Source organism: Bradyrhizobium centrolobii (genome assembly GCF_001641635.1).
Classification (GTDB): Bacteria; Pseudomonadota; Alphaproteobacteria; order Rhizobiales; family Xanthobacteraceae; genus Bradyrhizobium; species Bradyrhizobium centrolobii.
The window spans coordinates 1-115,343 of sequence record NZ_LUUB01000040.1; the positions used below are offsets into that span (position 1 = coordinate 1).

96 protein-coding genes, 1 tRNA gene and 1 pseudogene are annotated in these 115,343 nt (G+C 60.5%); 34 read left to right on the plus strand and 64 right to left on the minus strand.

Features of this window, described 5'->3' with window-relative positions; all coding sequences use genetic code 11:
- The first annotated feature begins 629 nt into the window (after window positions 1-629).
- Window positions 630-2,525, plus strand: coding sequence for a group II intron reverse transcriptase/maturase (gene ltrA / locus AYJ54_RS10400; RefSeq protein WP_063696148.1), 1,896 nt, complete (start codon window positions 630-632; stop codon window positions 2,523-2,525).
- Between the two features lie 461 nt (window positions 2,526-2,986).
- On the opposite strand, the gene AYJ54_RS53965 is transcribed toward ltrA, so the two are convergent.
- The 25 genes from AYJ54_RS53965 to AYJ54_RS10520 form a co-directional block, all read right to left on the minus strand.
- Window positions 2,987-3,166 carry a lytic transglycosylase domain-containing protein gene (locus tag AYJ54_RS53965; protein WP_063698838.1) on the minus strand — a complete coding sequence of 60 codons (180 nt, stop codon included), beginning with the start codon at window positions 3,164-3,166 and terminating at the stop codon, window positions 2,987-2,989.
- Between the two features lie 347 nt (window positions 3,167-3,513).
- Entirely contained in the window at window positions 3,514-4,023 is a 510-nt protein-coding gene (locus tag AYJ54_RS47010) for a S26 family signal peptidase (protein WP_082905587.1), read from the minus strand.
- A complete protein-coding gene (locus AYJ54_RS47015; protein ID WP_082905588.1) occupies window positions 4,020-4,535 on the minus strand; it encodes a DUF2840 domain-containing protein in 516 nt (171 codons plus the stop codon). Before AYJ54_RS47015 ends, AYJ54_RS47010 begins: the two co-directional genes overlap by 4 nt.
- 3 nt (window positions 4,536-4,538) lie before the next feature.
- On the minus strand, window positions 4,539-4,817 hold the full coding sequence (locus tag AYJ54_RS10415; protein ID WP_063698839.1) for a helix-turn-helix transcriptional regulator: 279 nt from the start codon (window positions 4,815-4,817) through the stop codon (window positions 4,539-4,541).
- A 131-nt stretch (window positions 4,818-4,948) separates the two neighbouring features.
- Window positions 4,949-5,479, minus strand: a complete 531-nt coding sequence (locus tag AYJ54_RS10420; protein ID WP_245328977.1) for a DUF2285 domain-containing protein — start codon at window positions 5,477-5,479, stop codon at window positions 4,949-4,951.
- A gap of 49 nt (window positions 5,480-5,528) precedes the next feature.
- Window positions 5,529-5,723, minus strand: a complete 195-nt coding sequence (locus AYJ54_RS10425) for a transcriptional regulator domain-containing protein (RefSeq protein ID WP_063698944.1) — start codon at window positions 5,721-5,723, stop codon at window positions 5,529-5,531.
- Window positions 5,724-5,866: 143 nt separating this feature from the next.
- Window positions 5,867-6,154, minus strand: a complete 288-nt coding sequence (locus AYJ54_RS47020; RefSeq protein ID WP_082905589.1) for a DNA -binding domain-containing protein — start codon at window positions 6,152-6,154, stop codon at window positions 5,867-5,869.
- Window positions 6,155-6,285: 131 nt separating this feature from the next.
- Window positions 6,286-6,552 carry a helix-turn-helix domain-containing protein gene (locus AYJ54_RS52210; protein ID WP_063698842.1) on the minus strand — a complete coding sequence of 89 codons (267 nt, stop codon included), beginning with the start codon at window positions 6,550-6,552 and terminating at the stop codon, window positions 6,286-6,288.
- Window positions 6,553-6,782: 230 nt separating this feature from the next.
- Window positions 6,783-7,106 carry a DUF736 domain-containing protein gene (locus AYJ54_RS10440; protein ID WP_063698843.1) on the minus strand — a complete coding sequence of 108 codons (324 nt, stop codon included), beginning with the start codon at window positions 7,104-7,106 and terminating at the stop codon, window positions 6,783-6,785.
- A 539-nt stretch (window positions 7,107-7,645) separates the two neighbouring features.
- Window positions 7,646-8,128, minus strand: coding sequence for a hypothetical protein (locus AYJ54_RS10445; protein ID WP_063698844.1), 483 nt, complete (start codon window positions 8,126-8,128; stop codon window positions 7,646-7,648).
- A 143-nt stretch (window positions 8,129-8,271) separates the two neighbouring features.
- Entirely contained in the window at window positions 8,272-9,195 is a 924-nt protein-coding gene (locus AYJ54_RS10450) for a DUF2493 domain-containing protein (protein ID WP_063698845.1), read from the minus strand.
- A 312-nt stretch (window positions 9,196-9,507) separates the two neighbouring features.
- Window positions 9,508-10,575 (minus strand): DUF7146 domain-containing protein, encoded by a 1,068-nt coding sequence (locus tag AYJ54_RS10455; RefSeq protein ID WP_063698846.1) that lies wholly within the window; start codon window positions 10,573-10,575, stop codon window positions 9,508-9,510.
- Window positions 10,575-14,909: a strawberry notch-like NTP hydrolase domain-containing protein gene (locus AYJ54_RS10460; protein WP_063698847.1), complete on the minus strand. Its 4,335-nt coding sequence runs from the start codon at window positions 14,907-14,909 to the stop codon at window positions 10,575-10,577. The genes AYJ54_RS10455 and AYJ54_RS10460 overlap by 1 nt, the downstream gene beginning before the upstream one ends.
- Window positions 14,910-15,076: 167 nt before the next feature.
- Window positions 15,077-15,496 (minus strand): hypothetical protein, encoded by a 420-nt coding sequence (locus tag AYJ54_RS10465; RefSeq protein ID WP_063698848.1) that lies wholly within the window; start codon window positions 15,494-15,496, stop codon window positions 15,077-15,079.
- Window positions 15,489-15,860: a hypothetical protein gene (locus tag AYJ54_RS10470; RefSeq protein WP_063698849.1), complete on the minus strand. Its 372-nt coding sequence runs from the start codon at window positions 15,858-15,860 to the stop codon at window positions 15,489-15,491. Before AYJ54_RS10470 ends, AYJ54_RS10465 begins: the two co-directional genes overlap by 8 nt.
- An 88-nt stretch (window positions 15,861-15,948) precedes the next feature.
- Window positions 15,949-16,257 carry a DUF4326 domain-containing protein gene (locus AYJ54_RS10475; protein WP_063698850.1) on the minus strand — a complete coding sequence of 103 codons (309 nt, stop codon included), beginning with the start codon at window positions 16,255-16,257 and terminating at the stop codon, window positions 15,949-15,951.
- Window positions 16,258-16,544: 287 nt separating this feature from the next.
- Complete coding sequence (locus AYJ54_RS10480; RefSeq protein WP_201724165.1) at window positions 16,545-17,006, minus strand: hypothetical protein; 462 nt, start codon at window positions 17,004-17,006, stop codon at window positions 16,545-16,547.
- A gap of 149 nt (window positions 17,007-17,155) precedes the next feature.
- Window positions 17,156-17,350, minus strand: coding sequence for a hypothetical protein (locus tag AYJ54_RS10485; protein ID WP_063698851.1), 195 nt, complete (start codon window positions 17,348-17,350; stop codon window positions 17,156-17,158).
- A 2-nt stretch (window positions 17,351-17,352) separates the two neighbouring features.
- Window positions 17,353-17,727, minus strand: a complete 375-nt coding sequence (locus tag AYJ54_RS10490; RefSeq protein ID WP_063698852.1) for a DUF6915 family protein — start codon at window positions 17,725-17,727, stop codon at window positions 17,353-17,355.
- Window positions 17,728-17,738: 11 nt separating this feature from the next.
- Entirely contained in the window at window positions 17,739-18,215 is a 477-nt protein-coding gene (locus AYJ54_RS10495; protein ID WP_063698853.1) for a DUF6878 family protein, read from the minus strand.
- Window positions 18,216-18,320: 105 nt separating this feature from the next.
- The gene (locus AYJ54_RS10500) at window positions 18,321-20,456 is read right to left on the minus strand and encodes a ParB/RepB/Spo0J family partition protein (protein ID WP_063698854.1); all 2,136 of its coding nucleotides are present in this window, start codon (window positions 20,454-20,456) and stop codon (window positions 18,321-18,323) included.
- A gap of 177 nt (window positions 20,457-20,633) precedes the next feature.
- A complete protein-coding gene (locus AYJ54_RS10505; protein ID WP_063698855.1) occupies window positions 20,634-21,827 on the minus strand; it encodes a hypothetical protein in 1,194 nt (397 codons plus the stop codon).
- A gap of 287 nt (window positions 21,828-22,114) precedes the next feature.
- The gene (locus tag AYJ54_RS10510; protein WP_063698856.1) at window positions 22,115-22,327 is read right to left on the minus strand and encodes a hypothetical protein; all 213 of its coding nucleotides are present in this window, start codon (window positions 22,325-22,327) and stop codon (window positions 22,115-22,117) included.
- Between the two features lie 236 nt (window positions 22,328-22,563).
- Window positions 22,564-23,088, minus strand: a complete 525-nt coding sequence (locus AYJ54_RS10515; protein WP_063698857.1) for a thermonuclease family protein — start codon at window positions 23,086-23,088, stop codon at window positions 22,564-22,566.
- 18 nt (window positions 23,089-23,106) lie between these two features.
- Window positions 23,107-23,601: a hypothetical protein gene (locus AYJ54_RS10520; RefSeq protein WP_245328978.1), complete on the minus strand. Its 495-nt coding sequence runs from the start codon at window positions 23,599-23,601 to the stop codon at window positions 23,107-23,109.
- A gap of 113 nt (window positions 23,602-23,714) precedes the next feature.
- Here AYJ54_RS10520 and AYJ54_RS10525 point away from each other — a divergent pair, with 113 nt between their 5' ends.
- From AYJ54_RS10525 to dinB, 6 genes are all read left to right on the plus strand, one after another.
- The gene (locus AYJ54_RS10525) at window positions 23,715-23,921 is read left to right on the plus strand and encodes a hypothetical protein (RefSeq protein WP_063698859.1); all 207 of its coding nucleotides are present in this window, start codon (window positions 23,715-23,717) and stop codon (window positions 23,919-23,921) included.
- Window positions 23,922-24,104: 183 nt separating this feature from the next.
- Window positions 24,105-24,767: an SOS response-associated peptidase gene (locus AYJ54_RS10530; RefSeq protein WP_063698860.1), complete on the plus strand. Its 663-nt coding sequence runs from the start codon at window positions 24,105-24,107 to the stop codon at window positions 24,765-24,767.
- A 122-nt stretch (window positions 24,768-24,889) separates the two neighbouring features.
- Window positions 24,890-26,962 carry an ATP-dependent helicase gene (locus AYJ54_RS10535; protein WP_063698861.1) on the plus strand — a complete coding sequence of 691 codons (2,073 nt, stop codon included), beginning with the start codon at window positions 24,890-24,892 and terminating at the stop codon, window positions 26,960-26,962.
- Window positions 26,963-27,081: 119 nt separating this feature from the next.
- Complete coding sequence (locus AYJ54_RS10540; RefSeq protein ID WP_063698862.1) at window positions 27,082-27,345, plus strand: hypothetical protein; 264 nt, start codon at window positions 27,082-27,084, stop codon at window positions 27,343-27,345.
- A 201-nt stretch (window positions 27,346-27,546) separates the two neighbouring features.
- Window positions 27,547-27,738 (plus strand): hypothetical protein, encoded by a 192-nt coding sequence (locus AYJ54_RS10545; RefSeq protein WP_063698863.1) that lies wholly within the window; start codon window positions 27,547-27,549, stop codon window positions 27,736-27,738.
- 71 nt (window positions 27,739-27,809) lie between these two features.
- Window positions 27,810-28,934 carry a DNA polymerase IV gene (gene dinB, locus AYJ54_RS10550; protein WP_063698945.1) on the plus strand — a complete coding sequence of 375 codons (1,125 nt, stop codon included), beginning with the start codon at window positions 27,810-27,812 and terminating at the stop codon, window positions 28,932-28,934.
- 148 nt (window positions 28,935-29,082) lie between these two features.
- Here the strand turns inward: dinB and AYJ54_RS10555 are convergent, their stop codons facing one another.
- Entirely contained in the window at window positions 29,083-29,652 is a 570-nt protein-coding gene (locus AYJ54_RS10555; protein WP_063698864.1) for a hypothetical protein, read from the minus strand.
- Window positions 29,653-30,143: 491 nt separating this feature from the next.
- Here AYJ54_RS10555 and AYJ54_RS10565 point away from each other — a divergent pair, with 491 nt between their 5' ends.
- Window positions 30,144-30,815 carry a hypothetical protein gene (locus AYJ54_RS10565; RefSeq protein ID WP_063698866.1) on the plus strand — a complete coding sequence of 224 codons (672 nt, stop codon included), beginning with the start codon at window positions 30,144-30,146 and terminating at the stop codon, window positions 30,813-30,815.
- Window positions 30,816-30,947: 132 nt separating this feature from the next.
- On the opposite strand, the gene AYJ54_RS10570 is transcribed toward AYJ54_RS10565, so the two are convergent.
- From AYJ54_RS10570 to AYJ54_RS10620, 11 genes are all read right to left on the minus strand, one after another.
- Entirely contained in the window at window positions 30,948-31,565 is a 618-nt protein-coding gene (locus AYJ54_RS10570; RefSeq protein WP_063698867.1) for a hypothetical protein, read from the minus strand.
- A 24-nt stretch (window positions 31,566-31,589) separates the two neighbouring features.
- Window positions 31,590-32,495, minus strand: a complete 906-nt coding sequence (locus tag AYJ54_RS10575; RefSeq protein ID WP_063698868.1) for a ribonuclease Z — start codon at window positions 32,493-32,495, stop codon at window positions 31,590-31,592.
- A gap of 110 nt (window positions 32,496-32,605) precedes the next feature.
- Window positions 32,606-33,538: a non-homologous end joining protein Ku gene (gene ku / locus AYJ54_RS10580; protein WP_063698869.1), complete on the minus strand. Its 933-nt coding sequence runs from the start codon at window positions 33,536-33,538 to the stop codon at window positions 32,606-32,608.
- A gap of 206 nt (window positions 33,539-33,744) precedes the next feature.
- Entirely contained in the window at window positions 33,745-37,224 is a 3,480-nt protein-coding gene (locus AYJ54_RS10585; RefSeq protein WP_063698870.1) for a UvrD-helicase domain-containing protein, read from the minus strand.
- Window positions 37,215-40,166, minus strand: coding sequence for a PD-(D/E)XK nuclease family protein (locus AYJ54_RS10590; protein WP_201724166.1), 2,952 nt, complete (start codon window positions 40,164-40,166; stop codon window positions 37,215-37,217). Before AYJ54_RS10590 ends, AYJ54_RS10585 begins: the two co-directional genes overlap by 10 nt.
- Window positions 40,167-40,793: 627 nt before the next feature.
- Window positions 40,794-41,630, minus strand: coding sequence for a hypothetical protein (locus tag AYJ54_RS10595; protein ID WP_136623598.1), 837 nt, complete (start codon window positions 41,628-41,630; stop codon window positions 40,794-40,796).
- On the minus strand, window positions 41,554-42,417 hold the full coding sequence (locus AYJ54_RS10600; protein ID WP_082905590.1) for a nucleotidyltransferase domain-containing protein: 864 nt from the start codon (window positions 42,415-42,417) through the stop codon (window positions 41,554-41,556). The genes AYJ54_RS10595 and AYJ54_RS10600 overlap by 77 nt, the downstream gene beginning before the upstream one ends.
- A gap of 110 nt (window positions 42,418-42,527) precedes the next feature.
- Window positions 42,528-43,340, minus strand: a complete 813-nt coding sequence (locus AYJ54_RS10605; protein WP_201724167.1) for a HesA/MoeB/ThiF family protein — start codon at window positions 43,338-43,340, stop codon at window positions 42,528-42,530.
- Window positions 43,322-43,831, minus strand: coding sequence for a hypothetical protein (locus AYJ54_RS10610; RefSeq protein ID WP_063698873.1), 510 nt, complete (start codon window positions 43,829-43,831; stop codon window positions 43,322-43,324). The genes AYJ54_RS10605 and AYJ54_RS10610 overlap by 19 nt, the downstream gene beginning before the upstream one ends.
- A complete protein-coding gene (locus AYJ54_RS10615; protein ID WP_063698874.1) occupies window positions 43,828-44,160 on the minus strand; it encodes a hypothetical protein in 333 nt (110 codons plus the stop codon). Before AYJ54_RS10615 ends, AYJ54_RS10610 begins: the two co-directional genes overlap by 4 nt.
- On the minus strand, window positions 44,157-44,429 hold the full coding sequence (locus AYJ54_RS10620; RefSeq protein ID WP_063698875.1) for a hypothetical protein: 273 nt from the start codon (window positions 44,427-44,429) through the stop codon (window positions 44,157-44,159). The genes AYJ54_RS10615 and AYJ54_RS10620 overlap by 4 nt, the downstream gene beginning before the upstream one ends.
- 116 nt (window positions 44,430-44,545) lie before the next feature.
- On the opposite strand from AYJ54_RS10620, the gene AYJ54_RS10625 reads away from it, so the two are divergent.
- Together AYJ54_RS10625 and AYJ54_RS10630 are read left to right on the plus strand one after the other, a co-directional pair.
- Complete coding sequence (locus AYJ54_RS10625; RefSeq protein WP_063698876.1) at window positions 44,546-44,857, plus strand: hypothetical protein; 312 nt, start codon at window positions 44,546-44,548, stop codon at window positions 44,855-44,857.
- A 44-nt stretch (window positions 44,858-44,901) separates the two neighbouring features.
- The gene (locus AYJ54_RS10630; RefSeq protein ID WP_063698877.1) at window positions 44,902-45,996 is read left to right on the plus strand and encodes a HigA family addiction module antitoxin; all 1,095 of its coding nucleotides are present in this window, start codon (window positions 44,902-44,904) and stop codon (window positions 45,994-45,996) included.
- 13 nt (window positions 45,997-46,009) lie between these two features.
- Here the strand turns inward: AYJ54_RS10630 and AYJ54_RS10635 are convergent, their stop codons facing one another.
- Together AYJ54_RS10635 and AYJ54_RS10640 are read right to left on the minus strand one after the other, a co-directional pair.
- Window positions 46,010-48,592, minus strand: coding sequence for a DEAD/DEAH box helicase (locus AYJ54_RS10635; RefSeq protein WP_245328987.1), 2,583 nt, complete (start codon window positions 48,590-48,592; stop codon window positions 46,010-46,012).
- 95 nt (window positions 48,593-48,687) lie between these two features.
- Window positions 48,688-56,190 carry a sacsin N-terminal ATP-binding-like domain-containing protein gene (locus tag AYJ54_RS10640; RefSeq protein ID WP_063698878.1) on the minus strand — a complete coding sequence of 2,501 codons (7,503 nt, stop codon included), beginning with the start codon at window positions 56,188-56,190 and terminating at the stop codon, window positions 48,688-48,690.
- A gap of 237 nt (window positions 56,191-56,427) precedes the next feature.
- On the opposite strand from AYJ54_RS10640, the gene AYJ54_RS10645 reads away from it, so the two are divergent.
- Genes AYJ54_RS10645 through AYJ54_RS10665 form a run of 5 tightly spaced genes read left to right on the plus strand, consistent with a single transcriptional unit; the run spans window position 56,428 to window position 72,832 of the window.
- Window positions 56,428-57,210 (plus strand): DEAD/DEAH box helicase, encoded by a 783-nt coding sequence (locus AYJ54_RS10645; RefSeq protein ID WP_063698879.1) that lies wholly within the window; start codon window positions 56,428-56,430, stop codon window positions 57,208-57,210.
- A 3-nt stretch (window positions 57,211-57,213) separates the two neighbouring features.
- Window positions 57,214-59,373, plus strand: coding sequence for a helicase-related protein (locus AYJ54_RS10650; protein WP_136623599.1), 2,160 nt, complete (start codon window positions 57,214-57,216; stop codon window positions 59,371-59,373).
- A 3-nt stretch (window positions 59,374-59,376) separates the two neighbouring features.
- Window positions 59,377-64,266 carry an N-6 DNA methylase gene (locus AYJ54_RS10655; protein WP_063698881.1) on the plus strand — a complete coding sequence of 1,630 codons (4,890 nt, stop codon included), beginning with the start codon at window positions 59,377-59,379 and terminating at the stop codon, window positions 64,264-64,266.
- A complete protein-coding gene (locus AYJ54_RS10660; protein WP_063698882.1) occupies window positions 64,263-70,652 on the plus strand; it encodes a DEAD/DEAH box helicase in 6,390 nt (2,129 codons plus the stop codon). The genes AYJ54_RS10655 and AYJ54_RS10660 overlap by 4 nt, the downstream gene beginning before the upstream one ends.
- Window positions 70,649-72,832 (plus strand): 3'-5' exonuclease, encoded by a 2,184-nt coding sequence (locus tag AYJ54_RS10665; protein WP_063698883.1) that lies wholly within the window; start codon window positions 70,649-70,651, stop codon window positions 72,830-72,832. Before AYJ54_RS10660 ends, AYJ54_RS10665 begins: the two co-directional genes overlap by 4 nt.
- Window positions 72,833-73,186: 354 nt before the next feature.
- On the opposite strand, the gene AYJ54_RS10670 is transcribed toward AYJ54_RS10665, so the two are convergent.
- On the minus strand, window positions 73,187-73,690 hold the full coding sequence (locus AYJ54_RS10670; protein WP_136623600.1) for a DUF7689 domain-containing protein: 504 nt from the start codon (window positions 73,688-73,690) through the stop codon (window positions 73,187-73,189).
- A 307-nt stretch (window positions 73,691-73,997) separates the two neighbouring features.
- Between AYJ54_RS10670 and AYJ54_RS10675 the strand changes: the two genes are divergently transcribed.
- Window positions 73,998-75,671: a hypothetical protein gene (locus AYJ54_RS10675; protein WP_136623601.1), complete on the plus strand. Its 1,674-nt coding sequence runs from the start codon at window positions 73,998-74,000 to the stop codon at window positions 75,669-75,671.
- Between the two features lie 236 nt (window positions 75,672-75,907).
- Here AYJ54_RS10675 and AYJ54_RS53455 read toward each other — a convergent pair whose 3' ends face one another.
- The 3 genes from AYJ54_RS53455 to AYJ54_RS49170 form a co-directional block, all read right to left on the minus strand.
- Complete coding sequence (locus AYJ54_RS53455) at window positions 75,908-76,030, minus strand: hypothetical protein (RefSeq protein WP_283808648.1); 123 nt, start codon at window positions 76,028-76,030, stop codon at window positions 75,908-75,910.
- 460 nt (window positions 76,031-76,490) lie between these two features.
- A complete protein-coding gene (locus AYJ54_RS50610; RefSeq protein WP_161491834.1) occupies window positions 76,491-76,862 on the minus strand; it encodes a hypothetical protein in 372 nt (123 codons plus the stop codon).
- Window positions 76,863-77,288: 426 nt separating this feature from the next.
- A complete protein-coding gene (locus AYJ54_RS49170; RefSeq protein ID WP_136623602.1) occupies window positions 77,289-77,636 on the minus strand; it encodes a hypothetical protein in 348 nt (115 codons plus the stop codon).
- Window positions 77,637-78,412: 776 nt separating this feature from the next.
- Here AYJ54_RS49170 and AYJ54_RS10695 point away from each other — a divergent pair.
- A tRNA-Arg gene (locus AYJ54_RS10695) sits at window positions 78,413-78,489 on the plus strand.
- A 137-nt stretch (window positions 78,490-78,626) separates the two neighbouring features.
- Here AYJ54_RS10695 and AYJ54_RS10700 read toward each other — a convergent pair.
- Complete coding sequence (locus AYJ54_RS10700; RefSeq protein WP_063698887.1) at window positions 78,627-79,661, minus strand: substrate-binding domain-containing protein; 1,035 nt, start codon at window positions 79,659-79,661, stop codon at window positions 78,627-78,629.
- 108 nt (window positions 79,662-79,769) lie between these two features.
- Here AYJ54_RS10700 and AYJ54_RS52215 point away from each other — a divergent pair, with 108 nt between their 5' ends.
- The gene (locus AYJ54_RS52215; protein ID WP_063698888.1) at window positions 79,770-79,976 is read left to right on the plus strand and encodes a helix-turn-helix domain-containing protein; all 207 of its coding nucleotides are present in this window, start codon (window positions 79,770-79,772) and stop codon (window positions 79,974-79,976) included.
- Window positions 79,963-80,784 carry a substrate-binding domain-containing protein gene (locus tag AYJ54_RS10710; protein WP_430641422.1) on the plus strand — a complete coding sequence of 274 codons (822 nt, stop codon included), beginning with the start codon at window positions 79,963-79,965 and terminating at the stop codon, window positions 80,782-80,784. The genes AYJ54_RS52215 and AYJ54_RS10710 overlap by 14 nt, the downstream gene beginning before the upstream one ends.
- Before the next feature lie 319 nt (window positions 80,785-81,103).
- Here the strand turns inward: AYJ54_RS10710 and AYJ54_RS47025 are convergent, their stop codons facing one another.
- Both AYJ54_RS47025 and AYJ54_RS10720 read right to left on the minus strand, forming a co-directional pair.
- Window positions 81,104-81,442 carry a cupin domain-containing protein gene (locus AYJ54_RS47025; RefSeq protein ID WP_082905592.1) on the minus strand — a complete coding sequence of 113 codons (339 nt, stop codon included), beginning with the start codon at window positions 81,440-81,442 and terminating at the stop codon, window positions 81,104-81,106.
- Between the two features lie 42 nt (window positions 81,443-81,484).
- Window positions 81,485-82,462, minus strand: a complete 978-nt coding sequence (locus tag AYJ54_RS10720) for a Bug family tripartite tricarboxylate transporter substrate binding protein (RefSeq protein ID WP_082905593.1) — start codon at window positions 82,460-82,462, stop codon at window positions 81,485-81,487.
- Window positions 82,463-82,590: 128 nt separating this feature from the next.
- Here AYJ54_RS10720 and AYJ54_RS10725 point away from each other — a divergent pair, with 128 nt between their 5' ends.
- The 4 genes from AYJ54_RS10725 to AYJ54_RS10735 all read left to right on the plus strand — a co-directional run bounded on the left by AYJ54_RS10725 (window position 82,591) and on the right by AYJ54_RS10735 (window position 89,027).
- The gene (locus AYJ54_RS10725; RefSeq protein WP_082905594.1) at window positions 82,591-83,553 is read left to right on the plus strand and encodes a LysR family transcriptional regulator; all 963 of its coding nucleotides are present in this window, start codon (window positions 82,591-82,593) and stop codon (window positions 83,551-83,553) included.
- An 879-nt stretch (window positions 83,554-84,432) separates the two neighbouring features.
- Entirely contained in the window at window positions 84,433-84,576 is a 144-nt protein-coding gene (locus AYJ54_RS52220) for a cupin domain-containing protein (RefSeq protein WP_245328980.1), read from the plus strand.
- 827 nt (window positions 84,577-85,403) lie between these two features.
- Window positions 85,404-85,685, plus strand: a complete 282-nt coding sequence (locus AYJ54_RS10730) for a hypothetical protein (protein WP_063698891.1) — start codon at window positions 85,404-85,406, stop codon at window positions 85,683-85,685.
- A 378-nt stretch (window positions 85,686-86,063) separates the two neighbouring features.
- A complete protein-coding gene (locus tag AYJ54_RS10735) occupies window positions 86,064-89,027 on the plus strand; it encodes a CHASE domain-containing protein (RefSeq protein WP_063698892.1) in 2,964 nt (987 codons plus the stop codon).
- Window positions 89,028-89,177: 150 nt separating this feature from the next.
- Here the strand turns inward: AYJ54_RS10735 and AYJ54_RS53970 are convergent.
- Window positions 89,178-89,794: pseudogene (locus AYJ54_RS53970) on the minus strand (class I SAM-dependent methyltransferase).
- 178 nt (window positions 89,795-89,972) lie between these two features.
- On the opposite strand from AYJ54_RS53970, the gene AYJ54_RS10740 reads away from it, so the two are divergent.
- Complete coding sequence (locus AYJ54_RS10740; protein ID WP_136623603.1) at window positions 89,973-91,883, plus strand: cytochrome c/FTR1 family iron permease; 1,911 nt, start codon at window positions 89,973-89,975, stop codon at window positions 91,881-91,883.
- Window positions 91,884-91,917: 34 nt separating this feature from the next.
- On the opposite strand, the gene AYJ54_RS10745 is transcribed toward AYJ54_RS10740, so the two are convergent.
- Window positions 91,918-92,349, minus strand: a complete 432-nt coding sequence (locus tag AYJ54_RS10745; protein WP_063698894.1) for a MerR family transcriptional regulator — start codon at window positions 92,347-92,349, stop codon at window positions 91,918-91,920.
- 104 nt (window positions 92,350-92,453) lie between these two features.
- Here AYJ54_RS10745 and AYJ54_RS10750 point away from each other — a divergent pair, with 104 nt between their 5' ends.
- From AYJ54_RS10750 to merB, 5 genes are all read left to right on the plus strand, one after another.
- Complete coding sequence (locus AYJ54_RS10750; protein ID WP_082905597.1) at window positions 92,454-92,786, plus strand: mercuric transporter MerT family protein; 333 nt, start codon at window positions 92,454-92,456, stop codon at window positions 92,784-92,786.
- A 13-nt stretch (window positions 92,787-92,799) separates the two neighbouring features.
- Complete coding sequence (gene merP / locus AYJ54_RS10755) at window positions 92,800-93,084, plus strand: mercury resistance system periplasmic binding protein MerP (protein WP_063698896.1); 285 nt, start codon at window positions 92,800-92,802, stop codon at window positions 93,082-93,084.
- A gap of 62 nt (window positions 93,085-93,146) precedes the next feature.
- Window positions 93,147-94,490, plus strand: a complete 1,344-nt coding sequence (locus AYJ54_RS10760) for a dihydrolipoyl dehydrogenase family protein (protein ID WP_063698897.1) — start codon at window positions 93,147-93,149, stop codon at window positions 94,488-94,490.
- Window positions 94,491-94,499: 9 nt separating this feature from the next.
- Window positions 94,500-94,715 (plus strand): GDCCVxC domain-containing (seleno)protein, encoded by a 216-nt coding sequence (locus AYJ54_RS53460; protein ID WP_082905598.1) that lies wholly within the window; start codon window positions 94,500-94,502, stop codon window positions 94,713-94,715.
- 96 nt (window positions 94,716-94,811) lie between these two features.
- Window positions 94,812-95,462 carry an organomercurial lyase MerB gene (gene merB / locus AYJ54_RS10765; protein WP_063698898.1) on the plus strand — a complete coding sequence of 217 codons (651 nt, stop codon included), beginning with the start codon at window positions 94,812-94,814 and terminating at the stop codon, window positions 95,460-95,462.
- Between the two features lie 323 nt (window positions 95,463-95,785).
- Here merB and AYJ54_RS10770 read toward each other — a convergent pair whose 3' ends face one another.
- A complete protein-coding gene (locus AYJ54_RS10770; RefSeq protein WP_245328981.1) occupies window positions 95,786-96,532 on the minus strand; it encodes an MFS transporter in 747 nt (248 codons plus the stop codon).
- 624 nt (window positions 96,533-97,156) lie between these two features.
- Here AYJ54_RS10770 and AYJ54_RS50615 point away from each other — a divergent pair.
- The 4 genes from AYJ54_RS50615 to AYJ54_RS10795 all read left to right on the plus strand — a co-directional run bounded on the left by AYJ54_RS50615 (window position 97,157) and on the right by AYJ54_RS10795 (window position 102,455).
- Entirely contained in the window at window positions 97,157-97,552 is a 396-nt protein-coding gene (locus tag AYJ54_RS50615) for a vitamin K epoxide reductase family protein (protein ID WP_063698901.1), read from the plus strand.
- A gap of 29 nt (window positions 97,553-97,581) precedes the next feature.
- Complete coding sequence (locus AYJ54_RS10785; RefSeq protein ID WP_063698902.1) at window positions 97,582-99,126, plus strand: radical SAM protein; 1,545 nt, start codon at window positions 97,582-97,584, stop codon at window positions 99,124-99,126.
- Between the two features lie 92 nt (window positions 99,127-99,218).
- Window positions 99,219-99,953: a class I SAM-dependent methyltransferase gene (locus AYJ54_RS10790; RefSeq protein WP_245328982.1), complete on the plus strand. Its 735-nt coding sequence runs from the start codon at window positions 99,219-99,221 to the stop codon at window positions 99,951-99,953.
- 183 nt (window positions 99,954-100,136) lie between these two features.
- A complete protein-coding gene (locus AYJ54_RS10795) occupies window positions 100,137-102,455 on the plus strand; it encodes a DUF255 domain-containing protein (protein WP_063698904.1) in 2,319 nt (772 codons plus the stop codon).
- A gap of 16 nt (window positions 102,456-102,471) precedes the next feature.
- On the opposite strand, the gene AYJ54_RS10800 is transcribed toward AYJ54_RS10795, so the two are convergent.
- The 10 genes from AYJ54_RS10800 to AYJ54_RS52225 all read right to left on the minus strand — a co-directional run bounded on the left by AYJ54_RS10800 (window position 102,472) and on the right by AYJ54_RS52225 (window position 111,075).
- Window positions 102,472-103,041, minus strand: a complete 570-nt coding sequence (locus AYJ54_RS10800) for a peroxiredoxin-like family protein (RefSeq protein ID WP_063698905.1) — start codon at window positions 103,039-103,041, stop codon at window positions 102,472-102,474.
- Between the two features lie 124 nt (window positions 103,042-103,165).
- Window positions 103,166-103,837 carry an NrsF family protein gene (locus AYJ54_RS10805; RefSeq protein WP_063698906.1) on the minus strand — a complete coding sequence of 224 codons (672 nt, stop codon included), beginning with the start codon at window positions 103,835-103,837 and terminating at the stop codon, window positions 103,166-103,168.
- Window positions 103,834-104,469 carry a sigma-70 family RNA polymerase sigma factor gene (locus AYJ54_RS10810; protein WP_063698907.1) on the minus strand — a complete coding sequence of 212 codons (636 nt, stop codon included), beginning with the start codon at window positions 104,467-104,469 and terminating at the stop codon, window positions 103,834-103,836. Before AYJ54_RS10810 ends, AYJ54_RS10805 begins: the two co-directional genes overlap by 4 nt.
- Before the next feature lie 73 nt (window positions 104,470-104,542).
- Entirely contained in the window at window positions 104,543-105,046 is a 504-nt protein-coding gene (locus tag AYJ54_RS10815) for a DoxX family protein (protein ID WP_063698908.1), read from the minus strand.
- Window positions 105,043-105,831 carry an HvfC/BufC N-terminal domain-containing protein gene (locus AYJ54_RS10820; protein WP_063698909.1) on the minus strand — a complete coding sequence of 263 codons (789 nt, stop codon included), beginning with the start codon at window positions 105,829-105,831 and terminating at the stop codon, window positions 105,043-105,045. The genes AYJ54_RS10815 and AYJ54_RS10820 overlap by 4 nt, the downstream gene beginning before the upstream one ends.
- On the minus strand, window positions 105,815-106,702 hold the full coding sequence (gene bufB / locus AYJ54_RS10825) for an MNIO family bufferin maturase (protein WP_063698910.1): 888 nt from the start codon (window positions 106,700-106,702) through the stop codon (window positions 105,815-105,817). Before bufB ends, AYJ54_RS10820 begins: the two co-directional genes overlap by 17 nt.
- A 61-nt stretch (window positions 106,703-106,763) precedes the next feature.
- On the minus strand, window positions 106,764-107,105 hold the full coding sequence (locus tag AYJ54_RS10830; RefSeq protein ID WP_063698911.1) for a BufA1 family periplasmic bufferin-type metallophore: 342 nt from the start codon (window positions 107,103-107,105) through the stop codon (window positions 106,764-106,766).
- Between the two features lie 148 nt (window positions 107,106-107,253).
- Window positions 107,254-107,976, minus strand: coding sequence for a cytochrome c biogenesis CcdA family protein (locus AYJ54_RS10835; protein ID WP_063698912.1), 723 nt, complete (start codon window positions 107,974-107,976; stop codon window positions 107,254-107,256).
- Window positions 107,973-110,408 (minus strand): heavy metal translocating P-type ATPase, encoded by a 2,436-nt coding sequence (locus AYJ54_RS10840; RefSeq protein ID WP_063698913.1) that lies wholly within the window; start codon window positions 110,406-110,408, stop codon window positions 107,973-107,975. The genes AYJ54_RS10835 and AYJ54_RS10840 overlap by 4 nt, the downstream gene beginning before the upstream one ends.
- A 508-nt stretch (window positions 110,409-110,916) precedes the next feature.
- Window positions 110,917-111,075, minus strand: a complete 159-nt coding sequence (locus AYJ54_RS52225; protein ID WP_245328983.1) for a hypothetical protein — start codon at window positions 111,073-111,075, stop codon at window positions 110,917-110,919.
- 81 nt (window positions 111,076-111,156) lie between these two features.
- Between AYJ54_RS52225 and AYJ54_RS52230 the strand changes: the two genes are divergently transcribed.
- Window positions 111,157-111,426, plus strand: a complete 270-nt coding sequence (locus AYJ54_RS52230) for a hypothetical protein (RefSeq protein WP_245328984.1) — start codon at window positions 111,157-111,159, stop codon at window positions 111,424-111,426.
- Between the two features lie 68 nt (window positions 111,427-111,494).
- Here the strand turns inward: AYJ54_RS52230 and AYJ54_RS10850 are convergent, their stop codons facing one another.
- From AYJ54_RS10850 to AYJ54_RS10870, 5 genes are all read right to left on the minus strand, one after another.
- On the minus strand, window positions 111,495-112,208 hold the full coding sequence (locus AYJ54_RS10850; RefSeq protein ID WP_063698915.1) for a MerR family DNA-binding protein: 714 nt from the start codon (window positions 112,206-112,208) through the stop codon (window positions 111,495-111,497).
- A gap of 177 nt (window positions 112,209-112,385) precedes the next feature.
- Window positions 112,386-112,688, minus strand: a complete 303-nt coding sequence (locus AYJ54_RS49175; RefSeq protein ID WP_136623605.1) for a hypothetical protein — start codon at window positions 112,686-112,688, stop codon at window positions 112,386-112,388.
- A gap of 352 nt (window positions 112,689-113,040) precedes the next feature.
- A complete protein-coding gene (locus AYJ54_RS10860) occupies window positions 113,041-113,769 on the minus strand; it encodes a cytochrome c biogenesis CcdA family protein (protein WP_063698917.1) in 729 nt (242 codons plus the stop codon).
- The gene (locus AYJ54_RS10865; RefSeq protein ID WP_063698918.1) at window positions 113,769-114,149 is read right to left on the minus strand and encodes a thioredoxin family protein; all 381 of its coding nucleotides are present in this window, start codon (window positions 114,147-114,149) and stop codon (window positions 113,769-113,771) included. Before AYJ54_RS10865 ends, AYJ54_RS10860 begins: the two co-directional genes overlap by 1 nt.
- Window positions 114,150-114,299: 150 nt before the next feature.
- Window positions 114,300-114,836, minus strand: a complete 537-nt coding sequence (locus tag AYJ54_RS10870; RefSeq protein WP_161491836.1) for a TlpA disulfide reductase family protein — start codon at window positions 114,834-114,836, stop codon at window positions 114,300-114,302.
- Window positions 114,837-115,343 lie beyond the last annotated feature (507 nt).

The window sequence follows — 115,343 nt, forward strand, 5'->3', positions numbered from 1 at the left end:
GGGCGTGCGCCGTTGTGGCGTGAAGAAGAAGGGAGTGTTCGAAAGAATGGAGCCTACTGGTTTGGCTCTTACTTGCCCGACTTACCGGTGTCGGAAACGACTGAGACCTCGAAAGAGGAACGGGACCAGAGCATGTCGGGAAACGTCTCGAAATCGGGCGCCGCAGCCCGGTGGAGAGCACAGAGTAAGGTGTGCACGGTGAAAGCTGTATTGCCTGAATCCCAGTTTCCAGTCGCTAAAGGGTTGGCGGTAGCGAACGCGGCTGACACGCTACGCCACGCGGGGCAAAACGCACCGGCCAGTGCGATCTGCCACCAGTCCGCGTGGGACGACCTCCATCGGAGGGTCAAGGAAGCAAATGGGACACCTAAACACACCGCAACTCCCCACACACGCAACTACGGGATCGCCTGCAGCAGGTTCGTTCGCGAGCCTGTATGGCGACGGAGCCGTCGTAGTACCCAAATGCCTGGCGTAACGGCCGGGACAGCCGCCGCAAGGCGGACGATCATGCGTATAAGGCCGGGTGACCGGATCGAAAGCGCCTCCGATCGGGGGAAGGACGATGCCGCTAAAAACGGCATTTGCAGTATGCGTAGAAGAGATTCTTCGACGGAGAGGTTCTGCTGATGCAGGCCGCTACCATCCAGAGGAGAATTGAATCACTTCCGACCTTGTCGCGGTCGGGCAAGCGGATCAATGGCCTTCACCGCCTGATGAGATCTCCATTTCTCTTTGAGCGGGCCTACGAAAAGGTCTCCCAAAATAAGGGAGCCTTGACGCCTGGTGTTGACGGCAAGACCTTCGACGGCATGTCGCTGGCGAAGCTCGCCGACCTCGCCCGTCGCGTGGCAGAGGGCACATATCGCTTCCGACCTGTCCGACGGGTTTATATCCCGAAGGGCAACGGCAAGACACGACCGCTGGGAATTCCCACGGTGGAAGACCGACTCGTTCAGGAGGCGGTCAGGACCATCCTCGAAGCAATCTATGAACCTGTGTTCCTCGGTGAGTCGCATGGGTTCCGCCCGAGGCGGTCCTGTCACACCGCTTTAAATCTCGTCAAGAAGACTTGGACGGGTTGCAAGTGGCTGATCGAAGTGGATGTGCGTGGGTTCTTTGACAACATCGACCATGACGTCCTGCTCAGGCTTCTCAAGAAGCGGATCGATGATGACAGATTCATCGGTCTGATCGAAGGAATGCTGAAAGCGGGTTACATGGAAGATTGGGTCTATGGACGCACATACAGCGGTACACCACAGGGCGGAGTCGTATCGCCCTTGCTCGCCAACATCTATCTGCACGAGCTGGATCAGCACATGCAGACAATGAGGGCGGGATTCGATAGAGGCCGCGACCGACGCGCATTCCCGCCCTATGCGGCGTTGCAAAGGCGCGTCCTGGGCCTCCGCCGGAAGATTGAGCGGCTGCGCGCCAACGGCGCGGAGCTGGCCGAGATCAATGCCGCATTGGCAGAGATCAAAGCCATCAATAAGGAGAGACGGAAACTACCTTCCGTCGATCCCATGGATCCCAATTTCAAAAGGCTCCGCTACTGTCGATACGCCGACGACTTCCTGATCGGCATCATCGGCAGCAAGGAGGAGGCTCGTGAGACCATGGCCTCTGTTGAGCGATTCTTGACAGAGACGCTGAAGCTCGCGATCTCGCCTGAGAAGAGTGGGATTCAGGCCGCTTCAAAGGGAGTGACCTTCCTCGGCTACCGCATCGCGGCGTACACGTCCTACGGGGGTGGACGAAAGTCCAACCGCAAGGGACCGGCAGCACGGACATGGCGCGTTACGCGTCGGCCGACTACCGGCAACATCAGTCTGCGTGTGCCACGCAAGCGGATAACCGAGTTCTGCAAACGGCATGGGTATGGCGACCTCGCCAGGAAGACCGGCCGTGCTCGTGAGCAGTTCTTGGTCACCAGCGACACCGCGACCGTGCTCGCCTATAACTCGGAGTTCCGTGGTTTTGCCAACTATTACTCGTTTGCCGATGACAACAAACGTGCCTTGGGAGTGCTGGAGCTCGTTGTGTTCCGCAGCCTCATCAAGACGCTGGCGTTGCGCCATCGAACGACGAGGGCACAAATCATGGCCCGTCTGTGGAAAGGGTCGGATTACGAGGTGTCCTCTGTAGTCCGAGGCAAGCTTCGCACGATCAAACTGTGGAGACTGAAGCACCTCACGCGAACCTTTTGGATAAGTCAAGGAATTGACGATCTCACAAGAGGCGCGTGGTGGGTCATAAACTCGAATGACCTAATCGACCGGCTGCATGCTCGCCGATGCGAAGCATGTGGCGGCGCGACAGGACCATTCGAGATGCATCACCTCCGCCGCGTTCGAGACCTGCAGAGTGGGTCGCTGATAGTCTGGAAACGGTCCGGCTGGCGGCGCAAGACGATCGTCCTGTGCCCGTCGTGCCGGGTGGCCGTTTCCAATCGAGAGTATACGCATATGGAAAGCCGTGTGCATCGCAAAGGTGCCCGCACGGTTTGGGGGGAGGCGTAGGGACATCCTCCGCGGAGGTGTTCCACGCCTACCCTACCGAGACACCCGCAGGGTGGCTCGGTGAGGAGCGAAGCGACGAGTAGAGCGCGGGCCGAAGGCATCGCCCGTATGCCATCAGCACGTATCGCACTCCACCGCGAACTCTTGCCGCGTGAGCGAGGGTCCTTCAGTAGCAAACCCGAAAGTCTTAGCGTCATGATCGTGTTGCAGCGCTTCGAATGCAAACGAATGTCCGTCACGGTGCGCCCGCCCGTTCAACAAACAGAGGAGCCTCCCGCCAAGGAAGTGCACGCCTGCCGTCAACTGCGGCATGTTCACCCTGCTCGTTGTCCAGCAATGGTGTGACCGCCGCGACGTAGGCCGTAGTTTCGGATGGAAGCGGCTTTCATGTTACGAGGTGCTGTTCATGTCGCCACGGACCTGCATGGTAGGCCGCAAGAAGGCCTGCCGATCCGAAGCGGTCATGCATCTCCTTTAGGTACGCGGCGCCCCGCCATAATGTTGTTCTGTGGATCGAAGGGATCGAGCCCGAGCCCATAATGAGCGCTGAGCGCCACCCAGGTGCCCGGCATGAGCTGCATCAAACCCATAGCACCACGAGACGACATCGCGCGCTCGTCTCCACCACTCTCGACCTGCATCACCGCACGGATCCAGCGCGCCGGAACGGCAAAACGATGGGACGCAGCGTCGATGAATTTGGCGAAGCGATCGACGTTCTCTGAGCGCCTCGCAGTCTGCCACGTGCGCTGTGCTCAAACACCGTCGAGCCTGTGATCTGGCAAAGGAATGGCGCGATGGACGCGATAACACGCGTTCGTTCGACGCGAGCGGAGCCACGCGATCGACTGCTCTGTTGCGCCGATGCAGCGCTTTCGAAGCAGGCCGCACGAACGTTTTCCAACCATTGGACCAGGCCGGTAAGGAAAGATGGGGGTCGGTTTGGGGAAACTGTGATCAACCCAAGGAGTGAGCATGTCGTGCATGATCACTTCTCGTCGGTCCAGACGGGTATCGCTCTGCCGATGACAGAGGACGCAGGTAGTGGTCCAAAATAACGACCGTCGAGGGAGTCGGCGGATTGCCAGTTCATGACAAAGACGTCGCCATCCGCGATGGTGCGGCATCCATGCCATACTGGAAGTGGACGACCGTGCCCGTCGCGTTCGCGAGCTTCGCCGACGTCGATGCCGTCAACAGCGATCGTTAAGCCATTCCTGCAGACCGTTTGTCCGGGGAGCGCCAAAACACGCTTAAGCATGGGCACGCCGGCTGGCAGGTAGCCATTAAGATCAAGGAACGCAGCCAGAAGATCGGGGGGTTGTACTGCGACAAGCTCGGTGACGTTCAATCGGTTTACAGGCTGAACGCGGTAAAGACCGATCGGAACGCTGTTTGACGCGTTCCATATGTAGCGTGGCGTCGCCCCTCCGACTGTCGAGAGGAGGAGGGTCGTCATCACGAATGTCGTGAGAAGTACGATGCACCGAACATTCATGACGTCACCCTCCGCCGATGGAGCCAGGCCTGGTGACGGGACCGCGTGTATGGCCGCGGCATTTCGTTGACCGACAACCGGTTATGAACATGGTGCCAATAGTCGTGTGCGGCGTCGGCTGGATCGACACCGAGAGCTTCGACGACATCGATCAGTTGCAGAACCCGTTCGACCTTCGGCCAGCCGGATAGTCGCAACAGACTTTCACCGCCCGGCGTGATCCAGGGTACCGTCGAATAGCGTTGCCCCGGCGCAACAGCGCGCAGGATATCGATCCGGGATAGAACGGCCCCGAAGTCGTTGGACGTCCAACGGACGAAAGCAAAGATGCTGCCGGGAAGGAATGATAGGACACGCCGGTTGCGGTTAAGAACCTTCTCCGAAACGTGTCGACCAAATCGAATGCGGTTTTCGATACGCTTTTCGAGCCACAAGAGCTCAACAGTCGTGAGAGCGCTCGCGTCGACCTTGTCCGTTCGAGAATTGTCGGGAATGTGAGGGTGTGTTCTCATGGATCAGCGCCGCTCTTTTCCTGCGTAAGGAATGGGAGCGTGCCGCTTTGCCGGCAGCACTGTGCCGGCGCCGGGATCGCTGGTTGAGGTTTTGGTGCCGAGGTCGGCCCATGCGTTCAGATCGGCAATCGCATAGACAACGCGCGCGCCGATTTTGCGATAGGCGGGTCCTGTGCCGTATATGCGGTGCTTTTCCAGCGTACGTGGTGAGAGGCCGAGGAATCGGGCTGCCTCGGAAGTCCGCAAGTACCGTGGCGGCAAGCCAGCGTTTGGATCAGGCATTTGAGGGTCTCCGCGGTCGTCAGGTACGCCGGCGACATCGTCGGCGCGTCGGCGGACACCATGGCGGAAGAAAACCTCGAAGAGGGATGGCGAAGATTGGGGGGTGCATTTTCGCCCCCCTGACGAGCGGATTATTTTTTTCGAGAGGGCGGTCTTAGCAAAGCGCGGTAGCCGCCCTGCACCAAAGCGAATCCAGTTTTGACCAAGCGTTTGATCTGATCCCGCACCTCGTGCGTGCCCCAATCTGCCTTCGGAACGCCGTGAGCTGGCATTATGACTTCAGCGATTTCCCAATAGGTAGCGCCGTCGGACCGAGCGTCCGACGCACGCAAGGCACGCACAATTCGCCGCCGGCGATGCGCTGAGATCGCGTGCGGAGGCGCGCCCTGTGGCCGGCCATTGAGCCCTCGCCACAAGCGCATGCCGGCACTCGCCCGAAATTCGAAGTCGCGGTCGAGCGGCAATTCGACAGTATAGGCGGCGGAGACGATTGGCGCTTCCTTGAACCAAACCCGATGCTCTACGCCGCGCAGATGCAACACGGCGTGCCAACCATCCGGACCTTGGCGAAATTGGCTCTCGTTCAGCTGGTTGAGATCAAGCCTTACTGGCGTAGGCGAGCCGACAAGCAGTGCCGGGCGGACCGGCACAATCGTCGGCACGGCCTCAGGCGCCCAGAAGACCGTCTGTTCAAGGAAGGATCGTTCGGGATCAGCTGCGAAAAACCAACCCCCAATGCTGCCGGAATCGGCTGTTCAAATCTCGATCTGATGGTGAAATCGTCTCATACTCTCGTTCGAACGAAGCGTTGCGGCGCAGGCACTCCCACGCCAACCCGGTCATTTCGGCTTGTTCGATGTGGTCGTAGTAAGTGTCGTCCAACGATCTCCAGTTGAACTTTGGCATGCACTTGTCCCCAAACTGAGCTGCCGCGCTGGCGGCGGCATCATTCTGAGAACCTGTGGTTGTAGCTAGTCCCTGATTGTGCATCGCGTGATGCGGTGGAGCGATCTCAGTGATCTGCGGGAAAATTATTCCAAAAGTGTTGTTCAGAGATTGGGATTTGATGCTCCGCCACGTAGCAAGTGGCGATATCCATGCTCTGTCATCCATTTTGCACGGGTCAGGTGGCTATCGAACGCGCGTCTTGCGCGATCATGCTCGACCTCTGGATTGATATGCAGCACGATTTGCGCCACTTCGCGCCAGTCCGCCCCCTCCTTATCCGCATCGAGCATACGCAAATAAGTAATGATGTGCTCTTCGTCGTAGACGGTGAGGACGGAATCCGTCGGTGCAAGATCGGCAACGTCTGGATCTCGCGGTGGTTTTTTCATGGGCGCGTCACAAAACGAATGATTCTTAGTTTCTGCCAACCACAACGATCGATCGGACTTACTTTAGCCCCTTTTTGGGACGTGTCAGCAGGATTTCGCTAACATTTCGCTCGCGCGAGATCCGCTTGCTTCTAAGTTCGCCTTCGCACTCGCTTGCGAGCGACGTCCGGGTTATGGACGAGCATCACTCCTTCGCCGCGCTCCGATGCCAGAAAAATGATTCCAGACGCCTCAAGGGCAGCGCGAACCCGGTCGCGCGTGTCCTCTCGCACCTGAAGTCCGTTTTCGGATTCAAAGCGCTTCAGTGCCGTTAGGGCGACCAAGGCCTTGTCAGCGAGCGTCTCCTGGGTCCAACCGAGAAGCGCGCGTGCGGCCCGCACTTGGCGGGATGTGATCATGCATGATCACATCCACAGCAAGCCGACCGAACGCTACGAAAACGACTATAATAGTCGTCTTTGCTCGATGTCCAGCCTCATTTGGCTCAGCAATGGCTGACGCCAAGGTCGTCTTGGCCCGGAGCGGTGAGTAGGCTCTTGTGGATTCGGCGGGGTTTTACGCCGGCTGAGTAGATTTTATCGGAAGCCCCGCCCGAGAAACTCGGGCGGGGTGTCGGTGAGAGCGAACCTTACTCGCCGTTCTTCCGCGGCCGCGACCACAGCAGGGTGTAGCCTTCGCCACCTTCGTCGTCGAACAGGTTGGCGTAGATGGGCGCCGTGAAGGAGGGGTCGTCGAGCTTGAGCGAGAGATAGTCGCGACCTTCCTCGGAGCGCTTCGACCAGGCGGCGCCGATCTCGACTTCGCGGCCAACGAACACGCGGTGGCTCGGAGCTTTGTCGTTGGAAGGGTTGGATTCCGCGACGATGCGCACGCCTTTGGCCTTCAGGCTGAGGGTGGCGATTTCGCCGTGGTAGTCATTTCCGACCTTCTTGAACGAACCGATGGTAGCCATGTCTCTTCTCCTGTTTGTGTTTCGAGCCCGCGACCACCGCGGCCTCGATGGCGATCTGCAGGCCGAAGACGATCGGCGACGCACCCGAAGGGCCGCAGCGCAGCGGAGGATGCCGTCGCATCGACTTTCTTGCCTCGCGAGGAATGGGCGAAGCCCAGGGGAAGAAAGTCGATGCGACGGCGTTGCGGCTCAGACGATCGAGGCGCAGCCGGTCTTCGGCCAGATCGAGCCATCACAGAGGCCAGTTGCGTCGCGTGCTGAGCCACAAGCTTGGGAGAAGATGGCTGGCCTCGGTTCGACTAGACAAGAAGTCGGTACAGTTCGGCGTAGGAAAAGAAACGAAAAGAGGCGAAAGCGGTAATCATCAGCATAAAGCCAGGCGCAAACGACGGCTTCAGAATTGCATCGATGTACACCGACCGCAATCAACGCTCCCTCATCGAAGTGCAAGAAGGTCGCCACTATCTCTCTCAGACTCGCTGATCGATTTTTCGGCGCACAGATTTATCCAATCTGTTGGAGAACCGAATGGCGCAAGATCATTGCTGATGCGCTGTGGCTGTGAGAACCGGTTGAGGATCGCTCACGACTGCCGCGTTCGAATCGAACTGGCGGGGCGCGGTTAAGACGGTCAATCGCGTCCATGCTGTGCCACCGATAAAGATCGCGCCGAGGCAAGCGAAGAACTGCTGCCAAGCAGGCGAAGGTACTCCGAGGTGCGCCATCGCTAGAGCGAGATGATAGCCAGCGAGTGTAGCCGGCAAAGCAAAGACGGCCGCAATGACGGCGCGCAAGATCAGCGATTGTGTCATTGCGAATGCGACTTGGGCGATTGCCAGCGTTATGCCGCCAGCAGCGATGGCAACAATCGGCGTGCCGAGCACACCGGCGCCGCTATGGTAGGCCCAAAAGCCAGCGTTAAGCCCCACGAAGAACGGCAGAATATAAACCGCCAGCGTGAACATCAGCCAGCAGATGACGCCGAGGCCAACGGTATTGAGGAGGAGTCCGAGCGCGAGCATGGTGGTGGCTCCATGTTGACAAAGAGGTGACGATTGCACCTTCCACCACCACCGCGGCGCAGTTCTGGATATGCAATCGAAACGAGGCGGAGTTACGGCGATGCAACTCCGTCTTGGTGGCGTGGAATATGGCAGGTCGGCGCCTATGAGGCGCCGAATTTCCAGACAGCGATGCCGAGTCGCTTCGCCTTGTCGGCGAGGTTGTCCTGGATTCCCGTGCCCGGGAAATGCATGACGCCGATCGGCAGCAGTTCGAGCATGGCGTCGTTGCGCTTGAACGGTGCTGCCTTGGCATGCTTGGTCCAGTCCGGCTTGAAGGCCATCTGTGGCACCTTCCGGGTGGTCGCCCATTTCGACGCGATCAGCTCCGCGCCCCTTGGCGAGCCGCCATGGATCAGGACCATGTCGGGATGCTTGGCGTGGACCTTATCGAGGCGATCCCAGATCAAGTGGTGGTCGTTGAAGTCGAGACCACCCGTGAGTACGACTTTCGGACCTGCTGGCAACATGATCTCGGTCTCGGCACGGCGCTTGGCGGCGATGAAGTCCCGCGAGTCGATCATTGCTGCGGTGAGCGTACGGTGATTGACGAGCGATCCCGATCGAGGACGCCAGGATGAACCGGTGTGGAGTTCAAAGCGCTCGATGGCCTGGTCACGGAAGAGTTCAAGGCAGTTGCGACGTTCGATCAAGGTGATGCCTTCGGCCGTCAGGCGCTCGAGTTCGACTGATCGCACTTCCGAGCCGTTCTGCTCGCGCTGGCTTTTGCGCTGAGCCTGTTCGTTGTCGTCGAGCTGACGGCCGATGCGGTCTGCGGCGCGGTGGAAGAGATTGACCGTCGACCAGAGCAGGTCCGGAAGGTCCGGTTCGAGCCGGGTGTCGTTCAGCGTGGCGACCAGGGCGTCGAAGATGTCGGCAACAGCGCCCGCGATCATCTTACCTTCCGGCAGCGGTCTCGGATCCGGCTGGTCGTCGAATGGACGGTAGCCAAAGAGCTGCAATTCATTGAGGACGAGGTCGGTGGCAGATGACGCGTGCGGCGGTTCGATGTCGTCATGATCGATCATGGGATGTGGTCCTTTGCCAGATCGGCCGCGTCCATCGCGGCCTTCGTGGCGATCACTTGAGACGGCGGGCGGGACGGACCTGCACCCGGAGCAACGCGGAGGGCCGCAGCGCCAGCGAAGGATGGCTGTGGGGCGGCTATTTTGTTTCGCGATGCAAAGGCCCGAGAGGGCCGGCGGAAAATAGTCGCCCCTCAGCCATTGCCGGGCCGAGCCGCCTGCCGTCCGATCGCCCTCTAGAAGGCCGTGGTCGCGCCTCTCTGGCATTGGGCCGCAGCGACCGAGGCTGTCGACATGGATAGAAACCAAACGCGCCTATGCGACGGTGGCTGACAAGAGAAGAAAGCGGGAGACGTCCTCTGGCGCGAGCTGCAGCCGCAAGGCCGCTCGTAGGGCATCGAGACCGAAGATGTGCAGATCCTCGTTGAAATCGCCCAGCCGAGGTGACAAGGGGATTGCTTCGATGCCGGCCGCATGTGCGCGGTTCGACAGAATGGTTTGCACCATGTCGCCTGCGGCGTCAGCATCCCGCGCGATATAGAGCCGACGCAAGCCCGAAGACAGCACCAAGGCTGCGAGGTGATTGGCCGACAGCGCTGCGGCCATGGGCAATGTTGGAAGCGCGTAACGCAGCGACAGCATAGTTTCGATGCCCTCGCCGGCTACGAGCACGTCGTCGTCCGGCGTACCGAAGCGAACCGCGTTGCCGAGCAAGTCGCCCATGGCTCGTCGTGGCGTGTCGATCGGTGCCTTGCCGAGCCGAATACGATCAAAGCCATCCGGATCAAGCCAGGTGCGGTGCACGCCAGCGATCCTGCCAGCGAGGTCGGTGACGCCGGCGATCATCGCCGGCCAGGTCTCAGTCGGCAGATGCTCATCAGGGCGATAGTAGCATCGCGGATGGAAGCGGAGGCTACCACCATGATGCACGCGGGCGATTCCGCGACCTCGCAGATAGGTCTCCACCATGGTACCTTCGATCGGACCCGAGATCGCAAACAGCCGCCTTGCGGCCTCTTGTGATCCCAGTGGGACCGCGGAGCGCACTGGTGGTCGTTGTGGTACGAGTTCGGATTCACTGCGGGGCAGATTTAGAAACCGCCTAGCCTCCTCCGCAACTTCGCGGAAGTCACGGAGCCCAAGGCTATACCGAATGATGTCCAGGAGATCGCCATGCTGGCCGGTCGCGGCATCGGTAAACTTGCCGGCGGGGCCCTTCGCGGAATCTTGGAGCCGCACGAACATCGAGCGGCCCGGCGTATTGTAGACGTCCCCAACCAGCCAATACCGCCCCTCGCGCCTGCCGTTGGAGAGATATTGACGGCACACCGCCTCGGCCTCGCGCGCGAGGCGATGCGCCAGTTCGGAGGCGTCGCGGCGCATCACGCGGCCTCCCGTTCGGCGAAGCGCTCGATTGGATAGTGCTCAAGCAGCTTCGCCAGGACTTCGATGCCGCCTTCGTCAGTGGGCACGAACATGCGCAGCTTCCAGGAGATGATCTCGCTGAAGAGGCCGTACGTCCTGAGGCGATCGCGCATCGTGTCGTTGAATCCAGACAGCTCTATGCGGTGGCTGCCCATGACACGGACTCTGCGAAGCTGGAGGCCTTCGGCGAGCTCAAGAACAGTTCGCCCCGCCATCAGGGCGGCAAAGGCCGCGTCCGGCGCCAGCTTGGGCGCGTCGACCGCAAGGACGTTCGCCACCCAGGTGGCCGAAACCTTGCGACCAATGACTCTTTCGCCGGTATCGGTTTGAAGCCTGTAGACCCGCGTCGACTCGTCCGGCAGCCGCTTCCAGATCGGCAGCAGCAAGCCGGCGACGACATGGATCGTGCTTTCCGAGAATTCGGGCACGTCATGGAGTTCGGCCTGCCAGGCCGCGCCGAAACGGGCGCGATCGGCTTCGGCCCAATGGCTTTCCGTCATTGCGCTTAGGGGAACGCAGTGCTGCTCCATCGGCCGGATCAAGCGCACGCGCCGTTCGATCTCACCGTCATCGAGCACGAAGCTTGGCGCCGGCACCTGAACGGCGGCCCGGCCCGAGCGCTCGTTGACCAGCGGGACGGTGCACGAATCCGAGAGCCGATCGAACGCCTCCATTAGCGTCACGGGACGATTGCGCCGTCGTTCGGTGATGGTCAGCAGCCGCGTCTCTGCGCCGGTCCCAGGATGGGTGTAGATGACGCGCCGGTCGGCAACGACGAAGCTCTCGGCGAGCAGCGTCTCCAGGCCGGCGTCGTAGGTGCCGGACGCGATCGCGCCATCGATGCGAGCGGAGAGCAATTGCTCGAACGCGGCGAACAACACGTTTTGCAGGTCGATGGTCAACGCCAGCAGCCTGTTCAAGAATGTCGTGATCGGCGGCAGTTCGTCCTTGATGCCGTTGGCATCCATCAGCTTGAGACCGGTCGCGTCCTCGAAGGCCTGAAGCGAGCAGGCTTCAAGCTTGCCGCGGACGAGAAGCAGGTACAGTTGGCGAAGCGCGTCACGGCCGTAATGGCTCTCGAGGTTGTCCTCGGGACGGAACAGGCCCTGCCCTCCGGTCTGGCGCTGACCTCGGGTGATGGCGCCAAGCGTGTCGAGCCGGCGCGCGATGGTGGAGAGGAAGCGCTTCTCCGCCTTCACGTCCGTCGCAATGGGGCGGAACAGCGGCGGTTGCGCCTGGTTGGTTCGGTTCGTGCGACCCAGGCCTTGGATGGCGGCATCCGCCTTCCAACCGGGTTCGAGCAGGTAGTGAACACGCAGCCTGCGATTCCGCGCGGACAGTTCGGCGTGGTAGCTTCTCCCCGTGCCTCCGGCGTCGCTGAAGATGAGGATGCGCTTGGCGTCGTCCATGAAGGCCGCGGTCTCGGCGAGATTGGCCGAGGCCGCGCGGTTCTCGACTATCAGCCGATCCCGTTTACGAACGACGCGGCGAGAGCGTCCCGTCACCTCGGCGACCATGTCCGTGCCGAACCGCTGGACAACCTGATCGAGCGCGCCCGGCACGGGCGGGAGCGAGGCGAGCTTTTCGATCAGGCGGTCACGGCGCCTGACGGCTTCCCTGCTCTCGACCGGCTGACCGTCGCGATAGACGGGCCGGGAAGAAAGGTTGCCCTCGCTGTCGGTGAAGGGCTCATAGAGCTGGACCGGGAAGGAATGGGCGAGATAATCGAGGACATATTCCCGCGGGGTGATGTCGACCTGGACGTCCGCCCACTCTTCGGTTGGGATCTCTGCGAGCCGACGCTCCATCAGCGCCTCGCCGGTCGAGACGATCTGGATGACGGCCGTATGGCCGGCATCGAGATCGCGCTCGATCGAGCGGATCAGCGAAGGTGTCTTCATCGAGGTCAAGAGATGGCCGAAAAAGCGCTGCTTGGCGCTTTCGAAGGCGGATCGCGCGGCGGATTTCGCCTGCGCGTTCAGCGTGCCGGTCTCACCGGTGATGTTGGCGGCGCGCATAGCCGCGTCGAGATTATTATGGATGATGCTGAATGCGCCGGCATAGGCATCGTAGGTGCGGACCTGCTCGGGTGTCAGCTTGTGCTCAACAAGCTCGTATTCGACACCCTCGTAGGACAGCGAGCGCGCCGCATAGAGGCCGAGCGCCTTGAGGTCGCGCGCCAGCACCTCCATGGCGGCGACACCGCCCTCCTCGATCGCCTCGACGAATTCCGCCCGGGTGGCGAATGGGAAGTCGTCGCCGCCCCACAATCCCAACCTTTGCGCGTAGGCTAGGTTGTGCACCGTCGTGGCACCGGTCGCGGAAACGTATACGACGCGGGCATTCGGCAAAGCATGCTGGAGCCGTAGGCCCGCGCGCCCCTGCTGAGAGGCTGCCTGGTCACCCCGCTCGCCCTTGCCGCCAACCGCGTTCTGCATGGCGTGGCTCTCGTCGAAGACGATCACTCCGTCGAAGTCGGAGCCCAACCATTCGACGATCTGCCGGACGCGCGAAAGCCTTTCTCCGCGCTCATCGGTGCGCAGCGTAGCGTAGGTGGTGAATAGGACGCCTTCCTCAAGCCGGATTGCCGTGCCCTGCCGGAAACGGGAGAGCGGCGTCACGAGCAGCCGCTCCATCCCGAGCGCGGACCAATCGCGCTGCGCATCCTCGATCAACTTGTCGGACTTGCTGATCCAGACCGCACGACGGCGGCCTTTGAGCCAGTTGTCGAGCAGGATGCCTGCGACCTGCCGTCCCTTGCCCGCGCCGGTGCCGTCGCCCAGGAACCAGCCGCGGCGAAAGCGAACGACATTCTCAGCGTCATCACGCGCGGCCGCCACTACGTCAAAAGTCGCGTCGACCGTCCAGGAACCCGCGAGAAACTCCGAATGCGCTTCGCCGGCGTAGATGACGCTCTCGAGCTGCGCGTCCGAGAGGATGCCATCCGCCATGACCCTGGCCGGCAAATGCGGCCGGTAGGAAGGTTTTGGTAGCGCGACCGAGGCCATGGCAGCCGACTGCACGAGCTTCGTCGGATGGGCCTGCGCGCCGGGAATGTGGATCGACTGCAATGCGTAGGATTCGTAGAGCGCATCGGTGATCTTGCTGGCATCGGTGGGTGTCCAGTCGACGGACTCATAGGCGACTTCCGTCGCCACGAGGTCAGATGCTCCCGCCGCGGTCGCCGGCTGACGCTGGCCGACGTAGGCGCGGACGGTTCGGGGCGTTGGGGGGCTGGCAATCGCTGGCACCGCCGCAATCGGCGCGCCAGCAATTGGACGACGTGCTGGCACGTAGCGCGTGACCCAGTCGAGCAAAGTCGGCAGGTCTCGCGCGATGCCAGCGGATGCTGGCAAGGAGGCGACGTCGTCCGCCGGCACGCGATCGATAACGGTCAGGCGGGTGTCGGTGGTGGTGCCGTGCTTGGCATAGAGGGCGCCATCAATCGCCGCGGAGAATACGACCCGGCGCTGTTCCTGAAGCCGCTTGAAGGAGTCGGTCCAGGCGGCATTGTCGGGGGCTACGTTCGCGCTGGTGATGGCGACCAGACGCCCGCCTTCTGGAAGACGGGCCAACGCCGAGGCGACGTGTCGCAATGCCGCATCCGCCATTGCGCGATCGACATGGACCGCGGCCGAGAACGGCGGGTTCATCAGGACGACGCTCGGCACGATGCGCGCATCGAGGTGGTCGTTGATGTGTGCGGCGTCAAATCGCGTAGTGGAAACGGCAGGAAATATCTGTCCGAGAATGCTGGCGCGGCTCTCGGCGACCTCATTGAGAACGAGCGAGGCGCCTGCCAGTTCTGCGAGGACGGCGAGATGGCCGGTGCCGGCTGACGGCTCCAGCACGACATCGGCTGGCGTCATCGCGGCGGCAAGGCTCGCGACATACGCCAGTCCGATCGGCGTCGAGAACTGCTGAAGGGATTGGCTTTCCTCGGACCGGCGCGTCTGGGTCGGAAGGAGACTTGCGATCCGCATCAGCATCGACAGCATGGCCGCCGGCGACGCCGCCTTGGCGCGCATGGCGGCGCCATGCCGCCTTAGGAACAGCACGGTCGCCGCCTCGCAGGCGTCATAGGCGGCCTTCCAGTCCCACACCCCGGTCCCATCGGAGCTGCCGAACGCCGCCTGCATGGCGTTGCGCAGAACGGTGGCATCGATGCGGCGTCCCTGTTCGAGTTCGGTCAAAAGCTGTCGTGCAGCGCTAACGATCGCGGATGCGACGGCTGCGGTGGCACGCATCGAGGGCGGCGCGGCGCTGGCGCCGCCGACGAGAGATTCGGTCATGAGGGATGTCTTTCGGAGAGCGGGAAAGGGCCGAACCGCCCGGCGCTCTCCTGACACCGCCGCGGCTCAAACCCTTCCCGGCCCACCTCTCCCTCTGGACCTCACCCAGAAAGAAAGGGTCCGGCGGCCGGCGCCGGACCCTTTGAGCGAACTATCCGAACCGGCGATCACGTGTTGGAATCGTGCTCATCATTGAGCGGAACGAATGTGATGTCCTCGTCGACGGCGTAATTCTTGGCGAGGTTGATCGCCCAGCATCGCGCTTCCAACAGCTCGCCGAAGTAGGGCTCCCACTTATCGCCGACGCGCGCGCAGCCGTCCGCGACAAGACGGGGTAGATCGGGATGATCGGCGATCTCTTGCCGCGCCTGTTGGAGTGTATCCTCGACAGTGAGAACGAGGAGCGGATGCCAGCCCGCGGGATACCGGCAGTCGAGCATCAATCGCTGCGCCTCATCCGTCGAAAGCCGTCCGGCGGCATAATGCCAGGCTCGTGTCCATCGGCTAAACTTGGCGCCGCAGCGATAGCGGTGACGGCGTGTCCACGACGTAACGGCGGCTGTGCGGCGGCGGATGACGTCAAACATGGCACACCCCGCGGATCCAATGCGCGAGCTCGTCGGGCCTGTTGAGCAAGTCCAGCGATGCGAAATTGTTCGGGCCGCCGACATAGTCCTTCCGGCCCTTGCAGTTCCGAAACAGAACGCCGCTGTGGTGGCCCATCGCCGATTGCGAGACCTGCACGTAGAGGCGATCGCCGTGGAGGGTGATTTCACCGGACACGGCAATGCCGGCCTGGTTGGAGCGGAGGTCGTAGGAACCGGGCTCAAGACCCAGCGCGGTCGCAATACGACGGAGCTGGGATTTCGCACGGCTGTGGAAGAGGCGCTTAGCCTCAGCGTCATAGGCGACGGACTTTCGAAAATCGAACTCCTTGGACGTCCTGGACATATGGGAGACCCCGAGAGCGGGCGAACCATCCCGGCGGCTCGCTCTCGCCGCACGCCAGGCTCGCTCACCTCGGACCCGCCTCTTCCTCTCATGCCGCGGCCCTGACGGCGCGCCACCACGCGATGCGCTCCTCGCGTGTCGCGTTGGCGAGCCGCAGCAAGAGATCGCCATGGCAAGCCCGCGGCGCGCAGAAGCACACGAGATCGCATCTGCGCAGTTCATCGAGCGCACGCAGCAGATGGTGCTGGTCCGCCAGCCATCGCTCGTACCTGGCGATGACGGCTGCGCGGTCGCCATCGCGGCCGATCCGGAACGGATTGCCCCATTTGCTGCCGCGTCCGATGTAGACGGCGCCTGCCGGAATGCCCGCGTGATGCTTGTTGAGAACCCCGCACATTTTCCGTTGTCTCCCGACCTTCGCGTTGCGTCGGACTGGCAGCGGGGCGCGGTCGAGCATCGGCTGTCACGCGAGGCTCTTCCGCCGCAGCGGAAACGGCTTGCCCGTTGACAGCCGATGTGCCGCGCCCAGACAGGACACAACGCAACATTGGTTGGGAGCGCCGACGGGTGCAGGGTTCTCAACAAGCATCGCGCGTGCGGTAGCCGGCGCGTCGGAGAAGGTGATGAAGTGCTGCTCGTCCGGACGTCCTGGTAGCAAACGTCGCTTTGCCCGCCGGGCCAAGGTCAGATATCGCTTCCGGGCGCGACCTGCTCGATGAACTCCTCGAGAAGATCGTTGGTGGACTTGCCAAGGATGGTGTCGGCCGAGATCACGACGACGGCGCCGCCGAAGCCGTCGACACGCATGCGCGAGCATGTGAAGGAGGATACCGCCGACACATATCTGAGCGTCGTCGAACGCCGGACGATATCCTGAATGATGAACTCCCAGGAGGTCTCGCTGAGATCGAGATCCAGGTGTGCCTCCTGAAGCTCTTCATCCTTCAAGCTTGCCAGCAGCTTCGTGACGAAGCTGTTGGCGGTGTTGTCCACATCGAGTTGAGACGCGGCGAGCGCGGCCTCGAGCGCCGCGCGCGCGACGATGAACGTGTCGGCTGGTTGCGACTCGGCAAAGAAATACCAACCGTCTCCGGCGCGCTCGGCTTCGAAGACGTGGGACAGAAGCAGGCGTTCGAGCGGGGTCATGTCCGCTTCGGGAAGCGTCTGTGAATGACGGTGGGAGTAAAGTAGTCAGCCATTTTCGTTCTCCTGAACATGCGATGGCCCGACGCTCCTTGCGCGGAGCGCCGGGCCGAGTGGGATTTGGATGGGGAAGGCTCTCGACGGACGAGGTCTCAGAGCCGCCAGGTCGCAACGATTTCTTGTTCCTGGCGGTGATAATCGAGCATCTCGCGGTAGAACCGTTTGCGCGCTATGCGACACCGGGGGTCGCGAAGCGCTTGCCGACTGAGCTTGCGCGCTGCCGCGCGAACCACCGCACGCCAACTATCATGCACGGTGATATTCAGGCGCAAATACGTGCCGTACATAGTCAAGCTCCTTCTGCGGTCGAAGAAGCCGGCGGCTCGAGCTCGCACGAAATGCGCCGCGTGCGGCTCATCCAGGGTTCGGGACGGATACACCTCACCCAATCAGCGAAGGACGGGATGAAGCCGAGATCCTCGATAACGTGCTGCTCGCCGATCCAACGTGTCGGGATAACGCGACCGGACGACAAGGTGATGGTCGGACCAAAGATGGTCTCGGCCATGAAGATGCCCTCGGCGTGATGGCGGAGCGCGCGGTGCCGGAAATCCGCCGTGATCTGCTTGCTGGCATCGAACCAGTTATGGATCGCCAGATAATCGTCGAGTGCCCCGCCCCACTTCTTTACCGAGGAGAGCGAATGATGATAGGGATGCGCCATTGCCTCCTCCTTCAGAACACATGCTGCGTCAATTCGGAGGTTTCGATGCGCTCATTGAAGTTGAGCGTGATCGATCGCTCGACGACGTCGAAGAGGAAATCACCGTACGCGCCCTGGTTATTCTCCCATCCGGAATAGGTCTGCTCGAGGAGATCGTGGACGAGCTTCTCGATCGCGTCCTTCACGGCGAGGGTTTGGCGCGTGATGATCTGGTTTCCCCATTCGACCCGCGCAATCTCGACATGGATGCTCTGGAGGTCCGTGTCGGCGCCCTCTCCGTCCGCGACAGCGCCGTCGATTTGCCCCTCGTCGGCATGGCCATTGAATGTGACCTCCACGGTGTCGATGCCCGCGGTGGCGAGCGCATCGAACAAGGCTGTCTTGTTCTCGGATAGAGTGGATTTGCATAGTCTGATGAATTCCTGGTCTCGCAAGAGCCAGCAAGCTGAATCGAAACCCGTGCCGGGTGTTGAAGTATCGTCGGTCATGATGCTGCTCCCAAGACGATGAAGCCCGGCGCAAGCGCCAGGCCGAAAATGAGGGGGACGTGGTGAAGAACTACGGGGCGGCAGAAGCCGCCCCGCAGCGATGGACTATTCCGCCGCGACTGCGTGCGGCTGCTCACTCTCGTCGACCGATTCCTCGTCACCGCCGGTGAGGAATTCAGGAAGCGGCTCGGACGGAGCGTCGGAGCTGTCCGAAGGCGAAGCCACGGCGGCGACGCGCAGCGGTTCGGGGAGCCAGCTGGCACCCTCGAGCAGGCGCTCGGCTTCCTTCGCCATCTCCGACTTCTTGAGGTGGTCGATGAGCTGAGCCGAAGATTCGCCCCTTGCCTCGCGGACTGCATCGAGGATGCGGCCCTTGGTGACACGGCCGAGATAATTGTCGACTGTCGGACGCCAGCCGGCTTCCACCATGTCCAGACCAACCGCACGGGCGAGCCTATCAGCCTGGTCGAGACGGCGCTGCAGCCCATGGCTGGTAATGCCGGGCCCGCCATGGCGATCGACCTTCTCGAACAGGGCGTTCACGCCGAAGGAAACACAATGGGCGAGCAGGGCCAGCCGGCTGGCATCGTCGAGCGCAGCCAGCCAATCCCACAGCGCAGCCTCATCGGCCGGCATGTCGGCTCTCCAGCCTTCGTGCCGCGCGGCGACGGACTTGGCCGACGCGCTTTCCTTCAAATCGGGCGCCTGGATCGAAAGCTGCACGTGGCGCACGCCCGCCTCGATGCAGCATGGACCGTAGGTGCAAAGGAAGGCGTCGAGGCAGAGTTTGTGCAAGAGCGCCGTCATTGCGACGTCGGGTTGGGCCGCTACCGCGTCCTGCAGCGCCAGCGTCCGATGCGCGGTGAGCTCCATGACGAGCCGGTCGGGCAAGGGACGGATGGCATCATCCTCTTCCTGATCCGGCGCCGCCTGCCCGGCCATTGTGATCACGCTGCCGTGGACCGCCGGTGCGCTTTGGTCGCCATCATCGGCGCCAGACGTTGCCGCAGCCCCTTCAGGACTGGGCTCAGCGGTTGCCGCAGCAAACGCCGCTTCGTCCTCGCGGCGGACATAGCCGCGCGCGACCTGCAACGTTCCATCCGTATCGATGCTGACGAAGGCGCCGGCGTGCGGGATCGCGGCCGCGTCGAACACATGCGGCCGGTCCTCGAAGGCCGCGAGGGCCTCTTCGAGCTCGCCGAGGCGCGTGTCCGCCTCATCCGGCATTTCGTCGGCATCCTCGTATTTCTCCTGGAGCGCCGTATACTCGGCCTGGAGCGCATCGAGGCTTACCTGTTCCTCAATGGTAAGATCGGCCGGTTGGCCTTCGAGCCGACGCAGCCCGTGATCGTAACCGTAGGGGAAGCTCGGGGCGACTTCGATCCACTTCCACGCTTCGGCCGCGATCGTCTCGGCTTCGGTGCGGAGCTTCTCGGCGACAAGACGGTCGAGCAGCGCGATGTCCTCGAGCCAGCCGCCGCCGTCTTCCTCGAAGAGATCGTGCAGCACGTTGCCGCCGGCCGCCTCATAGGCAGCGAGACCGACGAAACGGGCGCGCTTATCGGAGGCCTTCACCGCACGCTCGGTCAGAAGGCGCCTGATCTGATACGGCTCGTCATAGCCCGACTTGTTGACGTTCTCCCAGACCTGTTCCTGCCGGACGTGATCGGCGGTGACGGAGAACGCCATTAACTGCTCGAGCGACATGCCGTCGTCGGCATAAACGTCGAGCAGCTTCGGGGAGACGGCCGCGAGCCTAAGCCGCTGTTTCACCACTTTGACGGAGACAAAGAAGATAGCCGCGATATCTTCCTCGGAACGGCCTTGTTCGCGCAGCGTCTGGAATGCGCGGAACTGATCGAGGGGATGAAGCGCGACGCGATGCACGTTCTCGGCAAGCGAGTCCTCTTCCGCGGAAATGCTGCCACCGACTTCGCTGACAATGCAGGGAACCGGCGCAGTCTTCGCCAGGCGCTTCTGCTTCACCAGGAGTTCGAGCGCGCGATAACGGCGGCCCCCGGCGGGCACCTCGAACATGCCGGTTTCCTGTCCGTCGGCATCGACGATGGGCAGCACGTAGAGACTCTGCAACAGTTTTTCGCGGTGGGCGATGTCCTCGGCGAGATCCTCGATCGAGATGCCTGCCTTGATCCGCCGCACATTCGATTGAGAGAGCACGAGCTTGTTGAAAGGAATGTCGCGCGACGGCGACAGCTTGATCTTCTGAACGGCCTTTGCCATGTCAGTTTCTCCGGAACGAGCGGCCAAGACCCTCTCTCGGCCTCCAACCCGTTCAAGGAGCGAAGCGCCGCCCTCTTGCTCTAAGAGGGCAGCGCCACGGAGAAAACCAAACGGAGAAACGCGAGGAGGAAGCAAAGCCGGAGACACGGGTAGTTGGAATCCCCGGCTTCGCGGCAGTTAGGCGACGCGATCCAAGAGCTTCTTCGCCTTCGCCTCCATGTCGAGGCGAGCGTCCTGGTGAGACTTGTCGCGAGCAACGGCAGTAATACCCTGCACGAAATCGAAAATGCTCTCAGGCGGCCGACCTTCTTCGATCAGCACCGCATCGATGATCTTGCCTGTCTCGGCCTTCGAGAAGCCGCGGCGACGCAGGAACTCGGTGCGATCATCGTCGCTATGCGCCACGATCCGCTCGCGGGCGGCCTTGATGCCATTGACGAAGGGCATCGGCGAAGAATTGGCGAAGTTCAGCAGCGCCGGGGCCGCCTCGTGAGCAAAGCGGGAGGATGCGTATTTGGAATGACGGATGGTGATCTCCTCGAAATCTTCCACACCCCACAAATTGCGATTTTGGCAGACTGCACGGAGATAGAAGCTCGCCATGCCGAGCGTCTTCGCACCAACTTCCGAGTTCCAGCAATAGAAGCCTCGGAAATAGAGGTCGGGCGAGCCGTCCCGGAGACGACCGGCTTCGATTGGGTTCAGGTCATCGACCAGAAAGAGGAAGACGTCCCTGTCCGATGCATAAAGTGTGGTGGTGTCCTTGGAAATATCGACACGGGGGTTGTAGATCCCGGTTGACCAGTCGAGCACGCCCGGTACCTTCCACCGCGTATCGCCTGTGCCATTGCCGGCGATGCGCTGCACGGCCTCAACCAGCTCATGGTCAAAGATCCGGCCATAGTCCGGGCTGGTGACGGCACGAAGCTCAACGCGGCCATTGTCGGTCTCGAGCGTCTTGATTTGTTCGGCGCGATTGGCGGTCAGACCATATTGCAGGTTGATGCCTGCGAGTGCTGCGGGGAGTTGCCGGAGGTAAGCGGCCGGAGCGCCAACCTGGCTTGCAAGCTGGCCAAAGCTCCAATGAGTCGGCGCGACGGGTTTATCCGAGCCGGGCAGCATCAGGGCCAAGCGCTCGGGATCGCCGCGGCTCGCCTCGACATGAATGAGTGCGCTTTCAAGGACGCGCGTCCGGGTGCGGTCCGTGCGATCACGCACCGTGCGGGCCAGTTCGTTGAGCGACAGATAACGCTGATCTGCGGGACGGGAAAACCACTCCGAGGATACCCGACCGACGCGCTCGCCGCGACTGACGTCCACCCTGTAACCGCCGCTGGCGTCGCGGCGGGCATCAAGAACCTGCATATTCATGGGAGCAATCTCCATGACGGGCGCCGGAAGACTCTCCTCCGGCCATCAACCCGTCACGGCAAATCCGGCCCGCACTCTCACTCTTTAACTGTTGATTTTCCAAGCAGCCCGGCGCCGACAGAGATCACCGACGGCGGCACTTGCTCCGCGTCAGTTGGGGTAATGCGATTTCAAGCGGCAACGATCGTTACCCGAAGGGCGGAGACGCTCCGCGGCTCCGGCCGCAAGCGAACGCTTGCGGGTAGAGCGTGACCGACCGGCAGGGAGGGGCCGCCCGTTGACCGTTCTTACAACCCCAGCTCTCTAAGGATGTGATCCCGGTGCGCGACGTATTGGGCCTGTGTGATGCGAAATGTTTCCAAGAGAGAGCGCGCCAGCGTTGAATCGTGACCGCGAAAATCGAACTCCGCAATACGGAGCTCTTGATCCGAGATATGTTGGGTGCCACGCGCAATGTGCTGTTCGGCTTCCGCCAGATGTCTAAGCTGCATGTTGCGCATGCTCCCTCTCCCCTGCCTCCAGGCGGGAGCTCGATCGGTCTCTCAGCCACCGACGCCTGAAGTGGAATGGCCGGTGATCGAAGGATGATATCATCAATCCGGAAGTGTGCCCAGAGAGACGACGGCGGGACGGCCATCAGCGAAGCTGATAGCCCGGCGCCTGAAGGGAGATGCCGGTGAGATCTGCTGCCTAATGCTTTTGCGAGTTCCGAACAAAGGCGCAATGCGCAGAGGCTTTAGGGATGCGCATTGGCGTCATCCGAACAGGCGGACGGCTTTCCGTTCGCGCGGATGCAGGCACGATAGAGCCACGGCTCGACGTAGCTGCCTTTCCAGATTCCCTGGCCGGCACGTTCGGCGTCACGCTGAGCGCTGCCATATCTGCCTTTCGAGTATTGTGGCCAATCGAGCGCCAGGCCCTTGCGCACAAGCGATTCACCGAGATCGGCGCCGCCGACCGAACAAGTCGCAACCGTGCGGCCATATGGGTCGAGGCTGAGCGGCGAGCAGTTGACCGGACGCCGGGCAATGAATGCGTCAAGGTCATTTGCCGCCTGCGCGCCACAACGATATTGCAAACTGTCCTCGCCGCGGCATAGCTGGCTGCTTTCCGGCGCATCGATACCCCAGAGCCGAATGCGGATTCCATGAATTTCCAGCGTGTCGCCATCAACGACGCTGGCTTGACCAACAAAACCATCGGCCAGCGCGCCGCCGGATAGCAGCAGGAGCACAAATACCAACATTCGGCGCTTGATCATGATCTTGGTGACCTGCGGTTATCGCAAATTGCGCGGATTGAATTTCGGCCAGTTCTCGAGCGGCTTTAGTGAAGGCAGGTTCTCGGGCCGCTCGGGATAGTGAAACTCCGTGCCACGCAGCCAGCGGCCCTCGAAGCGATCCCAAAACAGGATCGCATCCATCTGCCAGGTGAACTCGTACACCCTCCACACGCCGTCGTTTTGAATGACTTCGCCAGTCGCATTGAACGGCAGGCTGTTCAACCGACAGAGCGCGTAGATCTCATCCCAGTGCTCTCGGATGTAACGATCCTCCAGGGCGACGTGGTAAGGCCGGTCAGCTCGAACGCGCGGCCCACCCCCACGCGGATAAAAGCCTTGGCGCGGCATCAGGAATTCGGGAATGCGAGCGATCGCCTTGCCGATCCGGCGCGCCTCATCTGACGATAGCTTGCTCACACCGAAGCTGTAGCGCTGCGCGTCATCACGACAATAGAGCCACGCCAAGGTCACGCCGTTGGCGTCCTTGACCACGTAGCACTCTGAATTCTCCCGGACCAACGTCCAGGGCGGCTTGAAACGGCGGCTTGACTCCATGAGAACAAAATAAGAACATAGGCCGTCGACGGTCAACCTGGAAGAGCGCCATGTCCTCGGTCTCCAAGCCGAACGAACAGGACGATGGGCTGGAGGCCGCCGTCGAGCAGGCGATCGCCGTTTGCGACGGCGATTTGCGCGTGGCTATTCGCGCGCTGATCGTCGCGAACAATTTCTTGGAATCCGAGAACTCGGAGTTGAGGAAGGCCGTATCGCACGCCTACACGCGGGGGCGTTTTCGGACCTACACGGGATAGACGTGATGGCGTGGTGAGGTCGCGAGGAAACATCAGGTGACGAAACCTGGAGCTGCCACGGGCAAGATTTTCGGTTGCGCGATGCTCTATCGCTCGAACAAACCGCAGCCAGGAAGGTATCATGACGGCGGAGCACGCGGAGATCCTGCGTAGCTGTGACCAATGACCAAGAGCGAACGCTGAATGTGCAATTTGTATTCGATCACCACCAACCAGGCGGCGATTGCCGGCCTGTTTAGGCGCATGAACCGGTATGTCGGCAATCTGGCACCTATGCCCGGTGTTTTTCCGGACTATCCGGCACCGGTGATCCGCAATGTCGGCGACGCGGAAGAGATGGTGCTGATGCGCTGGGGCATGCCGCCCCCACCCAGGACGGGCGGGCCGGCGGTCACCAACATCCGCAACACGTCGTCGCCGCATTGGCGCGGCTGGCTGAAGCCGGAGAACCGCTGCCTCGTGCCGGCGAACAGCTTCGCCGAGTACGCCCCCGAGACAAATCCGGAGACGAAGAAGAAAGACGTCGTCTGGTTCGCGCTCGAGGAAAGCCGACCGCTGTTCTGCTTCGCCGGCATCTGGACCGAGTTCAGAGGTGACCGCGGCACCAAGTCGAAGCCGATACCAGGCCCTCACCTCGTCTACGGGTTCCTCACAACATCGCCGAACGCCGTCGTCGAGCCAATCCACTCGAAGGCCATGCCGGTAATTCTGACCACCGAGGAGGAGCGCGACGTTTGGATGCGCGCTCCGTGGGAGGAGGCGAAGGCGCTGCAGCGTCCCCTACCCGACAACGCGCTGAAGATCGTCATGCGCGGCGAAGACAAGGAGGACAAGGCGGCCGCGTGAAGCGCCGCGACGCCTTTGAGAGTCTGGCAACCAAAAGGAAGACTATGTTGTCGCGACGTAGATGATTGCATTGCGGTTCCGAGGAGAATCACCGAGCGTGGCGTTCGAATAGGGGACGATTCGTGCTCGCGACGACGGCCGCATCATATCTTGAGACGCTCAATCCGGAGCAGCGGCGAGCTGTCGAACACGGCGTAACTGCCGATGGTCATGTCGGAACTCCTCTGCTGGTCATCGCCGGCGCCGGGTCCGGCAAGACGAACACGCTTGCTCATCGCGTCGCCCATCTGATCGTCAGCGGCGCGGACCCGCGCCGAATCCTGCTGATGACGTTCTCGCGGCGCGCGGCATCTGAGATGTCGAAGCGGGTCGAGCGGATCGCGCGCAAGGTTCTTGGCGATAAAGCCGCGATCATGAACGAGGCATTGAGCTGGGCCGGCACGTTTCACGGCATCGGGGCTCGGCTCCTTCGCGAGTATGCCGAGCAGATTGGACTAAATCCCGCTTTTACCATTCATGATCGCGAGGACTCGGCCGACCTGATGAATCTCGTCAGGCACGAACGCGGTCTGTCGAAAACCGAGAGCCGCTTCCCTGCCAAGGGCACGTGCCTCTCGATCTACTCGCGCTGCGTCAACGCCGAGACCGAGCTCGAAGAAGTGCTCGGAGCATCTTATCCGTGGTGCGCCGGCTGGGCCGCAGAACTCAAGGAGCTTTTCGCGGCGTATGTCGAGGCCAAGCAGAAGCAGAACGTCCTCGATTACGACGATCTGCTCCTCTATTGGGCGCAGATGATGTCCGAAGCGGGCATCGCCGATGACGTCGGCGGCCGCTTCGATCATGTCCTTGTCGACGAATACCAGGACACGAACCGCCTGCAATCCTCGGTATTGCTCGCCTTGAAGCCCGCCGGGCGCGGCCTCACGGTGGTGGGCGATGACGCGCAATCGATCTATTCGTTCCGTGCCGCCACGGTTCGTAACATTCTCGATTTTCCCGGGCAGTTCAGTCCGAGGGCGGAGGTCGTCACTCTCGACCGCAACTATCGCTCGACCCAGCCGATCCTCTCTGCCGCGAATGGCGTCATCGATCTCGCCAGGGAACGCTTCACCAAGAACCTATGGACCGAGCGCGCCTCGTCCGCAAAACCACGGCTGGTTACCGTGCGCGACGAAGCGGACCAGGCGCGCTACATCGTCGAGCGGATCCTCGAAAACCGCGAGGAAGGGGCCCTCCTCAAGCAACAGGCGGTACTCTTCCGCACCTCCTCGCACAGCGGACCGCTGGAGGTCGAACTCACCCGTCGCAATATCCCGTTCGTGAAATTCGGCGGTCTGAAGTTTCTCGACGCGGCGCACGTCAAGGACGTACTAGCGCTGCTGCGGTTCGTCGAGAACCCGCGTGATCGCGTCGCCGGTTTTCGCGTACTGCATCTGTTGCAGGGTATCGGTCCCGCTTCCGCTCAACGCGTTCTCGATCACATGTCGGATACGGCCGACCCGCTCAATGCGCTTTGTACCCTTCCCTCCCCGCCCCGCACCGGCGATGACTGGACCACCTTCGTCGAGACGATCGGAAACCTCCGGTATTCGGAATGGCCATCGGACCTGGAGCGTGCCCGCCTCTGGTACGAACCACATCTCGACCGCATCCATGAAGACGCCGAGGTTCGCCGCGCCGACCTCGTTCAGCTCGAACAGATCGCCGGCGGATATCCTTCGCGCGAGCGCTTCCTCACCGAGCTCACGTTGGATCCACCGGATGCGACCAGCGACCAGGCGGGCGTCCCTCTGCTGGACGAGGACTACCTGATTCTCTCGACAATCCACTCGGCCAAGGGTCAGGAATGGAAATCGGTGTATGTGCTCAACGTGGTCGACGGCTGCATGCCGTCGGATCTGGGAGCGGGCACCTCCGCCGAAATAGAAGAGGAGCGCCGCCTGCTCTATGTCGCGATGACGAGGGCAAAGGACGATCTCCATCTCGTGGTGCCGCAGCGCTTCTTCGCACACGGTCAGCGCTCGCAAGGCGACCGCCATGTCTACGCATCCAGAACCCGCTTCATTCCCGAGAAGCTGCTTGGCTTGTTCGAACGAACGAGCTGGCCGGCAGTCTCTTCGGGACCCAATATGCGTGGCCCAAGTCAAGGTCCACGAGTCGACATTGGGGCGCGCGTACGCGGAATGTGGCGCTAGACCGCCCGGCGCGTCGTCCGCCCGCGGAAACTGGAGCCGTTGCGAAGTAGGATCGCTGCTTTGTGAGATCACCAGCAACGAAAGGCCGGGCGCAAGGATTCACCCGGTTGGAGAACTCGATGCTTAGGACCATTGAGCGGCGCCCCGCAATCCGGACGCTCGACGGTTGGGCAATCTCCGTGCTGCAGGAAACCGGCGCCATTCACGAGTGCGAGGAGCACGGCTGGATGCAGGACCGCGCCGATCCACACGCCCGCGAGCGCGCCTTCGACATCGCCCGCCAGGATCCGCCCAGCGGCGTCTCTTCGCAGGCTGCCGCGGTCGCGATCGCGGAGGTGCTCGACTCGATGGGGGATAGCTGTCCGGAGTGCCCGCCCGAATAGACCCACAGCACGAATTCGCCGCGCAAGTCATAGTTTCTTCAAGAACATAGCCGAAGCTAATGCGGCGGAAATTGCCGGCCGGATGTACGCCGACAAAGACCGCGAGACCCCGGCCGAAACGCCGGGGTTTTTGCTTCGATCTCCTCGAACCTAGCAGCCGTTCTTCTGTTACCGTATTGTTACGCTTCTTGGAGCGGGACGATGATTGAGCAAAAAAAGATTGCAAAGACGCCACGCGAGCACTTGATGCAGGCGGCCGCGGATGAACTGGCCAGGTTTGTACACAAGGAGATCGCATTTCAAAATGCCGACCGCGACGAGCGTGCGATGAAGCTTCGCCTTCCCATTTCACTCCGAGATCGGGAAACAGGCCATAACCGCGCACGCAAGTAGGACGGGTTGCGTTGAAATGCCCGGTCGAGTTCCGGCCGGACGCGCAAAGCGGATTCGAGTATCATCGGTACATGAGCTCGCAGGATCAGGATCAGAACACCGCCGAAACGCGAGACCGCAAGATCATCCATATCGACATGGATGCCTTCTACGCATCGGTCGAGCAGCGGGATAATCCCGACTTACGCGGCAAACCAGTCGCCGTTGGCGGATCTATGGAGCGCGGCGTCGTCGCCGCTGCGAGCTACGAGGCACGCAAGTTTGGGGTTCGGTCGGCAATGCCGTCAGTGACTGCCAAGCGGCAATGCCCGGACTTGATTTTCGTGAAGCCGCGCTTCGAGGTCTACAAGGAGATCTCCCGACACATCCGGACAATTTTCGCCGAACACACGGAGATTATCGAGCCGCTATCGCTCGACGAGGCCTACCTGGACGTCACTGAAAACATCCAAGGTATCGCGAGCGCGACGGAGATCGCGACCATGATCAGAGCGAAGATCCTGAGCGAGACCGCTCTGACCGCTTCCGCCGGCATCTCCTACAACAAATTCCTGGCGAAACTCGCATCCGACTACCGCAAGCCGAACGGACAGTTCGTCATCACGCCGAAAATGGGTCCGGGATTCGTGCAGGATCTCCCCGTCGGCAAATTCCATGGGATCGGCCCGGCAACAAGCGCCAAGATGAACGGTCTCGGGATCTTCACGGGCATGGATATGCGTAACCAGACGCTCGAATTCATGACCGCCAATTTCGGCAAGGCCGGGACCTATTATTACTGGATTTCGCGGGGCATCGATGAGCGCCCCGTCCGCGCCAATCGTATCCGCAAATCGGTCGGCGCCGAGAACACTTTCTCGCAGGATTTAGCGGGCTACGAAGCTCTGGCGGCGGAATTGCAACCGCTCATCGAGAAGGTTTGGCGTTACTGCGAGACCACCGGCGCGCGGGGCCGGACGGCGACGCTCAAGGTGAAGTTTTCCGATTTCGAATTGATCACCCGCAGCAGGTCCGTCCTCGTCATCGATTCTGCGAGCGATCTCACCAGCCTGGCTCTCGAATTACTGAAGCAGCTGATGCCGCCAAAGAAGGCGATACGACTGCTCGGAATCTCTGTTTCAGGATTTGCCGATCCGGAGCCTGAAGACGAAGATCAATTGCCGCTTATGTTGGATGGATTTGGCACCCGAGAATGACCGCTTTTTCGGGCTAAGGGGTCATTTGTCTTGGTTCCTAGAAACGGCTGCAAATGACACCGAGCGGGCGTCGGGGTTTGCACCTATCGCGTATTGGTGTGCGTCGTTTATACGCGCACCCAGACCAGTCGCGCCGATTGTTGCCGAATTAGGCGTCATAGGGCTCGGTAGCGGGCCAGCCAAAATGGAAAAGGCGTACGTAGTATTGCTCGTATAGAAACGTCAAATCCTGCTCCCACTCATCGATTGCTCTGGAAAGCGCCAGTGGGTCGCGCCGCTTTGCGTTCCTCGCAAGAGAAGCGAGGGTATTCGCTAGCTTCTGTAGCCGGCGTGCGCTTCGCGGCTCACCCCATTCGTCGAAATACGCGACATCGCCAATGGGTGGAAGGTGATGCTCAAACGCGTATTCGAGAATGGATTCCCGGATCGACGGATGAATCGGTTGTGTTTTGCCGACGTGATAGCCGAGAAGACTCAGCATTCCCTGAGACCTCCAATCAGACCCGGTGAGCTTTTCGTTAGTAGGTCCACGAGATGCTGCCGTGCTTGGCCAGGCGAACCACTCATCTTGTTCGGCCAACCGGCGCCAGCTCATGGATATTTCGTCGCGAAGCCTGATAGCCTGGTCCCGAAGCGGGTGGTCGGGCAACGCCAATTTTTTGAAGACATTTTGTAAGCGCGCCAGATCGCGCCCCAATGATGGCTGAATAAAATTCATCGCGTGATCCTCCGCGCGCAGCGGCGATAGATTTTGTCAGCTGGATTCCTAAATGCAGTGACTAAGGTGCCATCCTCACTTTGAACCAGTGTGAGGCCCTTCAACCTGTCGGTAGGAATGCCCTCCGGAGTCATCGGCCCCAAGCGCCGAAGTGTCTCTTTCGAAATCGAAATGGCGTAACAATCGCCACCGCGGCGGATCTCCCTGTCGCCGTAACTCTCCATTGCAAGAAGTTGGGCGGGCGAGATGCCTCGCTGTTGAGCGCGAATGGTCGCGTGACGGGAAAGGATCATGCAGGTGCCTCCTGTGATTTATTGGGCGTACTCCGATCGCTGTAAGATCGCAGGACCGCTCAAAAACTGCACGACCGCCTAAATTCGCAATACCTAGAGTTTACGCGCGAGAATTAATCTAGCTCTTACAATAGCTTATTGTCATATTGTCGGCTAAAATCGGCTAGTTTTCATTTCATCAAATATGCAGGTGCGTAAATGCGTCGGCGTCGAATCCAGAATGCCAGCGAGAAGCTCATCGATTTCCTGGCACGTGAACTGCCACCATCGAGACGAGATGATGCCGAATATTTACGCAGGGCGATCGAGTTGGCAGGAGAACGCTATGATCGCTACGACGAGAGACGGGCGGACTGGGAGAAGTACAGGGATCGCAGGGCTCGGTTGCGCAAGCTGGAAAGGCTTGCAGCGGACCTCGCACTGAACATTTGCTCGCTCGATTTGTTAAGCCGCGACGATTTGGAGAGCAGGATCGGGCGCGAAAAGATCGAATACCTGAATGGGCTTTTACTTCTCCTGAACCAGCACGCCGGTGCGCTTGAAGGCGAGACGCAGGTGCGCGGCAAACCAACCGATCACGCTACAGAAAGGTGGATCCTGACGATGGCCGACATCTTTGAAAATGCATTTTCGAGGCCGCCCCGTATCTCGGGATCTGGCGAAGATCCCTCCGGCAGGCGGGGTAAGTTCTATAGGATGTTGGAGCTTGGACGACCATCGAGATTTCCTCGGCACGGTCGCTTGAGCCCTAAGCATGTCGAAACGCTGCTGAAACTAAGAACAAATTCTATGTCACTCGAAGATATTGGACGGCTTCATCAGCAAATTGCACGTGGTGCAAAGACGCGGCTTACCCGGATGAGAACCTAAGACATGGACTACCGCCGAGCTATTGAAGCCGCCGGCTTAACAGTTTCGGTTCGCGAGGTCCGCTCTCTGTGACAAAGCAGGCTTTGGCGTCAAGAACGAGATGTCTAATCGGAAGCATCCTTTTGGAAATCCCTAACCTCGCGCTCGTCTCAACGCGGCTTCCAGCCGAGCTTTCTCCTTGTCCCATCGGGCTCCTTCGGCCTGCGATCTTTCCTCGAGCGCCTCGAACTGACTTTGAATGTCCGAAGCGATCTTTTCGTGCTTCCGACGGGCCGCATCCAAGGCGCTTTGCGCCGTGTCGACAGCCTTCTGCCGCCGCTCGCGCTGCTTACGCTGAGCGACCTCCTCCTTCGCGCGTTCGCGCTCGCGGCGCTTCTGCTCCTTCTCGAAAGCGAGCGCGGCCTCCCGGTCGGCCGCCTGTTCCTTGGCCGGCTTAGGATGCTTCTGCGCCTTTGGCCTCACCGAGCTGCTGCCTGGCTTCTTCGAAATGTCTTCGCCGGCAAGATTGGTAGGCAGCTCGGCGTGCTCTTTGAAGGGCCCGCTGGAGCCGACGGGACGCTTCAGAACGACGCCCGGCGCAGCCATGGTCGCCGCGATGACGTCGGGATCCTCGCTTTCCTTCGCCGCGCCCTGGTGAAAAAGATTGCTGTCGGCACCCCACGCTTCCAGAGCCGTTTTCATCGACGGCGCCGCTACCGCCAGATCAAAGAAGCCCAGTGAAGTTTGGTACGTCTTCAGCTTCCTCGCCAATTGCGCGCTCTCCTGCGCCGCGGGTTAGACCACAATGTGATCGAAATCCATTGCAAGCCGGCTGTTCGGAAAGGTCTTCCTCGCCTCGGCCAGTATTTCCTCATCGGCATAGCGGCCGGAAATGTGAGTTAGGACGAGCTGCTTGACGTTACTCAAGGCCGCCAAGGCGGCCGCTTCAACCGCGGTGAGATGTCCATAGTCACGTGCGATGCTTGCATCGCGGTCGAGAAACGTGGCCTCGATCACCAAGACGTCGGCGTCGCGAGTGTGTTCGGCCAACCCGTTGGTGGTTTCGGCATCGCCCACGATCACGAGCTTCTTGCGCCCCTCTGGCGGCCCGAGGACTTCTTGCGGATCAACCATCCTGCCGTCCGCGAGCGTCACTGGCCTTCCTTCCGCCAACTCCTTGCGCACTGGGCCGTCCGGCACTCTGAGGGCCGCGAGGCGATCCGGCCGAAGATGACGACGGACCTGGCTTTCGAAGGAGAATCCGAAGCTGTCGGTGTCGCGGTGGCGGACCGGAAAACAGCCGATCGTGAACTCGCCGGCGTCGAGAACCTGACCTTCCGTCAAGGGCACGAGCTCCAGCGGAATAGGCGCTCGTCCTTCGCCCCACAGGCCCGCGAGCATCCGAACGACAACGTCGAGGGTACCCGGACTTCCATGAATCGTCATCACGTCGGCGCTCTGCCGCAGTCGCAGGGTCGAAAATAGACCGGGAATGCCGAGCACGTGGTCGAAATGACCATGGGTCAACAAAAGACGATCGAGGCGTCGAAAACCGGCGCCGTTGCGCAACAACTGACGTTGGGTACCCTCCCCGCAATCCACCAGGATGCGGTGAGTTCCTGCCTCAACAAGAAGGGTTGGATGGTTGCGTTCAGCCGATGGGACGCTTGCCGACGTCCCCAAAAAGGTGAGCGCGAACATCGTCGCCCGGTCTTTCTCGTTTACGTGTGATTGTCGAAAGCGCAAACACGCTCTTTTTTGAATGAGAATGGGCGCAGATTTCGATGAGCGCCCTGGCACAAAAAGTGTTGTCAGGCCGACTTACGCTGTTGCTTGCCAGCTGGCTTCTTCGCAGCGGTCTCCTTCGCGGGCTTCTTGCCGGCGATCGGCATCAGCATCTCTCTCTGGCCCGCTGCCGCCTTCCGCGGCTTCTTAGCCGACTTCTTCGGCGCCTTGGTCTCTGCCGCCCCGCCGCTGCCGATGCTCTGCCGCAACGCCTCCATCAGGTCGACTACATTCTCACCGCGGGGGCGCTCCTTCGGGATGATCGGCTTGCCGCTGCGCTTCTGGTTGATTAGATCGACCAATGCCGATTCGTAGTGGTCCTCGAATTTTTCGGGCTCGAAGTTGCCCGACTTCTGGTTCACGATGTGCTTGGCGAGATCGAGCATGTCCTTGGTAACTTTGACGTCCTGGATCTCGTCGAAATACTCGGCTTCCGAGCGCACTTCGTAGGGGTAGCGCAGCAGCGTGCCGACGAGGCCCTTTTCCATCGGCTCGAGTGCGATGATGTGCTCGCGGTTGGTCAACACGACGCGGCCGATCGCGACCATGTCCAGCTCGCGGATGGTCTCGCGAATCACCGCGAAGGCGTCGTGCCCGACCTTGCCGTCCGGCGTTAGATAGTAGGGACGGATGATGTAGCGCGGGTCGATCTCCTCGCGCTTCACGAACTCGTCGATGTCGATGGTGCGGGTGGATTCCAGCGCGATGTTGTCGAGCTCGTCCTTTGTCACCTCGATGTAGGTGTCAGTGTCGACCTTGTAGCCCTTGACGATGTCCTCGTTGGCGACCTCCTCGCCCGTCTCCGCATCGACGCGTGTGTACTTGATCCGATGACCGGTATTCTTGTTGATCTGGTTGAAGGAGACCTTTTCGGACTCTGAGGTCGCCGGAAAAAGAGCGACGGGACAGGTGACGAGCGACAGACGCAGAAAACCCTTCCAATTGGCGCGCGGGGCCATACGCAAAACTCCGATTCGGGCGGCTTGGATTCAAGACGTTTGGATGCGGCCGGTTCCGACATCCCGCCGCTTCGGACGCCGATTCATCCTTAATGAGACAGGCTAGGCCAGCGGAATTTGCGCTTTGCGCCTTGATTCGCCGGGACGAAAGGGGAACGCGGGGCAGTTTGGTGCCCGCCAGCGACCTTGAGGGTGCCCTTAATCTCTCAGATCACCAGCAGAACGCCTCGGGTCGGCAGGTTTGTGGCCTGCCTCACGGCCGTTGAGTACCATCGGACCTGATCAAGATACCGGTCAGATGACCCTTCAAGCTCGCGATCGGTTTTAAAATCGACCACTGTCCAACCGGCGAAGTCGGGTGCCTCATGCTGGAAGGCAAGGTCGACTACCCCTTCGACAAGGCTTCCGCTGTCGGTTCTAAGCAGGACGGGGACCTCACGGCGTAGTCGTCCACTTCGGGCAGAAGCCGCCGCCGTTCGCAGTATGGGATGGGCAAGCGCCCGCGAAACGGTCGCAACGGCAGCGTCGATTTCCTCCTCCGTTGCGCCGAGAGTCCTGCCCTGGACGACAGCCGTCTTCTTCAGTGCATCAGTACTCGATTCCAGGTCGATCAATGCGAGCAGAGCATGCACAAGGGTGCCAAAGCGCCGTCCGCCAGGCCGATCAACGTCGTCGCGCTCCAAGACGTGCACGTCGACGCTGGGCTCGGTGCGCAATTCGCTTCCTTCGGAGCTGCGAACCAGCGCAGTGACCGTCTGAACCTGCACCGACGGTTCAGAGCCCCTTGCCAACAAAGTTCGGCGTTCTGTCTTCCACGTTTCGTAATTCCGTGTGCTCTCGGCAGCAGTGACACCGCCACTATCAATTTCCAGCAGCCGTTGATGCCGAAGCGGCGCCAATTGTTCGATTTCCAGATCGAGCGACGCCGGGTCCCACCAGGTCACTAGCGCTGCATCCGGCTCGGTCATGTGCAGACCCGGCCTTACTGATCCCGCCACCGGTCGTTTGCCTTTCGGCCCTCGCCCAAGCACGCTTTCCTCGCCAAATGGCGGACAACCAGGGGCGGGCATCGAATTCCGACGCGCGGCATCCGAAGGATAGAGCACCGCGTTGAGCACCTCGAACCAGCCCTCAATCGGCTCGTCTCCACAGGACGGTACCACCAGTAGATCCCGTGCTCGGGTCGCGGCCACGTACGCGACGCGGATGGCTTCGGCACGGTCGCGCTTTATTTCCAGATCGCCTGCCTCCAGGAGCTCGATCGGGTTCGCTCCGCAAAGCTGCTCGAGCCAAAGGGATCGAGACGAGTCAATGTGCCGGCTTGGCCGATCGCGTGTGGCCGAGTATGTTGGATCTCCGAGGATGACGATCGGAAACTCCAATCCCTTGGCCTTGTAGACAGTCATCACCCGCACGCCTTCGGTCCCCTCCTCGACGATCGGGGCTTCGTCAACCTCCCCGCGTTCGGCATCAGCTTCGATGCTCTCGACGAAGGCGCGGAAAGAAGAGGCGCGCCGCTCAGAGTGCCGAGCGGTATCGACCAGCCTCTGACAATTGGCAAGCGCTTGCTCGCCGTTCTGCCAGAGGGCGATGCCGGCTTGGGCTCGGACGGCTTGCAAGAGCATCGTGAGTGTCTCTGCGATTGGCCGGCTATTGCGTCCGACGTGAAGCCGCCGCAGGAGATCCAAGGCATCAGCAACTTCCAAGCTCTTGGGATCAAGAACGGCGCGATCGACGGTGCGCATCGGATTGAGGCGCCGGATCTTGAGTGCCTCGTCCTTACCAATATGTTGTCTGAAGAGGAGAAGGGCCTCGTCACTCAGCGCAAATAGAGGACCGCGTAGCGTCGCAAAGACCTTAAGCTCGTCATCCGGCCACTCAATCGCCGTAATGGCGTTACGAAGCGCGATAACCTCTTCACGATCGTGGAACGAGCGACCACCGACAAGGACGTGAGGTATGCGCCTTCCTTCCAATTCACGCACGTACGGTCGCGTGACATCGGTCCGGAAGCTTTGGAAACGACGGAATAGAATCGCGATATGCCGAGGTCGGATCGGTACCAGGTGACCCGCCTCCTCTTCGACCGTCCATCCGCTCTTATTGATCAACCAGTCGATAAAGGCACCTACGGCGCCGGGCAGCGATTCGTTGATGCAATAGCCGGTGACCTTCCCGTAATCGCTGTATGGTTTCGGAACGGGTAGTGCGACGATCGTCGGGCGATCGGCCACCTCGGGCCTCTGACGTTCTAGAGGCACATAGCCGTCTGCCTCCTCATCGGCAGCAATTGCGGGCGCGAACGCAGCATTGACAAATTTTTGGATCGAGGGCAGCGCGCGAAAGCTCGTCGTGAGGTGAAGCAGCTCGGCACCCACGTCAAGAAGACGCTTTTTGATCTCTCCATACAAAGCCACATCTGCTCGCCGGAAGCGATAGATGGATTGCTTTGGATCCCCGACGAGAAACAACTTGCCAGGCACCGGTCGGGCCGCGCGCCAATCCGTAATTGAGTGATCGTCGGCCGCGAGCAAGAGCAGAATCTCGGCCTGCAAAGGATCCGTGTCCTGAAACTCGTCGACAAAAAAGTGCGTGAAGCGGTTCTGTAGCTCTCGTCTCACCGTCCCGTCGTCTCGGATAAGGTCGCGCGTCTTGACGAGAAGGTCCAGAAAATCGAGAGAACCTGATTTCGCTTTCAAGAGCTCGTATTCCGCAATGGCATCCTGCAAAGCGACGTGGACTAATGGGGCAAGATCGGCATCGCTCGACGCAACGAACGCTTTCAATTTGGACCGCACACCGTCTCGGCGCGCCAAGACTTCGTCACGGGAGAGATGTCCAAAGGTCGTCTTCGCTGCCCCTTTATGGTCCCATCCCCTAAACCTCCTTTTGTTTGTAGCGAGCTCACGCAGCTCGGCTTCGAGTCCATCATAGTCACGCCCGCGGACAGCCTCGAGACGAATCGCCTCTCGCACAAACAATGCGATCTCGTGCAGGTTGCGGGTAAGCCAATCGTTTTCCCACGAGCTTGTGGATGCGAGCTCTCCCAACTCGGCGAGTTCGTCGATTAACTCGTCGATTGAACTGTCGCGGTCAAACGGGTCCCGGCGCCAGGGCTGAGCGAAGTCACGATGTTTGCAAAGCGTGTGCATTGCGGTCCGCAGTTGCTCGTGCGGAGCTTCCCAACCCGATCGCCGGCGCAAGATGCGCTTTGGTCCTTCTGGCGGATCGGCCAATATCTCTTGTAGCCAACGCTCAAAAGCCTCGTTTGCGACTGCTTCGGCAGCCTCTTCGTCGAGCATCTTGAAGAGTGGATCGACGCCGGCCTCGACCGGCCGCTCGCTTAGAAGATCGCCACAGAATGCATGGATGGTACCTATGCGGGCGAGCTCCAATTCTTCTAGCGCCTGGTCTAGGCGATTGCGCTCCAAAGGGATGGCATCCACTCGCGCCTTCTCGATTTCAAGGCGAAGGCGCAGCTTCATTTCGCCAGCCGCCTTTTCTGTAAACGTGACCGCAACCGTTCGGGCCAGCGTGCCTTGTCCGCTACGGATCAGTCCGACGATCCGGCCGACCAGGACAGTAGTCTTTCCGGTGCCCGCCGCTGCTTCGACGAAGAATGTCGTTCCATATTCTGTGAGGATCCGAGCTCGCGCCCTTGCGTCGGAGAGGTCGCTCATTTCCATGCCCTTAACCCCTGGAGCAACTCAAGATCGCCTTGCGGCTTCCGTGCTGAGCGCAATTCCTCGTACGGGCCGCAGACGGCTCGATAGTCGCAGCTCTCGCATTGACCCTCGCTGGGCGCAGCGGGCAAAAACGGTCGTTCGATGGCCTGCCCGATCGCGGTCGCGACCTCAACGGCCGCATTGCGTGCACGCTCGTCGAGCGCAACGACCTGCTCCGAGAATTGGCCGGCGGATGTGCAAAAGTACAAGCGACCCTCGGAGACCTCACCCTCTCCGGCAAACAGCTTCTCCGCGGCAAGAGCGTACAATACCGGCTGCAACGACCTTCCACCTTCGATAACCAAATCGTTCGCCCCGACACACTTTCCTGTTTTGTGATCGATCACCCTAAACAATCCACTGGAATGACGCTCTACGAGGTCTATCGAGCCGCGAAGTTGGATGCCACAATCAAGGCCTACTGCTTCGGGCACTGAGCGACGGTCAGCGTCGCGATCCGGGGCACGCCAGTGCGGTAGCCCGAAAGAAAGTTCGAAGTGCCGCGGGACGAACCCAGAGGTGTCCTCACTCATCCGCCGCAACCACTCTCTCAAATCGGCGCGGATTGCAGCCACTGCGTTTTTCCATACCTGATCAATGGCCGGCGCCAGGTCGTCCTCATGGCGCGAGGCAACCTCTGTAATAACCTCCTCGAGCAACAATCGTGCTCGTTCGAGATTGCCCGGTCTGACCGGGAGGAGGCCCTCGGACGTCAAGCGCGCAAACAGTTCAAATTGGACATCGTGAATGAGTGAACCGCGCTGAAGCGGATCGAGATCGTCAATTGCAATCGGAATATCACGCGGGGCGATGCCGTGGATGGCGTGGATGAAAAAGCTGTACGGACAACGCGAAAAACTCTGAAGGGTGGTCGGGGAGTAGCTCCGAGCGCTGAGGGCGTGCTTTACCATCACCGCACGAACTTCTGTCGACGAACTCAGCAAACCGTCGGAAACGGTCCAACCGCGGCTCCATCGCTGGTAGCGGCTGCGGAGTGCACGAGCGAGATGCGGATTCGCCGTCAATAGATAACGCGCGCCTCCGGCGCCTCCTTCCGGCCGGTTCATGAGATCGTCGATGATTGCGAGATCATGCTCAGCATCGTCAATGGCTGCGCTCGGATCGCGCGGCGCCGGCCACCCCAGACGACTGGCAGCTGCTGTCTCAGCTCGGCGCGCAAGCTCTCCGAAATCGGGAAGGCGGCCTTCTGCTGATCTCACGGCTTCGAGGGCGTAAAATGAAGGGACCCGCGATCGCGCCTGATCGAGATCAATGCGAGGGTAAGAAAAGAATATACGCTGCTCGGCCGCACCGGCGGCCAGCGAGAGCGTAAGGCGCTCCCGGTCAAGACGTGCTTGGTTAGTTACAAGGTCGGCGCTGATCCGCTCGCGGACGGCGTCCAGCAAGATCGGTTCCTCAACGATCTTGCTCGGAAACATCTTCTCAGCAAGGCCAGGAACGAAGACGGCATCAAAACTAAGTCCTCGCGCGGCCTCAATGGGACCAACAAAAAGTCTTCCGTACCGCTGCGAGAGCGGAGGCTCAGCAGCCTCCAAGAGCAGGTTTTGCAAAACTGCAAGAACTTCTCTCAATCCCACCGGGCCGACCGAAGCCATGGGTTCTAGTTCCGCTAACACCGCTAGTACGCGGTGCGGCCGCTTGAGACTGCGAGCGGCCAGCACGCCTAGTCTGTCAAGCCACTCCCGCCAAGGAGCAGCAGTAGGTAGGCTATCAAGCTCATCGATGAGCGGCAGGGCATAGGACGAAAACGCCGCCAGATCGTCTAACTCTCGCGAAATCGCCGCAACCTGCATCTCATCTTGTCGATCGAGATCGACAAGCCTGCGGCGCAGGTCGTTGGCGAGTCCATCGAGCCGGCGCCGCCAGCGGTCGCGTCCTCCGATTACAGCCGAGTCCACAAGCAACTGCTCCCAACGTCGCGGGGCCCGGAGCTGTCCCTCTCGTACGGGCGCGTCGGGAGAACTCGTTTCGGCAACGCGTTCTGCCGGGAATATGGCGGAGTTACCTCCAGGATCCGTCAGGAGACCCGGGACAACTTCGGCGTCAGGCGCGACCCACAAATCGCCCCTCGGTGGAGCCTCGGGTGGCGCGCCATCGGTTACAGCATCAGGCACCTGGCCGAGCGAAAGGTACTCAGCAAATTTTCCGGCCGAAAGGCCTTCAGCGGCACATTCCAGCAAAGCGAAGAAGGCGCGACCGACCGGGTCAGGTCGCAAGGCGCCGCGCGCAAAGTGAACCGGGATTTCCGAGCGGGAGAATGCTTCGGCCAGGTGGGAACGATAGACGTCGGGCGAACGCAACAAGACGGCGATACGATCAAACGAGACGCCGTCGCGGGCGAGCGCCAGAACCCGGCGCGCAATCTCGACGCACTCGCGCCCTTCGCCCGGCGCTGAGAATATCTCAATCTCGTTAGATGCCTCGATTTCGGAAGGTTTCTCGTGTTCGTTGAAAAGATGACGTTGGAGCCGAGCGAGCGCGCCGGCCACTTTGCCGCCCGCCGCACCGCCTGCAAAAAGGTCGAGATTCTCAATTCTGAAACCTAACCGATCGCGAAAGCGTTCAAGGGTATTCGTATCTGCACTAGGTATTGTCGCCAGCATTGCAGGCGCCGCACCGGTAAGCGCCGCCACTAGGGCAAGTTCGGCTTCTGTCGATATCTGCACATCGAGAAACAGGATCGGCAGGCCAACAACCCTATGCCGATCAACTCCCGCAATTGCGTCGGTGGCGACCGCAAGCGTACCGGGCCAATCAGTGAAGCCACCTTCTGCTAGTTCACGCTCGTATTCGCGGAAGATCGGCACCAGATCTGGTGCGACGCCCTCAACGTCATTTGACCGCAATCGCGCGGAGCGCAATTCCGCTATCACAGTTGTCATCGCGCGCGGAAATCCGGGCGTCTCATCGACCGATTGGTAACGACCAAGTTTGCCCTCGATCCTTAGCCGGTGGATTAGTCGGGCAACAATCGCTTCCGTCCCAACTCGGCTTAGGGAGACCAGCTCTCGTGCTGCAAGCAACGGGGCCGCAATTGTAGCAGCCACTTGTGGCAAACTGAGCCTGTGCCATCCGAATGCAGCACCCCTGTCTTGAACAACTTGGCGAGCAAGCTCATTGGCACCGTCCAACGTCGCTCCGACGACAAGGACTTCTTCGCTCTCGAGCCGGCTGGTCAGCCATATCTTGGCTCGTGCGATTCGGCGCCTGCTCGTGACTGAAACAGCAACTGTCGGGTTCATCAACAAAGTGCACCAGCTTTCGGCACGAATTTCATTGGAGCCTACTTATCATGGCCGTTTACGGACAACACTCCGCTTACGGTCAAGAAAAGGATGTGCCCGACCCATTTATTGCAATTAACGCAACTGCTCGATGCGTCGCGTATGCGGGCCGTCTTGCTCATGTCGCTCCTCCACAGCAACCGTATCCGAAGGCTTGGATGCCTTACCATGTGGGGATGTATTCCTGCTAAAGCCTACCAGACGTGAACGAAAGCCCGATCGTTATTAGAGCCCAAGCGCTGCTCGAACCTTTGCCCAATCTGCGTCAGTCCGGCCCGTGTTCTTATTGAAGATGCGCGAAGAGAGGGAAATCGCTGCGGTTGCTTTCACGATCTCATATCGACCAACCGCCTCGATCGAGAAGGCGTCGAGCTGACCATTGGTCTGAAACTGACGGTACACGTCGTCATAGGTACGCTCGCACTCGCGACGCAGCCATTCGAGTCTGAACCACCGCGACACGATCTGTTCGCTGAAGACGATCTGCGCGGCAACGGCAATCGTGGCGAGGTCGGTGTTGCGGTTGAAGATGACGAGCACGTACAGCAGCACGTACACCACGATCTTGATCCGCTCGATCTTCGCCATCTGCGCGATGGTATCGTGACTGTAGAAGCTGTTTTCGAGCACTTGCGCCGCGATCCGGCGGGGAACCGACGTCGCGGCGTTGTTGTAGTACCCCGTCGTCTGTTGCGCCGCGAGCGGTTTGCCGAACGCGTGCGCCAGGAAATCCTGAAAGCGCCGAAATTGAGCTCGCGGCGAGAAGTACAAACGTACCGCAAGCGTCACCCCAAAGAGGGCAATGACGGACAGCGCGAACAGGATTTGCGCGAGCGCGTAGAGCGATGGATGCTCCTGCTGGCTCACGAGCGGCACAGCGAGCGAGAGGACGGCGGAGACGTAGAACAAAACGTCAGCGGCGGCTTCCGCGGCTTCGAGCGGCTGGAAATATCGTTCGCCGATCGGATCGACTTTGTGAGGTGTATCAGCCATAGGCGGGGTACTTGTCTCCAAAAATTTGCTTCCATGCGGTGATTGCGGCCTGGTGATCGCTGTTCGCACCGTGGGTCGCATACCACGCCGTCAGGCTTTTGGCTTTCGCTGCCTCCAATCGCTTCACGGCCTCCGCGCGTGCGGCATCCGTCAGATACGCGTCGGCGTAGTTGACCTCGTACCAGAGGGATGACTTCACCAGATTGATGGCGTTGTCGAAGAACAGATGGATGTTCCACGGCAGGTCGTCGAGGTTCGTGTGGAAGATGTCCAGCGCCAAGACTTCGATGTGGTAGCTCGTCAGGTATCCGCTGTGGATGCGGTTCCAGTGCTTGATCATTTTGATGATGCGCCGGAAGTTCTGCCCGCAATCTGTTGAGCGGGATTCGATCGCGTTGGCGTGCTTCTTTGGACGGCTCGGCATCCAGCCTTCGGTATTCGAATTTGGCACTTCGTAATGTGTGACATTCTGGTTGTTGTCGACGACTCGGCTGACGGGCACGATGTCGACGTTCGGCCACGTGTCGTAATACAGGGTGACCGCCTGCCCATTGCTGCGCACGCCGGTGCGATACTCGGCCAGCGAGTTGCGGACGTTCTGCAGAACGGTGCTCGGTTTCTTATCCTTGATGTGCTTGCCGAAGTGAAGCACCACCATCACATCGAGATCGGCATGACCTTTCAGTGCGGTGAATTTCGGAATCGAGCCGGTTCCAAATGAATCAAGAATCTCGAAGTCGTTCTTGAGCAGTTCGACGATCCGCTCGCGGCGTTTGTTCGCGGTTTCGCGGTAGTCGCCAGAGAGGTTGATCTGCTCGTAAAAGGTATTGAAAGCTGCGTCGACCGTATATGCCATGGGGTGAGCGAACCACACTAATTCCGGAAAACTATAACTGAATTCAACTAAAGCGAGAATTGGCAGATGTCAGGCTCTGCCGGATTCTCCGGACGCCGCGTTGTTGATTCTCAGCGCCCAAACAGCGGGTCACCTCGTTCACCAGCACTGAAATGCGGACAGGCCCGCCCTGCCAGAGCCATCATCCTATTGCTCGGCGCAACCGTGTGGCTGTTGCCGTTGTATTCAAGGTAGACGCTCTGCTGATGTTTCTGGTGCCATGGAGTGACGAGTTGCATGAACAGGCCCACCGCCGTCGATGCGAGAACACCATTTGGCCAGATGACCTGCGGGTTAAACCCGGCGTCACCGTATCGACGTGCTTCCTCCGCAATGCTTTGCTCGTCCAGCAAGCCCATGCACCACATGCAGTGTTCTCCGGGCATTGACAGAACCACTTGTCCAGCGATGACGAACTCTGATCCGACCGCATGGACATCCATGCCGATGTCGATGTACGGAATGAGAAACCGGCGGCAGAATTTTTCGAGCTGATCGCGCTCGGAAAATGAATCCACGCAACCGACAATGGCGTGGCACCGTCGGAAATCCGAAATGGCCGTCTGCCACGGCCTCGAAACCGGATGAATCTCAACCCCTGTGTTAAGCCCGCGGATGATCCGCTGCGCGACTTTGATTTTCGGAACAGCACGTGCTGCATCCCGTCGCGTCGCACCGATAAGACGATTCAGATTGTGATCTTCAACGGTGTCGCCATCGGCGACCACGTAGCGCCTCACTCCGATATGAGAGAATTGTTGCACGATGTGAGACCCGCCACCTCCGACGCCGACGACGCCCACGATCACGGATGACAGTATCGCTTCGCTGTCAGGTCCCAGAAAGCCTTGGCGTGAAAAATCTCTCATGATCGCCAGGGCCACCAACGCAACGGCGCGCCGACTTCGACGAAGTCAGAAATCGCGGTCGGCTGCCGGGTGCTTGGCAGCCAGCAATTGCCGCAGGCCCGATCGATGCTCCATACGACGGCGCCGTGCGGCAGATTCGGCACGACCTTAAAGAAATCGGGCACAAACTTTGCGTTCTCTCGATTGTCCGTTCTGCTGAATGCCGGCATTCCTTCATGCTCATGCAAATGAACATGGAACATCGACGCCTGGGAGCGGTATGCGACTTCGAGCGCTTTGCTGATCGCGGCCGAGCCCATCATCGCGCCGACCGTGTCGTCGCGGACATAGTGGTCATCGTCGACCGGATGATAGTCGGTGACTGACAGCGTTATGCCGCCGGACGGAAGCTCGGCGGGCTTTGCCAAAAAGAAGCCAACCCGTTCGTGGGCGAACCGATGTCGGCGTCGGAGATCGGCGCGTGCGCGATCCAACAGCTTCCTCTCAATCCTGAATGTGATGTTCATCGGAAGACCGTCAGGTGGTTGGCGAGGATCGCACAAAGCGGCAGGTCGAGCGTGACGTAGTTCCAGGAAGGCGCCCACCACGCGTTGCCGAGCAGTTGAAAGCAATTCCAGTTCTGTCCCTTGTTCGCTATCTGTCGCTCGACGAAGAGGCGCGTCGGATAGCCTTGATGTTCACCGAGCCGGAGGAGCGCCTTCATCTTCAACACCGTCCCGTTCGTTTCGATGGGCAGCACGGGGAAGTAGATGTGATCGATGCCGCCTTCCGGCATGACCTCAGCATCCGGGTAGAGCGTTTTCAGATGCGCCAGATGCTGAGGGTCGATGCTCATGACGAGCCACCCTTTTTGACGTGGCTGATGAACTTCTCGCCTTCCTTGACGGTCGTGCGCTCGTTGTCGCCGATCGTGTGGAACGCGCCGTCCTTCTCGATCACGTCGAGATCAAGGGAGGCATCGACACCAAGTGCCTGCTTCAGGTCGGGCAGGGTGTAGCTGCCGCGATGAATGCTCTTCGGCTTGCCGTCAATCGAGACCTCGACAAAGTCCTTGCCGTGGTCATCGGGCTTTTTTTCCGTGTCTTCAATGGCTTGGCTGGTCATGATAGGTTCCTTTCCTCGGGGAATCGGCCCCGATTCCTTCGGATGATGCCATAGGCCTTGTCTCGGTGCAAGAAAAAGTGTTACCTATCAGGTAACGGATTTCAAAGGAGAAGCCGTTGCGCATCGGATTCAGCACCGCCGCGCTCGCTCGAACATTCAGTGAGTTCGATCGGCTCCGGCGCGCATTCGGCGACGAGATGGCGTATAAGCTGGCGAATCGGATGGCTGTCCTGGACGCGGCGGATACGTTGGCCTTGGTCCCATCAATGCCCCCAATCGGATGTCGCCAACTCGATGGCGATGCGCGCTTCGGCGTGATGGTGGCGAAAACTCAGCGCCTCGTTTTTTGCGCAGTTGGTGCGAACGTGCGAAAGCGTGCGGTCGACCTCGCACGCGTGACGGAAATCGAAATTGAAGGTGTACGGTAGCAGTGAAGGACGAATTGCAGCGAAACGCTCGATCGGGGAACCCGATGGCTCACATTCAGCACCGGTATCAGCCAGATTACGTCCAGCCTCCGGGTAAAGTGTTGGAAGAGATTCTTGAGACGCGGGACCTGTCGGCACGGGAATTGGCTCGCCGCTGCGGTCGCTCTCCGAAGCTGTTTGTTGAAATAATCGCGGGCAAGGCGCCGATCGAACCTGCAACGGCAATGCAGCTAGAACGCGTTCTCGGAATGGACGCCTCGATTTGGCTCAATCTAGAAGCAAAGTATCGCTTGCATTTGGCACAGAGTGCTGAGGCGGAGAGCTTCGCAAGTGTCAAGGATTTCGTTCATCGCTTCCCAATCGGAGAACTGGTGCAGCGTGGCTGTGTGAAAGCTACTCAAAACGATACGGATATAGCGCGCGAACTCCTCAGATTCTTCGCCGCTGGAAGCTTCACTGCGTTTAGAGAGCGTTTCGACGAACTTCGAACCGTCTCGTTTAGACATTCGCCCACATTCAAAAGCGATCCTGAGCCACTACTGGCCTGGCTTCGACTCGGCGAGCTTCAGGCGGAGAGCGTTGAGACAGCTCCGTTTGATCGTACAAATTTCATAAATGCTCTTGCGCAAATCAGGTCGTATACCAATCAGGACCCTGAGGAGTTTCTGAGCCCTATGATCTCCAAGTGCGCAGAAGCCGGCGTGGTCTTTCTACTCATTAAACCGTTTTCCCGTTTGCGACTGAGTGGTGTCGCCCGATGGTTGGTCCCGGGAAAGGGAATAATTCAGCAAACGCTACGGCACAAAACTAACGATCATTTCTGGTTCACCTTCTTCCACGAGGCAGCGCATTTGCTCCTCCATAGCAGGAAAGCCTTATTCATCGACGGCGAGAAGCTTCCGGGTGACGACAAAGAAGAAGCGGAAGCCAACCATTGGGCTGCGAGTTTTCTAGTACCACAGCATGAGCTTGAAAAGTTTGTGTCGGCCGGTTCTTTCGATCTTGAGAGCGTTACGACGTTTTCAGAGGAGATAGACGTTGCTCCTGGTATCGTAGTTGGACAATTGCAAAACCGAAAAGCTGTGCCTTGGAACTCTCCACTCAACCACTTGAAAGTTACATTCGAGTGGTCGGAATAGCCCCTTAACGACATCATCCCCTCTTGCTCGGAAGGAAGAGCATCTCAGGCCAAGAGACTGGCCTACGAAGCGTGGACGCATGGGAAGAAAGATTAGCGTCAAATGCCTGTTTAAGGCGTCCAAGCACCGACTCGATATCCTCACTCACACGTCCGTCGTTTGGAGAGTTTCGGGGTGTGAGGGCGTTCAGTGCCCGCAATAGCTCCCAATCACGTAGAATTTCGATCTTCGTTTCCTTTTCCATCACGCCAAAGATTAGTCTATGGATGAGCGTGCCTGTTCCTGTAACCTCGTCCTCAACAGTTATGATCAGCAATGGGCCACAGAGACCATCGACGCGGGCTAAGCGCGCTGGAACATCTTGCGCGTCTTCGAGCGCAACATCGAAGAGGTGGTGACCCACTCCGAGAACCCGAGAAGCGGCGTTCGTGCCACGAAGACTGCGATCGAAGACGAGTCCTTCGTATTTATCCCGGAGCGCGTAGCTGCGCTCCTTCCAGCTATCAGGAGTCCTGATTTCCAGACCGTCGTCGCGTCGGAAAATCCGGCGTCCGTGTCTGCTAACAGTTTGAGTGAAGAACCGTTCAAGATCAGCAAGATCAACCTGTGGCAGATCTTTGCCAACCTGTTGAAAGTCGAACTTCGACACATTGCCAAGAAGTTCACGCACCGTTTCCACCACGTCGCGCCCGCCGAGCGTAGCCGTTGCTCGATCAAACCACGCCCCCAATCGCTCGCCCGAAAGCCCTTCGCTCCCCGAAAACAGCTCATTGAAAAGCGAATTGCCCGCCATGCCTATGACCAACTGCGAGATGTCCTCTTGTTCCTCCATTACTGATGAGAGAGCGGCCTGAATTCGCTCCAGCTTCGCGTTGAGAAGGTCCCAGATACGAGCCTCAACAGTTTGTGGATTTCGCAAAATGTAGACTGAGACCGGCCGCGTCTGGCCGTAGCGAGACAGACGCCCGACCCTCTGATGAAGGCGCATGGGATTCCAGGGCATATCCGCGTGGACCAGCACCGCGCAGCGTTCTTGAAGATCGATGCCTTCGCCGCCGGCCTCTGTCGACACGAGGAACCGCACCTTACCCGAGTTGAAAGCGTCTGCCGCATGCTCGCGAGGTTGGCTGATCGTCTTCGGCTCGCCCGAAGCCTGCTCAAGCCCATCCAGCCTTTCGTCCCCATTGATAAACGCGGCAGAACCGAATCCAAATCGCCGATGAAGCGCGTTCATGATAAGTGCTTGAGTGGCCTTGTATTCCGTAAAGAGCAGGATCGGCTCGTCCGGGCCGAACTCCTCGCCAATCATTCGAAGGAGGCGCTCGATCTTCGTCTCTTGGGTTATCGCGCCGGCGAGCGCGATAAGTTCGTCAAGACGCTGGATTTCGTCTTCCATCAACAAGACAGAGGCAGACCCGGGCAATGCCTCTTCGGCTTCGGCCAAATCATCAAACGTCGCTTGATCGTCGTCTGGTAAAGCGACAGAGGAAGACTCGCTCGAGCGCCTGACGGCGTCTGCCAGCATCGTGCGGCGCTTGCCGAGCGCATTCCGGATCGCTGCGATCGAGCTGGCGGCAAGCTTCTGGAGGGTGATGAGCACGAGCATTCGCGCCGTCTGCGCGCGACCGTCAAGCGTCCCCGCATATGCGCGACCGTCGATCACGAATTCGCTGAGCGTTCGGTAAAACTGGGCCTCTTGCTCACTATATTTGTACTCGCGACTATAGACATCGACCGGCTTGAAGAGCTTGTTGCCTTTAAGGTCGGTGACCGTCGCCTTGTTATTTCGGATCATGACCTTCGGAAGCTGAGAGAGTTGTTCTGTTGTGTTCCGCTCCGCGTCAAAGAGATCGGGTCGCACGAGCTGCATCAGACCGAAGAAGCCGTAATCCTTTCCGCGATGGGGAGTTCCTGTGAAGAAGAGCAGAGAATTGATCTTGCCCCGCGCCTGGAGGTCCGAGACAAGACTGTATGCGAGTGTTTTGCCGGCCTTTTCATCGACACTCAGATGATGGGCTTCATCAACGATGACCAAGTCCCAGGGATCCGCGTCGAGCAGCCTTTGGCGTGCCCCACGACGATCGTCACGCAACGTGTGAAAGGATGCGACGACCATCGAAGCAGTCGCCCAGAAATCGCCGCGCTCCGTGTCCGCCTCCGTGACATAGCGCTGCAGCCGGATGTCGAACATGTCTTTGAGGCGGAACTGCCACTGAGGGACGAGCTTCGCCGGGGCAAGGGTCATCACTCGGCGCACTCGGCCAGAGGCGATCAAGGGCAAGAGAACAAGGCCACATTCAATTGTCTTGCCCAGCCCCACGTCGTCGGCAACCAGCCACCGGAAAGGCCACTCCTGCGTTACTTTGCGACAAACCCATAGTTGGTGAGGAAGCAACTGCACGCGCGAGCGTGAAAATACCCCCCATTGATCGTTGACGGACCGGATAGTAAGCGCCTGCGCTCGGATCACCGCGTCGATGGGATCAGCAGCCGAGCCTTCTCGGAGAGCCGAATGGAGCGACGGTATCTCGGCAAGCTCGTCAGCGAGAACCTGCTCAACGTTCCCGCCGAAGCGAACGATAACAGTGGCGCCCATGTCCACCACTACGCGTCCATTTCCATGTCGCGGATGGTGAACAGAGGCACCCGCTGCCAATTGCCTTGTGTCTGTCATCCGTTAGCTGCCTCGTCCTAAAGCGCGTCCTCGCTGTCCTGCCACTGCTCCAAGAAGGCTGGTAGATCGCGGTCGATCGTTTCGAAGCACTGAACCAACGCCGTCTTGTTTTCCTCTCGGGTGATCAATTGCAGCGGAAGATCGAAATCTCCCTCAAAGCGAGCCCGACTAGCAGCGAGATGTTTTGTTACGAAGTCGTAGATCGTCCGGCTCGCTTCCTTGTCCGCCCGCTCACCAACGTCTGCGCCAAGCTCATTCAGCAGCGCACGAACACGCTGGGATGAAGCCCAGCCATAGGGAGCCATACGGCTCTCATCGCGTAACTCGTACACCTTGTGGCGTAGCATCTCACGGATCATCCAGTTCATGCCAATGCCGAGAGACCGGTTTATGGGCGCGGCATCGATGCAAAGACGCATTGCCGGTGCCCAGTAGCTCGGCTGCAAAGCACCATTTAGGGAAATGACGCCGTGCTCCTCAATGATTCTAGGCAGCTTGAGGGCAATTTCCCGGTATTCATCCAGCCATCGGGCGATCGCATACAGATCAACAAATGAACGTCGCCATGGAAGGTATCGTTGATCGAATTGTTCCGGCGCACTCCAGCGTTCAAGCCGATCAAGCCAGGATCGCACATCATCAGGTGGTCGCGAGTCCGCGAGTTCAACCCACCAGCCTTCTCGGTATCCAGACTCGATAAAGCTTCGATGTTGTCCGTCCTGCGCGCGGCCGAATGATTGGAAGCAAGATAGGGCGAACATGGTGAACCAGGTCGCCCGATCACTCGTTTCCCGAAGCTGGGACGGTGAGAAAGCACCGGGATATGTTCGCTGCGAATACACGGTCCGAAGATTAGTTCCTTCAGAACTCCACCAGGTATGAATCGCTACCAACACCGTTTCAGGCGCTGGTGTGGGGGGCGAGGTAACCGGCATGGGTATAAACGCGTCACGGCCCTGAAGGGCATAAAGCAGATCGTCCTTCTCCTTTTCCATCCAACCTGACAGCAACGGACTGATCCGCAGCTGCGACGCGGGCCAGGGCAGCCAACTGGGCCGATTGCGGCGAATCTCTTCACCCAAGTCCCGGCCTTGGCGCCCCTCAATGATGTAGCGGAGTGCCGCAATCTGGCGGTTAGGGTCATCGGCAGATACTTCCGCTGCCCACGACGCGAGGTCGCGCGCTTGAGGGCCGAAGCCCGATCTTTCTCGGGCAACTCGGAAGAACTCAAGTGCCGGGCCGGTATAACGCTTGTCGAGCAGATGCTTCGCAGGTGCGAATGCGCACAGTCTGCGCTCTTCACCGTCTCCCGCCGAATCTGGATAAGGAAGCTGCGCGAAGCGCCAGGTTCCGTCCTGTGCGAGAAACAATGCATGCCTAGCGGTGTCTAGTATCTCATGGAGTTCTTTGTAGAGTGGGGCTTCCCGAATTGACTGGGGCGTAACGGCGCGACCAAGGGTCTGGGCTAGCTCGGGATTGATTCGCTTTTCTTTGCCGATTTGGCGATGAAGAAGGCTCGAAAAATGAAGCGGACGGGCGGTCCCGAAACCCAGCTTCCTTAGTTGCCCAGCCACTTCGGATGAAATGATCCGATTTTGCAATTCCGTCAGTGTAGGCCAGTCTCGCAGCTTGGCGAGCGTGGCCGAATGCGACAACGCGCCATCAAGGTAATGTTCCACTTCTGATGCCTGCACCAATGAATCGAACGGGGATTGCAAACGCGTCGGCACGACCTTGTGCCGACTGGCGAGACGCGCGTATCCATGCCCGTCCACATGCAAGTGTCGGGCGAGATCGTCGTCAAAGTCCAGCGCAAGGACGTCGAATAACCGGGACCAAAAGATATTTCTCGCTGTTTGCTGGGAAGCATCGAGATCCAGGCGCCTTGCGAACTGAGACCAATCGGCGCCCACGAGATCGTGCAACTCCAAAAGGCGGTCTCCGAGCGTCCGCCCCAGAGTTCGAAACTTCTCCTGCCGCTCCGCAATCGAGCCGGCCAATCCGGTCCGTCCGGGGTCGACTGCGAAGGGACCATTGAGCAACCAGCCGGATCGCAGCTCCTCCTCAAGTGGGGCAAGATTCCAGAGACGCCTCAGGTCGCTAGAGAACGCACTGGGACCTGCGCCGTCTATGCGGAGCAAGAGGCTATACCCGCTGGAAAGATCGACCCGCAGGGCCCGCTCCTTTTTCCGACCAGAAACGGAAACGAGGTAGATCCCGCTCTTATCCAGTAGCGGAGAGCAGACGGAATCGATGCTCTCCGGTACGTCAGCCTCGATCTCGACGCGGCGGATAGTGCGCGCGAAGGCGGGCAGCCAAGTCACGGTAGCCCTGAATGCCGCGATGGCTTCGGCACCTTTATCGGCAGTCGTCATCGAGAACGGAACGTCGATCACCGTAGCCTTTCGGCCGCTGGGGCTCTTTCGATTTTCTCCTGCATCAATACCTTCCGGCCAAGTCGCCGGCAGAAAGCCTCCAACTGTGCGTAATGCGATGAAGCCGCTCGCTATGCCTACGCTGTCCGACAACACGTGGACGCTCTTGAAACCCAGGCCAAACTTACCGGTCAGATCGTCTCCAGGCCGCTTCTCGGAGAAATTCATCAGTAGCATGTTGAGCAAGTCGCGGTCGTGACCGAGACGACGCCCCTCTTCGGTGTCGCGTCCCATGTGGTTAATGGGACGACCCCAATGGACGACACGAAATCCGCTTGAGCCGTTCGAAAACAGCTCCACACGGAAACAAACGTCAGTCGCAGCTCCACCGTGCTGCCGGTAAGCGTCGTCCGCGTTCTGGAAAAGCTCGAAGAGAACCCGGCTAGCCGAGTATCCGAAATCCCCGATCTTGCTGCGAACGGCTGACAGAAGTTCAGCCGCCAACGCGCCATCAGATACCTTTCGCCAAAGCGCCGCCTTGAGCTCCTCAAGCTTCTGTGCCGGCGCCGAAAGATGATGCAGGCGGCTTTCCTCAGCTTGATATTTGCGCAACGCTTGCTGTGAAAGATACTCGGTGGGAAGCTTCAGCTCGGCGAGTATAGTGGGCAATCGGTCGCGCAGCAGACGTTCGGTTTCCTCGATCGTCGATTGATCGATCTTAACCGCCTTGTCCAACATCTCTTGCAACGCCGTCCGTTGGCGTTCCATGCCGAGCCATAGGCAGTCCGCCGCGATCGTCTCGACGAACCGGCGGAAAATTGCGCTGGCTTCACCCTGACTGTATCGAGTCGGATCGACTTGCCTGATTGGCAGCGTGATCAATGACCGCGCCTTGCCGTCGGCGGCGCGGATACCCTCATGAGTCTTGTGCAGGTTCCCAATGAGGATTCCTTTGTCGGAACCGCTTAATGCCGCGTCGAACGAATCGCCCGACATTGCGATAGCTTGTACGCGCTCGCCCAAGACTGGCTCGATAAGGAAACGACGTTGATCGACCTCAGCGGCCAGCGGGTTCGGGTAAAGGATTTCTTTTGGAAAGTGGTAGTCGAGATCGGCCCAAAGGGTATCGACATCGACTGTCGCATCGGTCGCCCACTCGTTTGCGAGGTTCCTAAAAGGCTCACCGCGACCAATCAATCCGAGATAGACGATAATCAGATCGGACGGCACGCGCCCTTTCCAGCTTTCGAGGAACAATCGCTGCTGATCCGCAGACCGGGCTTCCAACGCGACTAGATCGACGTCCCTGATCTGTCCTCGGCGACGGTCGGCTATGAATGGATCAGGAGATTCATTTTCGGCGTTGGTAGCCTCCGGGTGCTGCTGCAGACGCATCCCCAGCACGGATGCGTAGTCTCGCGCCAAGACATGCCTCGGGTCGAGACCGTCACCGTCCTGGACGACCTCACTGCCAATCCGCCAATTCCCAGCATCTGTGAGAACGCGCGTTCCACCGAACACTTCGCGGCGCGCGTCTTCTGGCCACCCTGCGACGACACTGAATCCGTGGCGATAGGCCCTGGCCGCCGCTTCACCTTTTCGCCCTTTTTCCTCTGCCAATGCTGCCAGACAGTCGAGATGAGCTCCCGCCAACTTGGCGTCGGAGGCGCTGAGAGCAGTGAAAGCCGCTACGATCTTTGTGGCGTCGTCGCATCCATCTCCGAGTGACGTCAGAACCGCCGCCAGCAGAGGCCAGCCCGGCAATCCGATGTCACCGCTGGACTTGGCCAAGGTCGTGAAATCCTCGACCGGATAATCGTTTGCCCCTCCGAGGCGCCCAGCGATCCTCGCTTCCTCGATCATCAACGCAAGCGCCGCGAAGGAGAAGTTCCGACCCGGCAGAACCCACTCCCTTAGATGGGCAAACCCGTCATGCTCGCGGATCTCGATTCGCAGTTTTTGGACGGGCACAAATGGGGGTATTTCGCCGTTCTTTAGTAGCAACGTTCGCGCTACTTCGTCGACGGCGGGGGGAAGGGCGAGCACGTCCAGCGGAGTAATGGGCTGTTCGTCCACAAGAAGCCAAGGCGTGACGCGAAGTGCTTCTAGCAGGTGTTCGTCTGGCGGAGACGCAAGCTTGGCGAGGGCCTCGAGTATCTCGTTACGAAAGCGGTGCGGGTTGGCGGAAGAAAGTGCGACTTTGATCTGGCTTTGCGGCGACCATCTCCCGATGAGCCTCTCCTGCCGCTCGCGTGCGCGGCTGTTGTTGGAAAGCTGGATCGTGAGAACATGGCGTCTCAATGCTTCGGGAATCGGCCAGTCGGCCTCACGAAACACATTGTCTGCGTTACCCGTCGTCGCGTCGGAACGAGCATGGATCGGCAAGCGACGCAGCAATGGGTCCGAGAGTTGGGTCAACAAAAACGCATCCCGCTCGATGGGACTGAGCTGAATGCGGGCGACCGCGTCGACATCTCGTTCGAGCAACGCCTCCATCCGCGGTGTATCGAGCGCCGTTATACCGATGTGCTGTCTCAGCCTGGGCATAAGCTCGTCAGCTATCTCGGCCGTGATCAGAAAGGCATTCTCGCTTGCGTTCAGAATTGCCTCGACAGGTCTTTCTATTCCTTTCAGTGTTTCTTCGAGAACATGCAGCGTAGCGCCACCATATCCAGCCTTTTCGTCGCCCGCGCAGAGGCGTCGAAGAGCGGCCCGATCGTCGTTATCCGTCGGCCGCAGTCGTTCAAGCAGCCTGCGTCTAGCGTCTGTTGTTCCAAAGCACGACGCCGCGTTAACGAGCTTTAGAATCGACTCATTCCCGGTGCTGTGGAGCTGAATGATAGAATTAGACGAATCCCGGAGAAACTCCGCCGTCTTTCCGTCCACAACCAGAGGGGCTACGTCTGGCAGGGTTTCCGTCAGCAATGGCAGCAGCGAGTTAGCTTGAGGGGAGCTTGCGAACAGAAGTCCCGCTCGGGACCGGGCGACGAGCGTCTGGAGCGACAGCGCGATGGGATTGTGGCTGCGGATATCCCGCGCGCGCAGAACCTCGATGGAGGCGAATTCGAGATCACCTGCCAACTCGGAGATATTTCGTCCACCCTGAGTGAGTAGCGCTAACGCGGCAGTCGCCGCCTGGTCTGCATGGTCACCGCTGATCAACGGTTCGAGTGCGTTGAGCAGCGACTTGAGGTCTGCGTTGGATAACTGCGGAGGACGTCGAGTTTCGTCGAGCCATTCGCGGCGGACTAGCAAGATATTGGTGGGAGCGGAGGCCAGTGCGCGCAGGACTTGCCGGTTCTCGACGGATGCTGGTAGCGGAAACAACTTACCATGCGGCACTTGGTTAAGGATCGATCTTACGAGTTCGGACGGAGCGAACGCCTGTGTTTCAGTGATCGCCCTGCGTAGGGCCGCGACTAGGTGCGGTCCAATGGAAGAACGCTCCGCTTCGTCGAATATCGTCGCGCCAAGAAAATCGACGAGAAGCCGCGCGAGATCGCGTGATTGAAACGCCCGAGGTGATAGCCCGGCAAACACTGCCTCCAAGTCCTTGGCTGTCCAACGTATGGGCTCTGCGCTAAGCGCCGCGCTTTCGCCGGCGACAAGACACGTACTGCTCGCCTCGGCCCACGAACCAATAGTGCTGAACAACTCCTCTATTCGCCCGGGCGCATCAGCCACTGAAGCCGGCAATGGACGCAGGGCATCTGCCGTTGGAACAATACGCCAGACGACGCCGCCGGATATTTCGAGCACACGTACCAGCGCAACTTCCCGGCAGATGGCTCTCCGGTTGCTACGAAACCACCCGTCGCGCGCGATCGCCGACACGAGTTGCGCAAGCTCCGCTGATGTCACTATCGCGAAATCGAGCGCGTCCTTTAGTAGAGCCGGCAGGAGTGGCAACACGACCGAATCGCGAAGCTCGGCATTCCATGCACGACGCAACGACGCGGCATCTGATGGTTCGTCTTGCTCAGTCGGGGCATCCAGTCCCTCGATCTGACGTCGGCCGCTATCAAGGAAGAAGTAACCATGCAGCAACAGATGGAATCGATCGCCAGCGCTCCCACCTACCGGGATAATGATATCGAATGCGTCCGAGATCGGCAGGAATACCGCCCAGGAAACACGCAGTTGCGCGGTCTCGGCCAGGTGGCTCGCGCGTAGTGGAATGCGCGATAGAGTCGCTGCTCCGTGCGGTTCTCCCTTTTCCGGTACGGGTTCAGGTCTGAGGACGCTGATCGTTTGCGGCCATTGCTGTGAGCGCTTCAACCTCGTGAGGCAGCTATCCGGGATCATCGCCTCGCGCCCGACAAATGACGCCGTTGATCCATGTTCTGCGGCGCCGATTGTGCCTCCGAAGAGGCGAACGCCACCGCTTAAACGGTTCGGTCCAAGGAAACGTCCCCGGGCATCGTCAAGTTCGAGCGCGCAGCGAAGCTCACTGCGTTCTCGAATCTCGATCGTCTTCAGATGGCGAAGCGCGGTTAGCAGAACGCGCAGATCGTCGGGTCTATTAAGCTCCCTGATCGTCGCCGCTAGCGACGGAATGTTTCCGGAGAAGCTAACTCCTGGAGCAGGTTTTATATCTTCCCGACGCAATGGCAGCCAAAGAACAAGGTGACGGTCCGGGAAGTCGGAAGAGACTTCGCGCCTGAGGAGCTCCAGGTCGGCTGGATCGAGACCTTCTCCACGCGGCTCCCATTGCCGACTGACATTGCCGGGGACTTCGACTTCCAGGAACGGATTCACCACCGTGCTAAATGGTCTGTCGCTTTCCCTTTTTGCGTAGACAACGAACGCGTCGCAGAGATGAAAAACCGCCTTTTGACCGAAGCCGAACTTCCCGATCGCTGCGCTGTCAGCGGCCTTGCCGCTCTCGCCGAATGATATGATTCCGCTCTCGTCTTCCTTGCGAAAGAAGCCATCGTTTACGACCAGAAGTCCCGGTCCGCGGAGCAGCGGATGGGCGGCAGTCGACCAGCCCGACAGCCCATCGAGTCTGAAATGTCGGGCTTCCGCATCATCTGCATTCTGAAGCAATTCCTTGAGGATGGGATAGCCGGAGGCGTACCGATCCTGCAGATTGACCTTGATCTGATTGACGATCGAGATCGGGGATATCCGAAAATCAGGCATAAGCTTCGCGCCTACGGCAAATTTCGCTAAACGCAATTAAAGGTTCGTGCTTTCCCCTCCCCCGACGCCCTCATGCCTACGTTGAAAGCGGCACGAACGACGCGGCGGACGGGTTCTCCACAAGGAACGCACCTCAGCAAAAAGTATACAATAAATCAATGACTTCTAGCTTCGAACCCTGCTATTGAAGCCTCAGGCTCATCGAACGAGTATTGTTCGTCGACCGGGGGCAAATCCATGAACGTCGGCACAATGATCAGAGTGCGGTCGTCGACCTGGAAGGTCGTCGGCCACGAACGGCGGGCACACGGCAACGTCGTGTCGTGCCGAGGCATGTCCGGCATCGTGAAGGGCAAGACAGCCCGGTTTGTCGTCGAGCTTGAGGACGACTATGCCGTACTGCACCCAACGAAAATCGCGCTGGAGCACGACAAGTCCGCCGGCTTTCTCGACACCAAGCTCTTTTTGGAGTCTGCATTCAGATCCACGCCGACCACAACCTCGCAACCGTTGACGCTCGGCAAGGCCGCCATCGACGATCTCGCGTTCCAGCATGTGCCGGTCGAGATGGCGCTGGCCCAGGACCGAGTGCGGCTGTTGCTCGCAGACGACGTCGGCCTCGGCAAGACGCTGGAGGCCGGCCTGATCACCTCCGAGCTTATCCTTAGGGGCCGCGCCGAGCGGATTCTCGTCGTCACCACTCGTGCCATGCTGGGACAGTTCCAGAAAGAGTTCTGGACCCGCTTCTCGATCCCGCTGTCGCGCCTCGATAGCGCGGCCATACGGCGGATGCGCAACCAGATTCCCGCGCAATACAACGTGTTCGACCAGTTCGACCGGTCGATCGTATCGATCGACACGCTAAAGCAGGACAGCCAGATCCGCGCGGCGATCGAACAGTCGAATTGGGATCTGATCATCATCGACGAGGCGCACAACGCCGCAAAACGCGCCCGCGGCGGTGGCACGGAGAGCCTCCGCTCGAAGCTTGCGAAGCTCCTGTCGCGCAAAGCCGACTAGCTGTTGCTGCTAACCGCGACGCCGCACGACGGCTCGCGAGAAAGCTTTGCAAGCCTGATTGAAATGCTGGACCCCACACGGGTCCCCGATCCCGAGAAGCTGCATCGCGACGACATCGAGGATCTCGTGATCCGCCGCTTCCGTACCTCTCCCGAGGTGATGGAGGCGCTCAGGTCCGCGATACCGCCGCGTGAACTTAATAGCCGCACCTTCCCCCTGAGCGAGAAGGAGGAGGCCGCCTACGCGACGATCGCCGAACTTAAGCTCGATCTCGACGCCGATGCTCCCGAGAACCGCGTCATCGACCTCTTCCGCACGACCCTTGCGAAGGCGATCTTCTCAAGTCCCGCGGCCTGTCTCGAGACGGTGAAGGGACGAATCGGCCGCATAGAGAGAGGCACAGCAAGGGGGAGCGAAGCCGACAGACAGAAGCTCGCCGAACTGGCGGACCTGCTTGCCTCGATCGAACCCACTGATTTTTGCAAGTACCAGGACTTCTTGCGCCTTTTGAAGGATATCAAATGGATCGGCAAGAATCCGCGCGACCGGCTCGTCGTCTTTTCCGAGCGCATACGGACGCTGGAATGGCTTGAGGAGCGCCTGACCGCAGATCTTGGCCTATCACCTGAAGCTATCGGACGAGTGGACGGCGGAAGCGTCGAAGCGGACGTGACGACGCAGAAGGTGCTCGAGGACTTTGGCCAGGAGAAATCTGCGCTGCGCGTGCTGCTTGCTTCCGACATGGCCTCCGAAGGGTTGAACCTGCACTTCCAGAGCCATCGGTTGATCCATTTCGACCTGCCCTGGTCGCTGCTCCGTTTCCAGCAGCGCAACGGCCGTATCGACCGCTACGGCCAGGATCGAACGCCGCAGATCTATTATTTCGTCGGGGAAAGCCGTCATCCAAAAGTCCGCGATATGTGGGTCCTCGAAAAGCTGGTCGAAAAGGACGAGGCAGCCCAAGAGGGCGTCGGCGATCCGGCCGTCTTTCTCGGAGCCGGCGATGCAGAAGGCGAGGAAGAGATTGTCGCAAGAGCCGTCAGTAACGGCCGCGGTGCGGAAGCATTTGCCGCCGAGATGGATGAGCGCGCCGCGCATGTGGCAAAGGACAAAACCGTCGATGACGAGTTTGACGCGTTATTTGGCGACTACCGGGGCGTCGACATCTCTTCGGCCGGGACTTCGACAACCGCGCCGGACGCGGAAATGCCGCCAAGGCTTTTCCCGGACACCTTCGCCTACACCGAAGCAATGCTGCAAAGGCTGACCGAACCGAACGAGGACGTCTTCGAGACGGCTCCGGATGTGGACCGCGATGCCCGCCTTATCAGCCTGTCGATACCGGACGACATGATGAGCGATGGCGGGCTCGGTTATGCCCGAACAGGCGAAGTCGATGACCGCTACATGCCGGTCGAAGCCGTCGGCCAGGGCAACACGATCGAGCTTTCCGACCGCGCGGACGTCATCAACACGGCGATCGCCCAGGCCAAGACTGAAGAGCAAAGCTGGCCACGCGTCCAGTATCTCTGGGACGGCCATCCCCTCCTCGACTGGTTCGGCGATCGTGCGGGAACGTTCTTTCCTGAAATGGCCGCGCCGCTCTGCAGCCTGCGCGGCCGCCTAGCCGAGCGCGAAGTCGCGGTCATCCTGCACGGCGCGATCCCGAACGAGCTTGGCGCACCGGTGGTTGACTGCTGGGCAGCGGTGACACTGCGAAACGGCCGCGTCGCCGGGGTCGAGCCGATCGGCGAATTTGTCGCCCGCACGGGCCTTTCCCGAAGCATTCCCAACACCGGCAAGCCCGATGAGCAGCTCGCGACCGAGGCGCTCGCGCCTGCCGTGGATGCGTTCCAATCGCACCTCGTTACCCTGCGCAAACAACGGCAAGCCGACATCGACAGGAGCCTCAACACCACGCTTGATCGTCTTGCCTGCCTCGAGGCGCGGTTCCGCGCCCAACTTGAGCTGAAATTCGCGGATGCCCCGGATGACGGCTCTCGGCTGACGATTCAGCAGCGCCGCCAGAAAACGCGCCGCGAGAACCGATCGACCGAGATCGACGCAATGTTCGAGGATTTTGCGGCCTGGCATAAAAGCCGGCGGAGGATGGCGGACGACCCGAATCCATTCGTAGCAATCAAGGCCGTGTTCGTTGGGTGATTGATGGACCTGATCGGTATCGAGAACGAGGCTGAATTCTTCCCGGCAGGCGCTCTTTCGGACTCGCTGCAGGTCGAGTTGCGCGAAATCACCTCGCGCTGGAACAAGGCCACGGATGGCGAGAACCCCGTCGCACGCCTTACGAAATGCTGTGAACCGTTCCTCGCCGAGCTTCGCAGGATTCGCAATGCAACCGATTCCGCCAATCGGACGGACTGGCGCCGGCGATTGAGCCATTCGCTTGTGACGGCGCTCGGATATGATCTCGACCGCAGGAGCCTGCAAACCGCGCTTGAGCGAGAGCCTTTTATCCCCTCATTGGCCAGGGCTTCCGACGTCGAAGGCCGCGACGTCGTCTGGCTGATCGAAGCGCCTCTCGAAAATGCGACGGACGAGAGTGCCGATCCGCTGTCGTTGAGCTTTCAGCCCGAGCAGTTTCTTGAGGACGAACGCGAGTTTGCCGAGACAGAACGTGCGATCGAGGACATCCTCGGCGACGGCATTTTCGAGTTGCGGCAGCCGCCCCGCCTCGTTCTTGTCTGTGGGCTTTCCCAGATCGTTCTTGTCGATCGCCACAAGTGGCCGGCGCGCTCTGTCCTGCGGTTCGATCTGCAGGAGATCTTCTCGCGCCAGGATAAGGACACGCTCGCGACGATGGCGTGTCTGTTGTCGCGCGAGGCGCGGGTGCCGCATCAGGGCATACCGATCGCCGACCGCATCGAGGAAGAGGCCCAGCGCAACGCCAACGCGGTCACGACCTCGCTGAAGCGGACTGTCCGGGACGCTATCGAGATCCTCGGCCAGGAGGTACTCGACGTAACCGAGGGCAAGTATCCGTCTGGTCCGCGCAAAGGCGTCTGGATCGACGGACCCGACCTGTCGCTCGAATGCCTGCGCTACATGTACCGCCTGTTGTTTCTGTTCTACGCCGAGGCCAACCCGCGACTGAACGTTCTGAACCTCAAGGATCCGGTCTACGCCAGCGGCTACAGCATCGAGGCGTTGCGCGAACTGGAATCCGTCCGCCTGCGCACGCCCGCCGAAAAGAACGGCACCTACCTCTCGGAAAGCCTGCAGCGCACGCTCGGCCTGCTGTATAGCGGCAATGGCACCGCCATACGCCTGCCGGCGGTAAAGGTCTCGCTGCTCGACCCTGAGAGCACGCCGATCCTGAATTCAATCAAACTTCGCAACGAGGCCGTACAGAAAGTTATTCGCCTGCTTTCACTGAAGCAGTCGCAGAACGGCACGGCTCGGATTTCCTACGCGAAGCTCGGCATCGGCCAGCTTGGCGCCGTCTACGAAACGCTGATCTCGTTCACCGGCGTGATGGCCAAGCAGGACCTGATTGAGCTTCGCCCACCTACGGGTCGCGGCTCGGTGGATGCCGAAGAGGAAGAGGAAACGTCCGACGAGAGCCAAGAGGATGCGGACGAGGCGGATGGCGAAGACGAGGAGGGCGGCGAACCGGTGTCGCGACGGGACGACATCGATCTGCTGGCAGCGAGCTATTTCGTGCCGCGCAGCCGCGCCGGCGAATTCAAGTCGGAGCAGGTGGTCTTCAACGGGCCAGAAGCCCGGGTCTATCCGAAAGGCAGCTTCATCTATCGCCTCGCCGGCCGCGACCGCGAGAAATCAGCCTCCTACTATACGCCCGAAGCGCTCGCGCGGCTCTTGGTGAAGCACGCGCTGCAGGAACGCTGCAAGGACCTCGCGGCCGACGAAGTTCTTGAACTTAAGATCCTCGAGCCGGCGATGGGGTCGGCCGCGTTCCTGGTTGAAACCACCAACCAGCTCGCCGACATCTATCTCGAACGCAAGCAGAAGGAGACCGGCAGGACTATCCCGCAGGATCAGCTCGCGCTCGAGAAGCAAAAGGTCCGCGCCTTCGTCTCAGACCGCAACTGCTTCGGCGTGGACCTCAATCCGGTGGCAACCGAGCTCGGCGCGATTTCGCTCTGGCTCAACGGCCTGCACGCCAGCGAGTTCTCGCCCTGGTTCCGCGACCAGCTCCACGCCGGCAACTCGCTGATCGGCGCGAGGCGCGCGTCTTATGCCCCTTCCCTGATGTCGGCGAAGAAGAAGGACAATCTCTGGTACAGTCACAAACCAAAGGAGATCGGCTGGCGCGGCGGCCTGCCCGAAGGCCACATCTGGCAGTTCCTGCTGCCGGCCGAGGACATGTCGCGGTTCGACACCGACAAGTCGATCGGCGAGTTTGCAGCCGACGCGCAGAAGAAGATCAAGGCCTGGCGCAAGAACGGCTTCTTCGCCAAACTCGAGGCGTATGAAATCAAGCTGCTGCAGAAACTCAGCCGCATCGCCGAGGACTTGTTCGACATCGTGGCCGACGATCTCGCAAGGAGCCGCGCCTCGACCAATGACGCGATAACGCTCTGGCCAGACAAGGAGATGCCTGGTGCGCGCGGGCTGGACTTTCACGAGAAGGACCGCCGCCTTCAAAAGCTGATCGGCGCAGATCGCGCATCCAACACGCTGCCTTTCAAGCGGCTGAAGACAGCGATGGATGCATGGTGCGCACTGTGGCTCTGGCCGCTGAACAAGGCGCACCTTCTGCCGTCGCGTCAGGAATTCTTGCACGGCATGACGCTGATCCTCGAAGGCGGCTTTTTGCCAGACGGGTCGATCGCGGCTCCAAGCATCGAGCAAATTGGCCTGCCCGAGCGCGACTTGTTCGATCAGCTCCAGGCCGATGAGAAAACAGGCTCGAAGCCAACAACGCCGAAGAAGAAGCAGTCGGGCCTTTTCCATGAAACGGACGTGGACGCGCTCATCCAGGAGATCGAGTGGCTTGCCGTCGCGAGTGAGGTTGCCGAGCGTGAGCGGTTCACTCATTACGATCTGATTTTCGCCGACGTGCTCAGGGCACGCGGAGGTTTCGATGTGATCGTGGGTAATCCACCCTGGGCGAAACCTTCGTGGACCGAGGCCGACGTGATCGGGGATATCGATCCCGGCTTCATCATGCGCAAACTATCGGCGGTGGAGGTACGGCAGGCTCGCGCGAAGGTGCTGACGAAGGAGGCAGACCGCAAGACGTTCCTAAATGCCTATGCTTCTGCAAAAGGGGCGATGACGGTCACGGGATCGGCCGCGATGAACCCATTTGCGGGAGGCGGACAGAACAACCTCTACCGCTGTTTCATCGATTTGAGTTTCCGACTGCTCGCCCCAGCAGGCAATGCGGCGTTGATTCATCAGGATGGGCATCTGACGGACCCAAAAGCTGGAGCGTTTCGGCGCGAATGGTATGGACGGATTACCAAGCACTTCGACCACAGCAATAAAATGACGGCGAAAAACTTCGCAGAGGTTGTCGATCATGTTCGGTTCAGCTTGAATATCTATCGGGGCATCACTTCCGAGATTTCGTTCGATAATGTCACATTTGCATTCCTGGCGGCTCAGGTAGATGAGAGCTATCGCCATGATGGCAGCGGCCCGCTTCCGGCCATTAAAGACTCCGACCGAAAATGGGACACACGCGGGCATCGCGATCGGATCGTGAAGATCAACGCCGATGCGCTGGCGGCTATCCATGCGCTAACAGAAAGCGGCACCACCGCAGTAGAGGAGGCCCGATTTTTACCGCCCTACTCTGCCAAAATGGTGGACGTATTTCGCGCATTGGCACAGGCGCCATCCCTTGCAGAGGCAATTGAGCCAATCACCCAAACCACCTCAGCGCCCAACGGAACCATCGAAATCGAGATCCCAGGTTGGCAAATCTCAAAAATCTGGCACGAGAGCGAAGCGCAATGGAAGCTCAAAACAATTCGACGCGAGACCCGCTTTCAAAGCGATCCGAGCGAGATGGTGATCTCGGGCCCGATGTTTCATGTAGGCAATCCATTCTCCAAGACTCCGAAGGCCGTCTGTCGGACCAACGCCGACTATCAGGTTGTGGAGCTGACTACGGTGCCGGAGGATTATATGCCCCGCACCAACTACGCCCCGGCTGTCGAGATGAGAGACTATAATCGTCAACTTCCCCGCTGCCGCTGGGACCCGACGAAAAGCCATGTGGATTTCTACCGCGTCGCCTTCCGGCGAAGAATCAACCTCAACAGCGAGCGGAGTCTCATTTCCACTTTGCTTCCCCGTCAATTTGCGCACATTGACGCGCTGCAAAGTGTCTCCTTCTTTAAAACTGCCGACCTATTGTCCGTGAACGCTTTCCTGACATCGTTGCCTTATGACTATCTCATCAAATCGGCAGCTAAGAGCGACATATACGAGGCTGATTTTTCAAAACTCCCGTTCGTTGACCCCGGTGACACGGCCAAAAATCGCGGCCTCCGTCTTGTATGCTTGACCACGCTCTATGCCGACCTTTGGAATGAGCAAGCCCATATCCTGAACCCGCTCCCTTGGCATTCTTCGGATCCGCGCCTCGCCTCAGAGGGCCCGGCGGAAGGCCCAGTTAAGTGGTGTCGCACGGCAGCGCTCCGTAGCGATTTTGCTCGCCGCATGGCGCTGGTTGAGATTGACGTGCTGGTGGCCCAGGCATTTGGCCTAACGCTCGACCAGCTGATCGACATCTATCGCATCTACTTCCCAGTTCTGCAGGAGAACGAGGCCGGCACCTGGTATGACCGCAACGGCCGGATTGTGTGGACCTGCTCCAAGGGCCTGCCCGGAATAGGTTTCCTGGACGAAGGCAAGGCCCCGAGCAGCAAGAGATGGGGTGAAATCCTCGAGTCTGGCAAAATCCAACTGGAATGCGAGGCTACCATTGACTTCATGCCTGGTGGCCCGCGCAAGGTCATTCGTACTTTCGAAGGGCCATTTGACACCTGCAATCGCGTCGAAGACTACAAGCGCGCTTGGGCCTATTTCGAGAAACATCGAGAAAGCAAGGCCGCGGCATGAATCCGATTATTCTTGGCCGCCAGGTCGAACAGAGCCTGAAGGATCTGGTTCGAGCGACTCTCAACACCACGAGCCTCGCCTTCGATGGCACGGTCGAGCGTTTCCTTTCCGAACCGGCCAACTACATCAAGGGGCCGTGGATCTCGGTCGCGATGCCCTTCAGACAGTCGGTCGCGCCGGGCAAGCCGTTCGAACAGCCCTTCCCGAGGCTGCCGCTGCGCTTTGCACCCTACCGGCACCAGTTGACGGCCTTCGAACGCCTTGGCGGCGAGAAGCCGCGTTCGACGCTCATCGCGACCGGCACCGGCTCCGGCAAGACGGAATCCTACCTCTGGCCAATTCTCGAGCACTGTCGGATCAACCTTGGCAAGCCAGGAATCAAAGCGATCCTGATCTATCCGATGAACGCGCTCGCGACCGACCAGGCCCGGCGCATTGCGCGTGCGATAAACGACATCTCGTCGCTGAACGGCATACGCGCCGGTATCTATGCAGACGCCGAACCCGCCTCGCCGACAGAGGCGATGACCGAGCAAGAGGTGATCACGCGGCGTGCGGCTATGCGAAGCAGGCCGCCGGACATCCTTCTGACCAATTACAAGATGCTTGACTACCTGTTGCTGCGCGGCAGCGACCAGCCGCTCTGGGCAGCGAACGTACCGGAAACGCTGCGTTTCCTCGTGGTCGACGAACTGCACACCTTCGACGGCGCGCAGGGCGCCGACCTCGCGCTGTTGATCCGCCGGCTCAAGCACCGTCTCGGCACACCGCCCGGCCATCTGGTCTGCGCCGGGTCGTCCGCGACGCTGGGCTCGGGCTCTGATGCCGCGGAGGACCTGCGCGCCTATGCCGGTACGATTTTCGGCGAGACTTTCGATGAAGGGGCCGTCATCCGGGAAGAGCGCCAGACCCCCGACGAGGTTTTTCCCGAGCCTGAATATTTCGACTGGCCCGATGATGCCGGGGTCGGGGCTGCCCTCGAAAGTTCTATGGGACTGAGCCAGGCTGAAACGGCTCGACTCCTCGCGCGCAGTCTTTTTCCGGCGCCGGACGACGACGATCTCTATGAAATCCGTGAGGGTGACCCTGCATCCATTCAATGGCGCTTGCTCCTCGGAAAGCTGCTGCGCGAACACATCGCAGCTCAGAGAGTCCTGCGCATCATTGCCGACGCGCAGATGCCGCTCGACCTCGCTGCCATTGCCGAGCAGCTCGGCAAGGTCAAGGCGCTCTCAAAGGGAACACCTGATGCACGCATACGACTGGCCGAACTGATCGTGTCGCTGGTGGCGTGGGCGCGCTCCGGCACCGAGGCCGCGCCGCAGCCGCTGTTTAGTGTCCGCATCCAGACCTGGGTGCGGGAAATGGCCGGCATGGTGGCAACCCTGCCGCACTGGCGGAATGGCGACGGCCGCTCGCCGATCGAAGTCTCCCATGCACGCGACCATGACGAGGGCGCGTTAAAGCGCATGCTGCCGCTCGCCAACTGCTCGCGATGCGGCACCACGGCCCATATCGGCCGGCTGCCTCCCGCCGGAAAAAGCCTCGGCGCCCCGCTCAACGATCTCTACGAGGAATACTTCGACGACCGCTCGACAAGGCTGCGGCTGATCTACCACGAGAGCGTCAGCCGCAAAGCCGGCACCTCGGGTCGCGGCGGCGTCGTCACCGGATTTCTCGACTGCGAGAGCCTCGAATTCACTCCAGCCGATCACGGCAAGGATCTGGAGTCGGGTACCCGCAGCCCCGTGTGGCTGTACGATCCGACCGGCGACGGCTCGGTCGATCGCACCTGCCCCGCGTGCGGCTATGGTCATGGCCTGCTGCTGTTCGGCCTGCGCGCGTCGCGAATGACGGCAGCGCTCGGCAACACGCTTTATGCTTCAAGACACAACGAAGAAGACCGGCTCGCCAAGCCGCGTCTCCTAATGTTCTCCGACTCGGTGCAGGACGCCGCGCAGCGCGCGGCGGTGACAGAGATCCGTAACACCGTCTCGGTGGTCCGCAAATCCCTGTTCAAGGCACTGGGGAGGAGCGAAACGCGCGGCCTGACGCTCGCCGACATCGTCAAGAAGCTGCCGGCCGAGCTTCGCGTCGAGCTCGGCGAAGAAGCCTTCGTGGCAACCTTCATCCCCCGCGAACAGACTTGGCGGGATCCCTACCGACAGCTGCGGCGAAGCGATCATCTACCAGCCGGGGAACGTTTCCCCGCTCATGTCGAGTGGATGCTGGGCTGGGAATACTTCGAGGACCTGACCTATCTGTCGCACATGTCCTCGTCGCTCGAGACCTGCGGTATCGTCGTGGCGGATGTCTCACCCGACCTCACCGACGCGGTTGCCGATGTCCTCCCCGGCAGGATTGCCAACGCCGTTTCGGGGCCTTTCAGAATGACGCGGGGGGTTGCCGCCCACTTCATCTCGGGCCTCCTGCAACAGATGCGGCGGCGTGGCGCCGTCGGCCACGAGTACATTGTCAAGGGAATGGAATCTGCGCCGCGGAATATCGGCGGACCGAACTATTTTGCAGCTGCAAGATCACTCGGGATCAAGGATGTGCTGCCCGTTCCCAACCATCGCAGAGGACCTGCGCCCGTGCCCGTCACGCTGCTCCGTTCGTGCCCCGGGTACCAGCCATTGCTGCAGGACCATTCCACCAACTGGTATCGCGACTGGGCCGACAAGTTTTTCCCCCCAATCTCGCTTGCGCTGGTGTCGCAGTACGACGTCATTTTCAAGGCGACCATGGACTGCCTCGAGGCCGCGAGCATCGTCCGCCGGATCGACAGGGCCGCCCCCTCGTCCGATCATGGTTATGTGATCGAACCCGAAGTCGTCACCGTCTCCGATCGTGTGGCTCGTCTGCGGTGCAACGTCTGTCGTCGCCAGGAAATTGCGCTCGAAGACAATTCCGCCGCCATTGGATCGCCCTGCACGCGCATCGCCTGCCACGGCACGCTCGAAAGAGACGATCGAATCGTTCCGGCGTCCGCGATCGCATTGCTCGGCACTGACCGAAATCATCGCGTGATCGGCTGCGAGCACACCGGCATCCTGGAGGTCGACGAGCGCCGCGAAATCGAGCGGGGCTTCATCGACGAGGAGACGGCCTGGGCGCCCAATCTGATCTCGGCCACGCCGACGCTCGAGATGGGCATCGACATCGGCGACCTGTCGACACTCGTTCTCTGCTCGGTGCCGCCCGAAGAGGCCAACTACATCCAGCGGATCGGCCGTTCCGGCCGGCGAGACGGAAATTCGCTGAACTTCACCATCGCGACCGCTCGTCAACACGATCTGCAGTTCTGGGAGGATCCTCAGGCAATGCTGTCGGGCAAGGTGCGCGCGCCAGGTGTCTACATCGGCGCACTGTCGGTACTGCTGCGCCAGGCGGCCGCATTCTCGCTCGATTGCTTCGTGGCAACCGGCGAGCAGACCAGCGACTACGGCAATGTGCGCGCCGTATTACGTCAGCTCGAGCAGAGCCGTGGCGACGGCTTCCCGCTCGACTGGTTCGCCTTTCTCGAACGACAGGGCAAAGCTGTCGCCGAAGACTTTCTTGCCATGTTGCCGCGCGACGTCGCAGTCCGGACCGACGTTTCGCGCCGCATTGGTGACTACCTCGCCGGGAAGGATAACCAGTCCCTGATATGGCAGATCAGCACGATCTTCGACCAAGCCAGAGCCGAACGTGATGAGTTCATTGCGCGCCGGAACGAACTCGATGCCGAAGCGAAGCGGGTCAAACGGCGCGCGCACGAAATGACCGAAGAACGGCTCAACGAGCGTCTCGCGGACATCCGGCGTGACAAAGGGCAGATCAACCATGCCATCCGCCAGAGCATCGATGACGTATCAGTGTTGCGTTACCTGACGGACAAGGGCGTGTTACCGAATTATGCTTTTCCCGAGGAAGGCGTCAAACTGAAGTCGATCCTGTCGCGGCAATCGGAGGATGGGCGGCGGATTGAAAACGGTGACAACCTCGAGACGCGCGAATACGTGCGACCTGCAAGCAATGCGCTTACGGAACTAGCGCTCGGCCAGACATTCTACGCTAGCGGCCGCGAGGTCGAGATCGACCGCCTCGAACTCAACAGGCACGACCAGCTTGGATTCCGTTTCTGCCAGAATTGCTCGCATGTGGAGATGGCGGCGACGGCCGAGGCATCCGCGAACTGTCCACGCTGCGCCGATCACATGTGGGGAGATCGCGGCTCGACTCATAATGCCGTCGAGCTGAAGACGGTCATTGCGCTCACGAGCGAGCAGCAGGCCGCGATTCGTGATTCCGACGAGCGGCAGCAAAGGCGCTACGATCGCGGCCTTGTTCCTTTCTTTGGATCCGCCGATATCGAGACGTCATGGTACGGTCAGGACGAAAACGGAGGAGCCCCCTTCGGTTTCGAATTCATCGCACGTTGCGGCTTCCGTGACTTCAACTTCGGGCCACGGACCTCCGCTCCTGTCGGACCTCGAATAGCCGGCGAGAATCGCAAGTCGCGCAAGTTCAGAATTTGCTGCGAGTGCGGGACCGTTCAACGGGCGCCCCGCGGTGAAGGCGACCAGGGCGAGCACACGGCCCGGTGCAGGGCGAAGCGCGACTTCGGCGAGGCGCCGGCACGAGCGGAATGGGAATCCGAAGTCTTCCTGATGCGAAGATTCGAGACTGAATCCATCCGGATGATCGTGCCCGTCATGGGAGAGGCTTCGCATGACGATATCAAGAGTTTCGTTGCCGCGATCAACCTCGGCATGCGCTCGCATTTTGCCGGCAAGGTTGACCACATCCGAAGCACGGTGGTCGAGGCGCAGCTCGATGGCCTCGCGGTCGTACGCAGCCTTTTTCTGTATGATGCGGTCCCGGGGGGCTCGGGTTATCTACGGCAACTCGCCGAGCATCCTGACTCGATGCGCGCCGTGATCGAGACTGCGGCGCAAGCGCTACGAACCTGCCCTTGCGTTGCGCTCGAAGGCAAGACCGGCTGCTTCCGGTGCGTCAAGTCCTATCGGTCCCAGTTTGGCCCCGGCGAACCGGATCGCGACACCGCGTTGCAGATGATGGATCACATCCTGGCGAACTGGGGCAACCTGACGCGAACGGAAACTGGCATTGATGCCCGGGTGCGAAATTTTGCTGTCGAAAGTAAGCTCGAGTCCCGCTTCATCCAGAAGCTGGTTGAGCGTTTCGGCGAGGGCAGCGTCAAGCCCCACGTGCTCGAAGGTGGTCGCAAGGGCCACGTCCTCAGCGCCAGTGACGGCGAAAAGAGCCATTTGTGGAACTTCGAGACGCAGGTCCAGATCGACAGACGTTTCCATGACGTGCCGCGCAAGCGTATCGACTTCCTCTTCACCCCGGTCGGCGGATCAAGCGCGAAGCCGATCGTGGTTGAAATGGATGGATTGAAGTACCACGCGGCATCAGTCGTCGAAGATCTGACCACCCGGCTCCTCCTCATACGGTCGGGTCATACACGGGCGTGGACTCTGAGTTGGCACGATCTCGAAAATGGCGCGGCGCCCCCCAACCCCTTCATGGAGTCGCGACTGGGCGCTCAGCACGCGGGCATTCTCGCGAACGTGCTGGCGAGGCCAGAGATGGCTGATCTGCAAACGAACGTATGTATACTGCAGAGCGGGACTTCCCTGGAGGGCCTCTTCCACCTCCTCTCGCACCCGGAAGCCGGCTACGGAGCCGCGGCTTCCTTGCTCGTCCGGACGATCGTGGGACGCGGCCGTGACATTGCCGGCCTGCCCCGGATCTCGGCGCTGACCCATGACGGCCGTCTCTTCCTCGAAGAGTCGGAGCTGTACGGCCACGTCGTTGATCGCAACCTGGACGTCTATCTTTCGGTCAACAAGGTGTCGCCCGGCAACTGGCGCGACGACGTCCAAGACTGCCGGGTATTGCTGCGCGGCACGCTGCCCGATGTTGCAGACGACAAGACCGTCGCACCCGGATACTCCGAGGCGTGGCGCGGTCTGTGGAGGATAATCAACCTTCTACAGGACCTGCCTGGTTTCCACGTCGAATTCGAGGGCCTCGATACGATAGAGGCGCCGGACATCGCAACCGCGAAAACCGCTCCGATCGATGGTGCGTGGCTCGAGATACTGGCGCTTGCGGGCGAAGGCTTCAGGCCGCTGGTCGAAGCACTCCAGGCAGCCGATGTGGCCGTGCCCGACCGGCAGGGCTTCGACGTCACCCATGACGGGGAGGTGGTTGGTATGATCGAACTCGGATGGACCAACGCCCGCGTTGCAATTTGCGAGGAAGCCTTCGACACAAAGGAGTGGGACCTCCTCGTGTTCAAGCCCGAAAGCGGTCAGTCGGTGACGCAGGTCGTGACTACGGTGTTGCGCAAGATTGAAGGAGGAGCCGCATGAGCGCCGCAACATACAGGGTCTCTTACGACCTCGGTTGCCTGCGGTCGCTGAAGAAACTTCCTGATCGCGTATCGGCCAAATTCCTCGACATGATGACGCGCTTCATGAGTGACCCAACGGCCCACGGCTTAAATTTTGAGAGCGTGAGGGGCACCAGCGACCGCGGAGTCAAATCGGTTCGTATCGACCAAGGCTATCGCGCGATCGCGTTCATCACCGGGCAGGACGTCATGTTCCTGCATGTGAATAACCACGACGAAGCTTACCGCTGGGCCGAGAGACGCGACGTCCGCGTCGACCCGGCCACGAACAGGATCCGGGTGGTTGAATCCGTCGAGGTCAAGGAAGCAGTTTCGGCAAGCGCAGAACTACCAGCCGCGGCGGCTCCAGATCTTTTCAATGTAATCCCTGACGAACGCCTTCTGGCGCTCGGCATCCTCGCCGAAGAACTTCCGAAGGTTCGACAGTTGGGCGACCAGGACGCGCTCGACGGGAGCCAGGATGCGTTTGACGCAACCAGCTACGACATTCTGATTGCGCTCGCCGCTGGTTACCCGGACGATGAAATCAGGGCCATCGTCGGCATCAAGGGCCCGGACGAGGATACAGAGAAGAAGACCCCAACGACTTTTGCCAACGTCATCGCATCGGACGAAAGCCGGCAGCATATCTTCATCCCCGAAACCGAAGAAGAACTGCGTCGCGTCTTCGAAGGCGACCTGGAAGGCTGGCGGATCTTCCTCCATCCCGACCAGCGCAAGGTCGCCTATCGCGATTACAGCGGCCCGACCCTTGTGCGCGGCGGGGCCGGCACTGGCAAGACCGTTGTCGCAATGCATCATGCCAGGTATCTCGCCGACCAGATCAAGAAGGACCCCACTCGCTCATCAGAGAGAGTGCTGTTCACGACATTCACGACGAATCTGGCGCTCGATATCCAGTCGAACCTACAGGCGCTTTGTCCTGAACATCTTGAAGGCTCACCTCCGAGAATCGAGGTGATCAACCTCGATCGCTGGGTTAGTCAGTTCCTGAAACGCAAGAAATTCCCGCGCGAGATCGTCTACTTCGGCGACAACAAGGACCGTCTCGACGGGATCTGGCGGGAGGTGCTCGACAGACACAGCCTGCCCGAGCTTTCGGAGGAGTTCATCCGTGCCGAATGGGAGCAGGTAGTCCAGGCCAAGGGCGTGATGACCGAGGGCGCCTACTTCAAGGTCGCGCGCACCGGCCGGGGCACCGCGCTCGACCGAAAGACCCGCGCCAGCCTCTGGAAGATCTTCTCCGACTATCGGGCAAGCATGATCGATGAAGGCCTGGCGGAGCCCGACGACGCTTACCGCGAGGCGATCGAAATCCTCAAGGCCGAGGCCCCAAGCCTTCCCTACGGCGCCGTGGTGGTCGACGAGGCGCAGGACATGGGCGAGCAGGCGTTCCGCCTCATTCGCGCAATTGTGCCCGAAAAGACTAGCGGCGACCGCAACTCGATCTTCATAGTTGGAGATGCGCACCAGCGCATCTATGGCCGCCGCGCAACCATGACCGCCTGCGGAATAAACGTGCGCGGCCGCTCGCGGCAGTTGCGACTGAATTACCGGACCAGCGATGAGATCCGCAAATGGGCGGTCTCTGTCCTTGAAGGGGTCTCTGTCGACGATCTCGATGAGGGAGCCGATAGCCTGAAGGGGTATACCAGTGTATTCCGCGGCCCGGCGCCGGAGCTCGCGAGCTTCTCCAGCGAGGAGAAAGAGGTCGGCGCACTGATCGAATGGATCCGCGCCGTCAAGGCACAAGGAACGTTGTTGGGCGACATTGGCGTACTTCTGCGCACAATCGGCCAGATCGATAGCATCGCCCGAAAGCTTGACGACGCCGGCATCGAAAGCATCAGGCTCCGACCGAATATGGCCGACGATCGCTGGCAACCGGGCGTGCGGCTGTCGACCATGCACCGCGGCAAGGGGCTGGAATTTCAGGCCGTGGCGATCCCGTTGCTGTCGAAGTCGATTTTTCCCCCACCATGGATGCTGAAAGGGGCTGCTGACGATGTTGATCGCCGCAACATCCTGCAACAGGAAAAATCCCTTCTCCATGTCGCCGCCACTCGCGCCAAGAAGCTATTGCGGGTTTCGTGGAGCGGCGAGCCCTCCCCGCTCATTGTCACGCCGAAGAAGGAATGAGGACCGGCGCTGCTCGACGCTGAGCCCGCGGGCAGGCGATCGAACACCATCGTTGGTGGCGGCGACTCAGTGGCGATTTTCGACAATCAGAAAGCCGCTCAAACGAGCGGCTTTCTGATTTTATGCTGCTATAACAGCATCTTATTTGGTTGCGGAGCAAGATCTTTAACTTGCAACCTTCAGGTGCTGAGCTGATGAGCCTCTGCCTGAAATAGCAATTCCTCAATGATTTCAGATAGTATCAGCCGTTTTGTGCCCCGATTGTGCCCCGGAAGGGTTGGGAGCACTTGGAAAAGGATAGGAAGCATTGGGAGCGTCTGGTACTCGCGAACCGACCCCGGAATGGCGCTCGGCTCATTCGAGGCTTGCCAGTTCGCGTAGCAACGCTTTCGTGTCCGGCCGTCGAAAGTATCGAACCTTGTTGCCGTAGTTGGCCGGGACTTCCCAGATTCCGTGCGCGTGCACCTCGTTGGCCCCCCATTTGGAGCGCAAAACGCCCGCCGCGCCGGATCGAGCAAAATGCACCAACTGGCCCCGATAAAAGTAAGCCACGATGTCATCGGCACGAGCGTCGCCGGGTTTGATTTCCTCTAGGAATCGCTTGGCAATCCATTTCGAAACAAGGGCCGAATTGATCAATGCTAGCTGGTCCTCGGCGTGGGCGCTGACCATCTCCTGGTATGCCGGATTGTCCCAAACCCCGAGCGCGTAGGCGAAGCAATTGAAACGCCTGATTTGCGTGCGTCCCTCTTCAAGCAGCACGATGGAATGGCCGAATTCGCTATTCAACTCTTCCAGCCGCTCGACATAAACGCCAGGAAGCTGAATCGCCTGCGCGTCAGAAAGCGCACTACGCAATTTTCTGCTGCCAGGCATCCGCACCGAAGAAGGTCATTGGTTTGCGGTCGAGCGTGCTGCCGATATCCGCAAAAGTCCAGGGCCTTGGATCAGACCCAAACAGACTCCTGACAATCAACGGGTGATCTTGCCGACGATAAAGCGTATGAATCCGATCTTCTAATACTGACCTTTATTGTTCTGACGAATGAAGTGCCCTCCCTTCTCGGACAAGTTCATCCTGGCTGACGACGCTCGGCTTGCGGCGCAGATTTCTTGCGCAGTGTCGAAGCCCGGAGCGTACCTGGCCGTCTGCGACGGGCCACGCATGCAACGTCCCGACCACAAGCTCGAAGTTCTGCGTCGGTACAACGCGGTCGGCAGAACAAGAGCAAATACTGTCTTTATGGCAGGGCTGCCGGACGCCGGGTTTCAGGCGATGGACCAATCGCTGTCGGCGCGAAAAAACATGACGCGCCATTGCATTTCCTCTTTCAGCGACATTCCATCTTCCAACCGGCTCCCGACGCTCGTCTGGGGCAACGACCGGATTGGCGCGGGGCTGCTCAAGGCGCTGCGCGCGGGCCAGATGATTACCTTTGAAGACCGACCCTCTCCATACGAGTGGGTCGCCTCGCAGAACAAGCACATCGTCGTATGCGAGGAAGGCGAAGACCTTTCGCAGGTCATCGCGGCGAATTACGCGTTTGCGCTGGATGCTGGGCTGTTCCTCATCCCGGAAGTGGATAAGGATCAGGCCGAAGATCTGCTTGAGGGATTCTACAGGCTCTATGACCGCGACTCCGACCTTTCGCCCGCCGATGCCCAGAAGAAGCTTACCCAGGAACTGCTGAATCTGTGCGGCTCGATACCCGTTCCGGACGGCGGCACGGTCACGTTTATTGGCAAGCTGCCCTTTGGCTTCGCCTATCCGGAATATCCATCGACGCATCTTTTTGAATATCCCGATCTCGGGTGCGCGGTCGTCAACGGCTTCGCGGCGGAGCAGCCGCGCACGCCTGGGACAGGCGTCGTTGTTCTCGTCGACCCCAGCACGACCGCGGCGCCGGAGATCCAGGCGGCGGTTGACTTGCTCGAACCACGCCGAGCCTTCATTCGCGTCTATCAGGATCGCGCCGCGAATGTTCGGGACGTTTCCGCGATGATGGAGCATTTCCCCTACGACCTCCTGATTATCGCAACGCATTGCGGAGACAGCGACGGATACCGATGGACATATGATTTCACGGACTCGGAAGGACACCACCGAACCTTCGTGGTCGATATCGCGGTCGGCTTCGCAAGCACGGACGATCCAAATATCGTGAAGGTCGGGCAGTACATGCGATACATATCGCTGGATGGCGTCGACTGGACAGATCGTGCCGCCAAAGCGAAGCTGTATGTCGGGAAGGCGCTTCACGTCTTCAACAACCGGCTTGCCGACGAGCAAAATAAACTAGAGCCGACTAAGAAGGAGAACGTCGATCGTGTCGTCGGATCGGCGGCATTGAAAATGCACGGGAGCAACCTGCTGTTTGCACAACACACGATGGCAGGCGTAGGCACTCCTATCGTCATAAACAACGCGTGCCTGTCGTGGCATCGGCTCGCCGGCAATATGACATATGCGGGCGCACGCGCTTACGTCGGCACGCTATTTCCGGTCACCTCCTCGGAAGCAGCCGAAGTCATTACAAAGGTTCTTGACGGGCATTGGGAAAAGCTCCTTCCCGTCGCTCTCTGGTCGGCCCAGCGTGATGTCTACGGATCAAACTTGCGCAGGCCCTATGTCGTGGCAGGCGTCTTTCCCCAGCGCCTGCGCATTGAAACGAGGGACTATCCAGCCCGCATCGCCGAGCAGCTCTCCACTAGCCTGCGCGGCTATCGGCAAATGCTTGCCGAAACAGACAAGGCACAAACGAAACGTGTTAACGCGGTTGAGGACATTATCAAATATCTTCAGGGAGAGCTTGATCACTTCAAGAGTATGGAAGCCTGATAGGCCTCCAACTCATATCTCCTCGAATTGTTATCGAGCAAGGCACTTTCGCCTGTGACGCTTTGGAATCCGATCAGCACAGCGACGGCTTGGTTGGGAACAGATTTGAATCGTTGACCTAGGTTATGAGCCTTGCGAGCTACCAGGCTGCTCCACCCCGCGGCCCGAAAGAAGGTCAGCAGGTGCGCCAAACAGCGATCTTACTCAAGAATATAATATCGATGATTTACAGACGCTTAGGCTAGAAGCAACGCAGCCGCGATCATGTCCATCGCCTCCTTGTGGTCGTCCGATTTGAACAAGCGGCCGTAGAGGTCCATCGTCACCTGCAAGCTGCTATGGCCTTCGAAGGTCCGCACCGTCTTCGGCTTCCGGTCTGTCCGATTTGCACGCTACAGCGCGCTGGAGTTTGCCGCGGCAGCAGAGACCCTTTTGCTTGGCACCGTAGGCGGTATAGATCAACGCATCCCGGACAATTGGGCTACGCGCATGTCGAAACAAGTCAGCAGGAACTTCGTCAGCTACCACAAGAGCAGCGCCTTCTCGGTAAGCGCGCGTCGACACCAAGGTCGCGCCATGAAAATGGCCATCTCGCTCAGCGGGGTTTGATCCGATTGTGGCGGAGATCATCGAAGCAAATGCGGGAACCATGGTTGACAACGATAACAGGAAGCGGCGCCGACTCGTCGAATTCAAGGACGGTTGCCGCTATGGCAAATTCGGAAAGACCAAGGCTTATGAGCTCATCGCCCACGAGCGGATCAGAGCCTACAAGATGGGCGGCAAGACCATGATCGACCTTCAGAGCGTGGACGAATATCACGCTTCGCTACCAAGAGTCGAAACGAGAGCAAGCCAGGCCGCCGATCTGCGCAGTGAGACGGCGAAGACACAGTCGCGCAGGTTGTAGAGGCAATTAGCCAAATGCTGCATTAAACGCACGCGTTCGGCGCAATAGGCGGCACGGCCATCGATGCCGTAGGTCTTGTTCTTGCCGTCTTTGTCAAGCTGGCGCAGCCAGGGCGCCAGCGCTTTTGTCCATGTAGTGCACGAGATCGACTTCCACCATTGCTGTGTAACGCGCCCTCCTTGTTGAGCAGGGTCGCCGTGGTCGAGCGGAAGCCGGGCGCGCATTGGTCGCCGCCGGCGGCCAATATCGTAGCCGATGATCCGCAGCGCCTTGTCCGACATTGGCGCGCCACCGTCATTGGACGGATGAGCGCTTTCGGCGTCCTGTCTGGCGCCAAGCGAACCGGTCGACCGCCGAAACCGTCCAGCGCGAGGTAAGTGTCTCGCTCAGCGTCGCGGGGCACAATAGACGAAGTACGCTTGGGAGGAGCCTCTCTTGCCCTGGTGATATCAAATTAGTTCGATCCGACGGGAGTCATGGCCGGGTTCGATTCCGGTTGAGAAGATTGAGAAGGCATAGGTCGCGCGTGCTGCCGAGGCGCCTGCTGCTTTATTTTTTGCGAGCTAATGCCGCGCGTCATCTTGCTGGTATTTCTGCTGGTATCGGCGCCAATTGATGGATAAAATGATTTTAAGCTCAGTTGGTTACGGAAATAGGCGACTGCCGGCCAGGGGCACCAGACCGAAAACATAAGCAATAACAATAGCTTACATCCTTAGTTCGATTCCTGATTTTTTGGAAAAATTTTCGCGGCGCATTGAAAACACACGTAAAAGTTCGCGGAAGCAAAGCGTACCAAATTCCGTGTAACTCACTGCAGCCGTCCGTTTTGTGGTATCGGGCGAACAAACGTTCACGACGAATTTCGCTATTCCCGAACGATGGAATTGAGCAGATGGCCCGCAAGAACGGTGGCGCGAGCGCCAACCCGAACACGTCATGCCCGGCGTATTGTTACCCGCGTTGTAAATCGCGAGATCCAGATCATCGCCAGCGGCGCCGAATAGCCTTCTGGTGTCGCTCTCGCTGGTCGCATCGGTGACGACTGGGAGCACCTGTCCCCCGTTTCGCGCGATCTCTTGCGCAAGCAAATCGATCGATGGCCTGTGTTCGCCCGGCGATGATCACTCTCAGGCCGTCAGCCGCAAATCGCTTGCATAGTTGGGCGCCCAGCTCGCGCTCTGGCCCCATTCCGATCACAACCGCTGTTTTCATCATCGCCTCTGCTCATGCATTGTCCGCTTCCAAACCAAGCAGCGACTGTACGGCTTAGACAGACAACCGAGCGTTTTGGGAAGAATACGTAGTGACGAAATCGCGCTGGTAACGGCTTCGGAGCAGCTTCAGGCGGCCGCTCCGTCCTTTTGCAGAATTGTTCTCTTTTTAAGAGCGCCTGACTGCCAACAGGTTGAAGCATTCATGCCATTCGACATATTTCTACGCCATTCGCAGGCCGGAGAAACGAAAATCTGCGCCGTGGAATAAAGAGCCAATATCGATTGATCGCGCCCTGCAGGAGTCGAGCTCGAGGTCTCAACGCGCTTCCTCACTAATGGCGTATGGAACGTGGGCAGCGTTATGACGCAAGCGACTTAATCACCGCAGCGCATTTGCAACGTTGCGCTTGTCCGCCTGAGATAACCGCCGCGCGTACATACGCCGTGAATAAGGGATCGTCTGCGCGCCTGGCCGCTGCCCTCCGAAGGCAGGTGTCAAGCCGGCTGGTGCGAAAAGTGATGAAGAAAGCGTACTGTACTGCAATGGCTTGCGAGGACTGCGCGTTGAGGTTAACTCATACGCGAAATCCGCGTAAGCACTACGTAAGCAAGAAGCACCCGTAGCTCAGCTGGATAGAGCGTCGCCCTCCGAAGGCGAAGGCCACACGTTCGAATCGTGTCGGGCGCGCCATTTCAATACGGGTTTGGTCCGCTCGACCGCGCCCCCTCGCGAGCACACTCTCAAGGCCAAGATTTGCGCCGGGCAAGCCCGGTTCAACTATTGTTGGCCGGCGGGCCGGCGGCAGCGACCACGTTGCGTCAGCGGCTTTAGTCCAGCCCCAGCGGCGCGCCAAACTCGTTGTCATCCATGCGCGCAAAGTCGTGCCGGGGATACACGTCCCTTGCGCGGGCGAAGAAGAATTCATCGAACGCCTTCGCAGCCTCGGACCGCAGTGGATTTACGGTGGGGGCAAAGGCGATCTTTGTGAAGAACGACTCCACGCCCGGAATGGCGACGAATTCGAAATGATCCGGGAATGCCCGCGCCCAGAATGAGACGAGGTGATACCAGGTGAAGGCGACGTCCGCGTAACCACGAGCGACCATCTCGGGCAGATCGCGATGCATGATGCCGAGGCGACCAGGAAAATTCGTCTCCGCTGCGACGAGAGCGTTGGCCGCGGGCTTCCCAAGCTGCGTTTCGACGGCAGCAAGGCACTGCGCACGGACGTCGCCTGAATCGGGCAGCGCGATCCGCGCACCGGTGCGGACCATGTCGGCGAGCCCATGAATGCCAAGCGGATTTCCCTTGCGCACGAGCAGCGCGACGCCGCGATTTCTGCAGAAGAAACGGGCCCGGGATTCGATCACGCCCATCCGGCGCAACTGTCGCAGGGGCTCCGGGTAGCCCATCACGATGTCGGGGTAGAAGCCGGAGCTGCGGCTTGTGTCGAGCGTGAGATTGCCGAGGGCTACTCCGCCAGTGCGTATCATCTGAACGAGAATGGGCTGCGGCAGGGTTGTGAGGATGATGTTCGTCAGGTCGAGATTGGCGTATTGCGGCTGCGACTTGGCCCATGATGGAAACGCACCGACGATCTCGTCGCTCGACAACACCATCAGGTGATTGCCCTCAGTGAAGATCACGAGGCTCGGCGGCGTTCCGAGCCGACCGATCACGTCGAGCACGGTGTCCGTGTGGCCGGCGAACGATCGAATGCCCGCTTGCGGTTTTGCCACCAGCGGCCAGACCAGCGGCTCGGGCGCCGCGTTCTGCGCGACGGCACCCGCGGATCGCGCGTTGCAGGTGTTCAGGCCGATTGCACCCAGTGTGGTGCCGAGGAACGTACGACGGTTCATCATGTCGGGCTCCCTTCCAAGAACGGTGATCGTTTCAGCGCCGCGGGGTGCGCGGCTTTCCGAAGCATCTTCGCCTGCAACGGTTAGGGGAATTCCCAAAGAAGCTTAAACATGTTAGGCAATTTCCTTATGCCAAGGCTCGTGCAATGGGAGCAACAAATCGGCCGGCGACTCCGGCTGCGTGATCTGTTCGTGTTCTTCACAGTGGTCGAATATGGCAGCATGGCCAAGGCTGCCGACAAGCTCGGCGTATCGACCCCCCTCGATTTCGGAAGTAATCGCCTCGCTGGAACACGCGCTCGGAGTGCGGCTGCTTGACCGGACCCCAAAGGGGATCACGATGACCCCCTATGCCGAGGCCCTAATGGTGCGAGGCCGGGCTGCGTTCGATGAACTGCGGCAGGGGATCAGGGATATCGAGTTCATCGGCGATCCTAGCACAGGCGAGCTGACAATCGGATGCCCGGAGTCGATTGCGGCGGGATTCCTGATCCCGGTGCTCGAGCGATTTTCGAAGGACCATCCACGCGTGAGGGTGCATGTGGTGCCGGTTCGCACGCCGACGGTGGAATTTCCGGAGCTCCTCGAACGCAAGATCGATCTGGCCTTCGCCCGCCTAGCGACGAATCCTGTGCAGGGCCGCCTCAGCGAAGAGCTGGACGCGGAAGTGCTGTTCAACGATCGATACTACGTCGTCGTCGGCGAGAACAGCAGGTGGGCGCGGCGCAAGGTCGGACTTGCGGACCTGGTGGATGCGCCCTGGATCATGACGCCGCTCGATGCGTTGGGTGATACGTTCGTAGGCGGCTCGTTCACAAGGCGCGGACTGAAGGCGCCGAACCCGATGATCACGACATTCTCGATCCATCTACGCAACCATCTCGTCGGGAGCGGTGAGTTCATTACCGCCTTGCCCGGCTCGGTGTTTCGGGTCTACCGCAGGCTCCACGGCCTCAAGGAGCTGCCGATCGACCTGTCGGTTCGTCCGCCGGTGGCGATCGTCACGCTCCGGAACCGGACCCTCACTCCCACGGTGCAGTCATTCATCCGGCGCGCACGTGACATCGCGCGGTCCTTCGTGCCGGGAGCGCCTACGCAAAACACGAAGCGGCGCCGCCTCGAATAGGCTCTCCCCTCACTTTCGTCGAGATATCGCTTTCACTCCGGTGCCGGCCGTTGCCGCTTCGCCGAAACCTCCCTAGAGCTAGGACGGTAGGATCGGACAAGATCGTACCGTTGCCGCTCGGAGCGCATGATAGGCCGCTCCGTCATAGCGCCACGGCGAAGCAATAGTGCCCATCTTCAACCGCCGTGGCGCGCCATCGTACGATTTTTTGCGGCATGGTGCCGATTGGCGCGCAAGCGCCGCATTGCGCCGTCGATTGCCGTAGGTGGAATTTGCTGCCGGCCGCCTCCGCATGGCACGCACGTCGGAGTGTCGCCCGTTAGGGAAGGCCGACGAAGTCGTAATTGCCCAATCCTTGCAAAACGAGGAACACCGCGGAACTATCTCCGTCATTCGTGACTCGGTGCGGTCGGCCTGGACGTACGACGAAAGTTTGGCCCACGCCAAGACACACCTGCTCGTTCGGATCGCTCGTGGTGACGCGGATTTTGCCACTGATCACATAAAAGGTGTCTTGAACTTCGTTGTGATAATGCCAGGGCACTTCTTGCGTTGGGCCGATCTGCAGTTCGGCGATCCGGAAACCAGGCCTCGCCGCGTAATATAAGCGGCGTTCGACTTCATAGATTCGGCTCGCATCTTTCACTGCATGCTGCATGTCACTTTCCCTTCACGGCCCCAATAACAACGTGAATTGAGTTCATTCCACTGGCTTGATACGTGCGTCGCGAATGACCTTTGACCAGCGGGCTACTTCCGATTTGATCTGTGCGGCAAAGCTTGCTGGCGTATTGACGACTGGTTCGAGGCCCAATGACGTCAGCCGGTCCCGAATTTCAGGCAATGCGACGATGTCTGCTATTTCGCGATACCAGCGATCAACGATATCCTGCGGTGTGCCAGCGGGAAATAGAATGCCTTGCATGAAGGTTGACTCTTGATCTCCGAATCCGGCCTCGGCCATGGTCGGAACCTCCGGAAGGAGTTTCGATCTCGAGTTGCTAGTGATCGCTAATCCGCGCAGCTTGCCTTCTTTGATGAAAGTGACCGCTGCCGGCAGAGAAATGAACGCAATCGGGACGTGCCCGCCAATCGCCGACATCATCGCAGCGGAGGCGCCGTTGAACGGGACGTGTACGAGATCGAGACCGGCTGCAAGCTTGAACATTTCGCCGGCAAGATGTGATGACTGCCCGGTACCTGCCGAAGCATAGCTGTATTTTCCTGGATTTGCCCGGACGAGAGCGACGAATTCTTTGAGGCTGTTCGCCGGGAAGGACGGATGCACGAGCGGAACATGTGGCGCCGCCGCGATGACGGTGACGGGAGCAAAATCCTTCACGGGGTCGTATTGAAGTTTGGCGTAGAGACCCGGGTTTGACCAGAAGCTTGAGGTGACGACGACGAGGCTGTAGCCGTCAGCGGGTGCCCGTGCTGCCGTAGCGGTGCCGACGTTGCCTGCGCCGGCGGGAATGTTTTCGACATAGAGCGTTTGCCCCCAATGCTCGGATATTTTGGCTGCGATTATGCGGGCGACAGCATCGTTCGGACCTCCTGGCGCGTACGGCACAATGATGCGAACGGGGCGAGCCGGATAGGATTGCGACCATACCGGTCCCGATAATGTTTCGATGAAAGCGGCCGCGGACAGGCTCAAAAACTCTCGACGGGCCATCATTTTGCTGGCCTCCTGTTCAGTCGGTTCCTCGGCGTGCGCCTTGAACCGGCGGATTCGTCATTGCTACCCTAGTTGGCTGGCCTATAAAATGAATCCTGTTTTTGCCTCTAGCCGCATAGGCGCTACTTATGGCCGGCGTGACGATGGAATGGGAAAGTCGTCTCGGGCGCCGCCTGCGGGTGCGGGACCTCTACATTCTTTCGACCGTGGTGAAATGCGGCGGCATGGCAAAGGCTGCTCGTGAGCTCGCAATGACCCAACCGGCAGTCTCGGATGCCATCGCCAATCTCGAACATTTGTTGCGTGTTCGTCTGCTAGACCGTAGCCCGCGCGGAATAATGCCGACGCATTACGCTGACGCGCTGCTCAAGCGCGCATCGACCGTATTTGACGAACTCAAGCAGGGCGTCCGAGACATCGAATTTTTGGCTGACCCAACTGGCGGTGATGTCAGGGTTGGATGCGCTGAATCGTTCATGGCTGGGTTGTTGCCGGCAATTATCGAAAAGCTGGCGCAGCGGTATCCGAAGATCACGGTTCATGCGGAATACGCGCAGCACGCAACGACCGAATTCAGAGAACTTCGAGAACGCAACGTTGACTTGGTAATCGGACGGATTTCCGAGCCTTTCCCTCACGACGATCTCAATACAGAGGCTCTTTACGAGGAGCAGTATTATGTCGTTGTGGGTGCTCAGAACCCCTGGGCGCGGCGCCGTAAGGTCTCTTTGGGAGATCTGGCGAATGAACCGTGGATTCACATGCCGCCAAATAACATCATTAGCGAGTTGATCTCTGCCGCATTCGCGAAGCAAAAGGTTCCGGTCCCGCAGGAAAGAGTAGCGTCATTGTCGATGCACTTACGAACACAGTTGGTTGCCAATGCCGGCTTTATCACGATCATGCCCAATTCAATGTTTCAATTTAATGCCCAGCGATGGCGTCTAAAGGCACTCCCGATTGATCTTGGGATCAAACGACGAAACGTCTCAATCGTTACACTCAAATACCGGACGCTGAACTCGGTGGTTCAGGTGTTCATTGAGCATGCGCGTTTGGTCTCCAGGCAACTACGTCAAGAAACCAAGTAGCCACCTCTGCTTCTGGCCCATCACGTCGATCCGGGCATTGATCGAAACGGCCGCTATGGTGACCGGACAACCCGGCGAAATCGGGGGAAACAGCGCCCGTGAGGCGTAGCGCAAGATCGCAGTGCATCGCAGCTTTACCGATTGGAGCGCTAAGCCGGCTGCGGCATCATAGCGCCACGACGAAAGAGTAGTGCCCATCTTCATCGGCCGTGGCGCGCCAAAAACATCGATGCGCGGTCTCGGTTGTCTGCTGACTATCAAAGCGAAGTGATCACGGACCCACCAAGAATCGGATACGCAGACGCAAGACTCGCGGCTCAGATCCCCGCCCGTGAGCTTTGCGCCCCATGACGAGATCGGCAGTCGAAGGGATCAGCTGTACAACGCTATCTGCTTGATAGGTTCAAATCAGGGACCTGCTCAAATCAGAACTTGCGGGGGATATTAGGGCACTTACCGGTCGTCGGATCGGGTGCTCTGGCGTCAAAGATCGGGCTGTTTCGTGCTGTGGCGTAGGGGCGCCACGGTCGATGAAGATGGGCACTACTGCTTCGCCGTCGCGCTATGATGCCACGGCCGGCTAAGCGCTCCAATCGGCAAGGCCGTGACGCCCCGCGATCCTGCGCACGCCTCACGCGCGCTGTTTCTCCCGATCTCGCCCAGTAGTCCGGTCATCCCTCGATAGCGGTTGTTTCGATCAATGCCCTAATCGACGTGATGGGCACAACACGCGACATCGGATACCAAAAGGTCACCCAACCGAGGCCGCACGCCGATGATCCATCCTATGTGCCATTTTCCGCCGGCTAATGGATCAGCGGGCTATTCCAGACGCGGCATAATGACCATTACGAAGAGACGATTTACGGCATCGACGGGATGTTGACCTGGACCGTCAACGGGAAACAGGTCGACGTTGGGCCCGGGCAGGCGTTATGCATTCCGCGCGGCGCCATTCACCGGTTTGAGAATCACGGAGGTCAAGACGTGAGGGCGCTCTGTGTGATTACGCAGCCGCGATAGGCCCGCATATTTCCGCGAGTCTGCTGAGGTGATCAACGGGGCGGCCGGCGGACCGCCGGACCGAGCAAAGATGGCGGAAATCATGCGTCGCCATGGCCTCATGCCGGCTCCGCCTGAGGCGTAGCGACGCCTGCGGCGCTGTAACTGGTGGTCTAACCAATTTCCCAAATGGGCTGCGTCGCAATTGCGATCGCTTCCCCCTGCGCGTGGAAGGCAGCCTTTTCATCGCCGCGGTAAAGAAGCAGATGAGCGGCATGCGTCAGAGCATAAGCCAGTCTGTGCGAGTGGCGGCATGACGGAAGGCCACAGGTCTTGGCATCGCGACCTAGCTCAGATTATCGCAGAAGATCGAAGGCCAGTGCGTCCTCGGCAGTGCTGCCGAACGAGCGTCCAAGGGAGGCAACAGGTGCAGATGCAGCCCATCATTCACGGCTGCGCTCTGGCTGTCGCGACTACTCCTTGCGAGTGCCTCGCCTGATTGGCCGCTCCTGAAGAGGGGCCGAGGCAACTCCACCAGGAAATCGACGAACGCGTACCTTGGGCCGATTGCTCGGAAACAGCACGTGGATGTCGTCGCCCGGAAGAAACCAGTCGAGATCTGAGCAGACCAGGTGGCTCTAAGCAATGTCGTCGGCGCACAGGATCAGTGGAGCCAGCCCACACCGGCGCCAGCGAGCAGTGCACCGGTGCCTGCATGTCCTAAATTCACTTCCGGGCCAAACTGGCGTCTGCTAATGTATCAGCATCACCGGCAACGGCCGTGTCCGTAGGCGTCGGTGGCTGAGAGACTGATTGCGCTCCCGCCTGCATAGCCGGGGGAGTGCGACATGCCGGTCGATCATCCTTACCTCAACCGGATTTTGGCCGAGAGCTCACGGATCAGAGAGCTTGTTGCCCAAACCCATCAGCTCATTGCCACAACAAGAGAGCTGCTGTCCGCGCCCGCGCCGAACTCATTTTTGGGCCGGAAAACCCAGGATCCGTTTCCGAAGGAAAAACGACCTTCTTTGCTCAAACCATTAGCATCCGTCATTCATCCGAAGAGGTGGGTGACAGACAATCTGATGCAGACCGATTCCGCGAACAAGCTGATGAGTGCCGCCGATTAGCGGCCAAGGCCACAAATCCAATTGGATATTGAAGCTTGGCTGCGGCTTGCCGATTGGCTCAAGCTCGCTGAAGAAGCCGAAAAGAGGGGATCGCCCGGGCTGTAGGAAATTGCAGGCACGGGCCCGACGCGAGCCTAAGTGGGCGCGGACAGATTAGGCGGAGCGACGGACACAATTGGGGGGAGCGGAACTTCCATGGAACTTTCTAGCCAATCTGAGGTTTCCCCTAGTTGTTCCACGGGGAGGGTAATCCGCAATGCATTGTCGGGTATTGTTTACCGCGCCGCCCCCTGCCGCGCCCAACACAAATGGACGGCAGGAAATCCCGCAAGTGTCGTCTAGCCATTCTGTCTGATCGAGCCGACGGGCTCCAGACCGATGCTGCAGGACAACCACTGGGGGACGGCAGCACGGAAGCTGCTTCTTCTCTATGCCGCTCTACCGGCCGCGTACATCATCACCGGCCGGCTAGGGCTGTTGCTTGCAATATCGCCTGGCTACGCAACCGCCGCTTTCCTGCCCGCCGGCATTGCTGTTGCTGCGGCGTTCATTGCCGGCATCGCGACGTTGCCAGGCACATTTATTGGGTCGTTTCTGCTCAACGTCTGGATCGGCTTCGCCGTTGGCGAGGAGTTTGGCCTCACTGCAATTATCGTCGCCGCGGCGATCGCAGCAGCCTCCACCCTGCAGGCGGCCATTGGCGGTCAAGTGCTCCGGCGCGCGATTGGCTATCCAGCTCCATTGGACAATCCGCGCGACATCGCGATGTTCTTGGTGCTGTCGCCGCTGGTTTGCCTGACAAGCGCAACGATTTCGATCGCCGCGATCCTGATGATCGGCGTCATCGAATCGAACGCCATTGTGATCAACTGGATGACTTGGTGGGTCGGCGACACGCTCGGCGTTCTGGTCGGACTACCCCTGATGCTGGTGCTGGCCGGACAGCCGCAGACACTGTGGCGTCTTCGCTTCTGGTACGTCGCCGTCCCAATGATCTTCTGCTTCGCAATATTCGTTGCCATCTTTATCAGGGTCAGAAGCTGGGAAGAAACGCAGTCCTTGACCGAGTTTCAAGTGCGTTCACAACGGCTCGCCGACTTGGTAAAGGAAGAGCTGGAGGAGCAGACCTTGTTTCTCGAACAGCTGTCCGGCGCCTTCACCAACCGTTCGGTAGCTGTCGATCGCACCGAGTTTCGCGGCCTAGTTCAGGCGCTATTGCGGCGCTTTCCCACCATCCAGGGCGTGGAATGGGCGCCCCGCATCACCGCCGCCGAACGATCGGCCTTTGAGGCCTCCCAGCGGGCGAAGATGCCCGGCTTTGAGATTCGTGATCGCACCACAACAGGAAAAATGCGATCAGCGCCCGAGCGTGGCGAATATTATCCCGTGACTTACATCGAGCCGCTTTCTGGAAACGAAATCGCCGCGGGATTCGATCTCGCCTCCGATCCATCGCGACGGACGGCGATCGCGGCCTCGATCGGCAGCGGCAAGGTCGTTGCAACTGAGCCCATGCGGTTGGTCCAGGAAAGGGCCGAGCAGGCCGGCATTCTGCTGATCCGCGCCGTGCCGGGCGGTCCGACCGGGCCCGGCGTCGTCCTGGTCGTACTACGGATGGGCTCGTTCGTTGGCGCCCTGGCTGCTCCATTGCAATCGACCCTGGCGCTGCGGTTGATCGACGTTAGTAGCCGGCAGGTCCTGTTTGATGGCTTGCTCACATCCGTGCCGGCGTACGAGACGATCCTGGAATTCGGCACGCGCCGATTTCTCGTGCAGACGGCGCCGTCGGCGAGCTATATCGCCGCGCATCCACGTTGGCAGAGCTGGTTTGTACTCGCCGGAGGCGTCCTGGGCACCGGTCTCCTTGGTGCCCTTCTCATGCTCGGAACGGGACACGCATATCGCATCCGCGCCAAGGAACAGGAGCTGGAAGCGATCATCGACCGGACGCCGTTCATGCTGACGCGGTGCAGCCGCGATCTGCGTTACCGCTTCATCAGCCAATCCTACGCAAACATGATCGACCGCCGACCCGAAGATGTGGTCGGCAAACCGATCGTCGAGATCATGGGAGAGGAGGGTTTTGCAGCGATTCTTCCCCACGTGGAAAAGGTTCTGCGTGGAGAGCGGGCTGAATACGAGAGCGAGGTCAACTATCATGGCGTTGGAAAGCGCATGGTGCGCGTCGTGTACACGCCTGACAAAACAGAGCAAGGAATTATAGAAGGCTGGATTGCCTCGATGATTGACGTGACTGAGCACAGGCGCGCCGAAACGCAACGGGATTTGTTGATCGCTGAAGTGAACCATCGAGTGAAAAATACCCTCGCCACCGTCATCTCGATCGCTCGCCAGTCGTTCAAGGGACAGCAGCCCGTCGATGCCTCAATTCGGTCCTTCGACAACCGCATCCGAGCGCTTGCCCAGACACATAGCCGACTGGCGGAGGCGAACTGGTCCGGTGTCGCGCTGAAAGCGATCATCGACGATGAAATCGCTCCGTATCGGACAGACGACAACGTGCATATGGCGGGACCGGACCTGAAGTTAACTCCAAAATGTGCGCTTAACCTCGGCATGGCCTTCCATGAACTTGCGACCAATGCCGCCAAATACGGCGCGTTGTCTGCGAAAGGAGGATCTATCAAGGTTATCTGGGAGATCAGTCCGTTTGACAACGAAGTTCTTTTGAGGTGGATAGAATTTGGCGGTCCCAAGGTAAGCATCCCTCAACGAAGTGGCTTTGGTCGGCTGCTTCTGGAAAAGGCACTGCCGTCGAATCTCAATGGCACCGTCAGGCTGGATTTCCGTGAGGGTGGCCTAGCTTGCCTCATCACCTTCCCGCTGGACACGCAGATAGAGAAAGCGGCTGCAGAGCTCAGTCCCCATGCAGCTAACCGGCTATCGGCTTCCGGGGCGCAGCCGGCACGGAGCTCCAAGCGCCTTCTAGCCGGAGCTCATGTGCTTCTTGTCGAGGATGAGGCCTTGTTGGCGATTGAGCTCGAGGGGCTCTTCAAATCACAGGCTTGCCATGTCATCGGCCCGTTCGGGGATCTCACTGAAGCGACGCAAGTGGCACGGCGGGAAACGATCGACGTCGCGATCCTGGACACCAATTTGAACGGTGAGATGGTCTATCCATTGGCCGAAGACCTACTGACGCGTCGAATTCCGTTCCTCTTCCTCACGGGATACGACGCTTGCAACCTTCCGGAGCAATTCCGCAGCATGCTACGCGTGTCGAAGCCGTTCGATCGTGCCGACCTGATCAAGCGAGTTCAGATGCTGATGGTCGGAACGGCGGATCGCGTCTGCGAGGAGCGGGTCGCGAAAGCAAAATGAAGCACGCATCGGGTTGCAGCGCAGGTGAGGTCGGCTGCAATTTCTGCATCTGACTGGACTTACATCGGCGCCACGGCTCAGGCCTGCTCCAAAGCAAAACCGCCGCTCGCAGCCTCCCTACCCCTCGTCGCAATGAGAAACTGCAGGTCGCTAAAACCCAATGATCCGGCCTTGAGATCCGACAATCCATTTTCGTGGACAATTGGAATGAGACCGAAGACATCGAAATTGCGGTGAGCGCGCAAGTGCCCCAATCAGGTTGTGCCTTTCTTGTTTCGAACCACCGAAATCGATCAACAGCAAACGGCCGTTCGGCTCGAGCACGCGCACGATTTCCCGGATGCAGAGATGTCGCGCCTTATCTGAAAGGTAGTGGAAGTCGGTCGTGCTCAGCACGGCATCGAAGGTCGCTTGGGAGAACGGCAGTGCCCCGCATCAGCGATCCGAAAGTCGATTTCGGCGCCTGCCCTTGTTGCCTTTCTGCGCGCGCGAGAGACCATCGCGCGAGACGCGTCCAGCCCGAACACCTGGCCTGTCGGTCCAACTCGCCGCTTGGCAACAATGGCTAGTGTCCCTGTACCGGAGCCGACATCCAGCACCGCTTCGCCAGCCGGCAGTCCGGTAAGTTCAACCGTCTTCCGGCGATAGAGGCGCTCGGATCCGCGCCAAATGATGTTTAGCAGAAGATCGCAGGCGAAGGCCCATCGGAACAGTTTGTCATTCCGCCGCGCATTAGCTGCGCTGGTCGCTTCATTAGCCGCGGTCATTGCGGCGAGCGCGTTACCGCCGCGAGTAGGTCGGCGGAAGCCTCAAAAGAAGTTGATCTGGAGCGGAATTAGAACGCCTCAAATTGCAGCGACCCGACAGCGGCGGTACGACCATCGTCGGACCCAACTTTCGATGTGGCATTCCGTGAGTCTGCTATCCTTACCGTCGCGTCTCGCAATGCTCGCCATGCTGCTGGCTCTGGTTGTCGTTGGCGCAGCGAGGGCCGAGACGAGCGACGTCGAAACGACGTGGCGGCTGCTGGATTATATCGCGGTGGACTACGCCGGCGCCGTGTCGCACGGCACGGTCTTAAGTCCTTCCGAATATGCCGAGCAGAACGAGTTCGCAGCGACCGTTGCCGCGAAACTCGCGGCGCTGCCATCCAAGCCGGAACGGCAGGCCCTTCTGACCGAAGCTGCCCGTCTACAGCATGCCATCGCCAACAAGGCCGACGCGGAGCAGGTCGCTGGGATCGCGCACGGTCTGGCCGCCGCGCTGCTTGCGGCCTATCCCGTGCCGCTGGCGCCGAACAAGGTTCCGAACTTCGTGCGCGGTGCGGCGCTGTTCGGCCAGAACTGCGCAGCCTGCCATGGCGAAGCCGGCGACGGTCACGGACCCGATGCCGCAAAGCTGGATACTCCTCCCATCGCGTTCACTGACGCGGACCGCGCACGTCAACGTAGCGTATTCGGCCTCTACCAGGTGATCACCCAAGGTCTCGACGGCACCGCGATGCCGAGCTTCGACGGCCTTCCGGCCGATGATCGCTGGGCCCTGGCATTCTACGCCGGTCATTTCGCCTTTCCGGACGCCGCTGCGGCGGAGGGGGAGCGGCTTTGGAAGCAGGACGCTTCGCTTCATGAGCTCTTGCCCGATCTGAAGACTCTCGTCGGTGCGACGCCCGCAGCACTGGCCGGCAAGATCGGGCAAGACAAGGCGGACGCCCTCATGGCCTACTTGCGTCGCCATCCCGACGCGGTGGGACAGCAAAGCGGATCTCTGTCGCTGGTTCGCGGCCACCTGGCCGAAAGTCTCGCGGCCTATCGTACGGGGGACCGGCAGCGCGCCGGCGAGTTGGCTTTATCCGCCTATCTCGATGGCTTCGAGCCGATAGAGCCCACGCTGGCCGCCCGTGATCGTACGCTCATGGAGCGGATCGAGGGTGCGATGGGCGAGTACCGCGCCGCCATCCAAAGCGGAGAGACTGCTGATGCGCTCGCCGATCGCGTGCAGGTCCTGGACGACCTTCTCGACGACGCGGAAGCTGCACTATCTCCTGACGCCGCAAGCGCTCTGTCGACGTTCCTCGGCGCCGCGACGATCCTGCTGCGCGAGGGTCTGGAAGCGCTGCTGATCGTGGTGGCCATGATCGCCTTTCTCCGCAAGGCCGAGCGGATGGAGGTCATGCCCTACGTCCACGCTGGTTGGGTCGGCGCTCTCGTAGCCGGCTTCCTAACTTGGGTCGTCGCGACCTGGGTCATCGGGATCAGCGGTGCGAGCCGAGAATTGACGGAAGGCTTCGGGTCGGTCTTCGCGGCGGTCATTTTGCTCTCGGTCGGCATCTGGATGCACGGCAAGGCGCAGGCCGATCAATGGCAACGCTACATACGGGAAAAGATGGCGAAGGCGTTATCCGGCGGTTCGGCCTGGTTTCTGTTCGGGCTCACCTTCATCGTCGTCTACCGGGAGGTGTTCGAGACCATCCTCTTCTATGCGGCGCTGTGGAGCCAGGGAAGCGGCGGCGCCATACTCGCGGGCGCCTTGAGCGCTTGCGCCGCGCTGGCGGTTATCGCGTGGGCGATACTGCGCTACAGCCGGCGGCTGCCGATCGGCAAGTTCTTCACCTACAGTTCGTGGCTGATGGCAGTCCTCACGGTCGTTCTCGCGGGCAAAGGCATTGCGGCTCTGCAAGAGGCCGGTATCGTCAGCATCGTACCGTTACGCTCGGTGCCACGGATCTCGTTGGTTGGTCTGTTCCCGACCACGCAAACGGTCGCGGCGCAGGTGCTCATGATTGCGGCCCTGGCCCTAGGCTTCGCCCTCAATCGTCGAAAAGTCACATCAAGCAATGGGCGCGAAGTCGGTTAGCGCGGGCCCAGATTCGGACCGCGCGGCTCAACAACTACTTGGAGCGCTGGACATCGAGAATATCCAGTACCGGGCACTCGGGCGCTGTGGTGCCGGTGCACTGGGCGACGGTTTTCGTCAGCAAGCGCTCGAGCTTGCGGAGGTCATTGATCTTGGCGCGGATGTCATCGAGATGGTGTGCGGCAATCTCCCGGACTTCGCGGCAAGAGGCTTTTTCCGGGCCGCCGAGCCGCAGCAAGGCGCGTATCTCGTCCAGCGAAAACCCCAGTTCGCGCGAACGCCGCACGAAGGCGAGAATGCGCCGTTCCATCGGACCGTACATGCGACGCCCGTTCTCAGCGCGCGAGGGTATGGGCAGTACTTTGATTTTTTCATAGTAGCGGATGGTCTCGATGTTGACGCCGGTAAGCTGTGACAGCTTGCCGATAGTCAGCCCGTCCCCTCGCGCAGCCGTGATCGCACCCATGGAAAGTCTCCTTGATCCTGTGGTCGCTACAGGATGTAGCCTCGTTTGCATGACAATCAAGCAAGACGACATCGTCGACGGTTCGGAAACGCGGAACGAGGCTGATGGCTGCAGGCGGCCTGCTAGGCGCGCTCGCCGCCTCGTCGTGCTGCATCCTGCCGGTGGTCCTGTTCAGTCTCGGAATTAGCGGCGCTTGGATCGGCAATTTCACGCAACTTGCGCCGTACCAACCGTACTTTCTCGCGGCGACAGCTGTGTTTCTCGGAACCGGCTATTGGCTTGTCCATCGCGCCTCGAAACGTGCGTGCATCGATGGCGAAGCCTGCGTCCGTCCTTTGCCGAACCGGGTGGTCAAGATCGTGCTCGTCGCGGCAACAGTCCTGGTTGTCGCTGCCCTCGGGTTCGATTTCCTGGCGCCACTGTTTTTCAACGCATGAACGGAAGGTTCCCATGAAGAAGCTGCTGATGCCCACTGCATTCACGCTTTGCCTGTTTGCGTCTTCCGCCGCGTTGGCGGCCGACAAGACGATTACACTTGCAGTGAAGAACATGTATTGCGCGGCGTGCCCTCACACCGTGAAAGCAAGCCTTGAAGCGGTGCCTGGCGTGAGCAAAGTCGCCGTGTCCTACAAGGACAAGACTGCAACCGTGACATTTGACGACGCGAAGACTGGTGTGAACGCGCTGACAGCCGCCACCACCAACGCTGGTTATCCCTCCGCTCCCAAGGGTTAGCGGCGGCGATCGAAACGGCCAGTGCGGATGATCACCAGCGCAGGACTGCGCGGAGGTGACGCATGAATACCTACGATCTCATCGTGATAGGCAGCGGAACCGCGGCTCAGGTGGCCGCAAGCCGCGTCCGCAAAGCCGGACGTTCAGTGGCTGTCATCGACCACCGCCCATTCGGCGGCACCTGCGCCTTACGCGGCTGCGATCCCAAGAAGATGCTGGTCAGCGGGGCCGAAGCTGTCGACTTCGCGCGCCGCATGCGAGATCACGGCGTGTCCGGGGACCTGCACATCGACTGGAAGGACCTGATCGCCTTCAAGCGGACCTTCACCGATCCGGTGCCGAGAAAGCGCGAGGAAAACTTCGAAAGCCAAGGCATCGATGCCTTTCACGGCCTGGCCCGCTTCACCGGCCCGGATCGCGTTGCGGTGGGCGATCACACGCTCCGGGGCCGTCAGGTGTTGATTGCAACGGGCCCGCGGCCGGCCGTTCTCGATTTCGCTGGCGCCAGCCATCTCACCACCAGCGACGTCTTCATGGAGCTTGATCAGCTACCCGGGCGTATCGTGATGGTCGGCGGTGGCTACATTGCCGCGGAGTTCTCGCATATTGCGGCGCGCGCCGGCGCTCGCGTGACGGTGCTGCAGCGGGCGGCGCGGATGCTGCCGGCCTTCGACTCTGAAGTGGTTGGCTGGCTGATGGAGAGGTTTACCGAAATCGGCGTGGATGTCCGCATCGGAAATGCGGTGACTGCGATCGAACGGAGTGGGAATGACTACCGTGTGCGTGCGCTGACGCCGCAAGGCGAGGCGATCGTGACCGCGGATCTCGTGGTCCATGCCGCGGGGCGCAGGCCTGATGTCACCGAGCTCGATTTGTCTGCTGCGAATGTTGCCGTCGCGAACGGAAAGCTTCAACTCAACGATTTCCTGCAGAGCGTCTCGAACCCGATCGTCTATGCAGCGGGAGATGCCGCTGCAAGGGGTCCGCCGCTGACGCCTGTCTCGAGCTACGACGCCAAGGTGGCTGCCGGCAACATTCTGGAAGGCAATCGTTACAAGCCGGACTATCGCGGCGTCCCGAGCGTCGCGTTCACACTGCCTCCGATCGCGGCCGTCGGGCTTTCTGAAAGTGCCGCCCGGGTGCAGGCGTCAAAATTGCGTGTGAAGTCCGCAAGCGTGCCCAACTGGTATACGGCTCGCCGTGTTGCCGAATCCATCTATGGATACAAGACGCTCGTCGATGAAGGCAGCGGGCGCATTCTCGGCGCGCACCTCGTCGGGCCGTATGCCGATGAGGTCATCAACCTGTTTGCGCTTGCGATCCGGCACGATCTCACCGTCGAAGATCTCAAATCGACGATGTTTGCCTATCCAACCGGAGCCTCCGATATCGGCTCCATGCTTTAGGAAACGCTTATGATCCTTCAATCCATCATCACCTGCCCGCACTGCGCCACTGCGACGTCGGAAACCATGCCGACCGATGCCTGCCGGTTCTTTTATGAGTGCCCCGGTTGCGGAACGAAGCTGCGGCCAAAGCCAGGCGATTGCTGCGTGTTCTGCTCCTATGGCTCCGTACCCTGCCCGCCGATCCAGGCCGAGCGCTCAGGCGGCGCTAACGCAGCTCGGTGATGCGGTGGGTAGGTAGATCACGGCGGCGAGGCAGGCTGTGACGTGCGGGCGAATCTCGCTCCAGCACGCCTCATGAATTGCGAAAGGAGCACTTCTATGCGCCCCAATCCCGCATCTGCAAATCTCTCCGAGCGGCTCGTCGCCAGTGTCGCGCAAGGCGGAAGCGCCCGCACGACGCCTGGGCTTTACCGAGAGCTGCTCCGGGTCCTCTCCCGTGGAGAGCCTGTCGCCATCGAAAGACTCGCGGCAGCCGCAGGATATCCCACCGATCAGGTGCAACGCGCTGTCGCTGGCTGGAGTGACACTGAGTACGACCAGGAGGGCCGCATCATTGGCTGGGGATTAACCCTGCGTCCAACTCGGCACAAGTTCAATGTCGATGGCAAGCAGTTGTACACATGGTGTGCGCTGGACACTCTTTTCATGCCTGCCGTGATCGGCCGATCGGCCAGGGTCGAATCTCCCTGCGCGGCCACCGGCATACCGGTCCGGCTTACCGTCGATCCAACTGAGGGCATCATCGCGCTCGACCCATCCACTGCGGTCGTGTCGCTTGTCGCGCCCGAGCAGATGACGTCCGTCCGCACCGCCTTCTGCAATCCTGGCCGCTACTTTGCCACCTCTGATGCAGCGCGCGATTGGCAAAGCAAGCATCCGGGAATGGAATTGCTCAGCGTGGTCGATGCCTACCGCGCGAGCCGGCCGCTCGGCGAGATGCTTCTCGATGGGAGCGAATCGCCACTTTGAACGAGGAGCGTTGTGTCGAGCACAGGGATTTGCGCGTCACCGAAGCCGTGCAGGAATTTATTCAAGCCGCATGGAGGGATGGGCGTCCTCTGAACAAGTTTTGGCCAATACCTTCCTCACCACCCTGACATGGTGCCTCGAGAGAAGGCCGAAATTGGCGCCTTCCGAGATCAACGACACGTTCCGCCATTTGGTGACCCGAGGCATTGGGCGGGCGAACGGCCGCTGAGGCGCACGAAGCCGTCAATGCTTCTCTGTCGATCCCCGAACTTGCTCCCGGCGGCGACGCAAACCGATCCGACATTGCGGCATGGCCATGCGGTTTAGGCGCGAGGCTTGGCTCGCCGGTACAGCTGCCGCAGCGACAGCGCGTGCAGCAGGACCCCACATGGTACCACGAAAGCGGGGGTCAGGACACCCGGATAAGCGCCGGTAGTGCCGATGCTCGGCACATCCGGAACGATCAGTTGGAGAGGCCCGGGCGAGGTGATCGCCCCCATGGTGATCGCGACGGCGAAGTCGGCGAGCCCGAAAATATTCCAGATGATCGCCGCCCTTAGGCCCCGAGCTGTACCGCTCGCCACTGCGATAGCCACCGGCAAGGCGAACAGGCCGGTCAGCACGTCGCCAATTCCCGCCGGCCATCCGAGCAAGCCGGTTAGCGCCCCACGCAGTGCGGCAACGAGAGCCCAGCTGCCGAATACGCGGTAAAGCTGAAGGGCGACAAGCCAAGTCGCCGGCATCGCATCGAGCACCTGCCCCACCCGCTTCGACGACAGCAGCAGCGGGACGCCGATGATCACCGGCACCCAAATCGCCACCGGCAGCACCGGCAGTGAGGTGCCCGTGCGGAACGCGCCATTGATCGCCGCGCTCCAGGCGACGGCGAACCAAAGCGTGTATGGAATCATGATCGCCAGCCAGGTCGTGCGGCGCTGGTCCAGCGTCAGGTCGGTGCCTTCGAGGCCGAGCCACAAACCGAGCGCGATAAACCCATGCACCGTCAACTGGTGCGCCGTGGTCGGAACACCGCTGGCCTGGATAATCGGCTGCCAGTAGATCAGCACCATCCACGCCGCCGTCAGCGGCGCAAGCCATCGCAGAGGACGCCATCCCTGACGCGTGGAGCCGGTATCGGCGTGAACTACTGAGATTGTCATGTTGTCGCCTCCTCGTGGCAACTTTGCTGATCATGGATCGGCCCGAGTCTGTACCAGGTTGGGCGGCGGAGGCTTCAGCCTGAGCCAAGCGCCTTGAGCTGCCTGGTCGGCGGGATCAAGGCGCGCCGCCCCGACTGCACGCGCCGACCTACCCTATGAGCGGCTCCGTGCCAGTGACGATACAGCCGCTCCCGGCGGGGACTACTCGTGATAATTTTGATGGGGTATGAAGCCAAACTTCATAGTCGGACAAAGCGCGCTCCACGGTGTGGAAGCGTTTCTGAAAAGTCGCGAAACGCCGAAGCTGGTGGCGGCCGCCATACAAATTCAAAAGGTGTCATCGACCCCGCGGCTGCAGAAGTGTGGCCTTCGCTTGCAGGCAATAAAGTTCCCGGGGGGCTGGTAACCTTTCTTGGAATCCGACCGAACCTTTACAAGAGCTGTCGGTCTCAGTGCGTGCGGCAGGTGGGCGAACAATTGATCACCGAGCTCAGACGCTGGGGCATTTGTTGCCACGAGGGTTTGCCAAGACGAATGAACATGTATCGCTATATTGCGTTTGCTATGGCAGCAGCGAGTGCCGCAGCGATGCTTTATGTCGGGCTATATCAGAGCCGACTCGTCGGCCGCCTGATTTGTCCGATCTTTGGCGAGGGATGCGAGGGGGTCGCCGACGCTTCGTTTGCTAGGCCATTCGGCATTCCTGACGGCTATATCGGGGCCGTTATCTACACCGTCATCATCGCATTGTTGCTCGCGCCGCCCAATCGCTGGGTCTGGACGGTGTTGCTGGTGCTCTCAGGCGCAGCTACGCTCGCCAATGTCCTCGGTCTCCGCGATATGATGATTTTTGGAGGTTACTGCTTCTATTGCCTGACGACGGCGTTGTTGTCGCCGGTGCTGCTGTGGTCGGTGTGGAAACTGGGGTGATCGCTGGATGACTCAGGGGCATTTCTGACATGGATACCAAGCAGACCATTGGCCTCGGGCGCGACCCCGGCGTAGACGACATCGCCGACCGCCATCGCGTGGATTCGGATTATGTGTTCCACGAATTGACGCGCAGCATCTGCCCCGACTGCCGGCGGGTCATCGATGCCAAAATCCTGCTGCGCGACAACAAGGTCTACATGAGCAAGCGCTGTCCCCGATGCGGGCCCTTCATGTCGCTCGTGTACGGCGATGCCGAGGCTTACGTCTCGTTCGCGCGATACAACAAGCCCGGCACGATTCCGCTGGCGCGCGGCACCCAGATCGAGCGCGGCTGCCCGCATGATTGCGGGCTGTGCCCGGAGCACGAGCAGCACGCCTGTCTCGGCATCATCGAGGTCAATAGCGCCTGCGACATGGAATGCCCGCTTTGCTTTGCCGATGCGGAGCACGGGTTCGCACTGACGCTCGAGGAGGTCGAGCAGATGCTCGACGATTATGTGCGGACCGAAGGCAGGCCAGAGGTCGTGCAGTTTTCCGGCGGGGAGCCGACCATCCATCCTCGCATCATCGATTTCATTCGCGCCGCGCAGGCACGCGATATTCGCTTTGTGATGCTCAACACCAACGGCAAGCGCATCGCCCGCGACGATCGTTTCCTTGAGCAGCTCAATGACGTGCAGCCATCGCTCTATTTTCAATTCGACGGCTTTGAGCGGGAGACGTACCGGACCCTGCGCGGCGAGCCGGATATCCTCGAGGAGAAGCTGCAGGCGCTCGATCGGCTCGCGGACATCGGGCTGAACGTCACGATCGTTCCCGCCATCGAGCGGGGCGTCAACGACCATGAAATCGGCAGGATCGTAGAATTCGCGATCGAGCACCCGGCGATCAGGGGAATCACCTTCCAGCCGGCGTTCCACGCCGGCCGCCATTTGCCGCACGACCCGATGCGCCGCATGACTATTCCAGACATCGTGCGGCTGATTGAGGCGCAAACTGGCGGCAAGTTCGCAGCCTCCGACTTCGTGCCGGTGCCGTGCTGCTTCCCGACCTGCAACGCGGTGACTTACGCCTTTGTCGAAGGCGGCCGGGTCACTCCACTGCCGCGGATCATCAACGTCAACGATTACCTCGACTACGTCACCAATCGCGTCGTGCCGGACTTCAGCCACGAAATCAGGACGGCATTGGAAGGCCTGTGGTCGTCGTCATCGGTAGCGGGATCGGAGGCCTCGCTGCGACAAGTCGCCATTTCATGTCAGGCGTGCGAGCTCCCGGACAATCTGGCCATCGATAATATCGCAAAGAGCATGATTATGATCATGCTACAGGATTTCATGGACCCCTGGACGTTCAACCAGAAGAACCTCATGAAATGCTGCAAGGAGTTTCTGCTGCCGGGCGGCAAGCAGATTCCTTTTTGCGCCTACAACTCGGTGGGCTACCGCGAACAGGCGCGGCGACAACTCAATGCCATGGAACCTGAGCGGCGGCGCGCCAGACGACAAGGCCGGACCTATGAGCCCAAGCCGGTCGTATTCGATTTTAGCGACCAGGCGGCGGTCAAATGAACGCATCGGAGGAGCCGCGAGCGATCGAACCTGGCGGCCTCTCGTCCGCGGCCATCAAGCAGTGCTGCGCCGCTGTCTATGACAGCGACGCTGTGAGGCTGCTGCTCGGCGGCACCCTGCATCCGGGCGGCACCGCACTGACCGAGCGGCTCGGGGTGATGTTGAATTTGGGACCGCGAGCGCGTGTCCTCGACGTTGCCGCCGGCCGAGGAACGAGCGCGTTCACGCTTGCGATGCGGTTCGGCTGCGAAGTGATCGGCCTCGACTATAGCCGGCGAAGTGTAGAGGCGGCAAAACGCGACGCTGCGGCGCGCGGCTTGAGCAGTACGGTCAGCTTCTGCTGCGGGGATACCGAGCGGCTGCCGTTTGCGGATGGTTCGTTCGACGCGGTCGTCTGTGAGTGCGCATTGTGCACTTTTCCGGACAAGCGAACTGCCACTGCGGAATTTGCGCGCGTGCTCCGCGCAGGCGGTCGGGTCGGATTGAGCGACCTAACGCGGCAAGGGCTCCTGCCACCCGAGCTAGAGAGTCTTGCGGCCTGGATCGCCTGCATTGCCGATGCGCAGCCGCTCGCGGAATACGCATCCCTGCTTGCCGCCGCCGGTTTCAAGATCAAGACAACGGAAGAGCACAACGGCGCGCTGATCGACTTCGTGAACCATATCCGCACGCGACTTCTCGTGACGGAAGTCATGCTTGGATTGAACAAGCTGGCGTTGCCGGGGTTCGACATCGCGATGGTCAAGGATTTCACACAGCACGCGCTGGCCGTGATAAAAGCAGGCAAGCTGGGTTACGCGATCGTGACTGCCGCGAAGGAGGGATAGTCAGGCGTGACAGCAAAACCCGTCCATTTTGGTTACAAGCGTTTGCTCCGCCGCGGATCGAGCCACAGAGTTGCCTGGCTGATGTTTCTGCTTGGGTTGGCAATGTCGCTGCAAGCGAGCCCGCTCGCAGCGGACGACACGGCTAAAGGAAGTCGAGGCATCGAGCGCGCTTCGGAGCAACCCATGTACACGAACCGCCTGATCGATTCTCACGATCCCTACCTTCTGCTGCACGCCCATAACCCCGTCGACTGGTACCCGTGGGGTCCCGAGGCGCTTGCCAAGGCAAAGCAGGAGAACAAGCCGATCTTCCTCTCGATCGGATACAGCACCTGCTATTGGTGTCACGTCGCCGAGCGCACGATCTATTCGGATCCGGAGATCGCAAAGTTGATGAACCAGTGGTTCGTCAACATCAAGGTCGATCGTGAGCAGCGGCCGGACGTTGATCAGATTTACATGCTGGCGACCGAGATCCTGACGAGGCGCGGCGCCTGGCCGAATAATTTGTTTTTGACGCCGGATCTCAAGCCATTCTTTGCGGGCAGCTATTTCCCGCCGCGGGACGATCCCGCCGGGGGCGCGGGTTTTCCCACGATCCTCGCCGCGCTTCACGATGCATGGGCCAATCATCTGCAAGACAAGGTGTTGCCGGTCGCTGGGCAGGTCTTTCAAGCGATGCAGCGTGTGCAGGCCGAGATGACGGCGGGCAAAGAGGCGCCGGTGAAACCGGGCGAATGGCTGCGGAACGCGAGCAAGGCGTTGCAATCGCGGATCGACCCGAAGAGCGGCGGCCTCGGTGATCGCAGCGGAACGAAGTTTCCGCAGGCGCCGAGCATGAAGCTTCTACTAACCGACTATCGCGTCAATCATGACAAAGCTTCGCTTGATGCGGTGACAGCAGCGCTGAACGCCATGGCGTTCGGTGGCATCCACGATCATCTCGCAGGAGGATTCTACCGTTATTCCACCGAGCCCACCTGGTCGATCCCGCATTTCGAGAAGATGCTTTATGACAACGCGCAACTGCTGCGGCTGTACGCTGAAGCCTATGCAGCAACGAAGGATCCCGTTTACCGCGCGGTCGCCCTGGACGTCGGACAATATCTCAGGCGCGACATGATGGCCTCCGAGGGCGGCTTCTACACCGCGATCGATTCCGAGGTGAAGGGCGTGGAGGGCGCGGCCTATGTTTGGACAAAGGCCGAAATCGCATCAGTCCTTGGAGAACAGGCAGCGAAGCAGTTCCTCGCGGCCTACGATGTTACGCCGATGACTGCCGCAGGCACGCAGACTGGCGAACCGGCCGCCGATCGGAAGGGACTTGGTGTTTTGCGGATTCGCTTGCCGATCGAAGAGGCGCTGAAGAGCGCTGGCTCTCAGGACGCCGGACAGTTGCTGACCTCGCTGAGTGCCGCGCGGGCGCAACTCCTGGCTCACCGTCAGCAGCGGCAGCAGCCGGCGCGTGATGAAAAAATCCTCACGGACCTTGCCGGCCTGGCGATTGGCGCGCTTGCTTACAGCAGCGACATCTTGCAACAGCCGGAATTTCTGACATCGGCACGCATGGCGGCGGAACGGATCTGGGCCCTGGCCTACGATCCCGCAACGAGAACGCTCAAACATGAGATATTTGCCGGGCATGCGCAGACAGACGGTTATCTCCAGGACTACGCAATGCTGGGCGATGGCTTCATATCGCTCTACGAGGTGACCAAGGAGGACATCTGGCGCGATCGCGCGGCCATGCTGGTCACCGCGCTTCTCCGGCAATTCGCCCACCCGGACGGCGCGCTGTCAACGACGCTGGACGAAAAGAACCTTTTGATCCCCGTGGGCGACAGCGAGGACAGCGACGTCCCGTCGGGCACGTCCGCCGCGCTCGGTCTTCTGCTGCGGCTTCGCGACGCGACGGGTGGCTCTCAGTTTGTTGCCGCGGCGGCGCGGATTGTTCACTATCTGAGCGGGCGGCTCAGCGATCATCCGGAGATCTGGCCCGCCGCAATCACTGTCCTTAACCTTCATCCTTTGACGGACGCTGACCTTGCCGCGGCGCGCGAGGCTGCGGCCCGTTCGGCAGATGATCGTGGGATCGGCCAAGCCTTCCGCGCTCCCGAGACGTCGGACCACGTCCGCGTTTCCGCGGTTGTCAGGGCTGGCGAGAAGGATGACGAGATCGTGGTCACACTTCAGATCGATGACGGATACCATGTCAATGCGAACCCGGCATCGTTCGACTATCTGATACCGACTTCCGTCGCGTTCGCCGGCTTGACCTCGCCGGGCACGAAATATCCCAAGCCGTCCCGCTTCAAGAGCGCCTTCGCGCCCGAAGGGCTTGATGTCTACGAGGGGACGGTACCGCTCGTCGTGACCATTCCAAAGGGCACCATCGCAACGCAAGGCGAACTGAGGGGCGAGGTCGACGTTCAGGCCTGCGACGCCAAAATATGTCTGCCGCCGTCAAAGCTGCCCCTATCCGTTGCCTTGCAGGACAAGTAACACTTGGCACGGTTTCTCACGTCGCCGGGGCCGCCTCCGACAGGTCCATGACTTCGCCGCGCGCCGGGTAGTTGTTCTTCAGAACATAGTCGATGGCGGCGAGGATGTCGGCGAAGTGAGGTCGCGCGAACGGCATGGTCTGCACGCTGCCGAAGTAGAGTGTGCCGTCCGGCCGTATCAAATAGAGCGCCGGCTCGGAGAATCGCGCCGGCTCCTCGACGCCGGTCGACGTCATGCCGCGCCCTGACGAAATGAATAGTCCCCAACGCCGCGCGGCCGTGAGATCGAGGCCATAGCCGATGCGCAGCCGCGTCAGACCCCAGGCCTCCCTGGTCTGCGCTGCCCGCTCTTTCGTATCGGACGACACGGCTACCACCGCAACGCCGCGCTTGTCGAACTCGTCGAGCTTTGATTCCAGTTCCCTGAGCTGGGTCTTGCAGATGGGGCAGTGAAGCCCGCGATAGAACACGAGAAGTGTGAAATGCGCAGGCCTCTCGCGTGCAAGATCAAAGGCGTCGCCGCTGGCGAGGTCGACTCGAAGCGGTGGAACGGCCCGCCTTGGAAACAAGTGCACGAAATCTGTCATGTGTCTCGCTCCTTTTTTCTTTTAGCAGAACTCGGCATCGAGGCCTGTGATCCTCCTGAGCCCTGAAGCGCAGGAAAAAGTACGGCTCACCCGTCACAGACACGCGTTTCAGTGATCTCAGCGCCTAGTCTCGAGCGTACAGCGTTCGAGGCGCCACCCATCGGAACATTCTCCGGCCGAACAGACCCGCGAGCCCAACGAACAGAGCCGCCGTTCCGAAGTTCCACATCAGAATCATGACGGTCGCATCGATGACATGAAACAACGACAGCGCTGTTGCCGTGATCGCGGCAACGGCCAGGCTGCCCATGAAGGTTGCGGCGGTCGGACGGAGCGGAGCGGCGTAGCGCAGCATCACCAGCATCGCGAGCGACAGCGGCAAGCCCGTCAGCACCAGAGTGGCGAAGCAGCGGGCGGCCTCGCCAAAGCTCATGCCCTCAGGGCCAATCGCGACCCATTGAGTCAAGCACTGATAGCCAACATTCGACAGCCACAGCATCAGCGCCGGTACGGGCAACAGGGCCCACAGACGGGACCGGTCGGGGAGGCTGACCAGGAAGGCCGCAATCGCCGCCAGTACGCCCGTCAGAAGTGCGGCCGTCATGCTGACGGCAAAGGCTGGCTCCTGCAGCCGCTGAACCAGGTCGGGACGAACTCCCTGGTTGACGGCCAGCAGCGTCAAGACGACCGCTGCAAGCAGGAGCCAGCACGCCGCCCGCATCACCGGCGGCCGCAGCCGCCGCACCGGCGTGGCGTTTGCCGCAAGGGAAGCAATGAGATCTGGTGTCTTGATCACGGTTCGCTCCGATCGAGCAGCATCTTTCGCAGGCTCTTCAGCGCACGATGAGTGTTCACCTTAAGCGACGTGATGGACATGCCGCTCATTGCTGCCGCCTCCTTTAGTGACAGCTCCTTGAGCTTGAGCAACCGAACGGCCTTCTGCTGTGCAGGAGGGAGATGGCTGACCATCCCCTCGAGCTCTCGCCCATCCGGTCTCTCCTCTAGGTTCGCTGCGGGCTCGCAAAAGGTTTCGTGCTCGGCTGTCAAAGGTACTTCACGGTTTCTGGTGCGGCCCTGACGGCGTAACCGGTCGATGAATCGGCGGTTGGCAATTGCCACCAGCCACGGCGCAAACGGCCGGGTCGGGTCGTAGGTCTGCCGGATGGAGTGGACGGTCAGAAGGACGTCCTGAACAGAGTCTTCGACGTCGCCCGGGTCACGATGCCGGCGCGCCGCAAGCGAGCGCAGATACGGCGTGATCTCCTGCAGCAGCCGACGATAGGCGGCTCGGTCGCCTTCCTGAGCGCGGGCCATGAGGATGGACCAGTCGATATCTCTGGCGGCCGAGGCTGTCTGGTCCGCGCCACCGCTCTCGCCCTTTCCGACGAGCCTCAACGACGGTCCCCGGCTGCCAGGGTCGTGCGTCATCGGCCAAAGCTCCGTTGCCGAGCTGACCGCTCACATACATATGACGACCGAGCACTCGCATCCAGAGCCAACATCAGGCGCCTCCCTGCTCCCAGGGCCGGGGCCACCGTTCAAGCAAATGGTCGAGCGATAACGGTCCGGGGCCAAGGGCGATAACGGCTAACGCCAGGCCCGCCCATGGCAGATGAAAATTCGCCCAACCTTCCGGCACCACGAGCTGAATGACGCCGGTCATAACGAGAAGCCCGAGCGCGCTGAAGCGGGTTGCAAGGCCTATCACCAGCAGAACCGGGAGCACAATCTCGGCGATGCTGTCGAGATACGCGAACGCAGTCGGCAGCGGGAAATCATAGGCCTGGCCGAAAAAGTGCAGCTTGAACTCGTCTTCGAACAGGAATGTCGCAGCCGGCGACAGCGACAGGAAGCCATCCCATTTGGTCAGCCCTGATTTGAGGAAGGGCACGGCGAGTGCAATCCGCAGCACGGGTGGCGCCACGACCAGAGCAATGCGAGCAAGCCATTCTTTGACATTTCGCACCGCATTCTCGACACTTGCGAAGTTCACAGGCGTGGTCATGTTCGCCTCACCTCTGTCGCAAGGCTGTAACCGACCAGGCCGCCTGCGCGCATGAGATCAGAAAGATTGGCCGACAGGTCGAAGCGCGGGTTGGCGATCAGAGCTGCCTCCAGAGCGGCGAGCACCGATCTTCCATCCATGAGCGCCCCGATGAATTCCAGACTTCCCTCGGGAATCGATCGAACTTCAACGTCGGCCATAGGGCGAACGATGAGCACGTCCTCGCCTCCCGCGGCGAGATCCACCGGCGCCGGGACGCCGCCAGCGACATTCATCTGCCAGATCGTGAGCGCCGGGAATTGCGATCGGACGAGCCGAAGCGAAGGATGCAGCGCGAGCCGGATTGCGGGAAGCTGGTCGCTGGAAACGGCGGTGAACGCGCCGGGATCAATCGGTGAGGCCTCGGGCGCGTGATACGCCTCGGTCCAGGCGCGCTCGATGCGTGCAACATCTGCCAGATAGGGCAGCACGGCAGCCGGCTCGAATCGGGGGATGAAATCCGGAAAGCTGGCGCCATAATCCAGCAGGATCGGCGAGTGCGGCGGTTCGATCATGACGTAGGCGCGCGCCATGGCCCGGAAGAACTCGTCGCCAACGATGCGGTGCACAGCCGGGAACGCATCCTTCAGGGTCTCTGTCAGGCCGACCACGACATTGTTTCGATAGACGGCAAACCGTTTTTGACCCGGTTCACCGTCCGGACCGACAAGGCCATCGGGCATCGGCAGCCCGGGGTCGAGCAGGGCCGCGGCGAACCCGCGTTGCCGTTCAGCGAGCGGCTGCATGGCGGACGGCCTCCGGTTTCGTTGCGAGCATGATCGCCTCGGCGCGGTCCGCCTCCCGCTTGAGCGTGGACCAGGCCGGCACGTCGGCGTCCCATTCGATCAGCGTGGGAACCGGACCGATGAGGCGGACAGCGTGGGCGTAGAGATCCCAGACAACTTCGTCGACGGGGCGATTATGTGTATCGATCAGCAGCGCCCGTCCCTTGTCGTCGGTCTCTCTCGTGTAACCGGCCAGATGAATTTCCTGAACGTGGGTCAGCGGATACGCGTCTACATAGCGGAACGGATCCCATTGCTGGTTAGTCGAGGCGACGTAGACATTATTGACATCGAGAAGCAGGCCGCACCCGGTGCGTCGCACGACTTCCGCGATGAAGTCGATCTCCGAATAGGTGCTTTCGGCGAAGGCAAGATAGGTGGACGGATTCTCCAGCAGCATCCGGCGGCCGAGCGCATTCTGGACCTGGTCGATATGCTCGACGACACGGATGAGCGTCTCGGCGGTGTACGGCACCGGCAGCAGATCGTTGAGGAAGCTTGAATCGTGCGATGACCAGGCAAGATGTTCAGAGAACAGTCCTGGCGCATAGCGTCCGATCAGCTGGTTGAGACGTTGAAGATGATCCTCATCGAGCGGCCGATCGGCGCCGATCGAGAGTCCGACCCCGTGGAGCGACAGCGGGTATCGCTCGCGGATGGCCGACAAATAGCGATGCGGCGGGCCTCCCGCGCCCATGTAGTTTTCCGCATGCACCTCGAAGAAACCGATGTCGGGTCGCTGCTCGACAATCGTGCGGTAATGCTCCGCCTTGAGGCCGACACCCCCACGCGCCGGGATTTGCTCTCTCGCGTCAAACGATGGAAGAGGCACGGGTACCTCCAATCAAAAAGAGAGGCGGGCGGGCAACTGCGTCCGCCCGCTCAACGCGACATCAGGCCTTCGGCGTGAGGCTTCCCGGTCCCTTCGGCGTCTGCATGGTTGTGCAGGTGCCCTTGGCTTCGAGCTTGAACGCGTTGCCCTGGTAGTCGGCGGTGCTGGTCCCGGCGCAGGTTGTGCCCGCCCCCGCGTAGCAGTCGTTCTGCCCCTTGAGCGCCACGCCGAAACACTTCTCCATCTTGCCGCCTTCCAGGGCCTTCATCGTCATGGCCTGCTTTTCTTTCATCATTTTTTCCATCTCGGCCTTGTTCTGTGCCGTGGCCGGCGTGGCGGCGAGCGATCCAACAGCGGCGACAAAGGCGCCGGCGACGAGTGCAGATAGCGTGCGATTGGACATTCCTGTTCCTCCGATGGCGGGTTGCGGTGCGAGCGTAGGCAGTCGCCCGTGGCGGGCCGAATTGGTCCGCTAAAGGTCAATTCGCTCGGGAAGCGGAAAGGTTACCTGGGCGAAAGCCCAATCTCGGCGGGATCCGACGCGCTTGCCCTTATGGCCTCAGCCATCCGGCATACAGGGCAGCTTGATAGCTGAAGTAGATGGCAGCCGCGAACATAAGCGCGGCGCCGATGCGCTCGGCCCAAAGCGTGAAGCGGCGTGTGTGGCTGAAGCTCGCGAGACTACCCGCCATTGTCGCGGTGACAACGATCGGAATCCCGCGGGCGAGACCGAAAGTGGCCATCAGCACCGCCCCCATCAGCGGGTCGGCCGTTCCGGCTGCCGCGGCCGCCACGGGGAACAGCAACGGCGTGCAGGCTGGGCAGGTCGATAGTCCGAATGGAAGGCCAAGCAGATAGCTGCCGATGAAGCTGCGGGTCGCCTTTGCCGAAGGCGCGAGCGTGGGGATGACAATATGGACGAGGCGCAGCAGCGCGAGCCCGGCCACGATCAGGATGACGGCAAGCAGGCCATAGGCAACAGCAAGATACCGCGCCAGGACCCGCATCACGGCAAAGCCCGCGAGCCCGAACAAGGCACCGATGACGGCGTCAACGGTGGCGATTCCGAGCACGAAGCCGACGGAGAGTCGCAATCCTACGATACGTCGCTTGTTGACCGCCGCGCCCCGGCCCGCCGCGAGGCCAGCGGCGACCGAAATCAGTGGGAACGAGCTCGGAGCGATCCCGACGATGAGCCCGGCGAGCGCTACCAAGCCAATGGCGAACGGCGTCAGCCCCGTGATGTCCTGCAGTAAGGGCTCAAGGTCAATCATGGACGCCGCTCGACCGGCTTGCCGACGCTGAGGATCGCCTGGAAGAACAGCGACGGCTGGCCCCACAGCGAATTGAAGAAGATCGTCGTCACGCTCACCGCCATCGCCGCCATCGCCCACACCGGATAGACGAGGCCGGTCGCCGCCAGCGGCACGCCGATGCCGTTGAACAGGAAGGCGAGTGAGACATTCTGCAGCATCCTGCGATAGCTGCGGTGGCTGATCTCGCGTGCGGTCACCAGTGCATCGAGCCTGTTCGACAGGACGATGATGTCGGCCGAATCGATGGCGGTGTCGGTACCGCCGCCCATGGCGATGCCGACATCCGCCTGCATCAGCGCCGGCGCGTCGTTAATCCCATCGCCCACCATAGCCACCCGACCCCCGTGCTGGAACTGCCTGATGAGATCCGCTTTCTGGCCGGGCAGGACGCCGGCATGGACCTCGGTGATGCCGAGTTCGGCCGCAACCCGGCGGGCGTTGCGCTCATTGTCGCCTGTGACGAGCACGGTCTTAAGCCCAGCCTGCCGCAGCGCGGCCGTCGCTCCCGCGGCCTCCGGCCGCACGCTGTCGCTGAGCGCGAGCAGTCCGAGTGGCTGCTCATCCCGGGCGACGGCGACAACGGTGTGGCCCGACGCTTCGAGCCCCGCAATCCGGTCGGCCAGGTTGGCAAGCTCAACATTCTCGCTGATGAAGCGCGGGTTGCCGACGAGAACTGTTGTCGCACCGATGCGTGCGCGGCCCCCCTTGCCGGGAAAGGCTTCGAAGTCGCTGACATCCGGCGGCGTGATCCCCTGCTCGAAGGCGGCCGTGACGATCGCATCGGCCAAGGGATGTTCGGATGCTGCCTCTGCTGCGGCGGCAACGCCCAGCAATTCGGTCTCGCTGGCGCCGACAGCCTCGATCGCCACAAGTTGCGGCCGCCCCTCGGTGAGCGTCCCGGTCTTGTCGAGCACAATTTGGTTCACCAGACGATAGCCCTGGAATGCTTCGCCGGTGCGCATGAGAATGCCGCGCTCGGCGGCTTCGCCGGCGCCGCGCACGATCGACAGCGGCGCCGAGATGCCGACCGCGCAGGGATATCCCATGACGAGCACGCTGAGCCCTGCAAACACCGCCCGCTGCAGATCGGGAGTGACGCCCAGCATCCACGGGATTGCGATCCACCCGACCACGGCCAGCAGCGCAGTCAAGAGCACGGCCGGGGTGTAGACGACGAGGATACGATCGACGAGATGCAGCAGTCCCGGCTTGAGCGCCCGGGCATCCTCGACCTCGCGTGCGATCCGCTGCAGGAAGCTTTCCTCGCCGACCGCCGTGACGCGAACCAGCAACGTTCCCATCCCGTTGATCGAACCGCCGATGACGCCATCGCCGACCGCGCGCTCGATCGGCACCGGCTCGCCGGTCACGAGGGCCTGGTCAACCGAGGAGTGACCTCCGATCACCTCTCCGTCGACCGGCACGCGCTCGCCGGGACGAACGCGAACCAGGTCGCCGACCACGACCCCCGCGATCGGAAGCTCCACCTCGCGGCCGTCACGCTGCACCCGCGCGACGTCCGGCTGCAGGTCGAGCAACCGTTTGACGGCCTGCGAGCTGCGCGTCTTGACAATGAGCGACAGCCATTCCGAGAACAGGTGATAGGTGGTGACCATGACCGCGACGGCAAAGAAGGGCGCCGTCGGATAACCCGGCCAATGGAAGATGAGGCCAATGAGGCCGCCCATGAGGCCGGCGAAAGCGCCGGCCTCCAGCAGCACGTGCTGATTGAGAATGCCGCGACGCAAGGCCTGATACGCCATCACGAGGATGTGCCGGGCGATGCCGAAGACGAGGACGATCGCAAGCGCTCCCACCAGCCACGGCGTTGCCGGCGCAAGGCCCAGCGTCTCGCGGGAGACAAGCAGCGCTCCCGCAAGGACGCCCAGTCCGACACCACCCGTCGCGGCGATCCACAGTCCCAGCGCGCGCAACACCAGGAACACCAAACCGATGAGGCCGAGTACGGCCGCAAGCGGAAGCATGGTCGACCAGAGGCCCGTAGGAGTTGCGATCAGCGCGATCGCGACCAGGCTGAAGGAGACGGCGACGAGGAAGCGCCGTCCCTCGCGCACGAGATCGCGCTCCTCGTCCTCAAACGGGCGCAGCTTGCGCGGATCGTGCAGCGTGTAGCCGATGTCCCGCAGCGTCTGTAGCAGCTCCCTCGGATCGGCCCGCGCCGGATCATATTCCACCAGCGCCTGCTCATGGGTCAGGCTGACTGCCACCTTGTCGACGCCTACTTTGCGGCCAAGCGCCTTCTCAATGGTGCTGGTGCAAAGCGAGCAATGGAGCCCGCCGATGCGGGCGCGGATACGCGCCCGATCCGGACGGCTCGCGGGTTCTTCGGTCCATAATGGAAGAGCTTCTGTACTCGCGGAAAGCGCCATGGTCGCCTCCTCAACCCGTTCCGCAGCATACTCGGCTGCAGGTGCTGCCCCGATCGACCCGCGAGCATGCACCCCGTACCAATATACGGAGTCAAGGGACGATCGTTCACGCGCGGCGCGATTTTGCACCGGCCGGGCAGGGTGCGAGAAGCGAGACCGCAAACCCAGAGAAAATTCCGCGCACACGTAACGAAAGATGCCGCGGAACGAACCTCTCCAATATAGCTCGTTTCTCAGAACGGCTTCCTGGAAGCGAGAAATGGCTTGATGCGCAATGCTGGATAAGGTTGGGCGGACTCTCGCGGGTTTCCTGAGCAGGGAGCGGCATGTCCACGGGGCTACGCCGCCCACCTCACCTGATCGCCTTCTCTCCAGCCTCGAACCCGCGGATGTTCTGCTAGTCGAGGGCAATTCCCAGATCAGCACCGCGATCAAGTATTTGACGCAGTCCACCTGGTCGCATGCCGCCCTCTATGTCGGCGTCCATGGCAACGGGCGACTTGCCCGATCAACGCACTGCTTCGTCGAAGCCGATCTCATTGCGGGCGTTCGCAGCGTCGGTGTCGAGGCGTTCACCGGCATGCCCACCCGAATTTGCCGCCCGGTAGGGCTCAACGAGGAAGAGTGTCGCGCCGTCGCCGATTTTGCGATCGCCCGGCTCGGACATCATTACGATCTGAAGAATGTCATTGATCTCGCGCGGTATCTACTGCCGACCCCACCGGTCCCCACGCGATTTCGCCGGCGCATGATCGCATTCGGAAGCGGCGATCCTACGCGTGCCATCTGCTCCACGCTGATCGCGCAGGCCTTCCAGGCCGTGCATTATCCGGTGCTTCCTACCGTGGAGTATCGCGCCGCGGCAACAGAACAATGTCCTGATTGTGTTGACGAGATCATGCACATCCGCCACCACTCTCTTTTTGCGCCGCGCGACTTCGACGTCTCTCCCTACTTTCGCATCGTCAAGCCGACGATCGAAGGCAAATTCGATTTCAGAACACTGAAATGGGCCTGAGCCTTTCGGAAGCGCGTGGGCGACGAGAGCGACCTGGTCTGCGGGCCAGACTCATCGGTGTTTCCCTGCTACGATGGCCTGCCGACCACCGCATAGCCCGCCTTTTGCACGGCCACTACGAGGCGTTCCTCGTCCGTCGCTTGCGGATCGAACATGATGCGCGCCTCCTGGGCATTAAAGGACACGGTTGCCTTCTGCACCCCTGGTTCTGCCGAGACGACCGCAGCGATCGTACGCGCGCAACCGTCACAGTGCATGCCGCCTATCTTGAAAAGAGCTGTCTTCATCCTTGATCCCTTCGCGGTTCGACCCCTGCGCTCAAGTTGATTAGACGGGCAGGCCGACGCCGGTTCCGATGATTCCGCTTCCCCTCTACCTGGTCCGGCCAACGCATCGATGATTGTGCATGCGCGCAGAGCGCCACCGCCCGGGCAGGTCCCGATCAGCTGGTCGAGCGCCGACCGCATCTGCTGAAGCTTCGCGATCCTGCGATCGACCTCCCGGCGCTTGGTCATTGCCTGCGCTCGGATGTCACTGCAATCCGTGGCCGGATCGGCCCGTAGCGAGAGGAGCTCCAGGATTTCGCGCAGCGAGAAACCGAGGTCCTGCGCTTGCCGGATGAAACGGATGCGTTCAACGACAGCGCCTTCATAAACGCGATAGCCGCCGCTTCTCGGTCGCAACGGCCGCTCGATCAAGCCCCGGCGTTCGTAGAAGCGGATGGTTTCAATACCGACTCCCGCCTGCTCGGCGGCCCGGCTGATCGTCATTCCCTTGCCCATGGCGCACCTATCTGGAGAGAATGCACTCCGTACCACTGTACGGAGTCAAGTCATTCCAAGCACCGCGGGGGCATCCGCCAGCACCCGCCGGTCCAACGAGCGGAGGCGATAAGCAGTCCTGCACCACTTTCATGAACAGCGGACTGCGCTCGCCCATCCGCTCTCTAGATCTGCTGGCTAACGTTGTGCAGCGTCGCTTGACCGGCTGGCCGACGTCAGCCATGGGTCCCCAGCATCGACAATGCAGGACAGACCGTCAGCGCGCGACAAGAGGATTGTCCACGTGCCAGCCGGCGAAACGAACACTTCCACCAGATGGCCGCTGCTGGACAATCCCTGGGCCATCACGACCTCCCCGAAATTATCCTTGAGCAAGGCGACGAAATCGGGCCGGCTCGCGCACAACTCAACCGCGCCGGCCGGGGTCGTCGTCAACGTGACAATCAAGGCGACCGCCGCAAGGCGGACGTATCGCAACATGGCGCCCTCCTTCAGGAAGGCCACGCACGACCATCGGCGAACCAAGGATCATTCCTGTGGCGAGCTTGTCGATGGTCGCTCAGCGTTCAACGGATACCTGGTGCTCGAGACCGAGAATATCAAGATCAGTGACTTTGTTGGACCGTCCATTGTCCACTGCGCCTAATCTTCCTGGAGAACTCTGTGGCATCGCGGTCTGCTCTCACTGGACCAACTCGCCCTCGAGAACGGATCGTCGCTCCGTCGGGCGGTCGCGACCTGATGAAAGGTCCCTACCCCCTTGAGCTTCTGAAGCTTGCCGGTCCCGCTCACGACCTGCCACACGCCATTAATTTGAAAAAGTCGACGGGCTTCATAACCGCGTCGTCACAGTCACCAACCAATCCGGCATGGCGCGCGTCAGAGCGGCCTCGACGATCTTGTCGAAGCCGGTGAGGACAAAGGCGCCGATGCCAACGAAGGTCGCGCCCATCAGAGGCTTACCAATGCGCGATACGCGCGCGAACCGATCGCGCCGCGCGAAGATGGCCTGTCTCGATCCATAGGCGAGCGCGAGGATCGGCGTTGCCGCTCCGAATCCGAAACTGATCATGGTTGCCGCTGCGGTCGCGACGTTGTCGCCTTGCGCAGCGAGCCCGACCGCTGCGCCGAGCGTGGGACCCGAGCAGGGAGACCAGATGACCCCAAGCACGGCGCCGAGTGCGAACTGGCCGCCTAATCCGGACGGCTGCAGTCGATCGAGCAGCACCTGCCCCCTGCTTGCGACCGGCGCCGCGATGGTCGTGAATTTGTCCTGAAGCGCTGGAACGAGGAGAACCGCTCCCATGCCAGCCAGCACGGCCGCGACCACGAGACGCAATGTGGACGGATCAACTCCGATGCTGAAACCGGCCGATGCGATAGCTATCCCGACGCCGGCGAACGAAGTCGACAGCCCCGCGGCTAGCGCCAACGGTCCCCACGCATGGCGCTCGACAACGCCGAAAAGGACGATCGGCAGAATCGGCAGTACGCAAGGGGACAGCGTCGACAACGCGCCGGCTGCGTAGCCGAGCGCCAAGTTCCCGAGACCGGCCACCATCAGAATGCCTTGGCGATCATCGCGCGAATGAGCGCGGGATCGGTCTCGCCAGTCGAGCGCGCAACCTCCTTCGCGCCATGGAAGACGATCAGCGTACTCTGGTACTGGACACGAAACCGCTTCAACACGTTCTTCGCAGTGTCGAAATCGACTTCGTAGACAATCAGATCCGGCTTTTCCTTCTCGATCTGCTCGACGATCGGCCGCTGCTGCCTGCAGGTCGGACACCAGGATGCGGTGACGTCGACCAGGATGGCCTTTTCCGCGGCCTGGGCGGATTGAAATGCTTTAGCGTCGAACGGCTGTCCGGCCCACGCGACAGGCGACCATGCAAAGAGCGCCGCCCCAATCAGCAAAACTTTGTCGAGTCTTGAAAGCATGATCTGTCCAGCTCCGTCCGATACCCGACAATAGTTCGCTCGGAATCCAGAAAAGTTACCGCGGGGCCTCAAAAATTCCGGCGGCCGAATAGGGCGTCGAATAACGACGAAAGCTGCTGAATCGCCATCGGGGCAACTCTTCGCGGAGCGCTATGAGTTCCGCAGGTATTCAATCAGGCTATCCGCCGCCGGGGACGACCAATCCGCGACGCCCGGCATATATCCAATGATCGTTCCTGAACTTGCGATGAGATAGGTGATCGGCATCGCGTAAAGGGTGAATGGCGCGTTCCTTTCATTGGCGCTGTCCGAATGCGCGACATAGCGATTGGGGTCCAAATAGATTGGAAGGGTTCGCAGCTGGAGCGTCTTGACGAAGCGTTCAACCGTTTCGCGAGCGCCTCTATCCTCTGAAACCGCGGCGACATGCAGGTTTTTCCGCCAAGCGCTTCTGTACTGGCGCTCAAGGACCGGCAATTCTGTTCGGCAGGCGGCGCACCACGAAGCCCAGAAATTCAAAAGGATCGGCTTGCCGCGGAGGGACAAGAGATCAATCGTGCCCCCCTCAAGGCGAAACAGCCTGATCGATGGCAACGGCTGCTGCGGCCAAATAGTCGTAAATTGATATCTGCCGGATTTGAAGGTGGGAATGTCCTGCGCTTGCGGCGCCGCAACGGCATCAGTCACAAGCAATCCAACTGTCCCAATCAGACCTGAGAGAACGATGTCCCGCCGCGACAGGACATTAACGCTCGGGCGGACCGGAGTCGCGCCTAAGGGGTTAGTAGCCACTGGAAGCAGCCCTGATTTCCGTTCGCCTCAACCAATGATCTCTTCGACCTGTAACACTGGCGACAGGCGAGGAACGGCTGGTCGAAACGCAATGAATGGTAAGAGCGGATTTGGCAGCCAGTACATCCATCCGACAAACGGCTCCCACGTTCCGTTCGGGAGCCGCAGATCGAGCCAAACGTATAGGAACTTGTAGATGCAGAGCCCCGGCACCCAATTCGGTCGCAAATGGTTGGTCTTCAGGCATTTTCGGCTGATGTAGAGATTTCCCTCAAACGGCGTGATACCCCAAAAGCCGACCGGTCCTTCGGCAATGACTTCGCCGCTTGATCGATGAGTTATTCGGATGGAGTGCGCAGAGGTGGTTCGCATGTGTCTTTTAGCTCCTCCTGCCGCGGAATG

What these genes read in the sequence shown, in the direction of transcription:
- AYJ54_RS52225 (WP_245328983.1), bottom strand. Translation starts at nt 111,075, where the DNA reads ATGTCCGAGCCGGGCGATCGCAAAATCGGCGACGGCGCGACACTCTTC.
- AYJ54_RS10785 (WP_063698902.1), top strand. Translation starts at nt 97,582, where the DNA reads ATGGATACCAAGCAGACCATTGGCCTCGGGCGCGACCCCGGCGTAGAC.
- merB (WP_063698898.1), top strand. Translation starts at nt 94,812, where the DNA reads ATGCGCCCCAATCCCGCATCTGCAAATCTCTCCGAGCGGCTCGTCGCC.
- AYJ54_RS10810 (WP_063698907.1), bottom strand. Translation starts at nt 104,469, where the DNA reads ATGACGCACGACCCTGGCAGCCGGGGACCGTCGTTGAGGCTCGTCGGA.
- AYJ54_RS10800 (WP_063698905.1), bottom strand. Translation starts at nt 103,041, where the DNA reads ATGACAGATTTCGTGCACTTGTTTCCAAGGCGGGCCGTTCCACCGCTT.
- AYJ54_RS10620 (WP_063698875.1), bottom strand. Translation starts at nt 44,429, where the DNA reads ATGACCAGCCAAGCCATTGAAGACACGGAAAAAAAGCCCGATGACCAC.
- AYJ54_RS10545 (WP_063698863.1), top strand. Translation starts at nt 27,547, where the DNA reads ATGATTGAGCAAAAAAAGATTGCAAAGACGCCACGCGAGCACTTGATG.
- AYJ54_RS10600 (WP_082905590.1), bottom strand. Translation starts at nt 42,417, where the DNA reads ATGGCATATACGGTCGACGCAGCTTTCAATACCTTTTACGAGCAGATC.
- AYJ54_RS10865 (WP_063698918.1), bottom strand. Translation starts at nt 114,149, where the DNA reads ATGCTTTCAAGACTCGACAAAGTTTTGCTGATTGGGGCGGCGCTCTTT.
- AYJ54_RS10415 (WP_063698839.1), bottom strand. Translation starts at nt 4,817, where the DNA reads ATGCCTGATCCAAACGCTGGCTTGCCGCCACGGTACTTGCGGACTTCC.
- AYJ54_RS52215 (WP_063698888.1), top strand. Translation starts at nt 79,770, where the DNA reads ATGTTAGGCAATTTCCTTATGCCAAGGCTCGTGCAATGGGAGCAACAA.
- AYJ54_RS10460 (WP_063698847.1), bottom strand. Translation starts at nt 14,909, where the DNA reads ATGACCGAATCTCTCGTCGGCGGCGCCAGCGCCGCGCCGCCCTCGATG.
- AYJ54_RS10770 (WP_245328981.1), bottom strand. Translation starts at nt 96,532, where the DNA reads ATGGTGCTGATCTACTGGCAGCCGATTATCCAGGCCAGCGGTGTTCCG.
- AYJ54_RS10500 (WP_063698854.1), bottom strand. Translation starts at nt 20,456, where the DNA reads ATGGCAAAGGCCGTTCAGAAGATCAAGCTGTCGCCGTCGCGCGACATT.
- AYJ54_RS52210 (WP_063698842.1), bottom strand. Translation starts at nt 6,552, where the DNA reads ATGATCACATCCCGCCAAGTGCGGGCCGCACGCGCGCTTCTCGGTTGG.
- AYJ54_RS10470 (WP_063698849.1), bottom strand. Translation starts at nt 15,860, where the DNA reads ATGTCCAGGACGTCCAAGGAGTTCGATTTTCGAAAGTCCGTCGCCTAT.
- AYJ54_RS10455 (WP_063698846.1), bottom strand. Translation starts at nt 10,575, where the DNA reads ATGCGCCGCGACGCCTCCGAACTGGCGCATCGCCTCGCGCGCGAGGCC.
- AYJ54_RS10795 (WP_063698904.1), top strand. Translation starts at nt 100,137, where the DNA reads ATGTACACGAACCGCCTGATCGATTCTCACGATCCCTACCTTCTGCTG.
- AYJ54_RS10450 (WP_063698845.1), bottom strand. Translation starts at nt 9,195, where the DNA reads ATGATCGATCATGACGACATCGAACCGCCGCACGCGTCATCTGCCACC.
- AYJ54_RS10675 (WP_136623601.1), top strand. Translation starts at nt 73,998, where the DNA reads ATGCAACGTCCCGACCACAAGCTCGAAGTTCTGCGTCGGTACAACGCG.
- AYJ54_RS10475 (WP_063698850.1), bottom strand. Translation starts at nt 16,257, where the DNA reads ATGTGCGGGGTTCTCAACAAGCATCACGCGGGCATTCCGGCAGGCGCC.
- AYJ54_RS47010 (WP_082905587.1), bottom strand. Translation starts at nt 4,023, where the DNA reads ATGAATGTTCGGTGCATCGTACTTCTCACGACATTCGTGATGACGACC.
- AYJ54_RS10485 (WP_063698851.1), bottom strand. Translation starts at nt 17,350, where the DNA reads ATGTACGGCACGTATTTGCGCCTGAATATCACCGTGCATGATAGTTGG.
- AYJ54_RS10725 (WP_082905594.1), top strand. Translation starts at nt 82,591, where the DNA reads ATGGCCGGCGTGACGATGGAATGGGAAAGTCGTCTCGGGCGCCGCCTG.
- AYJ54_RS10820 (WP_063698909.1), bottom strand. Translation starts at nt 105,831, where the DNA reads ATGCAGCCGCTCGCTGAACGGCAACGCGGGTTCGCCGCGGCCCTGCTC.
- AYJ54_RS10615 (WP_063698874.1), bottom strand. Translation starts at nt 44,160, where the DNA reads ATGAGCATCGACCCTCAGCATCTGGCGCATCTGAAAACGCTCTACCCG.
- AYJ54_RS10635 (WP_245328987.1), bottom strand. Translation starts at nt 48,592, where the DNA reads ATGGGCGCCACTGTTATCGTTCGCTTCGGCGGGAACGTTGAGCAGGTT.
- ku (WP_063698869.1), bottom strand. Translation starts at nt 33,538, where the DNA reads ATGGCCCCGCGCGCCAATTGGAAGGGTTTTCTGCGTCTGTCGCTCGTC.
- AYJ54_RS10830 (WP_063698911.1), bottom strand. Translation starts at nt 107,105, where the DNA reads ATGTCCAATCGCACGCTATCTGCACTCGTCGCCGGCGCCTTTGTCGCC.
- AYJ54_RS10660 (WP_063698882.1), top strand. Translation starts at nt 64,263, where the DNA reads ATGAATCCGATTATTCTTGGCCGCCAGGTCGAACAGAGCCTGAAGGAT.
- dinB (WP_063698945.1), top strand. Translation starts at nt 27,810, where the DNA reads ATGAGCTCGCAGGATCAGGATCAGAACACCGCCGAAACGCGAGACCGC.
- AYJ54_RS49175 (WP_136623605.1), bottom strand. Translation starts at nt 112,688, where the DNA reads ATGTTGCGATACGTCCGCCTTGCGGCGGTCGCCTTGATTGTCACGTTG.
- AYJ54_RS10700 (WP_063698887.1), bottom strand. Translation starts at nt 79,661, where the DNA reads ATGATGAACCGTCGTACGTTCCTCGGCACCACACTGGGTGCAATCGGC.
- AYJ54_RS10575 (WP_063698868.1), bottom strand. Translation starts at nt 32,495, where the DNA reads ATGTTCGCGCTCACCTTTTTGGGGACGTCGGCAAGCGTCCCATCGGCT.
- AYJ54_RS10750 (WP_082905597.1), top strand. Translation starts at nt 92,454, where the DNA reads ATGGCTGCAGGCGGCCTGCTAGGCGCGCTCGCCGCCTCGTCGTGCTGC.
- AYJ54_RS10720 (WP_082905593.1), bottom strand. Translation starts at nt 82,462, where the DNA reads ATGATGGCCCGTCGAGAGTTTTTGAGCCTGTCCGCGGCCGCTTTCATC.
- AYJ54_RS47025 (WP_082905592.1), bottom strand. Translation starts at nt 81,442, where the DNA reads ATGCAGCATGCAGTGAAAGATGCGAGCCGAATCTATGAAGTCGAACGC.
- AYJ54_RS10745 (WP_063698894.1), bottom strand. Translation starts at nt 92,349, where the DNA reads ATGGGTGCGATCACGGCTGCGCGAGGGGACGGGCTGACTATCGGCAAG.
- AYJ54_RS10490 (WP_063698852.1), bottom strand. Translation starts at nt 17,727, where the DNA reads ATGGCGCATCCCTATCATCATTCGCTCTCCTCGGTAAAGAAGTGGGGC.
- AYJ54_RS10840 (WP_063698913.1), bottom strand. Translation starts at nt 110,408, where the DNA reads ATGGCGCTTTCCGCGAGTACAGAAGCTCTTCCATTATGGACCGAAGAA.
- AYJ54_RS10555 (WP_063698864.1), bottom strand. Translation starts at nt 29,652, where the DNA reads ATGAATTTTATTCAGCCATCATTGGGGCGCGATCTGGCGCGCTTACAA.
- AYJ54_RS10440 (WP_063698843.1), bottom strand. Translation starts at nt 7,106, where the DNA reads ATGGCTACCATCGGTTCGTTCAAGAAGGTCGGAAATGACTACCACGGC.
- AYJ54_RS10495 (WP_063698853.1), bottom strand. Translation starts at nt 18,215, where the DNA reads ATGACCGACGATACTTCAACACCCGGCACGGGTTTCGATTCAGCTTGC.
- AYJ54_RS50615 (WP_063698901.1), top strand. Translation starts at nt 97,157, where the DNA reads ATGAACATGTATCGCTATATTGCGTTTGCTATGGCAGCAGCGAGTGCC.
- AYJ54_RS10425 (WP_063698944.1), bottom strand. Translation starts at nt 5,723, where the DNA reads ATGCCAAAGTTCAACTGGAGATCGTTGGACGACACTTACTACGACCAC.
- AYJ54_RS50610 (WP_161491834.1), bottom strand. Translation starts at nt 76,862, where the DNA reads ATGTCGGACAAGGCGCTGCGGATCATCGGCTACGATATTGGCCGCCGG.
- AYJ54_RS10630 (WP_063698877.1), top strand. Translation starts at nt 44,902, where the DNA reads ATGGCTCACATTCAGCACCGGTATCAGCCAGATTACGTCCAGCCTCCG.
- AYJ54_RS10540 (WP_063698862.1), top strand. Translation starts at nt 27,082, where the DNA reads ATGCTTAGGACCATTGAGCGGCGCCCCGCAATCCGGACGCTCGACGGT.
- AYJ54_RS10510 (WP_063698856.1), bottom strand. Translation starts at nt 22,327, where the DNA reads ATGCGCAACATGCAGCTTAGACATCTGGCGGAAGCCGAACAGCACATT.
- AYJ54_RS10835 (WP_063698912.1), bottom strand. Translation starts at nt 107,976, where the DNA reads ATGATTGACCTTGAGCCCTTACTGCAGGACATCACGGGGCTGACGCCG.
- AYJ54_RS10860 (WP_063698917.1), bottom strand. Translation starts at nt 113,769, where the DNA reads ATGGTGGCCGGTCTCGGGAACTTGGCGCTCGGCTACGCAGCCGGCGCG.
- merP (WP_063698896.1), top strand. Translation starts at nt 92,800, where the DNA reads ATGAAGAAGCTGCTGATGCCCACTGCATTCACGCTTTGCCTGTTTGCG.
- AYJ54_RS10610 (WP_063698873.1), bottom strand. Translation starts at nt 43,831, where the DNA reads ATGAACATCACATTCAGGATTGAGAGGAAGCTGTTGGATCGCGCACGC.
- AYJ54_RS47020 (WP_082905589.1), bottom strand. Translation starts at nt 6,154, where the DNA reads ATGAAAAAACCACCGCGAGATCCAGACGTTGCCGATCTTGCACCGACG.
- AYJ54_RS10760 (WP_063698897.1), top strand. Translation starts at nt 93,147, where the DNA reads ATGAATACCTACGATCTCATCGTGATAGGCAGCGGAACCGCGGCTCAG.
- AYJ54_RS10480 (WP_201724165.1), bottom strand. Translation starts at nt 17,006, where the DNA reads ATGACCCCGCTCGAACGCCTGCTTCTGTCCCACGTCTTCGAAGCCGAG.
- AYJ54_RS52220 (WP_245328980.1), top strand. Translation starts at nt 84,433, where the DNA reads ATGTTGACCTGGACCGTCAACGGGAAACAGGTCGACGTTGGGCCCGGG.
- AYJ54_RS10565 (WP_063698866.1), top strand. Translation starts at nt 30,144, where the DNA reads ATGCGTCGGCGTCGAATCCAGAATGCCAGCGAGAAGCTCATCGATTTC.
- AYJ54_RS10505 (WP_063698855.1), bottom strand. Translation starts at nt 21,827, where the DNA reads ATGAATATGCAGGTTCTTGATGCCCGCCGCGACGCCAGCGGCGGTTAC.
- AYJ54_RS10815 (WP_063698908.1), bottom strand. Translation starts at nt 105,046, where the DNA reads ATGACCACGCCTGTGAACTTCGCAAGTGTCGAGAATGCGGTGCGAAAT.
- AYJ54_RS10530 (WP_063698860.1), top strand. Translation starts at nt 24,105, where the DNA reads ATGTGCAATTTGTATTCGATCACCACCAACCAGGCGGCGATTGCCGGC.
- AYJ54_RS10525 (WP_063698859.1), top strand. Translation starts at nt 23,715, where the DNA reads ATGTCCTCGGTCTCCAAGCCGAACGAACAGGACGATGGGCTGGAGGCC.
- AYJ54_RS10730 (WP_063698891.1), top strand. Translation starts at nt 85,404, where the DNA reads ATGCCGGTCGATCATCCTTACCTCAACCGGATTTTGGCCGAGAGCTCA.
- AYJ54_RS10465 (WP_063698848.1), bottom strand. Translation starts at nt 15,496, where the DNA reads ATGTTTGACGTCATCCGCCGCCGCACAGCCGCCGTTACGTCGTGGACA.
- AYJ54_RS10590 (WP_201724166.1), bottom strand. Translation starts at nt 40,166, where the DNA reads ATGACAACTGTGATAGCGGAATTGCGCTCCGCGCGATTGCGGTCAAAT.
- AYJ54_RS53460 (WP_082905598.1), top strand. Translation starts at nt 94,500, where the DNA reads ATGATCCTTCAATCCATCATCACCTGCCCGCACTGCGCCACTGCGACG.
- AYJ54_RS53965 (WP_063698838.1), bottom strand. Translation starts at nt 3,166, where the DNA reads ATGCAGGTCGAGAGTGGTGGAGACGAGCGCGCGATGTCGTCTCGTGGT.
- AYJ54_RS10735 (WP_063698892.1), top strand. Translation starts at nt 86,064, where the DNA reads ATGCTGCAGGACAACCACTGGGGGACGGCAGCACGGAAGCTGCTTCTT.
- AYJ54_RS10850 (WP_063698915.1), bottom strand. Translation starts at nt 112,208, where the DNA reads ATGGGCAAGGGAATGACGATCAGCCGGGCCGCCGAGCAGGCGGGAGTC.
- AYJ54_RS47015 (WP_082905588.1), bottom strand. Translation starts at nt 4,535, where the DNA reads ATGAGAACACACCCTCACATTCCCGACAATTCTCGAACGGACAAGGTC.
- AYJ54_RS52230 (WP_245328984.1), top strand. Translation starts at nt 111,157, where the DNA reads ATGATCGCATTCGGAAGCGGCGATCCTACGCGTGCCATCTGCTCCACG.
- AYJ54_RS10645 (WP_063698879.1), top strand. Translation starts at nt 56,428, where the DNA reads ATGAACGTCGGCACAATGATCAGAGTGCGGTCGTCGACCTGGAAGGTC.
- AYJ54_RS10445 (WP_063698844.1), bottom strand. Translation starts at nt 8,128, where the DNA reads ATGCTCGCGCTCGGACTCCTCCTCAATACCGTTGGCCTCGGCGTCATC.
- ltrA (WP_063696148.1), top strand. Translation starts at nt 630, where the DNA reads ATGCAGGCCGCTACCATCCAGAGGAGAATTGAATCACTTCCGACCTTG.
- AYJ54_RS10655 (WP_063698881.1), top strand. Translation starts at nt 59,377, where the DNA reads ATGGACCTGATCGGTATCGAGAACGAGGCTGAATTCTTCCCGGCAGGC.
- AYJ54_RS10585 (WP_063698870.1), bottom strand. Translation starts at nt 37,224, where the DNA reads ATGGAAATGAGCGACCTCTCCGACGCAAGGGCGCGAGCTCGGATCCTC.
- AYJ54_RS10515 (WP_063698857.1), bottom strand. Translation starts at nt 23,088, where the DNA reads ATGATCAAGCGCCGAATGTTGGTATTTGTGCTCCTGCTGCTATCCGGC.
- AYJ54_RS10740 (WP_136623603.1), top strand. Translation starts at nt 89,973, where the DNA reads ATGCTCGCCATGCTGCTGGCTCTGGTTGTCGTTGGCGCAGCGAGGGCC.
- AYJ54_RS10665 (WP_063698883.1), top strand. Translation starts at nt 70,649, where the DNA reads ATGAGCGCCGCAACATACAGGGTCTCTTACGACCTCGGTTGCCTGCGG.
- AYJ54_RS10640 (WP_063698878.1), bottom strand. Translation starts at nt 56,190, where the DNA reads ATGCCTGATTTTCGGATATCCCCGATCTCGATCGTCAATCAGATCAAG.